80 protein-coding genes and 1 tRNA gene (1 of these 81 running past the window's edge) are annotated in these 92,997 nt (G+C 71.0%); 40 read left to right on the top strand and 41 right to left on the bottom strand.

Annotation, left to right across the window (positions count from 1 at the left end; translation table 11 throughout):
• Positions 1-101: 101 nt before the first annotated feature.
• Positions 102-308 carry a heavy-metal-associated domain-containing protein gene (locus tag ACFWYW_RS04110; RefSeq protein WP_379609568.1) on the bottom strand — a complete coding sequence of 69 codons (207 nt, stop codon included), beginning with the start codon at positions 306-308 and terminating at the stop codon, positions 102-104.
• 117 nt (positions 309-425) lie between these two features.
• Here ACFWYW_RS04110 and ACFWYW_RS04105 point away from each other — a divergent pair, with 117 nt between their 5' ends.
• The 3 genes from ACFWYW_RS04105 to ACFWYW_RS04095 are packed head-to-tail and all read left to right on the top strand — an operon-like array spanning position 426 to position 4,096.
• Positions 426-1,580, top strand: a complete 1,155-nt coding sequence (locus tag ACFWYW_RS04105) for an NAD(P)/FAD-dependent oxidoreductase (RefSeq protein ID WP_379609567.1) — start codon at positions 426-428, stop codon at positions 1,578-1,580.
• Positions 1,581-1,592: 12 nt separating this feature from the next.
• Complete coding sequence (locus ACFWYW_RS04100) at positions 1,593-2,417, top strand: F510_1955 family glycosylhydrolase (RefSeq protein ID WP_379609566.1); 825 nt, start codon at positions 1,593-1,595, stop codon at positions 2,415-2,417.
• Positions 2,418-2,443: 26 nt separating this feature from the next.
• Positions 2,444-4,096 carry a VanW family protein gene (locus tag ACFWYW_RS04095; protein ID WP_379609565.1) on the top strand — a complete coding sequence of 551 codons (1,653 nt, stop codon included), beginning with the start codon at positions 2,444-2,446 and terminating at the stop codon, positions 4,094-4,096.
• A gap of 1 nt (position 4,097) precedes the next feature.
• On the opposite strand, the gene ACFWYW_RS04090 is transcribed toward ACFWYW_RS04095, so the two are convergent.
• Together ACFWYW_RS04090 and ACFWYW_RS04085 are read right to left on the bottom strand one after the other, a co-directional pair.
• Positions 4,098-5,990: a hypothetical protein gene (locus tag ACFWYW_RS04090; protein ID WP_379609564.1), complete on the bottom strand. Its 1,893-nt coding sequence runs from the start codon at positions 5,988-5,990 to the stop codon at positions 4,098-4,100.
• A 207-nt stretch (positions 5,991-6,197) separates the two neighbouring features.
• Complete coding sequence (locus ACFWYW_RS04085; RefSeq protein WP_379609563.1) at positions 6,198-7,604, bottom strand: MFS transporter; 1,407 nt, start codon at positions 7,602-7,604, stop codon at positions 6,198-6,200.
• A gap of 109 nt (positions 7,605-7,713) precedes the next feature.
• Here ACFWYW_RS04085 and ACFWYW_RS04080 point away from each other — a divergent pair, with 109 nt between their 5' ends.
• Entirely contained in the window at positions 7,714-7,995 is a 282-nt protein-coding gene (locus ACFWYW_RS04080; RefSeq protein ID WP_379609562.1) for a metal-sensitive transcriptional regulator, read from the top strand.
• Positions 7,996-7,998: 3 nt separating this feature from the next.
• Here the strand turns inward: ACFWYW_RS04080 and ACFWYW_RS04075 are convergent, their stop codons facing one another.
• The 4 genes from ACFWYW_RS04075 to ACFWYW_RS04060 all read right to left on the bottom strand — a co-directional run bounded on the left by ACFWYW_RS04075 (position 7,999) and on the right by ACFWYW_RS04060 (position 14,187).
• On the bottom strand, positions 7,999-9,297 hold the full coding sequence (locus tag ACFWYW_RS04075; RefSeq protein WP_379609561.1) for a M1 family metallopeptidase: 1,299 nt from the start codon (positions 9,295-9,297) through the stop codon (positions 7,999-8,001).
• The gene (locus ACFWYW_RS04070) at positions 9,279-12,968 is read right to left on the bottom strand and encodes a Pls/PosA family non-ribosomal peptide synthetase (RefSeq protein ID WP_379609560.1); all 3,690 of its coding nucleotides are present in this window, start codon (positions 12,966-12,968) and stop codon (positions 9,279-9,281) included. The genes ACFWYW_RS04075 and ACFWYW_RS04070 overlap by 19 nt, the downstream gene beginning before the upstream one ends.
• 275 nt (positions 12,969-13,243) lie before the next feature.
• Positions 13,244-13,810, bottom strand: a complete 567-nt coding sequence (locus ACFWYW_RS04065) for an NADAR family protein (protein WP_379609559.1) — start codon at positions 13,808-13,810, stop codon at positions 13,244-13,246.
• A 5-nt stretch (positions 13,811-13,815) separates the two neighbouring features.
• Positions 13,816-14,187: a DUF5997 family protein gene (locus tag ACFWYW_RS04060; RefSeq protein ID WP_379609558.1), complete on the bottom strand. Its 372-nt coding sequence runs from the start codon at positions 14,185-14,187 to the stop codon at positions 13,816-13,818.
• A gap of 55 nt (positions 14,188-14,242) precedes the next feature.
• Here ACFWYW_RS04060 and ACFWYW_RS04055 point away from each other — a divergent pair, with 55 nt between their 5' ends.
• Positions 14,243-14,950, top strand: coding sequence for a LysR substrate-binding domain-containing protein (locus ACFWYW_RS04055; protein WP_379609557.1), 708 nt, complete (start codon positions 14,243-14,245; stop codon positions 14,948-14,950).
• Between the two features lie 849 nt (positions 14,951-15,799).
• On the opposite strand, the gene ACFWYW_RS04050 is transcribed toward ACFWYW_RS04055, so the two are convergent.
• From ACFWYW_RS04050 to ACFWYW_RS03985, 14 genes are all read right to left on the bottom strand, one after another.
• Entirely contained in the window at positions 15,800-16,093 is a 294-nt protein-coding gene (locus tag ACFWYW_RS04050) for a hypothetical protein (protein ID WP_379609556.1), read from the bottom strand.
• 788 nt (positions 16,094-16,881) lie between these two features.
• Positions 16,882-17,202, bottom strand: coding sequence for a hypothetical protein (locus ACFWYW_RS04045; protein WP_379609555.1), 321 nt, complete (start codon positions 17,200-17,202; stop codon positions 16,882-16,884).
• 328 nt (positions 17,203-17,530) lie between these two features.
• Positions 17,531-17,761 carry a hypothetical protein gene (locus ACFWYW_RS04040; RefSeq protein WP_379609554.1) on the bottom strand — a complete coding sequence of 77 codons (231 nt, stop codon included), beginning with the start codon at positions 17,759-17,761 and terminating at the stop codon, positions 17,531-17,533.
• Positions 17,758-18,006: a hypothetical protein gene (locus tag ACFWYW_RS04035; protein WP_379609553.1), complete on the bottom strand. Its 249-nt coding sequence runs from the start codon at positions 18,004-18,006 to the stop codon at positions 17,758-17,760. Before ACFWYW_RS04035 ends, ACFWYW_RS04040 begins: the two co-directional genes overlap by 4 nt.
• Positions 18,007-18,176: 170 nt before the next feature.
• Positions 18,177-18,326, bottom strand: coding sequence for a hypothetical protein (locus tag ACFWYW_RS04030; RefSeq protein ID WP_379609552.1), 150 nt, complete (start codon positions 18,324-18,326; stop codon positions 18,177-18,179).
• Between the two features lie 45 nt (positions 18,327-18,371).
• Entirely contained in the window at positions 18,372-18,983 is a 612-nt protein-coding gene (locus tag ACFWYW_RS04025; protein WP_379609551.1) for a Bro-N domain-containing protein, read from the bottom strand.
• An 82-nt stretch (positions 18,984-19,065) separates the two neighbouring features.
• On the bottom strand, positions 19,066-19,518 hold the full coding sequence (locus ACFWYW_RS04020; RefSeq protein WP_379609550.1) for a hypothetical protein: 453 nt from the start codon (positions 19,516-19,518) through the stop codon (positions 19,066-19,068).
• 514 nt (positions 19,519-20,032) lie between these two features.
• Positions 20,033-20,104 (bottom strand) — tRNA-Val (locus ACFWYW_RS04015).
• Between the two features lie 16 nt (positions 20,105-20,120).
• Positions 20,121-21,062, bottom strand: coding sequence for an ROK family protein (locus ACFWYW_RS04010; RefSeq protein ID WP_379609549.1), 942 nt, complete (start codon positions 21,060-21,062; stop codon positions 20,121-20,123).
• 69 nt (positions 21,063-21,131) lie between these two features.
• Positions 21,132-21,458 carry a hypothetical protein gene (locus ACFWYW_RS04005; RefSeq protein ID WP_379609548.1) on the bottom strand — a complete coding sequence of 109 codons (327 nt, stop codon included), beginning with the start codon at positions 21,456-21,458 and terminating at the stop codon, positions 21,132-21,134.
• The gene (locus ACFWYW_RS04000) at positions 21,455-21,898 is read right to left on the bottom strand and encodes a peroxiredoxin (RefSeq protein WP_379609547.1); all 444 of its coding nucleotides are present in this window, start codon (positions 21,896-21,898) and stop codon (positions 21,455-21,457) included. The genes ACFWYW_RS04005 and ACFWYW_RS04000 overlap by 4 nt, the downstream gene beginning before the upstream one ends.
• A gap of 28 nt (positions 21,899-21,926) precedes the next feature.
• Positions 21,927-22,355: a DUF3052 domain-containing protein gene (locus ACFWYW_RS03995; protein WP_184974631.1), complete on the bottom strand. Its 429-nt coding sequence runs from the start codon at positions 22,353-22,355 to the stop codon at positions 21,927-21,929.
• 119 nt (positions 22,356-22,474) lie between these two features.
• Entirely contained in the window at positions 22,475-22,915 is a 441-nt protein-coding gene (locus ACFWYW_RS03990) for a secondary thiamine-phosphate synthase enzyme YjbQ (RefSeq protein ID WP_379609546.1), read from the bottom strand.
• Positions 22,893-23,075 (bottom strand): DUF1918 domain-containing protein, encoded by a 183-nt coding sequence (locus tag ACFWYW_RS03985; RefSeq protein WP_184974625.1) that lies wholly within the window; start codon positions 23,073-23,075, stop codon positions 22,893-22,895. Before ACFWYW_RS03985 ends, ACFWYW_RS03990 begins: the two co-directional genes overlap by 23 nt.
• A 965-nt stretch (positions 23,076-24,040) precedes the next feature.
• On the opposite strand from ACFWYW_RS03985, the gene aceE reads away from it, so the two are divergent.
• Positions 24,041-26,788 carry a pyruvate dehydrogenase (acetyl-transferring), homodimeric type gene (aceE, locus tag ACFWYW_RS03980; protein WP_379609545.1) on the top strand — a complete coding sequence of 916 codons (2,748 nt, stop codon included), beginning with the start codon at positions 24,041-24,043 and terminating at the stop codon, positions 26,786-26,788.
• Between the two features lie 169 nt (positions 26,789-26,957).
• Positions 26,958-28,445, top strand: coding sequence for an alpha/beta hydrolase (locus tag ACFWYW_RS03975; protein ID WP_379609544.1), 1,488 nt, complete (start codon positions 26,958-26,960; stop codon positions 28,443-28,445).
• 120 nt (positions 28,446-28,565) lie between these two features.
• Here the strand turns inward: ACFWYW_RS03975 and ACFWYW_RS03970 are convergent, their stop codons facing one another.
• From ACFWYW_RS03970 to ACFWYW_RS03960, 3 genes are all read right to left on the bottom strand, one after another.
• On the bottom strand, positions 28,566-28,928 hold the full coding sequence (locus ACFWYW_RS03970) for a VOC family protein (protein ID WP_379609543.1): 363 nt from the start codon (positions 28,926-28,928) through the stop codon (positions 28,566-28,568).
• Between the two features lie 77 nt (positions 28,929-29,005).
• Positions 29,006-29,734, bottom strand: coding sequence for a helix-turn-helix transcriptional regulator (locus ACFWYW_RS03965; RefSeq protein WP_379609542.1), 729 nt, complete (start codon positions 29,732-29,734; stop codon positions 29,006-29,008).
• A gap of 83 nt (positions 29,735-29,817) precedes the next feature.
• The gene (locus tag ACFWYW_RS03960) at positions 29,818-30,840 is read right to left on the bottom strand and encodes a PHP domain-containing protein (protein ID WP_379609541.1); all 1,023 of its coding nucleotides are present in this window, start codon (positions 30,838-30,840) and stop codon (positions 29,818-29,820) included.
• Between the two features lie 157 nt (positions 30,841-30,997).
• On the opposite strand from ACFWYW_RS03960, the gene ACFWYW_RS03955 reads away from it, so the two are divergent.
• The 11 genes from ACFWYW_RS03955 (at position 30,998) to ACFWYW_RS03905 (ending at position 40,420) form a co-directional block, all read left to right on the top strand.
• A complete protein-coding gene (locus ACFWYW_RS03955) occupies positions 30,998-31,330 on the top strand; it encodes a hypothetical protein (protein ID WP_379640901.1) in 333 nt (110 codons plus the stop codon).
• A 1-nt stretch (position 31,331) separates the two neighbouring features.
• A complete protein-coding gene (locus ACFWYW_RS03950) occupies positions 31,332-31,742 on the top strand; it encodes a hypothetical protein (protein ID WP_379609539.1) in 411 nt (136 codons plus the stop codon).
• 3 nt (positions 31,743-31,745) lie between these two features.
• Positions 31,746-32,891 carry a glutathionylspermidine synthase family protein gene (locus ACFWYW_RS03945; protein ID WP_379609538.1) on the top strand — a complete coding sequence of 382 codons (1,146 nt, stop codon included), beginning with the start codon at positions 31,746-31,748 and terminating at the stop codon, positions 32,889-32,891.
• Between the two features lies 1 nt (position 32,892).
• Positions 32,893-33,324, top strand: coding sequence for a DUF350 domain-containing protein (locus tag ACFWYW_RS03940; protein ID WP_379609537.1), 432 nt, complete (start codon positions 32,893-32,895; stop codon positions 33,322-33,324).
• 64 nt (positions 33,325-33,388) lie between these two features.
• Entirely contained in the window at positions 33,389-34,513 is a 1,125-nt protein-coding gene (locus ACFWYW_RS03935; RefSeq protein ID WP_184974587.1) for a CdaR family transcriptional regulator, read from the top strand.
• Positions 34,514-34,616: 103 nt separating this feature from the next.
• Positions 34,617-35,513, top strand: coding sequence for an ACP S-malonyltransferase (locus tag ACFWYW_RS03930; protein WP_379609536.1), 897 nt, complete (start codon positions 34,617-34,619; stop codon positions 35,511-35,513).
• Complete coding sequence (locus ACFWYW_RS03925) at positions 35,510-36,466, top strand: beta-ketoacyl-ACP synthase III (RefSeq protein WP_379609535.1); 957 nt, start codon at positions 35,510-35,512, stop codon at positions 36,464-36,466. Before ACFWYW_RS03930 ends, ACFWYW_RS03925 begins: the two co-directional genes overlap by 4 nt.
• A gap of 90 nt (positions 36,467-36,556) precedes the next feature.
• Positions 36,557-36,793: an acyl carrier protein gene (locus ACFWYW_RS03920; RefSeq protein WP_184974352.1), complete on the top strand. Its 237-nt coding sequence runs from the start codon at positions 36,557-36,559 to the stop codon at positions 36,791-36,793.
• A 38-nt stretch (positions 36,794-36,831) separates the two neighbouring features.
• Positions 36,832-38,064: a beta-ketoacyl-ACP synthase II gene (gene fabF / locus ACFWYW_RS03915; protein ID WP_379609534.1), complete on the top strand. Its 1,233-nt coding sequence runs from the start codon at positions 36,832-36,834 to the stop codon at positions 38,062-38,064.
• A gap of 10 nt (positions 38,065-38,074) precedes the next feature.
• Positions 38,075-39,499, top strand: coding sequence for an acyl-CoA carboxylase subunit beta (locus ACFWYW_RS03910; RefSeq protein ID WP_379609533.1), 1,425 nt, complete (start codon positions 38,075-38,077; stop codon positions 39,497-39,499).
• A gap of 33 nt (positions 39,500-39,532) precedes the next feature.
• Positions 39,533-40,420: a DUF1731 domain-containing protein gene (locus ACFWYW_RS03905; RefSeq protein ID WP_379609532.1), complete on the top strand. Its 888-nt coding sequence runs from the start codon at positions 39,533-39,535 to the stop codon at positions 40,418-40,420.
• Here the strand turns inward: ACFWYW_RS03905 and ACFWYW_RS03900 are convergent.
• Complete coding sequence (locus tag ACFWYW_RS03900) at positions 40,417-40,911, bottom strand: DUF3145 domain-containing protein (RefSeq protein WP_379609531.1); 495 nt, start codon at positions 40,909-40,911, stop codon at positions 40,417-40,419. The two genes, ACFWYW_RS03905 and ACFWYW_RS03900, sit on opposite strands and share 4 nt — an antisense overlap.
• 175 nt (positions 40,912-41,086) lie before the next feature.
• Between ACFWYW_RS03900 and ACFWYW_RS03895 the strand changes: the two genes are divergently transcribed.
• The 4 genes from ACFWYW_RS03895 to ACFWYW_RS03880 all read left to right on the top strand — a co-directional run bounded on the left by ACFWYW_RS03895 (position 41,087) and on the right by ACFWYW_RS03880 (position 45,972).
• Positions 41,087-42,091, top strand: a complete 1,005-nt coding sequence (locus ACFWYW_RS03895; RefSeq protein WP_379609530.1) for a S8 family serine peptidase — start codon at positions 41,087-41,089, stop codon at positions 42,089-42,091.
• A gap of 82 nt (positions 42,092-42,173) precedes the next feature.
• On the top strand, positions 42,174-42,707 hold the full coding sequence (locus ACFWYW_RS03890; protein ID WP_379609529.1) for an RNA polymerase sigma factor: 534 nt from the start codon (positions 42,174-42,176) through the stop codon (positions 42,705-42,707).
• Positions 42,704-43,150, top strand: a complete 447-nt coding sequence (locus tag ACFWYW_RS03885; protein WP_379609528.1) for a hypothetical protein — start codon at positions 42,704-42,706, stop codon at positions 43,148-43,150. The genes ACFWYW_RS03890 and ACFWYW_RS03885 overlap by 4 nt, the downstream gene beginning before the upstream one ends.
• Before the next feature lie 107 nt (positions 43,151-43,257).
• Entirely contained in the window at positions 43,258-45,972 is a 2,715-nt protein-coding gene (locus ACFWYW_RS03880) for a CHAT domain-containing protein (RefSeq protein ID WP_379609527.1), read from the top strand.
• Between the two features lie 104 nt (positions 45,973-46,076).
• Here ACFWYW_RS03880 and ACFWYW_RS03875 read toward each other — a convergent pair whose 3' ends face one another.
• From ACFWYW_RS03875 to ACFWYW_RS03860, 4 genes are all read right to left on the bottom strand, one after another.
• The gene (locus ACFWYW_RS03875; RefSeq protein ID WP_379609526.1) at positions 46,077-46,892 is read right to left on the bottom strand and encodes a sulfurtransferase; all 816 of its coding nucleotides are present in this window, start codon (positions 46,890-46,892) and stop codon (positions 46,077-46,079) included.
• Positions 46,889-48,016, bottom strand: coding sequence for an alkaline phosphatase family protein (locus ACFWYW_RS03870; RefSeq protein ID WP_379609525.1), 1,128 nt, complete (start codon positions 48,014-48,016; stop codon positions 46,889-46,891). The genes ACFWYW_RS03875 and ACFWYW_RS03870 overlap by 4 nt, the downstream gene beginning before the upstream one ends.
• Positions 48,017-48,314: 298 nt before the next feature.
• Positions 48,315-48,905 (bottom strand): DUF5998 family protein, encoded by a 591-nt coding sequence (locus tag ACFWYW_RS03865; RefSeq protein ID WP_379609524.1) that lies wholly within the window; start codon positions 48,903-48,905, stop codon positions 48,315-48,317.
• A 373-nt stretch (positions 48,906-49,278) separates the two neighbouring features.
• Complete coding sequence (locus ACFWYW_RS03860; protein WP_379609523.1) at positions 49,279-52,002, bottom strand: GNAT family N-acetyltransferase; 2,724 nt, start codon at positions 52,000-52,002, stop codon at positions 49,279-49,281.
• 156 nt (positions 52,003-52,158) lie between these two features.
• Here ACFWYW_RS03860 and ACFWYW_RS03855 point away from each other — a divergent pair, with 156 nt between their 5' ends.
• The 7 genes from ACFWYW_RS03855 to ACFWYW_RS03825 all read left to right on the top strand — a co-directional run bounded on the left by ACFWYW_RS03855 (position 52,159) and on the right by ACFWYW_RS03825 (position 64,868).
• Positions 52,159-53,052: a carbohydrate kinase family protein gene (locus tag ACFWYW_RS03855; protein WP_379609522.1), complete on the top strand. Its 894-nt coding sequence runs from the start codon at positions 52,159-52,161 to the stop codon at positions 53,050-53,052.
• 388 nt (positions 53,053-53,440) lie between these two features.
• The gene (locus tag ACFWYW_RS03850) at positions 53,441-55,450 is read left to right on the top strand and encodes a hypothetical protein (protein WP_379609521.1); all 2,010 of its coding nucleotides are present in this window, start codon (positions 53,441-53,443) and stop codon (positions 55,448-55,450) included.
• A gap of 8 nt (positions 55,451-55,458) precedes the next feature.
• Positions 55,459-57,513 carry a hypothetical protein gene (locus tag ACFWYW_RS03845; RefSeq protein WP_379609520.1) on the top strand — a complete coding sequence of 685 codons (2,055 nt, stop codon included), beginning with the start codon at positions 55,459-55,461 and terminating at the stop codon, positions 57,511-57,513.
• Between the two features lie 11 nt (positions 57,514-57,524).
• Positions 57,525-59,672: a hypothetical protein gene (locus ACFWYW_RS03840; protein WP_379609519.1), complete on the top strand. Its 2,148-nt coding sequence runs from the start codon at positions 57,525-57,527 to the stop codon at positions 59,670-59,672.
• Complete coding sequence (locus ACFWYW_RS03835; RefSeq protein ID WP_379609518.1) at positions 59,669-61,840, top strand: hypothetical protein; 2,172 nt, start codon at positions 59,669-59,671, stop codon at positions 61,838-61,840. Before ACFWYW_RS03840 ends, ACFWYW_RS03835 begins: the two co-directional genes overlap by 4 nt.
• A 14-nt stretch (positions 61,841-61,854) precedes the next feature.
• Positions 61,855-64,071, top strand: a complete 2,217-nt coding sequence (locus ACFWYW_RS03830) for a hypothetical protein (RefSeq protein ID WP_379609517.1) — start codon at positions 61,855-61,857, stop codon at positions 64,069-64,071.
• The gene (locus ACFWYW_RS03825; RefSeq protein ID WP_379609516.1) at positions 64,068-64,868 is read left to right on the top strand and encodes a hypothetical protein; all 801 of its coding nucleotides are present in this window, start codon (positions 64,068-64,070) and stop codon (positions 64,866-64,868) included. Before ACFWYW_RS03830 ends, ACFWYW_RS03825 begins: the two co-directional genes overlap by 4 nt.
• Here the strand turns inward: ACFWYW_RS03825 and ACFWYW_RS03820 are convergent.
• Both ACFWYW_RS03820 and ACFWYW_RS03815 read right to left on the bottom strand, forming a co-directional pair.
• The gene (locus ACFWYW_RS03820) at positions 64,819-66,036 is read right to left on the bottom strand and encodes a hypothetical protein (RefSeq protein WP_379632170.1); all 1,218 of its coding nucleotides are present in this window, start codon (positions 66,034-66,036) and stop codon (positions 64,819-64,821) included. The two genes, ACFWYW_RS03825 and ACFWYW_RS03820, sit on opposite strands and share 50 nt — an antisense overlap.
• Positions 66,033-67,133 (bottom strand): HesA/MoeB/ThiF family protein, encoded by a 1,101-nt coding sequence (locus tag ACFWYW_RS03815; protein ID WP_379609514.1) that lies wholly within the window; start codon positions 67,131-67,133, stop codon positions 66,033-66,035. Before ACFWYW_RS03815 ends, ACFWYW_RS03820 begins: the two co-directional genes overlap by 4 nt.
• Before the next feature lie 228 nt (positions 67,134-67,361).
• On the opposite strand from ACFWYW_RS03815, the gene ACFWYW_RS03810 reads away from it, so the two are divergent.
• Positions 67,362-70,187, top strand: coding sequence for a BTAD domain-containing putative transcriptional regulator (locus tag ACFWYW_RS03810; protein ID WP_379609513.1), 2,826 nt, complete (start codon positions 67,362-67,364; stop codon positions 70,185-70,187).
• On the opposite strand, the gene ACFWYW_RS03805 is transcribed toward ACFWYW_RS03810, so the two are convergent.
• The 3 genes from ACFWYW_RS03805 to ACFWYW_RS03795 form a co-directional block, all read right to left on the bottom strand.
• Positions 70,184-72,268, bottom strand: a complete 2,085-nt coding sequence (locus tag ACFWYW_RS03805) for a RecQ family ATP-dependent DNA helicase (RefSeq protein WP_379609512.1) — start codon at positions 72,266-72,268, stop codon at positions 70,184-70,186. The genes ACFWYW_RS03810 and ACFWYW_RS03805 overlap by 4 nt on opposite strands.
• 168 nt (positions 72,269-72,436) lie before the next feature.
• Positions 72,437-73,327, bottom strand: coding sequence for a glycerophosphodiester phosphodiesterase (locus ACFWYW_RS03800; RefSeq protein WP_379609511.1), 891 nt, complete (start codon positions 73,325-73,327; stop codon positions 72,437-72,439).
• A 77-nt stretch (positions 73,328-73,404) separates the two neighbouring features.
• Entirely contained in the window at positions 73,405-73,899 is a 495-nt protein-coding gene (locus ACFWYW_RS03795; protein WP_379609510.1) for a beta-class carbonic anhydrase, read from the bottom strand.
• Between the two features lie 138 nt (positions 73,900-74,037).
• On the opposite strand from ACFWYW_RS03795, the gene ACFWYW_RS03790 reads away from it, so the two are divergent.
• Both ACFWYW_RS03790 and ACFWYW_RS03785 read left to right on the top strand, forming a co-directional pair.
• A complete protein-coding gene (locus ACFWYW_RS03790) occupies positions 74,038-74,346 on the top strand; it encodes a hypothetical protein (RefSeq protein ID WP_379609509.1) in 309 nt (102 codons plus the stop codon).
• A 40-nt stretch (positions 74,347-74,386) separates the two neighbouring features.
• Positions 74,387-74,773, top strand: coding sequence for a VOC family protein (locus ACFWYW_RS03785; RefSeq protein WP_379609508.1), 387 nt, complete (start codon positions 74,387-74,389; stop codon positions 74,771-74,773).
• Here ACFWYW_RS03785 and ACFWYW_RS03780 read toward each other — a convergent pair.
• Both ACFWYW_RS03780 and ACFWYW_RS03775 read right to left on the bottom strand, forming a co-directional pair.
• Positions 74,770-77,805: a glycoside hydrolase family 3 N-terminal domain-containing protein gene (locus tag ACFWYW_RS03780; protein ID WP_379609507.1), complete on the bottom strand. Its 3,036-nt coding sequence runs from the start codon at positions 77,803-77,805 to the stop codon at positions 74,770-74,772. The two genes, ACFWYW_RS03785 and ACFWYW_RS03780, sit on opposite strands and share 4 nt — an antisense overlap.
• Before the next feature lie 119 nt (positions 77,806-77,924).
• Positions 77,925-80,435 (bottom strand): DNA topoisomerase (ATP-hydrolyzing) subunit A, encoded by a 2,511-nt coding sequence (locus ACFWYW_RS03775; protein WP_379609506.1) that lies wholly within the window; start codon positions 80,433-80,435, stop codon positions 77,925-77,927.
• A gap of 85 nt (positions 80,436-80,520) precedes the next feature.
• Here ACFWYW_RS03775 and ACFWYW_RS03770 point away from each other — a divergent pair, with 85 nt between their 5' ends.
• The 3 genes from ACFWYW_RS03770 (at position 80,521) to ACFWYW_RS03760 (ending at position 83,635) form a co-directional block, all read left to right on the top strand.
• Positions 80,521-81,345, top strand: coding sequence for a TauD/TfdA family dioxygenase (locus ACFWYW_RS03770; RefSeq protein WP_184974407.1), 825 nt, complete (start codon positions 80,521-80,523; stop codon positions 81,343-81,345).
• A 74-nt stretch (positions 81,346-81,419) separates the two neighbouring features.
• The gene (locus ACFWYW_RS03765) at positions 81,420-82,679 is read left to right on the top strand and encodes a 6-phospho-beta-glucosidase (RefSeq protein WP_379609505.1); all 1,260 of its coding nucleotides are present in this window, start codon (positions 81,420-81,422) and stop codon (positions 82,677-82,679) included.
• Positions 82,676-83,635 carry an N-acetylglucosamine kinase gene (locus tag ACFWYW_RS03760; RefSeq protein ID WP_379609504.1) on the top strand — a complete coding sequence of 320 codons (960 nt, stop codon included), beginning with the start codon at positions 82,676-82,678 and terminating at the stop codon, positions 83,633-83,635. The genes ACFWYW_RS03765 and ACFWYW_RS03760 overlap by 4 nt, the downstream gene beginning before the upstream one ends.
• A gap of 257 nt (positions 83,636-83,892) precedes the next feature.
• Here the strand turns inward: ACFWYW_RS03760 and ACFWYW_RS03755 are convergent, their stop codons facing one another.
• A complete protein-coding gene (locus ACFWYW_RS03755) occupies positions 83,893-85,947 on the bottom strand; it encodes a type IIA DNA topoisomerase subunit B (RefSeq protein ID WP_379609503.1) in 2,055 nt (684 codons plus the stop codon).
• 246 nt (positions 85,948-86,193) lie between these two features.
• Here ACFWYW_RS03755 and ACFWYW_RS03750 point away from each other — a divergent pair, with 246 nt between their 5' ends.
• A complete protein-coding gene (locus tag ACFWYW_RS03750; protein WP_379609502.1) occupies positions 86,194-86,424 on the top strand; it encodes a hypothetical protein in 231 nt (76 codons plus the stop codon).
• A gap of 86 nt (positions 86,425-86,510) precedes the next feature.
• On the opposite strand, the gene ACFWYW_RS03745 is transcribed toward ACFWYW_RS03750, so the two are convergent.
• Entirely contained in the window at positions 86,511-87,293 is a 783-nt protein-coding gene (locus ACFWYW_RS03745; RefSeq protein ID WP_379609501.1) for a GNAT family N-acetyltransferase, read from the bottom strand.
• Positions 87,294-87,324: 31 nt separating this feature from the next.
• On the opposite strand from ACFWYW_RS03745, the gene ACFWYW_RS03740 reads away from it, so the two are divergent.
• The 3 genes from ACFWYW_RS03740 to ACFWYW_RS03730 are packed head-to-tail and all read left to right on the top strand — an operon-like array spanning position 87,325 to position 89,110.
• Positions 87,325-87,951 carry a hypothetical protein gene (locus tag ACFWYW_RS03740; RefSeq protein WP_379609500.1) on the top strand — a complete coding sequence of 209 codons (627 nt, stop codon included), beginning with the start codon at positions 87,325-87,327 and terminating at the stop codon, positions 87,949-87,951.
• Positions 87,948-88,517: a hypothetical protein gene (locus ACFWYW_RS03735; RefSeq protein WP_379609499.1), complete on the top strand. Its 570-nt coding sequence runs from the start codon at positions 87,948-87,950 to the stop codon at positions 88,515-88,517. The genes ACFWYW_RS03740 and ACFWYW_RS03735 overlap by 4 nt, the downstream gene beginning before the upstream one ends.
• Positions 88,514-89,110, top strand: a complete 597-nt coding sequence (locus ACFWYW_RS03730) for a hypothetical protein (RefSeq protein WP_379609498.1) — start codon at positions 88,514-88,516, stop codon at positions 89,108-89,110. The genes ACFWYW_RS03735 and ACFWYW_RS03730 overlap by 4 nt, the downstream gene beginning before the upstream one ends.
• Here the strand turns inward: ACFWYW_RS03730 and ACFWYW_RS03725 are convergent.
• Complete coding sequence (locus ACFWYW_RS03725) at positions 89,007-90,164, bottom strand: hypothetical protein (protein ID WP_379609497.1); 1,158 nt, start codon at positions 90,162-90,164, stop codon at positions 89,007-89,009. The two genes, ACFWYW_RS03730 and ACFWYW_RS03725, sit on opposite strands and share 104 nt — an antisense overlap.
• Positions 90,165-90,252: 88 nt before the next feature.
• On the opposite strand from ACFWYW_RS03725, the gene ACFWYW_RS03720 reads away from it, so the two are divergent.
• Positions 90,253-90,993, top strand: coding sequence for a YaaA family protein (locus ACFWYW_RS03720; protein WP_379609496.1), 741 nt, complete (start codon positions 90,253-90,255; stop codon positions 90,991-90,993).
• A gap of 153 nt (positions 90,994-91,146) precedes the next feature.
• Here the strand turns inward: ACFWYW_RS03720 and ACFWYW_RS03715 are convergent, their stop codons facing one another.
• Together ACFWYW_RS03715 and ACFWYW_RS03710 are read right to left on the bottom strand one after the other, a co-directional pair.
• Entirely contained in the window at positions 91,147-92,367 is a 1,221-nt protein-coding gene (locus ACFWYW_RS03715; protein ID WP_379609495.1) for an MFS transporter, read from the bottom strand.
• Positions 92,368-92,760: 393 nt separating this feature from the next.
• Positions 92,761-92,997 carry the end of a TetR/AcrR family transcriptional regulator gene (locus ACFWYW_RS03710; RefSeq protein WP_379609494.1) on the bottom strand. It continues 351 nt past the right edge of the window, so the window shows 237 of its 588 coding nt (coding positions 352-588); its start codon lies beyond the right edge, outside the window — the gene reads right to left on this strand; its stop codon occupies positions 92,761-92,763.

Raw genomic sequence — 92,997 nt, 5'->3', positions numbered from 1 at the left:
CTTGGCGGGGACTGGTGGGGTTCTCGGCCGCGGCGGGCGGGTGGGGGGGTTCGGGGGGCGGGGCGCCGCGCCGCCCGGCCCTCCTCCGTCCCGCACACCGTTCAGACCACGACGGCCTCGTAGCCCACCTCTTCCACGACGTCGATGATCCGCGCGTCGGTCACACCGTCGGCGGTCACGGTCACCCGCCCGGTCGCCAGTTCCACGTCCACCTGGGACACGCCGTCAACCTTGCCGATCTCGCCCTTCACCTTGTTGGCGCAGCCGTTGCAGGTCATCCCGGTCACCGCGAACGTCGTCGTGCTCATCTCGTCCCAACTCCTTCTCCATAGATACCCCCAACGGGTATGGTCAGCAACATACGCACCCGACAGCCGGGAGCGCAAGTCCTGCCGATATACCCATAGGGGGTATAGTCCTCCCTCATGCGAACCCTCAACAAGATCATCGTGGTGGGCGCCTCGCTGGCCGGCCTGCGCGCCGTGCAGTCGCTGCGCCAGGAAGGCTTCGACGGCGAGATCACCCTCGTCGGCGCCGAGACACACCTGCCCTACAACCGGCCGCCGCTGTCCAAGGGCCTCCTGCGCGGCGACGACGACATCCTCCTGCCCGGCGCCGGCGAGCTGGACGACTCGTGGTCGCGCGGACGCACCGCCGTACACCTGAATCCCGCGACCAGGACGCTCACCCTCGACGACGGCGCCGAGCTCGGCTACGACGGCCTGGTCATCGCCACCGGCGCCCGCCCGCGCCGGATGGAGGCGGCGCACACGCTGCGGAACCTGGAGGACGCGCTGGCCCTGCGCGCGGAGCTGGAGCGCGGGCACGAGCACGTGGTGGTGGTCGGCGCCGGGTTCATCGGCGGGGAGGTCGCCTCCACCGCCCGCGAGCTGGGGCTCAAGGTCACGCTGATCGACTCGGGCCGCTACCCGATGCACGCGGGCCTGGGCGACGTAGCGGCCGCGTGGCTGGCCGGGCTGCACGAGCGCAGCGGCGTCGAGCTGGTCTCGGGCGTCCGGGTGCGCGCGGTCGAGGAGGGGCGGGTACTGCTGGCCGACGGGCGCGCGATCCCGGCCGGCCTGGTGGTGGCGGGCCTGGGCGTGGTGCCGAACACCGACTGGCTCGACGGCAGCGGGCTGCCCGTCGACGACGGGGTACTGGTGGAGGAGACGCTGTTCGCGCGCGGGTCCGCGCGGATCGTGGCCGCCGGCGACGTGGCGCGCTGGCCCCACAGCCTGTACGGCGGCGCCATGGTCAGAGTCGAGCACTGGTCCAACGCCAACGAGCAGGGCGCCGCCGCGGCCCGCAACCTGCTGGCCGGCCCCGGGAAGTCCCGGGCGTTCGCCGACGTGCCGAACTTCGCGACCAGCGTGCACGGCAGCCGCATCCAGACCGCCGGCCTGCCGCATCTGGCCGACACCGCGACGGTCGTGACGGGCTCGCCGGAGGAGGACCGGTTCGCGGTGGCCTTCACCCGCGAGGACGTCCTGGTCGGCGCGGTGGCCGCCAACTCCCCCAAGGACCTGATCAAGCTCAAGCGCCGCATCGCGGCCGGGCAGCCCATCTACGATGACCAATAGTAGTATCTGGCCATGCCCAGAATCCTCACCTGTCTCCTCCTCCTGGCCGCCACCGCCTGCGCGCAGGCGCCGCCCGCCGCCGGACAGGATCCCGGCATCGGCCACGTCCACGGCGTCGGCGTGGACCCGGCCGACGGCGCGGTCTACCTGGCCGCCCACTACGGGCTGTTCAAGGTCACCGGCGAACGGAGTGCCCAGCGCGTGGCCGGGCGCGTCCAGGACCACATGGGTTTCAGCGTGGTGGGCCCGAAGACGTTCCTGGCCAGCGGCCATCCCGGCGAGTCCACCCCTGACGCCCCGCCGAACCTGGGCCTGATCCGCACGACCGACGCGGGCGCCACCTGGACGACCGTCTCGGAGGAGGGCAGCGCCGACTTCCACGCGCTGGAGCCGGCGGGCGCCGACCTCTACGCCTTCGACAGCGTCACCGGCCGGGTGCGCGCCAGCGGCGACGGCGGCAGGACCTGGACGCAGGGCGCCACCGAGCAGGTGAACGACCTGGCCTTCTCGGGCGACCGCCTCTACGCGGCCACCCGGGACGGCCTCAAGGTCAGCGCCAACCGCGGCATGGACTTCGAGCCGGTACGCAAGGCGCCCCCGCTCACCCACGTGGCGGCGGCCAAGAAGCTGACCGGTGTCGACACCGGCGGAAGAATCCACTCCAGCGGCGACGGCGGGCGTTCGTGGCGCCCGGCGGGCACCCTGCCGGGCCCCGCGGTCGCCTTCGCGGCGGTGGGGGAGAACCGCCTGCTGGCGGTCACCGAGGACGGGGTCGTGCACGACTCGGGCGACGGTGGTGGCGTGTTCAACGTACTCTTCAGACCGGCGAATACCTGATGCCCGGAGAGACCTGAATGCCCAAAATGCCGAAGACCCTCGTGATCCTGGCCGCCGTGCTCGGCGTGGCCGTATTGGCCTACGCCGTACCGGCGATCATGCTGGCCGGAGAAGTGCCACCGGGCACCAAGGTCGCGGGCGTGGACATCGGCGGGCTGTCACCCGAGGAGGCGCGCTCGCGGCTGGAACGCGAGCTGCGCCCGCGGGCCACCCGGCCCGTCGAGGTGACGGCGGCGGGCAAGAAGACCCGGCTGGAGCCGGTCGAGCTCGGCCTGTCCGTGGACGTCGCGGCCACGGTGGCGGCGGCGATGGACGGCTCCTGGACCCCGGTCGGCGTCGCGCGCTCGATCTTCGGCAGCCGCGAGCTCCAGCCGGTCGTCAAGGTGGACGAGCGGGCGCTCACCGAGCGGATCACCGCCCTGGCCAAGACCGTGGACCGCAAGCCGAAGGAAGGCGTCATCTCCTACCGGGGGCTGGAGCCGCGTACGGCCATGCCGAAGAAGGGGCTGGCGCTGGACCGGGCGGCGGCGGCGAGCGCCGTGCGCGGCGCCTTCCTGGGCGACGGCGGGCCGGTGAAGCTGGTCACCAGGACGCTGCCGCCGGCCGTACCGGCGAAGGAGGTGCGCGAGGTGGCCTCGACCACGGCGCGTACGGCCGTCGCGGCCGACCTCACCGTGACCAGCGGCACCCGCGAGGCGGCGATCACCCGCGCCGAGCTGGCCGCGGGCCTGAGCTTCACCGGCGACGGCGGCACGATGAAGCCGGTCTTCGACGCCAAGGCGGTGGCCCCCGGCCTGGAGAAGCGGCTCGTCGAGGCGAGTCAGCTCCCCCGCGACGCCGGCTTCAAGATCGTGTCCGGCCGGCCGAAGGTCGTGCCCGCGCGCGACGGCAAGGGCATCGACGACGAGGAGCTCGGGACGGCCGTGGCCGAGGCGGTGGCGGCCGGTGAGCGTACCGCCAAGGCGCCGGTCAAGGTCACGCGGGCCAGGCTGACCACCGAGGCGGCGGGCAAGCTGGGCGTCAAGGAGCGGGTCGCCTCCTACACCTCCAACCACCCGTGCTGCGCGCCGCGCGTGACCAACATCCACACGATCGCCGGCATCGTCGACGGCCACGTGGTGAAGCCCGGCGAGACGTTCTCGCTCAACGGCCTGGTCGGCAAGCGCGACAAGGCCCGCGGGTTCGTCGAGGCGCCCATGATCCTCAACGGCCGCTTCGTGAACGACGTCGGCGGCGGCGTCTCCCAGTTCGCCACCGCGATGTTCAACGCGGTCTTCTTCGGCGGCTTCGAGGACGTCCAGCACATGCCGCACATGTACTACATCTCGCGCTACCCGGCGGGCCGCGAGTCGACGGTCTCCTACCCGCAGCCGGACTTCCGGTGGAAGAACGACTCCAAGTACGGCGTGCTGATCAAGACCTCCTACACCTCGACCTCGATCACCGTGCAGTTCTGGAGCACCAAGCGCTACGAGGTCGAGTCGCAGAGCTCCGCCCGCTACAACATCAAGAGCTTCCCCACGCTGGAGGAGTCCGGGCCCAAGTGCCAGCCGATGAGCGGCGTCCAGGGCTTCACGATCGACGTGTGGCGGATCTTCAAGCGGGACGGCAAGGAGCTGCGCAGGCAGAAGTTCACCACCGTCTACCAGCCCGAGCCCAAGCTCACCTGCACCGACTGAGTCAGCGGGGCTGGTAGACACAGCGCTGCCCGGTCTGGACAGTGGCGCGCAGTTCGGCCCCGATGACCGGGTCCGCCTCCGCGATCCGGCCGATGGCCCGCCGGATCGCCTTGCCCACCGAGATCCTGGCCCGCTCGTCGGTGCCGGCGAACGACCGGGTCCGCCCGCCCAGCCCGGCCGCCGCCGCCAGCTCCGTGACCAGCCAGTCGTGCTCGGCACGCAGCGCCGTGGCGCGTTCCAGATCGTTCATGGACTCCAGTTCGTCGATGTCGTCCTGCAACTGGCCGAGCCGTTGCTGGTAGGCGCGCTTGGCCTCCTCGTCCAGCAGCGGCTGGGTGGAGACCGCCTCGGTCGCGGCCGGCCCGGTGACCAGGTCGCCGGCCCGGACCTCGCGCCCGGGGTTGGCCAGCAACGTCGCCAGATGGCCCATGCCCACGCTGTGGTCCACGTGCGCGCAGCGGGCGCCGAACTCGAACTGCCACTGCGGCCCGCGCCTCCTGCACACCACCTTTCCGGTACGGCGGGCCGTACCGGAGGGCGAGGCGGGCAGCACCATCCCCATCTCGGCCGCCTCCTGCGCGGCCAGTTCCAGCTCCCGCTCGGCCGGTTCGCCGCGCAGCGCGAGGGCCTGGCCGAGCCGCCAGCGCGACAACGCCACGGCGGGCCAGTGCCCGAGCGCCAGGTTGGCGCGGACGGCCTCGCCGAAGTGGACCACGGCGCGGGCGATGTCGCCGGTGGTCAGGCTGGCGACGCCCAGCGGGTGGTGCACCGAGCCGAGGCAGGCGACGCCCAGGCTGGTGATCGCCGGCAGGTGGGCGTAGGGCCGCAGCAGCTCGTAGGTCTGGGCGGACAGGTCGGCCTCGCCCAGCAGGTGGGCCGCCTCGGCCACGCCGTACAGGGTGGTCAGCCACACGCTGGAGCTGGGCAGGCGGGCGAGGTCCTGGCCGCGCAGGCGGGCCAGCATGTTGACGGCCAGGCGGCGTTCCCCGGCTCCCGCGGCGGCCGTGGCGGTGGCGGCGAGATAGGAGTAGTCGAGCACGCCGAGCACGGAGGAGTTCACCAGCTCGGTGAGGATCGGCAGCAGCTCGGGCAGCCGCCCCTGGTACCAGCGGACGATCGCGACCTGGCCGCTGGGCCAGCCGGCGGCGTCGATGTCGCCGGCCCGCGCGCCGCGTTCCCCGCTCTCCGCGGCGAGCTGCTCGGCCTGGGCGAAGCGGCCGGCCCTGATGGCGAGCATCACGTCGATCGCGCTGACGATGAAGCCGACGGCCAGGTGGTCGGTCTCGTCCAGGAGCGCGCGCAGCTCGTCGAGCGAGCGTGCGGCGTGCGGGTGGCCGGCCAGAAACAGGTCGACGGTCCGCCACATCAGCCCCATCATCAGGTCGCCGCGGCGGCCGGTCCTGCTGGCCTGGCCGATCATGTCCTCGGCGAGCTCATGGCGCAGCACGCCGTGCTCGGGGCCGAGGACGCAGTGGTGGGCGAGGCTGAGCGTCTCGGCCAGCGCCACCGGGTCGCCCGAGTGCCTGGCCTGGGTGAGCATGGCCAGGATCGCGGCGTGGCGGCCGGAGCGGTAGTCCTCCTCGCCGCACAGGCGGGCGCGCAGCCGTAACGCCAGCGGCGAGCGCGGGTCGATCAGGGTCAGGGCATGGCGCTGCCGCACGCGGATCGTCTGCGCCTCGGCGGCGGTGCGGTGCTCGTGCACCCAGATGCCGCCGAGACCGAGTGCCGCCCTGGCGAGCGCGACGGTGTCGCCGTCGCACTCCGCCTCGTGATAGGCGGCGTCAAAGTGGTGGCGTGCGGTGTTCAGGTCCCCCTCGGCGTGCAGAGCACGCTCGCCCTCGATCAGGGAGATCGTCGCCGTCCCGCAGGCCCCCCGTTCTCGCACCGTGCTCACAAGTCAACCCTCTCCGGTTCATGTGATTACGGGGCCCCCATAGTTGAAGATGCCACTACATTAGAACTTCCGTCTAGTGCTTTTCCGGCGTCGGCATCGTTCACGCCATGTCCACGTCGCGCATCCCCCGTCACCGTCAGCGCACCGCCCAGGCTGTATCCCAGCCCCTTGCCGGAGGCGCCGCTCAACGCCTTCGTGCCCGAGACGTCAGTGCCCGTGCCCGTGCCCCACGGTGACCCCGGCCGGCACGCCCGCCGGCACCAGGACCGACGAGACCACGGCCGCCACCGCGGCCACGATCACGCACAGCAGCAGCGCCCCGGTGAAGCCCTCGACGCCGGCCGCCCCGGGCGCGAGGCTCGCCGCGGCCATCGTGGAGACCACCGCCACCCCGATCGACCCGCCGAGCTCGTGGAAGGTGTTGATCACGCCGGAGGCGACGCCCGCCTCACCGGCCGGCACGTTGGCCATGGTCGTGGTCGTCGCCGTGACGAACGCCGGCCCGATCCCGAACGCCGCCAGCACGAACCCGGGCACCAGCGTGGTCCAGACGTTCGCGTCCGGCGAGATCCGCATCATCAGGGCCGCGCCGGCCGCGGTCAGCGCGAACGACACCAGGGCCACCGGCCGCCCGCCGACCTTCCCGACCAGCCGCCCGCCGAGGTGCGCCCCGAGCGTGATCGCGACGGCCACCGGCAGGAAGATCAGCCCGGTCGCCAGCGCGTCGTAGCCGAGGACGTGCTGCAGGTAGAGCGAGCTGACGAAGAACAGCCCGAGCAGCAGGCCCGTGGCCGCCAGCATCACGAACGTCCCCGAGACCACGGCCCGCCTGGCCATCGTCTCGGCCCGCATCAGCGGCGTCCGCACCTTCCGCTCGACCAGCACGAACAGCCCGTACCCGACGACGGCGCCGCCCAGCGCGGCCAGCGTGGAGAACGCGCCCCACCCGGCGTCGCCCGCGCCGACCAGCCCGTAGATGAGCAGCGCGGTGGCCAGCGTCACCGTCACCGCCCCCGGCACGTCGACCCGGCGGCCGCCGGCATGGGGCTCGTCCCGCCCGACAAGCCGGGGCAGCACCGCCAGGACGGCCAGCCCGATCGGGACGTTGACGTAGAACACCCAGCTCCACCCCGGCCCCGCGGTCAGCAGCCCGCCGGCCAGGACGCCGACGGCCGCGCCGGACCCGCCGATCGCGCCCCAGACGCCCAGCGCCCGGTTGCGCAGCTCGCCGTGGTAGGTCCGGGTGATGACGGCCAGCGCGGACGGCGACATCAGCGCCGCCCCGACCCCCTGGAACGCCCGCCCGGCGATCAGCGTCGCCCCGTCGCCCGCCACCCCGCACACCAGCGAGGCCGCGGCGAACACCCCGAGCCCGGCCAGCAGCGTGCGCCGCGCGCCGAAGGCGTCGGCCAGCCGCCCGCCGAGCACCATCAGCCCGCCGAACACCAGCGTGTACGTCGTCACCACCCAGGTCAGCGCCTCCCGGTCGAGCTCGAGCTCCTTCCCGATCGTGGGCAGTGCCACCTGCACCACCGTGATGTCGACGATCAGCATGAACTGCGCCAGCCCCAGCAGTCCCAGTACGGCCCAGCGGCCCATGACCACCACCTCCATAAGTCGAACATCTATGTTCAAGTTATGGAGACCCTACCCCCGTAAGGCATTGTAGGAAATACGGTAGGGGGGTATGACGTTACGACTGGTGACGAGAGGACGGGGTCACGTGAACGGATACACCGAGAACAAGCAGGAGCACCTACGGCGGCTGCGCAGGATCGAAGGCCAGGCCAGGGGCCTGCAGCGGATGGTCGAGGACGACAAGTACTGCATCGACATCCTCACCCAGGTGTCGGCGACGACCAGCGCCCTGCAGTCGTTCGCCCTGGCACTCCTGGAGGAGCACATGGCGCATTGCGTCGCCGAGGCCACCAAGAAGGGCGGCGAGGAGGCGCAGCTGAAGGTCAAGGAGGCGGCCGACGCGATCGCCCGTCTCGTCCGCTCCTGAGGTCTACGACAGCGGCGGGAGCCGTTCCGAATAGAGCCAGGACAGGAAGAACGTGTCCAGCGGCTCGGGGGCGTAACGGCCGGCGAGTTCGGTGAAGCGGCCGGTGCTGACGGTGCCGTGGCGGTACCCGTCGGCCCACTCGCGCAACACCGAGCGGAACGCCGGCTCGCCCAGCACCCCGCGCAGCGCGTGCAGCGTGAGCGCGCCCCGCTTGTAGACCCGGTCGTCGAACAGGCGCTTCGGCCCCGGGTCGGCGAGCACCAGGTCGGCGGGTTGCGCGCTGAGCGCCGCGTGCCAGCGGCGCGCGTGCGAGGCGGCGCTCTCGCCGCCCGACTCCTCCGACCACAGCCACTCGGCGTAGGCGGCGAAGCCCTCGTGCAGCCAGATGTCGCGCCAGTGGGCCAGCGTCAGGCTGTTGCCGAACCACTGGTGGGCCAGCTCGTGCGCCACCAGCCGCTCCTCGGCGAGCTGGCTCGGCCCGAAGATCGACATGCCCTGGGCCTCGACCGGGATCTCCAGGTCGTCCTCGGTCACCACCACCGCGTACTCCGCGAACGGGTAGGGACCAAACCATTCCGTGAAGACGCGCATCATCCGGTCCTGCCGGGCCAGCATCCGCCGCGCCCGCACCGCCGCCGACGCCGGCACGGCCAGCCGCTGCGGCACCTCACCCGGCAGGTCGCCGAGCTGGTAACGGCCGATCTGCACGCTCGCGAGGTAGGAGGCCATCGGCACCGCCTCGTGGTAAACCCACGTCGTGCGCGAGCCCGCCCGCCGCGTCGAGGTGAGCTGCCCGTTGCACACCACCGTGTACGGCGTCGCCGTCGTCACCGCGATCTGGTAGGTCGCCTTGTCCGAAGGCCGGTCGTTGCACGGGAACCAGGAGGACGCGCCGGTCGGCTGGCTGGCCACGAGCGCGCCGTCCTCCAGCTGCTCCCAGCCGAGCCCGCCCCACGGGCTGGGCACCGGCCTGGGGTTGCCCGAGTACCGGACCTCGACGGTGAACTCACGCCCCTCGGGCAGCCGCCCGCCGGGGGTCAGCCGGAGCTTGCCCCCGCCGTGCGTGAACCGGCAGCGCATGCCGTTGACCAGCGCCTGGGAGACGTGCAGCGGGCCGAGGTCGAGCCGCACCTGCTCCAGCGGCTCGGCGGCGACCGCGTCCAGCTTGGCGACGCCGGCCAGCCGGTTGGGCCCCGGCCGGTAGTCGAGTGCCAGGTCGTAGTGCCGGACGGAGTACCCGTCGTCGCCACGGTCGGGGAAGTACCGCACCATCCTCCCGTCGATCACGCTGCCTGATGCCACGCGGCGACAGGGTTGCCGTACCACCGGGTCCGCGCGGGCAGCGACTCGCCGCGCATCACCAGCGAGGCGGGGCCGATCGTGGTGTTGCTCCCGACCGTGGCCGCGGGCAGCACCACCCCGTGCGGGCCGAGTGTGGAACCCTCAGCCAGCTCGACTGTATCGATGCTCATGACCCGATCGTGGAACAGGTGGGTCTGAAGCACGCAGCCGCGGTTGACCGAGGCGCCGTCACCCAGGCTGACCAGGTCGATCTCCGGCAGCCAGTAGGTCTCGCACCACACACCCCTGCCGACCTTGGCGCCCAGGGCGCGCAGCCAGACGTTCAGGCCGGCCGTACCGAGCCATGAGGTGGCGAACCAGGGCGCGGCGAGCACCTCGATGAAGTTGTCCGCCAGCTCGTTGCGCCAGACGAACGCGCTCCACAGCGGCCGGTCGCCGGGCCGGATCCGGCCCATGAGCGCCCACTTGGCCACCACGGACACCGCCGCCGCCACGAACCCGGCCGCGGCCAGCACCACGCCGCCGAGCAGCACCGCGGCGGCCGGATGAAGGTCGCGCGCGATCGTGACCAGCGCGGTGACGACGAGCACCGCCAGCGCGGCCGTGGCGATCGCCGGAACCACCCGGCACACCTCCACCAGCGCCCGCGCCACCTTGAAGCGCAGCGGCGGGTCATAGGTACGCCCCGTGTCGCCGCTCTGGGCGGTCCTGCGCAGCTTGACCGGCGGCATCCCGAGATAGGACGAACCCGCCTTGGCCTTCTTCGGCGCCGCCGACAGCACGCCGACCAGCCCGTCCTTGGGCACCTTGCGGCCGGGCGCGGTCATGCCCGAGTTGCCGACGAACGCCCGCTTGCCGATGCGCACGTGGTCCAGCCGCATCCAGCCGCCGGACAGCTCGTACGGGGCGACCTTGGTGTCGTCGGCCAGGAACGCGCCGTCGCCGACCTCGGTCATCGAGGGCAGCGCCAGCACGGTGGACAGCTCGACGTCGCGGCCCACCTTCATGCCGAGCGCGCGCAGCCACATCGGGGTGAGCCCGCTGGCGTACAGCGGGAACAGCCACACCCTGGCCATGGACATGAGGCGCTCGGTCGCCCAGGCCTGCCACGCCGTACGGCTGTGCACCGGGTGGCTGCCCGCGCGCAGCCCGATCGACAGCAGCCTGACGGCCACGAGCAGCAGCAGCGCCATGCTGACCATCGAGACGACGGTCGCGGCGGCGATGCCGGCCGGGCCGAGGACGGCGATCCCGGGCAGCACGGCCAGCAGCGGGATCAGGCTGAACGCCATCGCGGACACGCCGTAGGTCACGCTCCACCGGCGGTACCTGCGGGGCGCCGGCGCCTTGGGCGTCAGCTTCCCCTTCCGTACGGCCGGCGCCCCCGCCCACCGCTGCCCGGCGGGGACGTCGCCGCCGACCGCCGAGCCGGGGGCGATCTGGGCGTTCTTCCCGATCCGCGCGCCCGCCAGGACGATCGACCTGGCGCCGACGGTCGCGCCGGCCCCGATCCTGATCTCGCCGAGCCTGAACAGGTCGCCATCCAGCCAGTAACCGGTGAGGTCCACCTCGGGCTCGATCGCGGCGGCCCTGCCGAGCTTGAGCATGCCGGTGATGGGCGGCATCGTGTGCAGGTCGGCGTCCTCGCCCACCTGCGCGCCCAGCGCCCGCGCGTAGTAGGTGATCAAGGGCGCGGAGGCGAGACCGCCCACGCCCAGACCCGCCGCCAGTTGCTCGGCGAACCAGACCCTGAGGTGGGTGGCGCCGCCTCGGGCGTACACGCCCGGTTTGACGCCGCGCAGGACGAGCCGCGCCGCGCCCGCCGCCAGCGACAGGCGGCCGAACGGCGTCAGGAACAGCAGCGCGCCCGCGATCACCCACCACCAGGCGACCGCGAGGACGTTCGTCAGATTGCCCACCGCGAGGGCGCCGACCACCCAGGGCATCGCGCGCACGGTCAGCAGCGGCAGCATCAGCGCCGTCTGGACCAGCGCCGCCCGGCGCGGCATCGGCAGCACGACGCGCGTGTTCTCCTCGGCGGGCCGCTCCAGCTCTTCGAGCCGGTCGGCCAGCGCGCCGAGGGTCGGATGGTCGTAGAGGTCGGCCACCGCCACGTCCGGATACCTGCCGCGCAGCGTCGACACGAGCCGCGCCGCCGCCAGGCTGGTGCCGCCCGCGGTGAAGAAGTCGGCGTCGGGGCCGCTGACCCGCTGCCCCAGGACGTCCTGCCACTGTTCGGCCAGCCACGCCTGGAGTCCGTCGAGGTCGGCGGCCTCCTCGTCCTCGTCGCCGAGGGGCCAGGGCAGCGCGTCGCGGTCGATCTTCCCCGAGGTACGCGTGGGCAGCTGGTCCACGACGGCCAGGCGGGGGACGAGGGCGGCGGGCAGCACGGCTTCAAGCTGTTCCCGCGCGTAGGATATTTCCCCATTTGTCACGATATAGCCGACGAGAAGCTGGTGTCCGGAGGCCGTGGTCTTGACCGCGGCCGCCGCGCCCGTCACCCCGGGCAGCGCCTGGAGGGCGGCGTCCACCTCGCCCAGCTCGATCCGCCGCCCGCCCAGCTTGACCTGCTCGTCGGCCCGCCCGACGAACAGCAGCCCGGCGGGATCGGCCACGACCAGGTCACCGCTGCGGTACGCGCGGTCCCAGCCGAGCGACTCCAGCGGCGCGTACTTCTCCCGGTCCTTCTCCTCATCGAGGTAACGGGCCAGCCCCACGCCCCCGATGACCAGTTCGCCCGTCTCCCCCATGGCGACCGGCCTGCCCGCCTGGTCGACCACGGCCAGGTCCCAGCCCCGCAGAGGCAGCCCGATCCGCACCGGCTCCCCCCTGACCAGCGGCGCCGCGCACGCGACGACGGTGGCCTCGGTGGGGCCGTAGGTGTTCCAGACCTCCCGCTCGGGGGTGCTCAGCCGGTCGGCCAGCTCGGGCGGGCAGGCCTCGCCGCCGAAGATCAGCAGGCGCACGCCGTCCAGCGTCTCGACCGGCCACAGCGCAGCCAGCGTGGGTACGGTCGACACCACCGTGATCCCGCGCTCCACCAGCCACGGCCCGAGATCCATCCCGGTGCGCACCAGCGAGCGCGGCGCCGGGACCAGGCAGGCGCCGTTGCGCCACGCCAGCCACATCTCCTCGCACGAGGCGTCGAACGCAACCGACAACCCCGCCAGCACCCGATCCCCCGGCCCCAGCTCAAGAAAAAGCCCGGCCTCCGCGTCCACGAAGGCGGCCGCGCTGCGATGGCTGACCGCCACCCCCTTGGGCTTGCCGGTGGACCCGGAGGTGAAGATGATCCAGGCGTCGTCCTCGGGCACCGGCGGACGCGCGCCGGCCCCGGCGGGGCGCCTGCTCGTGATCCCCTCGGTCCCGATCACCGCCGCGACGTCGGCCTCCTGAAAGACGAGAGCGGCCCGCTCCTCGGGATCGTCGGCGTCCACCGGCACGTACGCCGCCCCCGCCGCCAGCACCGCCAGGATGGCCACATAAAGATCGTTGCCGCCCGACGGCACCCGGATCCCGACCCGCTCCCCCGGCCCGATGCCCATCTCGCCCAGCGAACCGGCCAGGTGCGCCACCTCTTTGGTCAGGCGGGAGTAGTCGAGAACGCTCACGCCGTCATCGAGCGCGGGCGCGTGGGGGTGGGCGGCGGCACTCTCATGAAGAATGTCCACGAGAGTCCGCGCGGTGGTGTTCCCACCGGCGGACAGAAAGACGGCATCCTGCGAAATCACGGCATTGACCACCAAGGCTCACCTCATGCGTAGACGATGCGGGCCCCGGTACGTGACCTCACGCGCTCGGTTGGCGGGTCGCAGCCCGTAGCGACGCTCCCCACGCCGCCGAGCCTTCAACGATCCCAGATAACCCAGATATTTCCCAATCCACGGGGGTTGTCGGAGTTTTACCGGTCATTCGCCAGTCATTCAGATTTGTTGACCGGGGGTATTCACAGCTCGTTCCGTGCGCCCATCAGCGCGAACCCGAGCAGGTTGAGCCCGTCCCAGGTCGAGGGCTTCGCGCTGCGCTCATCCGCGGCGGTCAGCCCGATCCCCCAGACACGGTCGCCGGGACTGGCCTCCACCAGCACCCGCCCGCGCGTGCCCAGCAGGAACTCCCGCAGGTCCGCGTGCTGCCCGAACTTGGCGGCGTTCCCGCGGACCACGATCCCGAACCGATGCTCGGCCCAGACCGCGTCGTCGAACCCCCGGATGGCCCGGCCCAGCGTCTTGGCCTCTCCGGGGTGCGCCGCGGCGAGGATCGCGCGGGCGGCGTCGTGATCGCCGAACAGCCAGGCCTTGTGCGCCATCATGTAGTGCTCGGCCGTGGCGAAGACGTGCCCGTCCTCGGTGAAGGAGGCCGGCCACCACTGCGACAGGCACCCGGGCCCGGCCCGGCCGTCGCGATCCGGCTGGTGCCCCCAGAAGAACAGGTATCGCAGAGATCGCCCCGCCCGTTCCGCCGCGACCGCTTCGTCCACGGTCCGCGGGAGCTCCCGGTCGTCCACGACGGACATGCCGTTCAGCCCTGCTTGGCCTTGAGGGCTTCCTTGCGGGCCTCGGCCTGGAGGGAGCGCTCGCGCTCCAGCCACGCGGGATTCTCCGCCTTCAGCGCCTCGATCTCAGCGGTGGTCAACGGCTCGTCGACGCCGCCTCTGACCAGGCCGGAGATGGAGACCCCGAGCTTCGCCGCGACGACCTGCTTGGGATGCGGGCCGTTGCGCCGCAGGTCGGCCAGCCAGGCGGGCGGCTTGGACTGCAGCTCGTTCAGCTCGTCCCTGGAGACGACGCCCTCCTGGAACTCGGCGGGAGTCGCCGAGAGCAGGACACCCAGCTTCTTGGCCGCGGTCGCGGGCTTCATCGTCTGGGTGGTCTTCGTCTTGGGCGAGGTCATGTCGCCAAGCGTAGTCACTCGGAACGCGGTCTCCGGCCATCGGTACCCTGGGCGGGTGACTGGTGGGGAGAACGGTACGGGGTTCCGGCTGGCGTACGTGCCGGGGGTGACGCCCGCGAAATGGGTCAACATCTGGGCCGAGAGAAAGCCCGAGGTGCCACTCACCCTGGTCGCGGCCACCGCCGCCGAGGTGGTGACCGTGCTGCGCGACGGCGGCGCCGACGCCGCCTTCGTCCGCCTCCCGATCGACCGCGACGGCCTCAGCGTGATCCCCCTCTACGTCGAGACCACCGTGGTAGTGGTGCCCAAGGACCACGCGGCGGCCGCGGTCGACGAGGTCGCCGTCGCGGACCTGTCCACCGAAGAGGTACTGCACCCGCTGGACGACACCATCGAGTGGACGACCCGGCCCGGCGAACCCGCCTTCACCCGCCCGCCCACGACGGCCGAGGCCGTGGAACTGGTGGCGGCGGGCACCGGCGTACTCCTGGTCCCGCAGTCACTGGCCCGCCTCCACCACCGCAAGGACCTCACCTACCGCCCGGTGCCGGACGCGCCACAGTCCCAGATCGCCCTGGCCTGGCCCACGGAGGCGACCACCGACCTGGTGGACGACTTCATCGGCATCGTCCGCGGCCGAACAGTCAACAGCACGCGCGGCCGTAATGCCCCGGAGAAGCCGGCCCAGCGCAAGCCCAAAAAGCCCGCCCAGAGCCGCGCCACACCGTCAGGCCGCGCCAAGAAGACCCGCCGCCCACGCTGACCAGGAAAAGCCCCTCAGCTTCTGCGGCCCCACCCGTCTCTCCTTCAGCAGAGGAAGTATCCGCTGCCTACGCACCGGGCGTGCTCTGAAGTTGTATCCCTCCCGAGATCGAAGCGGCGACGGTGTGATGCCCCCCATGGGCGTCGCCTCCACGAGGGGAGACGACAGGAGTCGAACCTGACGTAGCCGCTGCCAGCGCACCGGGAAGGTGCATATCCAGTTGTGAGCGACGTGCTGACACGACCGGGAGCAGTAGATGGAGTCCCGTCGCGGCCGACTGCGTTTCCGCGCGTCGTCCTGCCACCGGAACCGCCGACCGCAGTCCGGGAGAGCACACGTTTTTCGTCGGGGAGTTCGCCGCGGCCGTGGCAGATGGGGCACTGCTCGCTCATCCTGCCCTCGCCACCTGGATCGCGGAGTCCACCATAGCCTCGTACTCGCCCGTGGTGAGAACCGCCGGACCTCCGCGCAGCCACGGTTGTGGCACTCGATCCTGTCCTCTCCGTCGAGCTGCGAGAGCGTCGCCAGGTGACACTGGGGGCAGCGAAGCGTCTTGCCCGTGCGACGGGGTTTGGCTGTCAACTCTGACGGGTCGTAGACGGCGAGCTTGATGTACCAGCGGCGGATCTCCTGCCCGAAGTCCTGCCCCATGTCCAGACGGGCGAGGATGCGTTCAGCGCGGGCGACCAGCCACGCGATCCCGAGCGTGATGGAGTCGGCAAGAGCACCTGTGCGGGCGAAGGGTCGATACCGAGGTAGGCGGACTCCCAGGAACGCAGCCACGAGTCGAACTCGTCCAGGCCTCGATCGTCATCGAGACCGTGAAGCTCTCCGGGCTGCCGGAGAGCTTCACCTGATTGGTCTCGCCGCGCAAGCCGTCAGACTCGCGCAGGCGGCGCCATCGAGCTTGGACAGCATCGCCTTGTGCTCGTACGCACAGGACGAGCAGTAGACGGTTTCGCCGTACACCGGGTACGGGCGAGGCTCTTCGGGCTTGACGGGCTCGTTGGGCCATTCGAGCGGCAGACGCCACGCCTCGACGTTGTAGGTGCTGGTGGCCTGTTCGTGAGCGCGGACCTTCCGGCGGAAGCCGTTCATGCACGGACCTGCAAATAGGTCGCTGATCTCGACGATGAACGACATTGTGGGCTTCCCCGAATACGCTGTACGGGAGACCACTTGAACGGGTGATATGCGAGGGGCGGGAACGGTTCTCCGGGTCAGGACGGAGGACCGCTATCTGCTCGGACTCGTTTCATTACCAATCAGCATCAACAGATGACAATCGGCTCACCCCATAAGAGGAATTGCCACGCTTGGCTCATGAGCTGGGACGTGATTACTGGCGTGTGGCCGAACCTGATGCAGGGGTTCGTTTCTTCGCTCGTCGGAGGCATGGTCGCCGCCCTGATCGCATGGGCTGTGGTGTCGTTGACCAGGCGGCACGAGACTAGGCTCGCGCGATTGATGGCTTGGGCAGGCCGTTCATGAACTGGATCCAGACGATCGGGAAGCGATCATGCAGTTCCGTGGCGAGATGGCCTACCGCATGGCTGGTGGATCGGAGCTGCGGCCACACACTCCATGACCACCTGAACAGTATGCAGAGCAAGCTCCGCGAGATGCGCGAGATATCTGGAGAAGAAGACGAAGAACTCCGAAAGATCGTTCGCAAGCACGTACGGGCCCAGTCCAGCCTGGTTGCCGACTTCCTCTTGGATAGAGCTCCATGAGTCAGGTTTACTGCGGCGGCAGATTTAACCATTCAGCTACGGTGAGCCGACAGTCGTCTGGGGCGACCTCCACGGGGAGGACGTCTGCCACCCACCAATATGCGCCGTCGGTGCGGCGGTAGATGGTGCCGGAGGGAGCTACCGGATGTTACGTAGCAGGTTGGGATCATTCTACTGGCGGCATATCGTCTGGCCCTATCACTCGCTGATCTCGCCTAGCAGCCTGTTCCAGAACGCGGTCAACTCATCCCCGCGGTACACGTGGTAGTGGATGCGGTTGTGATTCCTGTACACAGCCACCTCGGTGTACGGAGCGCCGTCGTCGGTGAAGAGCGCGGCAAGGCTAGTCCAGTCATCTGGGCCGCAGAGCCACTCTGGGAAAGCCAGCCTGGCGGCGTGGTCGCGTAGCGCGACCTGCCAGTGCTCCTCCCCCGAGGTGTCCATACTCCAGGTTGCCGAGAAGCGGGTCATGAGCTGGCAAAACGAGTCGTAGACGAGCGGTTCGAGCGTAGAGGTCATCTGCGGTTCCTCAGATAGCGCCGTCGGTGCTGCCAGAAAGCGACCGCGACACCGACGCCGATGGCTGCCAAACCCACTACCGCCACGACCGCGCCGTCAGTACCCAGCTCCGGCGCCCACGTGCTGACCATCATCACGCCGCTGGCCGCAGCGAGTACGAGCACGATCCGATCGGTGGTGACGAAGGGCTGCGCTGGCTTAACGCGTCTGGGGGGTGTGGCGTGCTCGGACGATAGCGGCTCCCATACCTGCCCGCATCGCGGGCAGCGCCACTGCGAGTCTGTCGCGTCTTCTGGGCGGTTGCACTGATGCCGGCCGTCTGGGTCGCTCACCGCTCCTCCCCGGAAAGGGCTGGCGCTCGAACGACCTCAACGAGGGTGTACGCCTGCGACGCTCCCTCGCAGGCCAGGATGTCCTTGATGAGCCTGCGTGCTCCCCACTTGGTAGATGCGCGTCCGATCAGGCCCGTGCAGTACCGGCCGACCACGTAGACCCCGTGTCGACCGTCCCACCAGCTGAGGTTGGGGTGGTGGCGGATCTCGTACGTGCAGGTGCTCATCGGCGGTTCCTCCTTCGCCGGTGGTATTCAGCCTTCATCCAAGAAAGACGGCGTTCCCTTTCGTCTTCCTCGATGCAGCAAGGGCAGTCCACGAGGTCGAACCTGAGTCGGTCCAGCACTCTTATGCCGCCGATAGCGACCATGCCTTCGACCAGCCACCGCTTCTGCCTAGCGAGCGCTTTCCAACCTTTACTGTGTGCCTGGAAGAACGCTGTGATGGCCTTGCGCTGGTCGAGATCGGTCATAGGTGTCATCGTCTACAACACTCCCGACGCGCCGTCTGGGTTGCTCACCGTTTCATCCTCCTACGCCGGTGTCGGGCATACTCGCCCTTCTTGCACCCACAGGTGGGCCAGCAGGAGCCTCCTCAGATGGCCGGCTCGGACGAGTCGGTTACTCGCCCGAGCCGTTGAGGTCAGCCGACCGGGACCGCTGCGCCCCGGATCACTTTTGCGTCGAGGGTGCCATGCTCCCCTACGACGGCGTAGATCTTCTTCCAGGCGTACTCCTCGCCCTTCGACGTGAGCTTGCCGTACTTCACCTTGATGATCATGCCATCCGGCATCTCGACCTTCTTGGTGGCGTTCTTTCCCCTGCCGTACCTAATGGCCTAAGCGGTGGCCTGGTCGTGCTCGCTGCTCGCAATGCGCATGATGAGCCCGATGTGGGCGAGGAAGTCGAAGACCTGCTTCTGGATGACCTTGACGCCCCGATCGGTTGCCCACTGCTGGACGTCACGTGTGAAGGAGCGCTTCGTGGTGAGGCCGTCGGCGGAGGCATACAGCTCAGCCTGGGCGGCGGCGGGCTCCAGTTCGGCAACTCGGGACTCGGCGGTAACGGCGCGGCTCTCGGCCTGGTCGGCGCGGTCGGCTTCGGCGATGACCATCTGAGCGAGTTCTCGATTGCTGACCTTGCGGACGTCGAAACGGACGTCATTGCGCAGCGAGGGCAGCACCTCGTGGGTGACCCAGCGGCGAAACGCCTTGGCTGCGGGTACGTGACTACGCATCACGAGCGAGTAGAGACCGGACTCGTTGATCAGAGTGACGGACTGAATCCGCAGGTCGGCGAAGAGGTCAGCGAAACTTAGGGCTTCTGAGCTGGACCTTTCTATGGTCCGCTTCTCATCCTCATCCAGGCCCTTGACGGCCATCGAGGCGTTGGAGTGCTTGAGGATGCCACACGCGCCGGCTGCGACGAACCAGGGCTCGTCTCCGACCATGCAGGGCGAACCTGCTGGCCAGTGAAGGGGAACTCGTAGGGGCGAAGCTCCCCCGAAGCGTCCCCCTGCGGCTCATTGCGCCTCACAGTTCCTCTGCGAACAGCTCGAAGAAGTTCCGGCGCGCCACACCATCGATGGTTCGCGCGTTCACCTCGTACGTGTGGGCGAGAGCGTGGACGCGGGCGATTCTTGCTTCGGCCTGCGCCAGCTCGGCTGCCATGACCTGCACGTGGCACTTGTTGCTCGCTGCGACATGTTCGGGCGTCTCTTCACGCTGCTCGGCCTTCTCGGCGCGTTGCCGTAACGCTTCGAGAGCCTCGTCTCGTACGGCGGCGACGACCTCAGCCACCTCCATGCAGGTGGCGACCCGGATAGAGGGGTGCCCGTCGTCTGCTGTGTACACGACCGAGACCGGGTGCTCGACACGGTCGGCGGGCACGATCGGGCTGGAGCGCCAGTATCTGCGCCTGTCCAAGATCCGCGTCGAGCAGCAGTTGTACGAGTTCAAAGGCCGCTGGCTGAAGAAGCCACCCAAGGACGACTCCTACCGCGACATCCACCTGCCTCCGTGTCTGAGCGATCTACTGTCGACGCAGATCCAGCGCCACGATTCGGGCGCGTGTTCATGCACAGGCAGCAGAGGCTGCGGTGGGGGAAGGTACGTCTTCCTACCCGAGGACGGCGACCATGAGCGCAGGTCCAACTTCGGCAGGCGGCGCTCCCGCCCGGCAGCCGACGGTCGGCAGCCGACGGTCGGCATGCTGACGCGAAGGACCGGCCGGGCTATCCGGTGCTTGCCGACCTGGCGGGCACGTACCCCCACACTTCGCCTGCCATGATCAAGCTGATCACGGCCAGGCTCCAGAAGCGATGGGAGGGATCTCTCCCGGGAATGGGCGGCGATGGCGGATGGGAGGCTTCCGGTCCCGCTACTCGATCATCTCTTGAAGCCCCATCGGGAGACCAACAAGAAAGATCATCTCCCAAATCTCTCCCAGTCCACAGTTAGCGATCTTCGCTCGCACCTGGAAAACAGGGCGTGAACTGGGTGGACGATACTGGGTTCGAACCAGTGACCCCTCGCTTGTAAGGCGAGTGCTCTACCGCTGAGCTAATCGTCCCGAACGGCACTACACCTTACGACACCAACGGTGCCGAGCGCACATTGACCGTCCAGCCGGGGCCGAGGTCGGGGCGGCCGGCGGCGCGCCAGCCCAGCAGGGACGCGCCCAGCATGCCGGCGTCCACGCCGAGTGCCGCCGGCACCAGCGGGGGCGCGTCGCGGAAGGCCAGGCGCTTCACGAGCCGGGTGCGGACCGGGTCGAACAAGGCGGGGCCCGCCTCGGCCAGGCCGCCGCCCAGGACGATCATGCTGGGGTCCAGGAGGAGGGTGTAGGTGGCCAGGGCCAGGGAGAGGGCCTCTACCGCCTCGTCCCAGACCTCTACGGCCAGGGGGTCGTCGGAGGCCACTACCTCTTCGGCCTTCACGCCGGACAGGCCCGCGCGCTGGCTGTAGCGGCGGCCCACGGAGGCGGCCGACGCATAGGTCTCCAGGCAGCCGAACTGGCCGCAGGCGCACTGCTCGCCGTCCGGGAAGACCGGAATGTGGCCGATCTCGCCGCCCCACCCGGACGAGCCGCCGTACGGCTCGCCGCGCAGGATCAGGGCTCCGGCGATTCCGGTACCGATCGGCAGGAAGAGGAAGTCGTCCACCCCCTGCCCGGCGCCCAGGACGTTCTCCGCCAGGCCGCCGGTCTGGACGTCGTGGCCGAGCCGTACCGGAACGTCGAGGGCGGTGAAGTCGGCGGCGGGCACGTCGCGCCAGCCGATGTTCGCGGAGTAGACCGCGGAGTTCTCCGACACCAGCCCGGGTACGGCGAGGCCGACCCCGGACGGGATGCCGTCACCGGATGCGGCGAGATGGCTGATGAAGTCGCGGATCGCCGTCACCGCGGCGTCCGGCCCCTCCTCGCGGGGGGTCGGGCGGCGCTCGGTGAGGAGCACCACGCCGGACTCGCTGACCAGGCCGCCCTTCATGGACGTGCCACCGACGTCGAGCGCGACGACGAACGAACTCATTGCGGACACGAAAGGAGACGATAGCGCAGCTCAGCATATGTCCGGAAAAATGTGGCCGGCCCGAGACCGTCACGCCCGGCCCAGTACCCGGTTCAGAGCGGCCTCGACCTCGGCCGACAGGCCGGGCGGTGATTCTGGCACCAGCGGATCCCCCGATCGCGCCTGCCGGACAGAACCACACGAGCGGCATTCGACCTCGCCCAACCGGCAGATCAGCGCGCTGGACCCGCAGGTGCCGCACGTGTCCAGGTCGAGGTCGTGCAGCCGTTGGCAGTCCGGGCAGATGAGCACCTGGGACTCGTCGCGCACCCCGCGCTTCCAGGGGCTCGCGCCGCGTACCGGGTCGGTCTGCCGGGCCCCGCAGTTGTAGCAGGGCATCGCATCCTCCGTTGTCACGAAATCTCGGCGAGTGCCTTGGCATAGTCGGCCACGTCGCGCGCCGTGCCGATCGGGTTCACGACCGACCAACGGACCACGCCCGCGCCGTCGATGATGAAGGTCCCCCGCTGCGCGAGCCCCTTCTGCTCATCGAACACACCGTACGCCCGCGCGACCTGTCCGTGTGGCCAGAAATCCGACAGCAGTGGGAATGTGTAGCCCTCTTGGTCCGCCCATGCACGATGGCAGAAAAGAGAGTCCACGGAGACAGTCAGAATTTGCGCGTCCGCGACAAAGTCCCGCAAGGCCGACAACTCGCTGTTGCAGACGTTGCTGAAGGCCAGCGGGTAGAAGACCAGCACGACCTCGCGGCCCCGGAAGGCGGAGAGCTTGACCGGGGCGCCGTGCTGGTCCTGGAGTTCGAAGTCGGGAGCTAGGGCGCCTACCAGTGGGTTCACACGGCCATCATGGCAGGCGCTCTGCTCCCTAGCGTCGGCCCTTGGGGCCGACGAGCCTGGTCCCCGACCAATCGGGTGCGGCGGAGATGCTGCTCGTCTGCGAAAGGCCCGCGGTAGCGGCATCCTCCCCGATGTCGCTCGGCTCCACATGGCCGTCGCGACCGGCCTTGGGAGTCAGCAGCCAGATCTGGCCGCCCTCTGCGAGTGATCGCATGGCGTCGCTCAGAACGTCGAAGAGATCGCCGTCACCGTCGCGCCACCACATCAGCACCACGTCTACGACGTCGTAACTGTCCTCATCGAGCAGTTCATTGCCGGTCAGGTTCTCGATTGACGAGCGAAGCTCTTCGTCGCTGTCCTCGTCCCAACCGATCTCCTGCACCACCTGACCCGGCTTGAGGCCGAGTCGTTCGGCCAGGCCGCGCTCGCCCTGCGCCTGACCCGCGGTCGCGCTCACGTTTATCCCTCCTGCTTGAGTGGCCCCGCATTTTGCGGTTTATCGCTTCGGGACAGTCCACACGCTGTGACCCTCAGTCGTCAACGGTCGCCACGGGTACGGCGACAGGACCGTCCGAATCAACCCGACAAAAACGACAGACGAACGTGGCGTTCACGGTTGTCGACGTTCAGGTCAACGACCGCGATCGACTGCCAGGTTCCCAGCGCCAGCCGTCCCCCGAGGACCGGCACCGTCGCATAGGGCGGAATCAGCGCGGGCATGACGTGCGACCGTCCGTGACCGCGCGAACCGTGCGCGTGCCGCCAGCGATCGTCGGCGGGCAGCAGGCCGGCCAGCGCGGCCAGCAGGTCGTCGTCGCTGCCCGCGCCGAGCTCGATCAGCGCCACCCCGGCGGTCGCGTGCGGGACGAAGACATGCAAAAGCCCGTCGCCGCCCTGCTCACGCACGAACTCCGCGCACTGCGGGGTGATGTCGTGCACCGTCTCGCGTGACCCGGTGGTCAGCGAGATGATCTGGGATTCCACACGGGAAATCCTACTGAGGCACAACGACCGCATCAGGGCCGGGAAAGACCAGCCCCGTGTGCCCGTCGTCGAACCGTACGATGTACGGCGGTCCGCCTTCCGTCCCGCGAACCTCGATGATCTCTCCGCGCCGGTCCCCTTCGCCAACGGTGTTCCCGTGCATGAGGAGCCGGTCGCCTACCGTCGCGTTCATACTTCACACATTGGTACGACAGACGCGCTTGGGAAAGAGGTGCGACCCGCACTCCCATCAGAGCGCGCCGCAATCCTGACCCAAACGTTACTTCCCCCAAGATCAACGCGCGCGTTTCCTCAAGATCAACCCACGCTGCTTCTGTTACGGCGGTGCCGCCGCCCACGCCACCCGCCGCCGTGGGCGGGCGCCGATCGTGGGGTCGCTTCTCACGTCGGACGTGGTCCCCGCCGCCACGACCCTTCGTCCCCCACCTCCCTCGGCCCCGCCTCCCACCTCTCGTCCCTTTGGCGTGGGGCCCACAGCCGGTCAACCGGTCTCTGCAGGGCTTCGGGGGGCGGCTTGGGCGCCGTTGAGGGGTGCCGGGCTCCGCCGTACCCCCTCCCGCCGACGCGGCGCGGGAAAGCGTGGGGGTGGCTCTTCGGGAGCCCGCCCGGCTGGGCTCCGCACAAGGGCGCCGGGCCCGCCGTACCCCCTCCCGCCGACGCGGCGCCGGAAAGGCGTGGGGGTGGCGACGCCCGGCGTAGGGGCGACGGGCGGGGCGGCCGAGGGGTCGGAGGGGGCGCGGGGGCTTGAGGGGTGCACCAGTGGTTCTCCACTCGCGCGCCATCTTTCCGGGGTAGACCTGAAGGGTGCGCGCACCCACCACAACCCTGTCGGATTTGCCCGGTCGTCGGCCCGGAAAGGGGGTGTTCTAAGCTCTGCGCCGACCCCCGTGGCGGGCCGCCGCGATTCGGGCTGGCAAATCGGGAAATCTCGTAGCTTTTCTAGTCTTGTTAAATTGGCATGCCGATGTAACCTGTGGTGGCGATTCGTCCTACCATCGGTGGTCTAGGCCACCCCTTGGGCCCCTGCCAGCAGGGACGTCCTGGTTACTCGTGAGTAGAGATGCACTTTCTACGGCAAGCGACCAGGATGGAAGGCGACCCACGACCCAGACATCAGACCTCGGAAGGCGAGACCCAGTGGCTTCCGGACGCCAGCGTTTCTCGATCATCAGCGACGGCCTACCCAGCCAGCTGCCTGATGTCGACCCCAGCGAGACCAACGAGTGGCTCGAGTCGCTCGACAACGTCGTCAAGGCGGAGGGCCGCACCCGCGCCCGCTACCTGATGCTCCGCATGCTGGAGCGCGCCCGCGAGCACCAGGTCGGCGTGCCGGGCCTGCGCAGCACCGACTACCTCAACACGATCCCGCCGGAGCGCGAACCCTGGTTCCCCGGCGACGAGCACGTCGAGCGCCGCATCCGGGCCTACATCCGGTGGAACGCGGCGGTCATGGTCTCCCGTGCCAACGCGCGCACCAACGTGGGCGGCCACATCGCCACCTACGCCTCGGCCGCCTCCCTGTACGAGGTCGGCTTCAACCACTTCTTCCGCGGCAAGGACCACGGCGAGTCGGGCGACCAGGTCTTCTTCCAGGGCCACGCGGCGCCGGGCATCTACGCCCGCGCCTTCCTGGAGGGCCGCCTCAACGAGGCGCAGCTCGACGCGTTCCGCCAGGAGCTGAGCCACGGTTTCCACGGCCTGCCCTCCTACCCGCACCCGCGGCTCATGCCGGACTTCTGGGAGTTCCCCACGGTCTCCATGGGTCTGGGCCCGATCAGCGCGATCTACCAGGCGCGGTTCAACCGCTACCTGATCAACCGCCAGATCAAGGACACCAGCCGCAGCCATGTCTGGGCCTTCCTGGGCGACGGCGAGATGGACGAGCCCGAGTCGCTCGGCGCGATCGGCCTGGCCGCGCGCGAGGAGCTCGACAACCTCACGTTCGTCATCAACTGCAACCTGCAGCGCCTCGACGGCCCGGTACGCGGCAACGGCAAGATCATCCAGGAGCTGGAGTCCTACTTCCGCGGCGCCGGCTGGAACGTCATCAAGGTCGTCTGGGGCCGCGACTGGGACCCGCTGCTGGCCGCCGACGTCGACGGCGTGCTGGTCAACCAGATGAACACGACGCCTGACGGCCAGTTCCAGACGTACTCGGTCGAGTCGGGCGAGTACATCCGCGAGCACTTCTTCGGCGGCGACCCGCGCCTGCGCAAGATGGTCGAGCACCTCACCGACGACGACATCCGCAAACTCAGCAGAGGCGGCCACGACTACCGCAAGGTCTACGCGGCGTTCAAGGCGGCCCGTGAGCACGTCGGCCAGCCGACGGTCATCCTCGCCCAGACCATCAAGGGCTGGACGCTGGGCAAGGACTTCGAGGCGCGCAACGCCACGCACCAGATGAAGAAGATGACCAAGGCCGAGCTCAAGGAGTTCCGCGACCGGCTGTACCTGCCGATCCCGGACTCGGCCCTGGAAGGCGACCTGCCGCCGTACTTCCACCCGGGCGAGAACGACCCGGAGATCGAGTACATGAAGGAGCGCCGCGCGGCGCTCGGCGGCGTGCTGCCCAAGCGGGTCCTGCGCGCCAAGCCGGTCAAGCTGCCCGGCGACGAGGTCTACCAGCAGTTCTCCAAGGGTTCCGGCAAGCAGCAGGTGGCCACCACGATGGCCTTCGTCCGCCTGCTCAAGGACCTCATGCGCGACAAGGAGATCGGCAAGCGGTTCGTGCCGATCATCCCGGACGAGGCGCGGACGTTCGGCATGGACGCCATGTTCCCGAGCGCCAAGATCTACAACCCGCACGGCCAGACCTACGAGGCCGTGGACCGGGAACTGCTGCTGTCCTACAAGGAGTCGGAGCAGGGCCAGATCCTGCACGAGGGGATCAACGAGGCCGGTTCGATGGCCTCGGCCACGGCGGCCGGCACGTCGTACGCCACGCACGGCGAGCACATGATTCCGATCTACATCTTCTACTCCATGTTCGGCTGGCAGCGCACCGGCGACCAGATGTGGCAGATGGCCGACCAGATGACGCGCGGCTTCCTGCTGGGCGCCACCGCCGGCCGGACCACCCTGAACGGCGAGGGCCTGCAGCACGAGGACGGCCACACGCCGCTCATCGCCTCGACGAACCCGGCCGCCGTCTCCTACGACCCGAGCTGGGCCTACGAGACCGCGTACATCGTCAAGGAGGGTCTGCGCCGGATGTACGGCGAGGAGCAGGAGAACGTCTTCTACTACCTCACCGTCTACAACGAGCCCTACATCCAGCCCGCCGAGCCGGCGAACCTCGACATCGAGGGGCTGCTCAAGGGCCTGTACAAGTTCTCGGAGGGGCCGCGGACGCAGGGGCCGAAGGCCAACATCCTGTCCTCGGGCGTGGCGGGGCCGTGGGCCATGGAGGCCCAGCGCCTGCTGGCCGAGGAGTGGGGCGTGTCGGCCGACGTCTGGTCGGCGACCTCGTGGACGGAGCTGCGCCGCGACGCGCTGGCCTGCGAGGAGCACAACCTGCTCAACCCGGACGCCGAGCAGCGCGTGCCGTACGTCACGCAGAAGCTGTCCGGCGCGCAGGGGCCGTTCGTGGGCGTCAGCGACTACATGAAGGCCGTGCAGGACCAGATCGCGCAGTGGGTGCCGGGTGACTGGAGTTCGCTGGGCACCGACGGGTTCGGGTTGTCGGACACGCGCTCGGCCCTGCGCCGCCACTTCCACGTGGACGCGGCCTCGATCACGCTGGCCGTACTCACGCGGCTGGTCAAGCGTGGCGAGCTCGACGGCGAGGTGCTGCGCGAGGCGATCGCCCGCTACCACCTGAAGAACGGCGTCACCGAGGCCGGTGGCGCGGAGAGCAACGACGCCGAGTCCATGGGCGTCTGACGACGATCTGGCGCTCCCGGGAAGTTTTTTCCGGGAGCGCCGTCATATTCGGCCCTCACCTTCGTGAGAGAAGATGAGGCGGCACGTTCAGGAGGGGTGCGTGCCGCCTCCCCCTTTTCGCGTATTGTGGGCTCTACTTCCCCCTTGCGACACGAGGGGAATGCCTTATATGCGCCGTGTTCTTGCCGTCGTCACGTTCTCCGTGCTGGCCACGTCCTGTACCAGCACCGCGGAACCGCAGGCCGTCGCGCCCCCGGACAAGATCAACTGGGGTGCCTGCACGGACATCGTCCGTCCCGATGGCCAGCCGCCCGCCAAGGAGGACGCCACCCAGCAGTGCGGCAAACTGTCCGTCCCGCTCGACTACACCAAGCCGGACGGCGACAAGCTGGACATCGCGCTGATCCGCGTCCCGGCCACCGACAAGGCCAACCGGATCGGCTCGCTCCTGTTCAACTTCGGCGGCCCCGGCGGTTCCGGCGTGGACACGCTGGCCCAGGCGGCCAAGTCGTTCGGCACGCTGAACGCCCGCTACGACCTGGTCAGCTTCGATCCCCGCGGCGTCGAGCGCAGCTCCGGCGTGCGCTGCGGCGACAGCGCGGAGATGGACACGTTCACCTCCATGAACACGCTGCCCGCCAACGCGGAGACGAACGCGGCCAGCACGAAGGCGAACAAGAAGTTCGCGAGCCTGTGCGAGCAGGACTCCGGCAAGATCCTGCCGTTCGTCGGCACCGTCAGCGCCGCCCGCGACATGGACCGCATGCGCGCCTCGCTCGGCGACGCGAAGCTCAACTACCTCGGCATGTCGTACGGCACGCTCCTCGGCGGCGTCTACGCCACCCTGTTCCCGAAGAACGTCGGCCGGATGGTCCTGGACGCCCCCCTCGACCCGACCGTCACCTTCGAGCAGCGCACCCTCGTCCAGACGGCCGGATTCCAGAAGGCGTACGAGAGCTTCCTGAAGGCGTGCGTGAAGGAGGGCTGCGAGCTCGGCGGCAGCGTCGAGGCCGGCAACAAGAACGTGGACCAGCTCATGACCGAGCTGTCGGAGAAGCCGCTCAAGGTCGGCGACCGCGACCTCACCCAGGGCCTGGCCTCGACCGGCGTGGCCGCGGCCCTGTACTCCGAGCTGACCTGGCCGTTCCTGGAGACCGCCGTCAGCCAGGCCATGAAGGGCGAGGGCGAGGCGCTCATGTACCTCGCCGACTCCTACACGGGCCGCACGCCCGACGGCAAGTACACCACCCAGATGACCAGCTTCCCCGCCATCACCTGCGTCGACAGCGCGGAGCGCCCGGACAAGGCGACGCTGGACCGGACCGAGGCGGCCGCCCTGAAGATCTCGCCGCTGTTCGGGAGCGCGGGGGCCGGGCAGTTGTGCTCGATCTGGCCGGTGGCCGGCAGCGACGAGGCCAGGCACGTGGACGCCACCGGGTCGGGGCCCATCCTGGTGGTGGGCGGGAAGGGCGACCCGGCGACGCCGTACGAGTGGGCGCCCAAGCTCACCGAGCAGCTCAAGACCGCCACGCTCGTCACCTACACCGGTGAGGGGCACGGGGCGTACCTGTCGGGCAGCCAGTGCGTCAAGGGCATCGTGGACGGCTATCTGCTGCAGGGCACGGTTCCGCAGAAGAACGCGACCTGCGAGCGATAGAGCATGGCCCTGGGCGCGCCGCCGTTCGGCGGGAGGCGGCGTGCCCAGGGCGGGTGGTGACCGGCGCGACCGGCCGGGCGGGGCGGCGGGGGAAGCGCCGCTGAGTGCCCGGCCGTCGCGTCAGCCCCTCTGGCGGAACACGCCGAACTGGTTGCCCGAGGTGTCCCGCAGGTAGGCGAAGTCGGTGCCCGCCCCGTCGTCGATGACCTTGGTGACGACCTTGCCGCCCAGCGACTCGGCCTGCGCGCAGGCGGCATCGACGTCGGCGACCTGCACGTGGAAGACCGCGTGGGCGGGGAACTCCCCCTTGGTGTTGAACAGGCCGCCGGAAGGCCGCTCCGCCCCGGCGGAGCTGATCATGCGGTAGTCCATCACGTCGCCCCCGCCGGGCGTGAACGTCCATCCGAACAGCCCGCCGTAGAAGCGCTCGGCTCCGTCGGGGTCGTCGGTGGCCACCTCGAACCAGGTGACGGTGTTATCCACGTTGTCCTCCTCTGTCTTTCGAACAAGACAACGATAAAACATGGGGGCGACAACCCTATGTCGGTGTTTTCGAATGACTAATCGATCACCGTGCCGCGCACGATCATCTCCGGCACGTCCGTGGCGAAGCCTTCGAGCGGCCGATCCGGCGCCTTCTCCGAGGTGACGGAGGCGGCCGCGATGCGGTCGAGTCGGAAGACCCGCACGTCGTCGCGGAGCCTGCACCAGGCCACCAGGTACCAGAAGCCGCCCCGCCCGCCCAGGAACACCCCCGGCTCCACCTCCCGGGAGGTCAGGGCGCCCTTCCTGTCGACGTAGTCGAGGCTGAGCACGCGCCGGCGCAGCAGCGCGTCCTCGATGGCGCGCGAGACGCCCTCGCCGCCGAGCGGCAGGATCTCCTCGGGCGGGTCGGCGGGCGCCATCAGCCGCACCCGCCGCGCCAGCTCCCTGGCCAGCTCGCCCTCGGGCCCCGGCATGGCCGCCACGACCTTGCGCAGCGCGCTGCGGGCCTGCTGGGCGAAGGGCTGGTCGTCGCCGGCGCGGCTTAACGCCACCGCGATCGCGACGGCCTCGGACGGGGTGAAGTTGAGCGGCGGCAGCGACATCTTCTTGTCGATCGCGTAGCCGCCCTTGCGGCCGGTCGAGGCGAAGATGGGCACGCCGGACTCCTGGAGCGCCAGGATGTCGCGCTCGATGGTACGCGCGCTCACCTCGAACCGCTTGGCCAGCTCCCTCGCGGAACGGGATCTGGGGGCGATCGCGCGCAGGTCCTCCACCAGGGCGTAGAGCCGATCAGTCCGGTTCACGATCTCGACGGTACGCCGCAGCACCGACAAACTCGGGGTTCCCGCACTTCGGGGCAGGTTGTTCTGTCCTCACAGCCAGGTGGTCACTCGCGGGTCCACTCCAGCAGCCGATCCAGCGGCCACGTGTTGACGATGCGCTCGGGCTCGATCCCGCACAGGGCGGCCCGCTCGCACCCGAACCGCTGCCAGTCCAGTTGACCGGGCGCGTGCGCGTCGGAGTCGATCGAGAACACGCAGCCCCACTCGTACGCCTGCCGCATCAGCCGCTTGGGCGGGTCCAGCCGGTCGGGCCGCGAGTTGATCTCCACCGCCACCCCGAACCGCCGGCACGCCTCGAACACCAGCTCGGCGTCGAACTCCGACTCCGGCCGCAGCCCGCCCCGCTTGGTCCCGGCCTTGACGATGCGCCCGGTGCAGTGGCCGAGCACGTCCACGCGCGGGTTGGCGATGGCGGTGACCATCCTGCGGGTCATCTCGTAGCGGTTCATGCGCAGCTTGGAGTGCGCGCTGGCGACCACGACGTCCAGCCGGTCCAGCAGCTCGGGCTCCTGGTCGAGGGTGCCGTCGGGGTTGATGTCCACCTCGATGCCGGTCAGGACGCGAAACGGCGCGAGCTCCTCGTTGAGCCGCTCCACCAGGTCGATCTGGCGCTTCAGCCGGGCGGGCGACAGGCCGTTGGCGACGGTGAGGCGGGGCGAGTGGTCGGTCAGCGCCAGGTACTCGTGGCCGAGCGACTTGGCGGCGGCCGCCATCTCCTCGACCGGCGAGCCGCCGTCGGACCAGTCGGAGTGGCTGTGCAGGTCGCCTCTGAGCGCGGCGCGCAGGGCGGCGGTGTCGGCGTCCAGGTCGCTGCCCTCGGTGGCCCGCAGACGCCGCAGGTAGGTGGGCGTCTGCCCGGCGAGCGCCTCGGTGACGGCCAGCGCGGTGACCTTGCCGATGCCGGGCAGGCCGGCGAGGGCTCCCGACTCGGCCAGCCGTACCAGCTCGTCGGGGGGCAGGTCCGCGACGACGGCGGCGGCGCGGCGGAAGGCGCGCACGCGATAGGTCGGCTCGCCCGCCCGCTCCAGGAGGAAGGCGATGTCTCGTAGAGCCTGCACCGGATCCATAGGTAGACAAATACCCCAACCAGGGGCTCAAGCGGTTTGAAAGCGATGACTTATAGAGATTGAAGCGGACAAACAGCATCGATAGGCTTACTGGCCACCATAGATCTGGAGCTCGATGACCGCCCCGCCAGCCGCCCGCCCAGGTAAGTCCTCCAAGGTGATCACACTCACCGTGATCGGCATCGTGTCGGTCGTGGTGGTCGGCTACTGCGCGGCCCAGGGCGATGACGACGTGACCGCCGACTGCGTCGAGGCCAGCAGCCTGAACAGCGGCGCCTTCGAGGTCGTCGACGACGACTACTGCGACGACGACCACTACTCATCCTCCGGCGGCTACCGCGCCTACCACTGGTACTACGGCGGCACCCGCAACGGCGCCCTGGTCCACGGCGGCAGCACGATCCGGCCCTCCAACGTCACGATCAGCAGCCGCGACGGCAAGTCCATCCAGCGCGGCGGCTTCGGCAGCCGCTGGAGCGGGGGCAGTTGACGTGACCCGGCGCCTGGCCTCCCAGAACGTCTCGATCGGCGCGGTGGCCACGCTGTCGGCCCTGATGCTCGGCGCCTGCGCGCAGCAACCGCCCCCGGTGTACGAGCGCTCGCCCGTGACCGTTCACGAGGCCGAAGACGAAGAGGACGAGGTCACCGCGCACTGCGTGGTACGCGACAGCGAGGACGACGGCCGCTACACGGTGGCCGGCGACGAGAAGTGCGACGGAGCGGGCAGGCACGGCACGTACATGTGGTACTACGGCGGAACCAGAACCAAGCGCCACGTCACCGACGGCTCGCCCCGGCGCCCGCGCGGCGTCTTCGTCACCACCCGCGACGGCGACGAGATCGGCAAGTCGGGCCGGATCTCGCGCGAGGGCTTCGGCGGGCGTACGACGGTGGGAGGCTGAGCGGTGCGACGCGAGACGGGAACGCCCCGCGACGGGTGGGAGAAGACGATCGAGAGCCAGGGCCTGGCCTACCACCGGGCCGCGCACCCGGCGGGACTGACCCGGCCCTACTGGGACGAGTCCGCCCACTACGTCTTCACCATGGACGAGGTCCTGGAGCTGGAGTCGCAGGTCGAGGAGCTCCACCAGATGTGCCTGCGCGCGGTCGAGCACGTGGTCTCGACCGGCCGCTACGCCGACTTCGCCATTCCCGAGTGGGCGCGCGAGGACGTCGCCCGCTCGTGGGAGCGGCGCGACGATCACCTGTACGCCCGCTTCGACCTGCGCTACGACGGGACGGGCCCGGCCAAGCTGCTGGAGTACAACGCCGACACGCCCACCTCGCTGGTGGAGTCGTCGGTGGTGCAGTGGTTCTGGCTGAAGGACACCCACCCCGGCGACGACCAGTGGAACTCCGTCCACGAGCGGCTCATCGACCGCTGGAAGGAACTGCGGCTGCCGCCCGGCCCCACTCACTTCGCCTGGACCAACATGGACGAGACGGGCGAGGAGGCCATGACGCTGGCCTACCTGCAGGAGACCGCCGAGCAGGCCGGACGCCCCACCGTCGCCATCGCCATGGAGGACATCGGCTGGGACGGCGCCGGCCGCCGCTTCGTGGACCTGGAGCAGCGCTGGATCCGGTCGGCGTTCAAGCTCTATCCGTGGGAGTGGATGCTGGCCGACGACTTCGGCAGGCACGCGGTACGGCACGCCACCTGGATCGAGCCCCTGTGGAAGACCCTGCTGTCGAACAAGGCGCTGCTGGCGCTCCTGTGGGAGCTGTACCCCGGCCACCCGAACCTGCTGCCCGCCTACCTCGACGGGCCGCGCGAGATGTCGTCCTACATCGCCAAGCCGCTGCTCGGCAGGGAAGGCGCCTCGATGCGCATCGTGACCCCCACGGGCGGCCAGGAGACCACCGGGTCCTACGGCGCGGAAGGCTACGTCTACCAGGGCTTCGAGGCCCTGCCCGTCTTCGACGGCCAGCGTCCCGTGCTGGGCGCCTGGGTCGTCGCCGACGAGTCGGCGGGCCTGGGCATCCGGGAGACCACCGGCTACATCACCGACGACACCTCCTCCTTCGTACCTCACCGGATAGCGAGCTGACGTGACCCTTCTCGAAACCCTTGCCCGCGGCGCCGGATTCATCGCCTCCTACGCCGCGCTCGGCGTCATCTTGATGATCGTCGGCTTCTACGTCATCGACCTGGCCATCCCCGGCAAGCTGAGCCAGATCATCAAGACCGACCGCAACCCCAACGCCACCCTCCTGACCACCTCGGGCCTGGCGGCGGTGGGCCTCATCGTGGCCGCCTCCATCTGGGCCTCGGGCGGCCGCCTCGTCGAGGGGCTGGCGACCACCGCGGTCTTCGGCCTGGTCGGCATCGCCGTACAGACGGTGGCGATGCTCGTGTTCGACAAGATCGTCGGCATCGAGGTGCGTGAGCTGGTCAAGGAGCCCGAACTGCAGCCCGGCGCCCGCCTGCTGGCGGTGACCCATCTGGCGATCGGCCTGATCACCGCCGTCGCGGTCATCTGAACCGACCTGGCACCCTAGAAGGGTGACGACCCGGGAAGACACCACACGGCGGCTCGAGCGCGCGATGGGCGCCCTCGGCACCGCGGCCATGGCGCGCATGGACGATCGGCTGCCCTGGTTCCGCGCGCTCAGCGCGGAGGACCGATCCTGGGTCGGGCTGGTGGCGCAGGCGGGCATCGCCGCGTTCGTCGAGTGGTTCCAGCACGCCGACGAGAAACGCCCCACCCCCAGCATCGAGTTCTTCGGTACGGCCCCGCGCGAGCTCAAGCGGGTCATCTCGCTCCAGCAGACGGTCGACATCATCAGGGCCGTGGTCGAGGTCGTCGAGACGCAGACCGACCAGCTGGCCGCCCCCGGCGGCGAGGACCAGCTCCAGCAGGCCATGCTCCGCTACACGCGCGACGTGGCCTTCGCCGCGGCCCACGTCTACGCCCGCGAGGCCGAGGCCCGCGGCTCCTGGGACTCCCGCCTGGAGGCGCTGATCGTCGACGCCCTGGTGCGCGGCGAGGTCGACGACGGCCTCCACTCCTGGGCCGCCGCGCTCGGCTGGACCTCCTCGCCGGTCGTCGTCATCGCCGGGCGCGCCCCCGAGGGCGACCCGCGCGCGGTGATCGACGGGCTGCGCGAGAAGGGCCGCCGCATCGGCATGGACCTGCTCGCGGGCGTGCAGGCCGACCGGCTGATCGTGATCGTGGGCGGCGCGGAGGGCGTCGAGGAGGCGGCCAGGCCGGTCGTGGCCCGCTTCGGCGAGGGCCCGATCGTGATCGGCCCGGAGGTGCCCGACCTGCACGCCGCCGCCCGTTCGGCCAGCGCCGCGCTGGCCGGGCTCAAGGCCTCGTCGGGCTGGCCGGACGCGCCCCGTCCCGTACACGCCGAGGACCTGCTGGCCGAACGCGCGCTCGACGGCGACGACGACGCCAGGCGGCAGCTCGTGGAGAACGTCTACCTGCCGCTGGCCGGCACGCCGCTGCTCGACACCCTGGCCACCTACCTCGAACAGGGCACCTCGCTGGAGGCGACGGCCAGGCTGCTGTTCGTCCACCCCAACACCGTCAGGTACCGGCTCAAGAAGATCACCGAACTCACCGGGTACCAGCCGACCGAGGGCAGATCGGCCTTCACGCTGCAGGTCGGGCTCATCCTTGGACGTCTGTCGGAGAGCGCGGTAACCTGGCGAGCCCTAACGTAACGCGCCCGTTACCCCCGCTGTAGAGTTCCTACAAAACCGCCTGGACAAAGTTCGTACGGATCTCCATCCGCGTGTCGAACTTCTACAGGGCATCGTGGATTTCGTGCTTGTACTCGTCGCTCCGGGCCAAGGCGCCCAGTCACCCGGCTTCCTCACTCCCTGGCTTGAGCTGCCCGGACTCGCCGACCGCCTGGCCGCGTGGTCCGACGTCGCGGGCATCGACCTGATCGCCTACGGCACCACCGCCGGCGAGGACGAGATCAAGGACACCGCCGTCGCCCAGCCGCTGCTCGTGGCCACCGCGCTGGCCTCGGCCGAGGCGCTCGGCGCGAGCCCCGACCTGCTGGCCGGCCACAGCGTCGGCGAACTGGCCGCCGCCGCGCTCGCCGGGGTCATCAGCGCCGAGCAGGCGCTCGACCTGGTCCGCGTACGCGCCCAGGCCATGGCCAAGGCCGCCGCCATCACCGAGACCGGCATGACCGCCATCCTGGGCGGCGTGGAGGAAGAGGTCCTGGCCGCCCTCCGGGAGCACGGCCTGACCCCCGCCAACATCAACGGCGCCGGCCAGATCGTCGCCGGCGGAACACTCGAGCAGCTCGCCGCGTTGAAGGAGCAGGCGCCGGCGCGCGCCCGGCTCATTCCGCTGAAGGTCGCCGGCGCGTTCCACACCACCCACATGGCCGCGGCCGTGACCGCGATGCGCGAGAGCGCCGCCGCGATCACCCCGGCCGACCCGCGGGTGAAACTTCTGTCGAACGCCGACGGACAGGTCGTCGCGGGTGGCGCCGACTTCGTCGAGCGGCTCATCAACCAGGTGAGCAACCCCGTCAGATGGGACTCCTGCATGGCCACGATGACCGAGCTCGGCGTCACCACGATGATCGAGCTGCTGCCCGGCGGCACGCTGACCGGGCTGGCCAAGCGTGGCATGCGCGGTGTGCAGACCGTGGCGCTGAAGACTCCGGACGACCTCGACGCTGCCAGGGAGCTGATCAAGTGAGGATTCCCGACGCCGCACCGGGAGCCAGGATTCTGGCCCTCGGCCACTACCAGCCCGCCGGCATCGTCACCAACGACGACCTGGCCAAGACCATGGACACCAACGACGAGTGGATCCAGTCCAGGGTCGGCATCAAGGAGCGGCGGGTCGCCGGCCCCGAGGAGACCCTCGAGGACATGGCCACCCAGGCCGGCGGCAAGGCCCTGGCGGCCAGCGGCCTGTCGGCCGACGAGATCGACCTGGTCATCGTCGCCACCTGCACCCTGGAGACCCAGATCCCCAACGCGGCCGCCATCGTGGCGCACCGCCTGGGCATCCACTCCCCCGGCGCGTTCGACGTCAACGCCGCGTGCGCCGGCTTCTGCTACGCGCTGGCCACCGCCAGCGCCGCCGTCCGCGGCGGCGCCGCGCGCAACGTGCTGGTGATCGGCGCGGAGAAGCTCTCCCAGTGGGTCGACTGGACGGACCGCTCCACAGCCGTGATCTTCGCCGACGGCGCGGGCGCGGCCGTGGTGGGCCCGTCCGACGTGCCGCGCATCGGTCCCGTCGTCTGGGGCAGCTCGGGCGACAAGTCCGACGCGATCATCATCGACGAGCGCGACACCTTCCTGCGCCAGGAGGGCCAGACGGTCTTCCGCTGGGCGACCACGACCCTGCACCCGGTGGCCAAGGAGGCCTGCGAGCGGGCCGGGGTCGACCCGGCCGACCTGTCGGCCTTCGTGCCCCACCAGGCGAACCTGCGCATCATCGAGGCGATCGCCCGCAAGATCGGCGCCCCGGACGCGGTCATCGCCCGCGACATCGTGACCGCCGGCAACACCTCGGCGGCCTCGGTCCCCCTGGCGCTCTCGCGCATGATCGAGCGCGGGGAGGTCCGCTCCGGCGGGCTCGCCCTGCTGCTCGGGTTCGGCGCCGGGCTGACCTATGCGGGTCAGGTCATCGAGATTCCGTAGGATCCGGTACGGCTGCGCCGTACCGGCACACAAAGGCTTGTGCGGCGCTGCCGTACAGAATCCAGAAAACTCAGAAGGAGAATTAGCGACATGGCGACCGAGCAGGAGATCCTCGAAGGCCTCGGCAAGATCATCAACGAGATCACCGGCATTCCGGCCTCGGACGTGACTCCCGAGAAGAACTTCGTGGACGACCTCGACATCGACTCCCTGTCCATGGTCGAGATCGCCGTGGCCGCTCAGGACGAGTTCGGTGTGGAGATCCCCGACGACCAGCTCAAGAACCTGAAGACGGTCAAGGACGTCCTCACCTACATCCAGGGCTGAACCGCCCTCTTCCTCTGATCGACAAGGAGCGTAAACACGTGAGTGCAAACCGGGTACGTGTCGTCGTCACCGGGCTCGGCGCGACCACGCCCGTCGGTGGAGACGTCACCTCGACCTGGTCGGCGCTCCTCGCCGGTCAGTCTGGTGTGGAGACTCTCACCGAGGACTGGGTCGACCACGTCCCCGTGAAGTTCGCGGGCAAGGCGGCGGTCGACCCGGCCGAGGTCCTGCCCAGGCCCGAGGCCCGGCGGCTCGACCGCAGCGAGCAGTTCGCGCTCGTCGCCGCGCGTGAGGCGTGGCAGGACGCGGGCGCGCCCGAGATCGCTCCCGAGCGGCTCGGCGTCGTGGTCTCCAGCGGCATCGGCGGCATCAGCACCACCCTGTCCGCCTACGACACGTGGAAGGAGAAGGGCTGGAACCGCCTTTCGCCCTTCACCGTGCCGATGCTCATGCCCAACGGCCCCGCCGCGTGGATCGGCCTCGACCTCAAGGCCCAGGCCGGCGTGCACGCGACGGTGTCGGCCTGCGCCTCGGGCGCCGAGGCCATCGGTTACGCGATGGACATGATCCGCTCCGGCCGCGCCGACGTCGTGGTCGCCGGCGGCACCGAGGCCGCGATCCACGGGCTCAACATCGCCGCGTTCGCCGCCGCCCGCGCGATGTCCACGCGCAACGACGACCCGCAGGGCGCCTCGCGCCCCTGGGACCGCGCGCGTGACGGTTTCGTGCTCGGCGAGGGCGCCGGCATCGTGGTCCTGGAGTCGGAGGAGCACGCCCGCGCCCGCGGCGCGCGCGTCTACGCCTACGCCGCCGGCGTCGGCTACTCCGCCGACGCCCACCACATCACCCAGCCCGAGCCCGACGGCCGCGGCATCATCCAGGCGATGACCCAGGCCATGAGCGACGCGGGCGTGAGCGGCCTGGACGTCAGGCACGTCAACGCGCACGCCACCTCGACGCCCGCGGGCGACGTGGGCGAGGTGGTGGCCATCGCCAAGGCGATCGGCACCCACCCGCTGGTGACCTCGACCAAGTCGATGACGGGTCACCTGCTCGGCGGCGCGGGCGGCATCGAGTCCGTCTTCACGATCAAGGCCATGCGCGACCGGATCGTGCCGGCCACCATCAACCTCTCCGACGTCGACGACGGCATCGAAGTGGACCTCGTCTACGGCCAGAACCGCGCGCTGCCCGACGGCGACATCGCCGCGGTGAACAACTCGTTCGGCTTCGGCGGCCACAACGTGACCGTCGTGTTCGCTTCGCACTGAGGAGTTCTCGATGACCGTGCTGGACAACCGGGTGGTGACGCATGGCTCCGATTCGGACCCCGCTGATCCGCGCGACCCCTTCGTCCGTCTCACCGCGCTGCTCGACGAGGGTTCGCTGCGGTTGATCACTCCTCAGGACAAGAGCGGCGTTCTGGCCGCCATGGGCCGCGTCGAGGGTGTCCCCGTCGTCGCGTTCTGCAGTGACGCCCGCTTCCAGGGCGGCGCGATGGGCAGCGAAGGCTGCGAGCACATCGTGCACGCCTACGACGTGGCCGTCCGTGAACGGGTGCCGGTCCTCGGGATCTGGCACTCCGGTGGTGCGCGACTCGCCGAAGGCGTCGAGTCGCTGCACGCCGTCGGCCGGGTCTTCTTCGCGATGACCAAGGCCTCCGGCGTCGTCCCGCAGATCTCCGTCGTGGTCGGCGCCGCCGCCGGCGGCGCGGCCTACGGGCCCGCGCTGACCGACATCGTCATCCTGGCCGACCAGGGCCGGATCTTCGTGACCGGCCCCGACGTCGTCCGCAGCGTCACCGGCGAGGACGTCGACGCCGCCGCGCTGGGCGGCCCCGAGCCCCACAGCAAGCGCAGCGGCGTCGTGCACGTCGTCACCAAGACCGAGACCGAGGCGTACGTGAAGGCCCGCGAGCTGGCCTCCCTGCTCGGCCACCAGGGCCGGGTGCGCCTGCCGGGTGTGGAGGAGGTCGACTTCAGCACGCTGCTGCCGGAGTCCCCCCGCCGCGCCTACGACGTCAAGCCGCTGGTCAACGGCCTGCTGGACGAGCAGGGCGTGGAGCTGCACCCCAAGTGGGCGCCGAACGTGGTCACCTCGCTGGGCCGCCTGGGCGGCCGCACGGTCGGCGTGATCGCGAACAACCCGCTGCGGCTGGGCGGCTGCCTCGACGCCACCTCTGCCGAAAAAGCCGCCCGATTCGTCCGCATGTGTGATGCTTTCGGGGTGCCGCTGGTCGTCCTCGTGGACGTCCCCGGCTACCTGCCCGGCGTCGGCCAGGAGCACGACGGCGTGGTCCGCCGCGGCGCCAAGCTCCTGCACGCCTTCGCCGAAGCCTCCGTCCCGCGTGTGACGCTGGTGACCCGCAAGGCGTACGGCGGGGCCTACATCGCCATGAACTCCCGCGCCCTGGGCGCCACCAAGGTCTTCGCCTGGCCGACCACCGAGATCGCCGTGATGGGCCCGGTGGCCGCCATCCGCGTGCTCAAGCGCCGGGAACTGGCCGCCGTGCCGGAGGAGGAGCGGCCGGAGCTGGAGCTGCGGCTGGCCGAGGAGCACAAGAAGCTCGCGGGCGGCCTTGAGCGTGCCCAGGACCTGGGCGTGATCGACGAGGTCATCAAGCCGGAGGAGACACGCGGCGCCATCGCCAAGCTCCTCGCCCAGGCCACTCCGGCGCGCGGCGCCCACGGGAACATCCCGCTGTAGGGGGAGCCGTCCGGCGTCCTGGATACTCGATTCGTGAAGTATGTCCTGGCCGGGGGTACCGGCGCCCTGGGGCGGAGCCTGTCGGTGGATCTGGTCGCTCGTGGTCATGACGTGGTCGTCGTGACCCGGCGGCCCCGGCGCGGCTGGCCGTTCCGGATGGTGGGGTGGGACGGGGACCTCGCGGCCGAGCTGAGCGGGTCGGTCCTGATCAACCTGGCGGGCGAACTGGTGGACCGCCCGCCCACCCCGGCCAACGTGGAGTTGCTGACCCGTTCCCGCGTGGAGCCGACGCGCGCCCTCGCGCGGGCCGCGGCCGGTGGACCGCCCGCCGTGTGGCTGCAGCTCAGCACGCTCGCGATCTACGGCGAGGGCGGGGAGAGCGAGCTGACCGAACTGTCGCCGCCCGCTGATGGACCGCCGCAGATGGCCGGGGTCGCCAAGGCCTGGGAGGCCGCGGCTCGGGGGGCGCCGTGCGGGCGGCAGGTGATCCTGCGGACCGCGGTGGTCTTCGACCGCGACACCCCGGCGCTCGACCGGCTGACCGGCCTGGTGCGCTGGGGGCTCGGCGGGCGCGTGGGCAGCGGCCGGCAGTGGGTGAGCTGGCTGCACGCCGCGGACTTTCTGGAGATCGTACGGCGGGCGGCGGAAGACCCGGCGCTGTCGGGAGTGGTCCACGCCACCAGCCCGCGGCCGGTGCGCAACGCCGAGATGATGGCCGCCTTCCGCCGCGTCCTACGACGCCCTCCGGCGCCGCCCACTCCCGAGCCGATGGTGCGGCTCGGCGCCCGCGTACTCCGTACGGACCCGGCCCTCGCGCTGACCGGGCGGCGCTGCGTACCGGCGCGACTGACCGAGGTGGGATTCCGGTTCCGGCATCCGGAGCTGGAAGAGGCGATCGGCGACCTCCTCCGGCCGTCCTAGACGGCGGCGTGGAGCCAGCGGACCGGGGCGCCGTCGCCCGCGTAGCGGAACGGCTCCAGTTCCTCGTCCCACGGCCGCCCGAGCAGGAGGTCGAGTTCGTCCTCCAGGACGGTACGGCCCTGTGCGGACTTCATCATCGCCGCCCGCAGCCGGTCCTCCGGGATCATGATGTCGCCGGAGGCGCCGATGACCGCCGTGAAGGCGCCGAGGGTCGGCGTGTAGGCATGTCGGGAGCCGTCGATGCCGGGCGAGGCGTCCTCGGTGCACTCGAAGCGGATCCGCTGCCAGCCCATGAGTGAGGAGGCGATGGCCGCGGCGAAGCCCGGATGGCCTTCCCACTCCGCCTGCGCGCGGACGGCGTTGGGCGCGGCGGTTTGCGGCGTCCACGTCAGGTCTACGGGCACGCCAAGGATACCCGCGACCGCCCATTCAATGTGCGGGCACAGCGCAGGCTGAGCCGAGTGGACGTACAGCACGCCACGAGCAGACACCGGACCTCCCGTTTCGGTACGAGGTGCGCCTTCCCCAACGGCCTCGTCCCAGGATGATCACAAGTGACTAGGGAGAGACTACCGTCGGTCGCAATCCGACACCAGAGGGGGGCCATACCAAGTTGTTGCGGCGGTGGCACGTGACACCGCTCCCGGCGCGGAAAGATACCCGATCATGGACATGCAATCTGCCGGGCAGGCCCTCATCCGGCCAGGTCAGCTCCTTGTCGACCGCAGCGCGACATCGGCGGCGGGCCGCTGGACCCAGGCCGTGGCGGAGGCCGACGGCGTGTGCACCCTGCGGTTGACGCCGGGGGTGGATCCGTGCGAGCTGGCCCTGGACCTGCGCGGGCGGGGACACCGGGCCTCGCCCAACCACGTCTTCGCGGGGCAGCCGCTTTTCTTCGGCGGACCGGCCTCGCGGCCGTTCCCCACCGCGCCGGTGCCGTTCAGGCCGGGCAAGGAGCGCTCTCCCGTCGTGGTCGGGCTGCTGGACACGGGCGTGGCGCCGCACCCGTGGTGGTCGCGCAGCGAGTGGTACGGCGAGCTGGGCCAGGAGGCCGCCGACGCGACCACGGGCAACCAGGCGGGCCACGGGACGTTCATCGCCGGGCTTCTGGTGCGCCGCGCGCCCGGCGTGACGCTCAAGGTCCGCCGGGTGCTGGACGGCGACGGGCTCGGCGACGAGGCGGGCATCGTGCGGGCCCTGCACCGGCTGCGCTCCGCGCCGCGGCCCGTGGGGGTCCTGAACCTGTCCTTCGGCGGCCACACCTTCGACGACCAGCCGCCGCCGATGCTCGCCGACGCGCTGGGCGCGCTGCCCGGCGCGGTGGCGGTCGCCTGTGCCGGCAACACCGCCTGCGACCGTCCCTTCTGGCCGGCGGCGCTGCCGTCGGTGATCGGCGTGGGCGCCCTGGACGCCGGGGAGGAGCACCGCTCGCCGTTCTCCGCCCACGGATCCTGGGTGGACGCCTGCGCCAGGGGCGAGTGGCTGGCGAGCAGCTATCCGGGTTTCGAGGGATATGCCACATGGAGCGGCACCTCGTTCGCCACGGCGCTGGTGGCCGGAGCCGTGGCCGCGCTGGCGCGGGAGGCGCCGGCCAAGGAGGCGGCGGGTCAGATCTTGGCCGGGGACCGGCAAATTCCGGATCTGGGAGTCGTGGTTCCCGCGAGTCTGTAGAGTTTACGCTCAGTCCCCAGGTCAACACGAAGGGCAATGTGAGGGTTCTTCGTGACGCAGCATCCGGGCGGAAGGAGGCCGTATGGGCGACCCGCGCGCGGTAGCGGAATTGCTGGCAGCAGCGGCCGACGGCGACCGGATGGCCTGGGACGAACTCGTGGCCAGGTTCACTCCGCGCATGTGGTCGGTCGTCCGCGCCTGCGGGCTCGACGACGCCGATGCGGCGGATGCCGTCCAGGGTGCCTGGCTGCGCCTTGTCGAACACCTTCACACCATCCGTAATCCCGCCGGACTGGGTGCCTGGCTGACTACCACGGCCAGGCGCGAAGCGCTGCGCGTCCTCCGCAGGGAGCTTCTCCCGCTCCCCCTTGACCTCGCGGAGGATTCAGATCCGGCGGCGGCCATCCTGGAAGCCGATGCCCACCGCCTGCTGTGGCAGGCCATCTCCTCACTCAACGAGCCCTGCCGGACGCTCCTGACTCTGATGGCGCACCGCGTCGGCAATCAGCAGTCAGCCGTACGGCTCGGGCTTCCGTTAGGCAGCATTGGACCTAGTCGAGAACGCTGCCTAAGAAAACTGCGCACCCTGATCTCATACGAGGAGACGGTGCATTGAGTAACGACGACTACCTCCTGGCGGCGATAAGGCTCGCCGCAGGGAACGACCCAGTTCCCAATCACGTATCCGCAGCCGCGAGCGAGGCATACTCGCTTCGGATCCCACATGTGGTGACCGCCGCATCCATCGAGTGCGTCGCCATGCGGACCGTGCGGGGGGTGGCAGGTCCGACAACAGTACGGTTCGCCACCGACGACGTCACCTTCGACCTGGAGCTCACTGTGAACGACGGGCTCATCGATGTGGCAGGGCAAATCCTGCCGTATCCGGGCGAAGGCAGTCATGTCGATGTACGAACTCCGCACATGACCATGAGCCGGCGACTGGCCGGAACGGGGCAGTTCGCCGTCACGGGAATGCCCCCCGGCTGGTTCAACGTCGTCTGCCATCGTCCGGGCAAGGCGCCCGTGGCGACCAGGTGGCTGCGTATCCGGCCATGACCTGAGAGATAGCGCTGTAGTACCGGGGCGGCGGAGCCACCGCCGTCCCACAGCGCGCCACCTCACCTCCATCTCGACCTATCTCAGCACTTCACCCGGGCCAAGGCATGACCGCTGAGCAGGCAGACTCCCCGATCACCTCAGACCTCCAACCGGCGCGCCCGGACGCGGCGCCCACCATCCTCGCGGCGGCCGAGGCCGCCGTGTCCAGATCCGTGGTCGACCCCGAGCAGGCGCTCGCCGCGGGCCGCCTCGTGCTGGTCGCGGCCGAGCACACCGGCGCCGTCGAGGCGGCCGTGGTGGCTCTGCGCGCCATGGGCCTGGCCGCCCGCGAACTGGGCGACCTGCAGGCCGCCGAACGCCACCTGCGCAAGGCCATCGCCACGCCGGCGGCCCCGCCGCGACGCGTGGCCCAGGCCAGGCTCTCCCTCGTCACCGTGCGCACCGAACGCGGCCATCCCCTGCAGGCGCTGCGCGTCGCCGCCCTCGCCTGGGCGTACCTGTGCCCGCTCGACCGCGCCAAGCTCGACACGCAGCGGGCCGTCGCCTTAGCCCACCTGGGCCGTTACCAGGAGGCCATCGCCGCCTGCGACCGTTCCCTGGAGACGCTCGCCACCGCCCCCGGCACCGTCGACGACCGCCGGTTCCTGGCCGGTGGCCTGCTCAACCGCGGCCTCGTGCGCGCCTACCGCGGCGACTGGCACCGCGCCACCCAGGACATCACCGCCTGCCTGGAGATCTCCCGCGCCGCCGGGCTGGCCCACCTCACGCGTCTGGCCGCCGCCAACCTGCCCTTCCTCGCGGTACGGCGCGGCGACCTGGCAGCCGCCTTCGCCCACTACCGGGCGGCCGAGGACACGCTGTTCGGGTACCCGGAGCGCCTGGCCACGATGCGGGCCGACTTCGCCGGGGCACTGCTGGCCGCGCACCTGCCCGGGGAGGCTCGGGCGTTGCTGAGCCTCGCCGTACCCGAGCTGGAGGCTTCCGGCGCGCACGCCGCGCTGGCGGAGGCGCGGCTGAAGCTGGCGCAGGTCGAACTCCTCACCGGCGACCCGCAGCGCGCCGCCGAGGTCGCCGCGCGGGCCGCGGCCGAGCTCGCCGCGCAGGACCGCGAGTCGTGGCTGCCGCTGGCCAGGGAGGTGGAGCTACGCGCCGGGCTGGCGCTCGGGCCCGTCACGCCCGCGCTGGTGCGGGAGCTGGCCGAGTGCGCCGAAGCGCTGGAGTTCGGTCCCGCCTGTGCCGTGGCCGCGGCGGCGCTGCGGCTGGCGGCGGCGGAGGCCGCGTTGTCGATCGACGATCATCCGACGGCGTCCGAGCAGCTTGGCTACCTCACCGCGCAATGCCGGCGGGTACAGCCCTCGGAGGGGATTCCGCTGGCGTCCAAGGCGCAGGCGGCCCATCTGGCGCAGCCTTCGCCGACTCCGCCGCTCATCCGGCAGCATGCGCTGGCGCTGGAGGCGGCGTTGCAGGAGGACTCGGCGGGGGCCTTCCGTGCGGTGCGGGACGGGCTGGCCGAGGTGGGCGGGCAGGTGGAGTCGCTGGACGATCCGGCGCTGCGGGCGCACGCGGCTCGGGCCGGGGAGCGGCTGGCGGCGTACGGGCTGACGCTGGCCGTGCGGGGTGGACGGGCCGAGGAGGTGTTCGAGTGGAGCGAGCACTGGCGGGCCGTCACCGGGCAGGTGCCGGGCGGGGCTGAGGAGCCGGGGCTGTCGGGGACCGAGGCCGGAGGCGGGGTCGCTCGGCGAGCGTCGCAGAGCGGCCCGAACACCGGCGCGGGCCGCCCGCCCGGCGGGGGTTTCGAGGCGCGGGCGTGGATGGCCGGCGCCGAAAGCGGGGTGGAACGGGGGGACGAGGCGGAGGGGTGGCTACGGGGCGTTCAGGAGAACCTGGGCGGGGCCGCGCTGGTGGAGTACGTCGTCGACCAAGGGGCGTTGCTCGCCGTCGTGGTGACCGCGGAACAGGTGCGGATGCGGCGGCTGGCGGAGGTGTCCTCGCTGGGTGAGGCGGTGGTGCGCCTCCGGTACGCCATGCGGCGGGCGGCGCTGGGCGACTGTCCTGGGGCCGGGGGCGATGTGGTGACGTGCGGGCAGGAGGTGGAACGGATGATGTTCCACCCGCTGGCCGGCTGGATCGGGGACCGGCCGCTGGTCGTCGTCCCTTCCGGGCCGCTTTACACGCTGCCCTGGTCGGCGCTGCCGTACCTGCGTGGCCGGTCCGTGACCGTCACGGCCGCCGCACTGGCGTGGCTGCGGGCCCGCACCGCGCCGCGCCCCGGCCGCGCGGCACCCGTCGTGGCCGCGACCGCCGGCCCCGACCTGAACGAGGCCCCCGAAGAGGTACGGCAGGTGCTGACGTGTCACCCCGGCGGACACGAGATCGAAGCCCGGATCGCCCCCGTGCTGCGGGCGCTCGCCGAGGTGGACGTCTTCCACGTGGCCGCGCACGGCGTCTTCCAGGCACGCAGCCCGCTGCTGTCGAGCATCACCCTGACCGACGGCCCGCTGATGGCCTATGACCTGCTCGGCCTGGAACACCCGCCGCGCCTGGTGATCCTGTCGTCGTGCGACGCCGGAATGGCCCGCGCCCCCTGCGAAGGCGCGCCGCTGGGGCTGGCGGGCACCTTTCTCGCCCAGGGTACGGCGTGCGTCATCGCCGGGATGGTGCCGGTGCGGGACGAGGAGGCGTTGGCCGTGATGACCTGCTTCCACGAACTCCTGGCCGCCGGCCACGCCCCGGCCAGAGCCCTGGCCGAGGCGACCGCGAAGACCGGCGTAACCGCCTTCGCCTGCTTCGGCGCCGGCGACCGCCCCCTAACCACCTAACCACCCCCGCGACCCACCAGACGGCGCCCCGCCGCGTGTGACCGCCGGACGACGCACCCCAGGCCCCTCCCGCCGGAGGCTGACCGGGTAGTTGGGGTGGTGGGTTAGGCGGTGGCTATGGGGTGGGTGGGGTTGGCTACCCAGTTGGACCAGGAGCCGACGTAGAGGGCCGCCGGGTAGCCGGCCAGGTTCAGGGCCAGTACCTCGTGGGCCGCTGTGACGCCGGAGCCGCAATACGCGCCGACCGGGGTGCCGTCGGTCACGCCCAGGGCGGTGAAGCGGGCGTCCAGGTCTGAGGCGGCCAGGAAGCGGCCGTCGGCGGTGACGTTGTCGGTGGTGGGGGCGCTGACGGCGCCGGGGATGTGGCCGGCGACCGGGTCGACGGGCTCCACTTCGCCGCGGTAGCGCTCGGCGGATCGGGCGTCCAGCAGGACACCGGTGTTCGCCAGGGACGCGGCCTCGTCGGCGGTGAGGACGGGCATGCCGCCCGGCACGGCGGTGAAGTCGCCGGGCGAGGCGGTGGGTTCGTCCTTGACGATCGGCAGGCCGAGGGCGTCCCAGGCGGGCAGGCCGCCGTCCAGGACCTTGACCTGGTCGTGGCCGAAGTAGCGCAGGTTCCACCAGGCGCGGGCGGCGATCGTGGAGCCGGCGTCGTCGTACACGACCACGGTCTTGCCCCGGGTGACGCCCAGGCGGCGCATCGCGCTCTGGAAGTGCTCGGCGGACGGCAGCGGATGCCTTCCCCCTGCGCCGGGCGCGGCGGCCAGGTCGGCGTCGAGGTCGCAGAAGAGCGCTCCGGGCAGATGACCCTCGCGGTAGCGGTCGATGCCGGGCGGCCCGCTGATCCCGCCGCGTACGTCCAGCAAGGTCACGGCATCGCCTAGCTCGGCCAGCTCGGCCGGGGTGATGAGCGGGCTCATCTGCTGCTTACCTCCAGAAGTGGTATGAGTTGTTCGGCGGTGGTCATCGAGCCGTGGTAGCCCGTGAAGGCCGCCTCCAGCTTGTGGGCGGTGTTGACGATCGCCAGGTCGGTGTACGGCACGGCCACCACGTCACCGATGCGTTCGATCCACTCCGCCTTCACCTTCGGCCCGAACCAACCGGCATCGACGGCCTCCTGCCTGGACACCACCCATGCCCGCCCGGCAAGGGTCTCACGCCAGGCCTCGAGGACGGCGTGCGCCGCACCCGGTTCCGCGTACACGTGTCGCGCCCTCGCCTCCCCGCCCAGCATCGCGACACCCGCGCACAGGTCGGGCGTCTGGTCGGCCTCGATCTTGTCGCGGGCGTTGACCATGCCGTGGTCGGCGGTCACGTACAGCACGCCGCCGGGAGGCAGGGCGGCGGCCAGGCGTTCTGCCAGGCGGTCGACGATGGCGAGCTGGTCGAGCCATTCGGGGGTGCCCCAGCCGGTGAGGTGGCCCATGGCGTCGAGGTCGCCGTAGTAGACGGTGACGTGGGCACGCGGCTCGGCCAGGGCGGCGGCGGCGGCCTCGACCCTCTGGTCGACGGTGTCGGCGCCGAGGTAGCGGATGCCGCGGTAGACGGCCTCGGTCAGGCCGGTCCCCTCGTACATGGCGGGCGCCACATAGCTGCAGGTCACGCCCGCGGCGGCGGCGCTCTGGTAGACGGTCTCCGCGGGCTGCCAGGTGAGGGGGTCCATGACCTGCTTGTCGGGCAGGGTCCAGCGCAGGCAGTTGAACAGGTGTCCGGCGCCGGGCACGGCGAGCATGAGGCCGAGCATGCCGTGTTCGCCCGGGGGCAGGCCGGTGCCGAGGGAGCAGAGGCTCGTGACCGTGGTGGACGGGAACCCGGCGGTCAGCACCCTTTTCGTGGCGCCGGACAGGAACGGCGCGGTCTCGGGATGGGCGGCCAGCAGTTCGGCGCCCAGGCCGTCGACGAGGAACAGACAGACGCTGCGGGCGGGTTCCAGCCCGAGCACGTTGCCGTCTCCCACTCCGAGCGCGGCCATCAGGGAACGCGGCAGATCCGGCAACGACGACCCACCATAACCGGGCACCAGCGGAACAGCGTCCAGACTCATGACCAGATCCTAATAACACCCACAAACCAGGGCATATCCCTACGGCTCAGGCAAATCCCATAAACCACCCCGAACCCGGTCACGTCAGAAACCCCCAAGAGCCCGTAGGTGACCCGGTGAAGGTTGTGCCCGGCCCGGCGCCGCCCGGTGCGGGCTTTTCAGCCTTAGGTGGGCAAGGGCGGAGTCGTCACGGCGGGATGTCTCGGGCGTTCACTACCGGCTGTGAAGGGCGCGCGCCATCGCGGCGGGTGGGGCAAGCCGGCGCCGCCGTAACAGAGAAGATCCCCAGAGGGCGCGACTACGAGGAAGCGCGCGCCGTCGCTTCGGACAGTGTCTTGGCGAACGCCAGGACGTGGGACACCGCCTCGGGCCCGTCGGCGGCCTCGCTGACGCGCAGGGAGAGGTCGTCGGCGGTGATCGCGCCCGTGTAGCCGTGGTCGGCGTCGCAGTTCTCGTCGCCGCAGGTGGCGGGTTCGAGGTCGACGTGGGAGATGGCGCCCCAGCCGATGGTCAGCGTGACCTCGGTCGGCGGCACGCCGGGGACGTAGGTCGCCGGGTCGGGGACCACCCTGGTCACGGCGACGGACTGTACGCGGCTCAGGCGTACCGCCTCGGTGGTGGTCGAGGCGTGCGAGGCCGAGACGCCTTCGACGGCCGGATGCTCGTCGGTGTGACAGACGAGCAGGCGCGAGGCGGACAGCACCAGCACGGTGACGTGCCTGCGCACCTCCATGGCGGGGTCGAACGTGGCCTCGTGATGGACCACATAGGCCGTCACGGCCTCCTTGCCCAGCGCGGATTCGACCGCATCCGTGACGAGGTCGGGGTAGTAGCCGCTGCGCTCGATCGCCTCACGCAGACCCGCGGCTGAGACTCGGGTTTCCCTCATGGGTCCATCCTGCCAGGGCTCGGCAATGCTCTCACCCACCGGACAGACCACCTTATACCCCGCCCTGTTCCTCCTTTCCGCGCCCATTCCTCTCTTGCGGCCATCGACACCATTGCGGTGGTGCTCGCCGCCGTTTCGCTCAAGCCGGCCTTTCCGTTACGGCCGGCCACGCCCACCCCCACCCGCCGACCATGGCCGGGGACATTCCAGGGTCACGGCAGGCAGGCCGCGCAAGCGCACCACCGCAACGCGCGCCCCATAACCAGCCGACAGCGCCGGAACCACCCGATCTTGCAGCAGCCCACAGTCAGCCGAGGCAGAGGGCGACGCAGCCAGCGGAGGTCAGGCTGGACGGGGGTGAGGGCGGGCGGAGTCAGGTCAGGCGGCGGGGGCCGCCGTCTTGGCGGGGGCCGGGTGGGGTTTTGAGCACGGCCCTGGCGCCCAGGACGATGACCTCGCTCTCCCCCACCAGCACCTGGTCCAGGTCCAGCCGGGCGACCTCCGGAAGGTCGTGGGCCAGGCGCCCCACACGTACCAGCAGGTCTTCCAGGGCTTCCACCGCCACCGGCGGGTAGCCGTACTCGCCGAACAGCAGCGGCGCCGCGCGGACCGACCGGATCAGTCCCGCCGCGTCCTCCGCCGTCAGCGGTGCCAGCCGGAACCCCTCGTCCTCCAGCAGCCGGGCGGTCACGTCGCCCAGGCCGAACGAGACGACCGGGCCGAACGCCGGGTCCTCCGCCACGCCCACCACGGTGGGTACGGCGGGCTGCGGCACCATCCGCTGCACCGCCAGCTCGACGCCATCGCCGTACTGCCCGGCCAGCTCGGTGTAGGCGGCCCGGACGGTGTCGGGCCCGCCGAGCCCGAGCCGTACGGTCCCGGCCCGCCTGGCCGCCTCCGCTCCGGTCACCTTGACCACCACGGGCCACCCGAGCAGTTCGGCCGCCTCCGCCGCCTCGTCGAGCGAGCGCACGATCGGCGCCGGCCACACCGTGATCCCGTAGCAGGCCAGCAACTCGGCGGCATCGATCTCGACCGGCCCCGCCCCGGCCTCCCGCCCCGGGAGACCGCCTGACGCGAACCCCTCGGCCGCCTCAGCACCGACGGCCGCCGATCCCCCAGCCCCGACTTCAGGACCGCGTGTCTCCGCGGGAGGCAGGTCGAGGTGGTGGGTGACGAGGGTGTGGGCGGCCTCCGGGTTCAGGTCGGGGAGTTCGGGGGGTGTGCCCGCGGGATGCGCCAGCCAGGCCGAGTACCGGACCACGTGGGCCAGGGCCCTGACCGCCTCCTCGGGCGCCGCGTATGACGGGATCGAGCCTCGTGCCGGGGTGTGGCCCACGCGGAGATCCGGGTGCATGCCCAGATGACCCTCGAACGTGGCCAGCACGGGCTTGCCGGTGTCCCGGGAGACCTTCAGCAGTTCGGCGGCCACTCCGGCGGTGTCACCGGGGATCGGTGGCATGTAGATGACCACGGCCGCGTCCACCTCGTCGGCGGCCAGCACGTCGGCGAGAGCCGTACCGAACTCGGAGGGGCCCGCGGTGGCGCCGAGGTTGACGGGCGGGCGGGGCTCCAGGCCGGCGTCGGCGCTGGCGTGGACGGCGAGCAGGCCCATCGCGTCGGAGTTGGTGACCAGGCCGACGCGGGGGCCCGCGGGCAGCGGCTGGTGGGCCAGGAGCTGTCCCACGTCGAAGAGCTGGATGAGGTCGTCGACGCGGATGAGCCCGGCCTGGGCGAACAGCGAGCTGATCGCGGAGTCCGGCAGGCGCAGGGCCCGCGCGGAGTGGCCGACGGGGGTGCCGCCGCTCTTCACCGCCACGATGGGCTTACGGCGGGCGATGCGCCTGGCCAGGCGGGTGAACTTGCGCGGATTACCGAGGGATTCGAGGTAGAGGAGGATGACCTCGCTGGCCTCGTCCTCCTCCCAGTACTGCAGGAGGTCGTTGCCGGAGACGTCGGCCCGGTTGCCGGCCGACACGAACGACGAGATGCCCATCCCGCGCTGGGCGACCCGCTGGAGCAACGCGGTGCCGAGCGCGCCCGACTGGCTGAAGAAGCCGACCCGGCCGCGGCCGGGCAGGGTGGCGGCGAGGGTGGCGTTCAGGCGGGTGGCGGGGTCGGTGTTGGCGATGCCGAGGCAGTTGGGGCCGACGACGCGCAGGCCGTAGGAGCGGGCGATGCTGGCGAGTTCGTCCTGTCTGGCCCGTCCGCCCGCACCGGTCTCGCCGAAGCCGGAGGAGACCACGACCAGGCCGTGCACACCCTTCTCCGCGCACTCCTTCACCACGTCGAGAACACTTTCCGCGGGCACGGCCACGACCGCCAGATCCACCTCGCCGTCGATGGCGCCCACACTGGGGTACGCGCGCACGCCCGCCACCGCCCGCACCTCACGGTGCACCGGGTAGACCGGGCCGGTGAAGTCGGCGGCCAGCAGGTTGCGCAGGACGGTCTGGCCGACGCCGCCGGGTTCCCGCGAGGCGCCGATGACCGCGACGGAACCGGGCGTGAGCAGGCGTTCGATGGAACGCGCCTCGGCACGGTGCTCGCGGGCGGCGGTCACCTCGGCGGAGGTCTCGGTGGGGGCGAGGTCGAGCGTCATGCGAACCACGCCGTCGGCGAAGCGGCTCTGCGCGGTGTAGCCGGCCTGGCGCAGCACGCCCATCATCTTCATGTTGGCGGGCAGGACGTCGGCGATGAACGTCTCGATGCCGTTCTCATGGGCGGTGGCCGCCAGGTGTTCGAGCAGCACGGAGGCGACGCCGCGGCCCTGGTGGGCGTCCTCGACGAGGAAGGCCACCTCGCCCTCGGTGGCGCTGACCCGGTCGTAACGGATGACCGCCACCATCTCCGTGCCGATCGTGGCGATCAGGGCGACCCGGTTGGTGTAGTCGACGTTGGTGAACCAGGCCACTTCCTTGTCCGACAGCTTCGGACGCGGGCCGAAGAAGCGGAAGTAGATGGATTCGTCGGACAGCCGCGAGTAAAAGGAGAGAAGCCGGTCGGCGTCGGCCGGGCGGATCGGACGCACGTGCGCGGTGCCGCCATCGGCCAGCACGACGTCGGCCTCCCAGTGGGCCGGATACTGTGCATCCACAGTCCCGAGCGTAGACCTGCATCCCAGATGCCAAGACCGTTGGGCAACGCTTGTGCATCGACTGGGCACCTGTGTCCGGTCTCCGCCCACGGGCAGGCCGAGAGCTGTTAGTTTTGCGGCGGCAGGCATAGCGAGAAGACGCAAGGTGGTGGCCTCATGACGCGGGTCGTCGTGGTGGGCGATCTCATGACCGACGCGGTGGCGCGCGCCCGTTATGCGCTCGCCAGAGCCAGCGACACACCCGCGATCGTGACGATGCACGGCGGCGGATCGGGGGCGAACATCGCCTCCTGGCTGGCCGTGGAGGGTGCCGAGGTGGCCTTCATCGGCCGCAGGGGCGCCGACATCACCGGCCGCAACCGCGACATGGAGCTGATGGGCTACGGCGTGGACGCCCGGCTCGTCATGGATCCCGAGCGGCCGACGGGCACCTGTGTGGTTCTCGTCACCCACAAGGGCGAGCGGACCATGCTCTCCGACCCCGGGGCCAACGCCGCCCTGTCGCCGGAGGACCTGCCGCGTGACCTGTTCAGCGGCGGTAGCCATCTCCATCTGTCCGGCTACACGCTGATCAACGAGGGTTCCCGCGACGCCGGTCTGGCCGCGCTGGACATGGCACGGCGCGGCGGCATGACGATCTCGATCGACTGCTCCTCCTCGGCGCCGCTCGAGCGCACCGGGGCCGAGCCGTTCCTGGAGTGGACGAACGGAGCCAAGCTCCTGTTCGCCAACGCCGACCAGGCCAAGGTGCTGACCGGACGCGACGACCCCGAGGCCGCCGTCAAGGTGCTCACCGCGTGGTTCCCGCAGGTCGTGATCAAGCTCAACGCGGACGGCTCCCTCTGGTACACCAACGGCCGCCCCGACCCGGTCCGCGCCGCCGCCGAACCCGTCGACCGCATCGTGGACGGCACCGGCGCCGGCGACGCCTTCACGGCCGGCTTCCTGCCGCCGTGGCTGGCCGGCAAACCCCCGGCCGAGGCGTTGGCCGCAGGCAACCGCCTGGCCGCCAAGGCCATAGTCCACCTGGGCGCCCGCCCCCGCCTTTAGAGCCGGGCAGGTCGGTGGCTGTCTGGCCTGCGGGGGCTCCGTAGGCCCTGGGTCTGCTTGACGAGGCACGGGGCGTCGATCTCCATGGGAGACGGGACCGCACAGGCACGCCAGAGGTCCACCGCAGCTCCAGCGCCGGGAAGAACAACCCGGTGGGTCCGGTATCGGTGGGACCGCCCAGGGGGTGAGCGTGCGCGCGTCGCGGCGGGTCAGCGGTGAGGCGGAGGAGCGTCACCCTGGAAGGGCGGCCACGCCTGACGGCGGGTGGGGGTGGGGCGGCTTGCCGTAACGGATAGACCGCCCGTAAAAGACCAGCGCACGGAAAGAGCACTCGGCTGAGTACCCCCTACTCAGGCGGAGAGGTGGGGTGCGGCGGAGGATCGGCGGCATGACAGCGGCTGAATTCTCGCGTGCCCAGGACCGCTTCCGGATCCCGAGGGCGCGGCGTTTCGACTGGCTTGATCCCGTAGGCCCTCCGCTGCGTCGTTTTCCCGGCCTCGATCGGCGGTTGCCGCTCGTGTGGCCGGACCCGGTCATCCCCGAGTGGCCGGAGTTCTGGCCTATCAATCCGCGCGGGTTCCCGCCGCTCCAACCCCCCTCCGGGACCGAACGCCACCAGCTGACCATCCCGGTCTCGCCCACCGACACCCCCTCCGACGACACCCGCTACGAGAGTGCCGACGGCTCCACCATCCTGGTCCTGCCCCGCTACGACCTCGCCTTCGACGGGGAGGAGCCGCGCATCCTGATCGTGGACCGCGCGGGCACGCCGACGCTGGTCGTGGTGGCCGTGCAGGTTCCGACGGGGCTGGGCGAGCTGCCGCACGAGCTGTCGGTCTCGCTGCGCTACCGGGTGCCCGAGCTGACCGGCGGCTCCGTGGTGGTCGAGGTGGACTTCCCCGCGACCGGCCTGGACGACACCGGCACCGTGGTCTCGGCCGAGCTGCCGCTGACCGGCCCCGGCCTGCGGCAGCAGCTGCTGGCGGCGATGAGCTCGCTGGAGGCCCGCGCGACGGTCGTGGTCAAACGCGGCATCACGGTCGCGGTGCCCAACCCGATGTTGCTGATCGAGCCGCCGCCGCCCCAGACCTACCGCGAGGTGGCGCTGCTGCTGGAGTGCGTGGCCGGGCCGAGCCCGCTGCTGTTGTCGGACGCCCAGCGTGTACGGCTCGGCGGCGGCACCACCCCGACCGGCGTGCAGGGGATGCGCCGGTTACGCGTTCAGCACGAGGGCCGGGGGCATTCGTTCTGGCAGGACCCGGCCAGGCCCGAGCACTTCTACTTCCTGCCCGACCGGTTCCTGCTGGGCCGGCTGCCCGGGGCCGGACGCCGGCCGGCGCTGAACATCCGGGCGACCAGCGCCGCGCGGGAGGAGGACGTGCGGGTCACGGTCGAGTTCATGGCCAGGCCGGTCGTCTCGACCGAACGGCTGGCCGCGGCCGAGCCGGTGCTGGCCGAGGAGGCCGGGCGGATGGGTTCGACCGCGCCGGTCCGGATGGAGATCCTGCCCGACGCCCAGCCGATGCTGCGCCTGGCGCTGCCGCAGGACGGGGCGGCGCCGTCCGGGCTGACCGAGCGGCCGAAGGCTCAGGTGGGGCTGGAGCAGGGCGTCACCCACGCCGAGACGTTCACGCTCGATGACTTCAGGCTCGTGCACGCGGCCTTCTTCGGCGCCTCGCTGAACGTCATGAACGGCGAGGTCAGAGTGGGCGCGGGCGGCGGCCAGCCCGAGGACGTGGAACTGGAGCTGCGCCTGGGCGACACCGCCGGCGACGTCCTGGAGCTGGTGCCGCTGACCGCCCTGCCCAACCGCGTCACCGCCCGGCTGGTGAACGCGATCGAGAGCCCGGTCCGCGTGGACCGGCTGAAGGCCGTGGCCGTCGCCGCCGGCCGCCGGGTGCCGCTGACCGTCGAGGGCGGGCCGGCGGGCAAGCTGCTGGCGCCCGGCGAGGAGCTGGAGATCGCGCTGGTCCCGGCCGAGCCGCTGCCGGACACCGGCGCGTACACGATCGTGCTCGACCAGTCGGGCGTGGCGGTGCAGGTGGACAAGGAGGCGGTCTGGAAGGCGGTCTTCGACGACAGCGCCAAGCCGCGCCTGAGCCGGGAGGTGAGCGTGGTGGCGGTGCCGGCGATGTTCGGCGACCCCTCGGGTGACCGGGTGGCGCTGTTCGTGGTCTCGATCGTGGGCGCGCAGGGGTCGGTGCAGCTCAGCGAGACGGAGCTGAAGGCCACGACGCTCGTTCACGTGCCGGTGAGCTCGCTGCTGACCGGCGCCCCGATCCCGCCGCTGCGCTACAGGACCGAGACCATCTGGCAGTCCGGCCTGGTCGGCGTCAGCCCGGTGCGCGAGACCGACGCGACGATCCTGCCGCCGATCAAGACCCGTCCGAACGCGTAGGAGGAGCGATGAGCGTGCTGCAAGGGCTGCCCGACCTGGGCGCCCCCGCCGGCTCCGGGTTCGCGGCGTTCGGCAGGGAGGGCCTGGTCGTCTCGGTGCCCGACCGCCTGGAACTGGCCCGCCGCGACGACGTGCCCGAACTGCTGGTGTCGTTGGAACGTTCCCTGACCTTCCCGCCGTCCGGGCTGCTGGAGCTCGCCTTCACCGCCCTGTCGTCCACGCCGGGGGTGCCCGCCGAGGTGCGCGAGAGCGTGCTGGAGCTCTCGGTCGTGCTCGGGCCGATCTCGCCGCCCGCGGTGCTGGCCGCCGACCAGCTCCTGGGCGCGCGGCTGGCCATCGCGCTGACGCCGGAGGCGGCGCAGGTGATCGCGCGCCTGGTCGAGGACACCACCCTCCCGATCGAGGCCGCGGTACGGCTGGCCGTGCGGGCCGTGGCCCCGAGGGCGGCGTTCCAGACCGTGTTCGACCCTCGTGACCTGGCCGCCCGCCTGGCCACCCGCCTGGGGAGCGGCGCCCGGGTCACGCGTTCCGCGCTGGTCCTGGCGCTGGCCGATCTGCTCGGCGCCGGCCCGGACGCCGCCGAGGCGCTGGCGCTGCGCGCGGCGCCGCTGGTGGCCGTGCCCGCCCCCGGCGCCGGCCTTGACCTGGTCCTGCGCGCGCCCGCCGAGGTGGCCCACGGCTCGGTGCGCCTCGACCTGGCCGAGCCGGCCGCAGTGATCGCCCACCGGGTGCTGTCCTTCGACCCGTTCGCCGCCGCGCGTGAGGTGGCGGGCGGCTCGCTGGACCGGCACGTGCGGCTGATCACCCTGCCCGGGCTGCCAACCGGGCAGGTGCCGGTCCACGTCTCCGCCAACCTGCCGGAGCCGGTCACCGACCTGCCCACGCTCCTGGGGGACGTGCGGTTACCCCCCGCGCCGCCCAAGCGTCCGCACGCGGTCTCCGGCAGCCTGGCTCTGGATGGCGCCGGCCGTACCGGAACCTTGACGCTGACGCTCGCGGCCGGTGAGCTGCCGGCGGGCGAGGCGCGGCTGCGGGCGCTGATGTCCACGGGCGAGGAGGCCGAAGGGCCGTGGCGGCCCTTCGACCGGCGGCACATCGTGCTGGACCGCGACGACTTCCCGCTGCCGCTGCGCGTGGTGCTGGCCTCCGACGCGCTGCTGGCGCTGGCGACGGTGGACGTGATCAGGCAGTCCGGCCGTACGGCGGGGCGGCTCGCACCGGGCACGCCCACGGTGGCGGTGCCCGACCTGCCCGGCGACCCGGTGGCCAGGCTGGTCATCCGGCCACTGGGGCGGGGCCGGGTGCTGGAACTGCCGGTGGACGACCGGCAGCGGCTCGACCTGGACCCGGCGGTGCTGCCGGGGTTCGGCGGGCACCGGGCGCGGCTGGTGGCTCTGCGTCCGCCGGTCACCGTCGAATGGGCGCCCGAGGCGGAGACGGAGGTGCGGCGGGTCCCGCTGAGCGTGGCCCGGCCGGAGGCGGAGATCGGGTGGACGGCGGACTCGCCGTTCCGGCCGGGCATGCGGTGGCGGGTGGCGCCGGGGCCGTGGTCGGAGCCGGTGGACGGGCCGGTCATCACCGTGGACCAGGCCGCCCCGGTCGTGGTGGACGGCGTCGAGCTGGTGCCCGATCCGCGGGATCCGAGCGTGTGGGTCTATGTGCCGCCGGGGCCGTTCCTCGACCGCGAGCCCAGCCTCCTGGTGGCGGGCGAGACGGCGTTCCTGCAGCTCACCAGCCGGATCGACCTGCCCGAGCCGGCGAAGGCGGCGCTGCTGGGCGCACTGGCCGGGCGGGCCGGGCAGGTCCGCGCGCTGCCGGTCGAGGTGCCGCGCGTGGCGCTGCAGGTGAAGGAGGACGGCATCTGGCAGGACGTGGCCACCGGCGGCAGTTCGGGGTCGCCGCCCTGGCGGACCGCGCTGTCGGCCGTGCTCGGCCCTTCGCGGGCGGAGGCCGTGAAGGCGGCGTTGTCGGGGACGGCGGGGCGGGCGCGCCTGGTCGCCGAGCTGATCGAGTCGGACATCGTCCGCGTCCAGAGCCGCGATCTCGCGGATCTCATCAAGTAGGGAGAAAGCTCATGCTCTTGTTGCTCGAATCCATCCAGACCCCCGACGCCACCGTCTACCGCGACAGCGACAACCCGCTGAAGTTCTACGTCCTGCCGGAAGATCCGACGATGCGGATGGAGAACGGCAGGCCGGTCTTCAAATACCTGATCTACCGGACGCTCAAGCCCCTGCCCAACGGGGGCAACGGCGCGGCGCTGGTGTTCATGGACATCGAGCTGGCGCTCAACGAGACCCAGACGGCCGCGCTCGCGGTCCTTCTGGCCGAGAAGGTCACGCAGGAACGCGGACCGGGCGCCCAGCCGGTGGACCCGAAGGCGATCGTCCTGAGCAAGCCCGAGTTCACCGCGGGCAGCGTCACCGTGGACATGCTGGGCGGGTCCGGCAACCTCGTGCAGCGCGTCAACCACGCCGGCAAGCCGTCCATGTACGGCAACAACATCGTGGCCATCTCGGCCGAGCTGACCGAGTTCGGCGCGTCGATCTTCGAGGCAGCGATGAAGACCGCCGGCGCCGGCGGCGTGCGGGTCACCTACGACCTGTCGTTCGCCGCGCGGCTGCCCGAGGTGCGGGCCACGGGCCACTGGACGGCCAGCAAGTTCTACAGCTTCGTCCAGCAGGTCGACTTCGAGGAGAACTTCTGGTCCGAGGACGACTTCACCGAGAGCGTCGACGAGATCTTCATCAACTCCGAGTCGCGCGTCGTGGACATCGACCCCGGCGTGCTGCCGAGCGACCACCCGGTGCTCAACACGGTCAGAGGGCTGATGACCCAGCACCTCGACGACGCCATCAAGCGCAACCTCATCGAGGCCATCCCGCCCGAGAACCGCGACTTCTCCAAGGTCCGCGACGCCGACTTCGAGAACATCAAGCGCAGCGTCATGGTCAACAAGTCGTCGGACGTGTTCATCCAGTTCAGGGAGAAGCAGGTCACGACCGTGACCAAGGGTCCGCAGGCCAACGTCAAGTCGATCACCGAGATGGGGCTGAAGTTCGAGGACTTCTCCCAGAAGGTGGACGCCGACCATCCGTTCCTGCGCCAGCTCAACCTCACCATCCAGGTCAACGCCGAGTTCGAGGTGCTGCCGATCTTCAGCGTGGACGTGACCGTCGACTTCCCGCCGCACACCGCCAAGCACGGGGTCAGGACGTTCACGTTCAAGAAGGCCGACGACGTGGGCAAGTTCGACGCGTTCCTCGACGGGCAGCCGAAGAAGTTCAAGTACCGCTACGTCGTCAACTACAAGGGCGAGAGCCGTACGTTCACCAGCCCGCTCATCGACCACGAGGGTGACGACCTCAAGATCAACATTGATGACCTCGGTCTCTGGATGGTCGACGTCGAGATCGGCGACATGAACTTCGACCAGGTCACCAAGGCCGTCCTGACGCTGCGGCACCCGGAGATCGCACCGGGCGACCGGCCGGCCAAGACGTTCCAGATCGACAAGAACTTCACCAAGCAGAGCGTCAAGGCGGTGCTGCTGCAGCCCGCGCAGCCGTATGGCGGGTCGCTGAAGTACTTCATGAAGGACGGCAGGGAGTTCGTGCGTGAGCTCGCCGGGCTGACCGACAAGACGTTCATCGTGGACGACCCGTTCTCGGCCAACAAGACCATCCAGGTACGCAGCAGGGGCGACTTCGAGCGTTCCATCGACACGATCTTCATCGACTTCGACTACACCGAGACGGGCAACGACTTCCAGCAGACCCCGTCGGTGATCATCGACAAGGGCAACCGGGGCGTCAACGTCAGCTTCCCCGTCATCGACGAGGCGAAGGGCAAGCTGACCTACCGGGCGATCACCACCTTCCGCGACAGTCGCGTCTCCGACCCGGGCCCGAAGGAGCTGACCGAGCGGACGCTGGTGGTCGGCGAGCAGGCCAACATCCTGAGCGTCACCGTGCTGCCCGACCTCATCGACTGGACCACGGTCAAGCTCGCCACGGTGGAGCTGACCCACGGGGCGGAGAGCGAGACGTTCGTCTTCCGCAAGGGCGAGGCCACCGAGCGGACCTGGGAACTGGCGCTGCCCGACGGGGAGAAGAAGGAGTACCGCTGGTTCGCGAAGTTCTTCATGGAGAACGGCGACTCGGTCACGGACCGGTCACAGGAGCCGGTGGACGACGAGAAGCTGGTCGTGGAACTGCCATGATCATCGAGGCTCCGCCGTACTTCATGATCGACGGTGTCACCGTGATGCGGGACCACTCCGACCCGCGCCAGTTCTACTACCTGCCGCTGTCGCCCTCCTTCCGGATGGAGGGCGGCGTGCCGGCGTTCAGCCTGCTGAAGTTCTTCTCCACCTCGGGGACGGGCGGCTTCGCCGACTTCGACGTGCACCTCGGCCTGGGCCCCCAGCAGTTCGCGCAGGTACGCGCGGAGGTCAAGCGGCTGGCCGGGCTGGCCGACGAGCCGAACCTGGCGCCGCTGCCGGTCTTCGACGGCGGCGTCACGCTCATGCTGTTCGGCCAGCAGAGCGGCGGGAGCGGCGGGACCTTCGTCAAGGCCATCCGGCACGGCGGCAAGCCGTCCCTGTTCGGCGACAACAACGCCGCCTTCTCCGTCGAACTCGACGCGCGCGGCGTGGAACTGCTCGACCAGGCCATGGAGCTCGCGCTGTCGCCCATCGGCGTCGTCTACCAGCTCGACTACCTGGCCCTTCGCCCCGCCTACCACGTACGGCTGAGCATCGACTGGAGCCGGGCCCAGGAGATCCTCGACGAGTCGTTCGGCCAGGAGGGCCTGTTCACCTCCGTCCAGATCCAGGACGTCATGGAGAAGCTGGAGGAGCAGCGGGCGATCGTCTTCGAGGTCGACACCACGGTCCCCGAGGACACCGAGTCCGGCACCTTCGCCGCCCGCAGGGACGCCGCCGCGGCCCGCGCCCGCGACATGATCACCGACGCGTTCTTCGAGAGCTCGCTGGACCCGCTGCGCGAGCCGCCCGACGGCTGGGACCGGGCCCGTGAGGTGGTCCGCTCGTTCTCCCCCGCGCGCAGCACCCCGCTGGGCGTGTTCACCTACAAGAAGACCCACTTCACCAGGATCGACCGTAAGCGCCTGGACGTGAACCTGTCCGAACGCTCCACGGTCCGCCGCACGATCTACCCGCAGGGGCACCTGAGCGGGTTGTTCCGCGAGAGCGGCGGCGTGGACAGGACCAAGCACGTCAAGGTGATCAACGCCGACCATCCGTGGTTCCAGCGGCGCCGGGTCAAGGTCATCTCGCACGCCGACTTCGCCAAGGACCCGGTGCGCTCGATGACGGCCTTCCTCACCTACCGGGGCGAGGTCAAGAGCGTCCACCTCGACCAGGCCCGTCAGGAGGACACGGTCGAGTGGCTCTCCCACGTCGAGGACGGCAAGCTGATCGAACCGGTCGCCCTGCGCTTCGCCGTGGACCTCCACCCCGACCCGACCGGCGAGCGGCCGCACCGGCTGGAGTCGGAGACGACGCAGGTCACCGGCGAGACCGCGCCGATCCAGCCGCGGGCGCTGTTCGCCCAGGAGCAGATCCCGGTGCTGACCCGCGCGTCGTTCCCGTGGGAACGCTACCCGCTGGTGCAGGTGGAGCTGCGCTACGACGACCCGGGCCACGGCATCCGCCAGCACGACGTCGTGCAGCTCACGCAGGGCCACCCGTCGGACACCTGGGAACGGTTCCTGGTCGGCGAGCCCGCCGGGCCGGTCATGGCGCGGATCACCTACCGGGCCGCCGACAACCGCGACCGGGTCACGCCGCTCGCGCCGGTCACGCAGCCGCTCATCGACGTGCCCGACCCGTTCCCCGCCCGGCTGCGGGTGACGCTGACGCCCGTCCTGGACTGGACGCGGGTGGAACGGGCCTTCGTCGACCTGTCGTACGAGGACCCGACCAACGGCATCCGGATCGGCGACTCGATCGAACTGGTGCAGGGGCAGCAGCCGCGGCAGTTCGTCGCCGACCGCCTGGACGTGACGGTCGAGCGGGTCGCCTACCGGGTCACGATGCTGATGCGCGACGGGAGCGTGGTCAAGGCGCCGCGGTCCAGCACCCTGCGTTCCCAGATCTTCGTCGGCCCGCGCGGGCAGCGGGCGATCGCGGTGCGGGCGCCCGGCGACTTCGACGGCCTCAAGCGGATCGAGGTGGCGGCCAGGACGCCCGGCGGGTTCTCCGACGCGTTCACCTTCGAGTCGGGTGGCGCCAGCGCCGTTTTCGACTACGAGTTCACCACCCAGGCGGACGACTTCTACGAGCTCAGGGTCGAGCGCTTCTTCACCAACGGGCTCAAGTCCACGCGCGACTGGCAGGTGCACGACACCGACGCCGTCGTCGTCTGACCGGGGAGGCCGGGATGTTGCAGTTGGGGTCGCAGACGTTCGAGGTCGACGGGGTCACGGTGTTCCGCGACCACGCCGATCCTGACCAGTTCTGGTATCTGGCGACGGAGGTGGTGCTGCGTACCCGCTCCGACGGGCGGGCGGCGTTCAGCTTCCTGCAGTACCGGCCCGACGTGAAGGACGCGGGGATCGAGGGCGGGGGCTTCCTCATGCTGGAGACGGCGGTGACCCTGCCCGCCGCCACCCGGAGCAAGATCCTGGGTCAGGCGCAGGCGCTGGCGGCGAACCCCCGGCTGGCGGCGGCGCCGGTGGAGGCCGGCAGCGTGCGGTGCCTGGCGCTGAACCTGGAGGGGCCCGGCGGGACCACGGCGCCGCCCGGCGCGTTCACGCCCGTGACGCGGATCATGGGCTCTGCCAAGCCGTCGCTGGTCGGGGAGGAGACTGCGGCCTTCTCCCTGGTGCTGGACGAGGCGGGGGCGACGATCCTGGAGGCGGCCTTCGCCAACGGGCTGACGCCGATCGGGGTGGTCTACGACCTGACGTACTCGGCGCTGACCCCGGATCTGCACGTGGAGATCACCGCGGACCTTGACCGCGTCTACACCCATTTCTCCGCCGGGCTGGAGGCGCAGATCTACTGGCTGCGGGTGGGGATCGACGCCGGGTTCGAGGAACTGGTCGCGAACGGGGCCATCACGATCAAGGTGATCGACTTCGAGGGGACCGGGGACCAGGCGGAGAAGTGGGCGCTCGACTTCTTCAAGACCGACCTGCTGTCGAAGTGGTTCGAGCCGTCGCTGTCGCTGGGCAAGCTGCAGGGCCCGACGCAGCCGGAGGGGCTGGACGCCATCTTCGACCGGGCCAAGAAGCTCATCAAACCAGGAACCCCATCCGGCGGAGGCACCCCACCCGGCGGAACACCCCCAGGCGGCACCCCTCCGGGCGGCACTCCACCCGGCGGCACTCCACCCGGCGGCACTCCACCCGGCGGCACTCCACCCGGCGGCACTCCACCCGGCGGCACTCCACCCGGCGGCACTCCTCCCGGAGGAGCCCCGCCCGGGGGCACGCCACCTGGGGGCAGCCCTCCTGGCGGCAGCCCACCTGGAGGAACGCCGCCACCGCCGCCTCCTCCTCCTCGGCCCGCGCCCGGCCCCCAGGAGGGCGGCGCGGCGTCCATCCCGGCGCTGGTCTCCTTCAAGCTCAAGGTCCTCCGTCAGGAGGAACGCAAGAAGGTCACCCTCGTCTTCGAACGCCGCAAGGCCGTCAAACGCACCTACGCCCCCCAGGGCTTCGTCGGCCTCCTGCTCGACGATCTGGCCGACAAATCGTCGTATTTCCTGAAGGTTGATCTGGCCGACTCCTTCTTCAAGAAGATCGACGTCGACGTGGCCGCGCCCGTGGACTTCGCGGACATCGGCCTGTTCGCCACCGACGTGGCCATCGACTACGGCGGCAACGGCCCCGAGGACTTCCGCCTCACCCAGGCCGCCCCCGGACCGGCCCGCTTCACCACGTTCCTGAACGCCGCCCGTGACCTCGACTTCACCGTCGGCATGGAGCACCACTTCCTCGCCAACTCCGGCTGGATCGGCGAGAAGCTCTCCTACCAGGTCCCGCCCCGCCGTACCAAGGACCGCACGCTCAAGGCCGACCCCCAGGACGACCTCGGCTTCCTCAAGCTGGAGATCTTCCCGAACCGCATCGACCCCGGCATCGTCGACGCCGTGGACGTGGACCTGCGCTACGACGACGGCCACACCTTCCAGCGCCGCGACATCTTCCGCGTCCGCCCGAAGGACGCCGCACAGCAGTGGCGCCTGCGCCTGACCAGGCCCGCGGAAAGGTCGTGGACCGCCCAGCTCACCCACCACCTGAGCGACGGCACCACCCGCGTCACCCCGGCCTTCTCCGGCGACGCCTCCTTCCTGCCGGTCAACGACCCCTTCCCCGACTCCCTCGACATCCTCGCCCTCCCCCTGTTCGAGCAGGGCACGGTCAGGATGGCCTTCCTGGAGGTGGAGTACGACGACCCGGCGAACAACTACCACCGGCGCGCCCGCCTGGAGATCCCCGGCAGCGCCGTGAGCCCGCTGCCCCTGCGCGTCGCGCTCGTCGAGCCCGCACGGCGCGAGTTCCGCCACCAGGTCACGATCATCCGCCAGGACGGCGCGCTGATCCGCCACCCGCAGGCCCTGGGCGTGGACACCCTGATCGGGATCCACCTGTGAAAGCGGCCCTGCGCGCGATCGCCGGCCACGACCTGCCGCCGCTTCTGGACGACCTCCTCGACCGGCTGGCGGCCGGCCGCTGGCCGGAGGTGACGTGGCGGTGGAGCCGCCTGACGCCCTCGGGCTGCCCGGTGGAGCTGACGCCGGGACCCGACGGGCTGAGCTGGGCGGCGGAGGTGGCGCCGCCGGAGTTCCCCGACGCGGACCGGCTCGGTGAGGTGCTGCGCGTGCTGGAGGAGGCCGGGCAGCCCTGCCTGGAGCCGCTGCCGGGGCGGGTGGCTTCGGCCAGGTTCGGGGCGTGGATCGGGGGCAAGCCCGACGGACGGCTCAAGGTGTACGCGGAACTCGCTGACGGCCCGCCGTACCCCATGCCGGAGCCTATCGCCGCGGTGGTGGCGAGGCTGCCGGTGGGCGCCCGCCCGCGCATGGCCGGGGCGGAGCCGAAGACGGGCAAGACGGAGCTGTACTTCCGGCTGCCGATGCTGGACGACCCGCTGGATCTGCTGCCGGTGCTGCTGGAGAGCGGCCACGCGGCGGCCGTGCGCGCCCTGGAGGAACACCTCCCGGGCGGGCTCGGCCGCCTGCGCGGCCGGCGGCTCGGGCTGAGCGTCGCCTGGCACAGCGGGTCGCGGGGCAGGCCGCGGCTGGCGCTGTTCGCCTCTGCCAGAACACTCTTCCCTGAGGAACCCGAGCCGCACCCCGGCGTTCGCCGGGGCCTGGTCACGATGGGCCTGGACCCTGAGGGTCTCAGCCTTCCTGTGGTTGTGGCACTCTCGCCCGTCCCCGCGCGGCCCTGAGCCGTCCCGCCCAGTGGACCACGGCCATCGCGGCGGCGAGCGTCTCGGGACCGAGCAGCAGCGTGGCGCAGCCGAGCCGGTACCAGAACGTCACGGTGAGCGGGCCGAGCACGAGACCCTCGGCGGTCCATTCCAGGACGGTGACGATGACCGGCAGCAGCAGGAACCAGAACCAGGCCAGGACCCCGGCGAACCCGGCCAGCCAGACCCACCGGAACCACCGGGCGGCGCGGAGGTCGGCCGGTGCGGCGGCGGCCAGCTCCTCGGCCTGGGCCGGGGTCAGCCGGCCGAAGGCCCGCCGCAGCATGAGCGACTTGACCTCCCACAGGTTGCGGCAGCCGAGCCAGTTGACCAGGACGGCGTACAGGTCGGTGCGCATGAAGATCATGCACTGCCAGAGCAGGCCGGTGAGCTTGACGAACACCCAGACGGCGAGGGTGTCGTCGACGGGCTGCGGCGGGCCGGTCAGGCGGATGCCGAGCAGGACGGCGAGCGTGACCACGTCGATGGCCATGCCGCCGAGCAGCGGCCCGTAGCGTCTGCGCCGGGGAACACTCCACACCTGGGTGAGGTCGGTCTCGAAGACCAGCAGCATCATGCGCCGGTCCACGCCGAAGCGGGATCTGATGCCGATCGCCCGCGCGGCCAGCCAGTGCCCGGCCTCATGCAGCGCCATCGACGCCATCGAGAACGGCACCAGCAGCAGCGCGCTCAGCCCGATGTCGGCCAGCACGAACGCGTCCTCGCCCGGCTGGGGGAAGAGGCGTGGTTCGACGACGAAGACGGCCAGGCAGAACACCGCGCAGGCGGCGTAGATCGTCCAGGCGACCGGGCCGAAGAACGGCCTGACGTGCTCCTCTCGTACGCCGCCGAGCCAGCGTCTGCCCTGGATGGGTGCGGTCTTGGGCGCCTCCTGTTGTTCGCCGTCGTCGACGAAGCCGAGTTCCTGGAGTACCTCGACGAAGGAGGGCACGTCCACGGGTTCGCCGGCGAACGCCTCGGCCTCGCGCGCCGCCTCCTCGGTGGTGGCGCCGCGCTGCAGGGCGGAGATGACGACGCCGCCGACCGCGGGGATGGTGATGAAGGTGCCCGATTCGGGGTCGCCGACCAGGACCTCCTCGCCTTCCTCGACGAGGCTCAGCGGGCGCAGCCGTACGGTCTGGGTCATGGGGTGCCTCTCCGCGGGGCGAGCGCGCAGGCCGGACAGCCGGGATCGGCCGGGAACGGCTCCCACACCGGCACCAGTCCCGTCCTGAGATCGAGCATCACGCGCGCCCCCGCGGCCCGAGGCGGCTCGAATCCGGTCAGGTAGCGCAGCGCCTCGTAGGCGATGAGCGAGCCCATCTGCGCGGCGATGGGGCCGATGAGCGCGTTGTTGAGCTGGAGCCCCTGGCTGAGCCGCTGGGCGACGCCGCCGGAGGTGGGCGAGCTGGGATCGGGCCGGTCGGACTCGTCGCACAGCAGGCACGGGCTCCTGCCGGGGTCGACGGAGCAGTACATCAGCTGCGTACGGCCCATGCCGCCGGCCACGAGCGGGATGCCGGCGCGCAGGGCGGCCTCGTTGACCCACAGGTGGGCGCCGGGTTCGCCGTCCAGGCCGCCCGCGATGAGGTCGACGCCGTCGGTGAGGTCCTTGAGGTCCTCGGGTCCGGCGATCCACCGGTCGACGGCGCGTACCTCGATGGCGGGGTCGTACTCGCGTACCCACTCCGCGGCCCGCTCGACCTTGGACCTGCCGATGTCGGCGTGGCGGTAGAGGAACTGGCGGGCGAAGTTGCGCGGGGCGACGTCGTCGCGGTCGACGATGGTCAGCCTGCCGACGCCGAGGCCGGCCAGCGACTGCACGACCGAGGATCCCCCGCCGCCGGCCCCGAGCACCAGCACGTGGGAACGGCGCAGCCTGCGCATCATCTCGGCCCTGGACACGCGCAGGCCGGAGAAGGCGCCCAGGAACGTCATGGTGGAGAAGTGGCGTTCGTCGGCCTCCGGGTCGCCGAGCCAGCGTTCGCCCGCGTCCTCCAGCAGCCCGAGCGAGTCGAGCCCGTCGAGTCCGTCGGCGACGTCGTCCTCGCTCAGCTCGACCCCGCGCGCCCGCAGCGCGGCCGACAGCCCGGCGGCGGTGGCGGGGCCCTTGGCCAGTTCGTCGAGGAGGGCGGCGACCTGGCCGCCGGGGTCGGCCAGCGTCAGCGCCTCCCGGGGATCGTGCACCAGGACGAGATCCTCGCCCAGGGACTCCCAGGCGCATTCCTTCAGAACGACTCGCACAGCCTCTCCTCGAAGGACGGTCAGAGCGGATCGGGCGAGGTAGCACCGTCCTCGCCCGATCGCGGTGAATCAGGCGTCCCGAACGGTGGCCTTGACGGCCTCGACCTTGCGAACCTCGATCTTCATGCGAACCTCCCTTCCCCGCGTCTCTACGTGATCAACAGTCCTGTGCAGCGCCACAAAAACGCCATAAAGTCACCACTGACGCCCCCATAACTGGAGGTTCATGTGGAATTCGGTATCCTCGGACCTCTTCTCATTTCCGGCGGCGGCGGCTCCGTCCAGCTCCCCCGCAAGCCGCGCGCCGTGCTCAGCGCGCTGCTCCTGCACCCCAACCAGATCGTCTCCAGGGACCGGCTCATCGCCGCCGTCTGGGAGCGGCCGCCGCGCTCGGCCGTGTCCAACCTGCAGACCTACGTCTCCCAGATCCGCCGCGCCGCCATCGACGTCGAGACGTGCGAGCCCGGCTACCGCCTGCGCGCCGACCCCGGGCGGCTGGACCTGCTGGCCTTCGGCGAAGCCGTACAGGGGGCCCGCGAGCACGCCGCCCGCGACGACCTGGCCGCCGCGCACGTGCTGTTCCAGCGCGCGTTCCGGCTGTGGCGCGGCCGCCCCGCCGAGGACGCGCCGCTGGCGCGCACCCTCGCCGCCCGCATCGCCGAACTGGAGGAGCAGGCCGACCGCGCCCGCGCCGACTGGACCGACGTACGGCTGGCGCTCGGCCACCACCAGGAACTGATCGCCGAGCTGTACGCCCGGCTGGAGGCCGACCCCCTGCGCGAACGCCCCTGGCGCCAGCTCATGCTCGCCCTGCACGGCGCCGGCCGGCGGGCCGAGGCGCTCGACGCCTACATCCGCGCCCGCAAGATCCTCGTCGACGAGCTCGGCGTGGAGCCCGGCCCCGAGCTGCGCGAGCTGCACGGCGCGCTGCTCGCCGGCGAACAGGCCCACCCTCCGGTACGGCGGGCCGCCCCCGCCTGGACCGGCCTGTGCCAGCTCCCCGCCGACCTGGGCGACTTCGTGGGCCGGGCCGTCGAGCTGGCCACCGTGACCGGCGCCCTGGACATGGGCGGGTCCGCCCCGGCCATCGTCGTCGTATCCGGGCCGCCGGGGACGGGCAAGAGCACGCTGGCCGTACACGCGGCTCATCGGGTGCGTGAGCGCTATCCGGACGGGCAGCTGTTCGCCAGGCTCGGCGGCATGGACCCCGGCGACGCCCTCGCCGAGCTGCTCAAGGCGCTCGGTGTCGACGGCGAGATGCTGCCCGCGGCGACGGAGGACCGTGCGGCGATGTACCGGGCGCGGGTCGCCGACCGGGCGGTGCTGGTCGTGCTCGACGACGCCCGCGACGAGCTGCAGGTGCAGCACCTGCTGCCGGGCACGCCGCGCAGCGCGGTGATCGTCACCTCCCGCGGCCCGCTGGCCGCGCTGCCCGGTGCGACGGCGGTGCCGCTGGAGGTGCTGCCGTTCGAGGACGCGCAGCGGCTGCTGGCGGGGATCGCCGGGCGGGACCGTGTCGCCGCCGCCCCGGACTCGGCCGAGACGATCGTGCGGGTCTGCGGGCGGCTGCCGCTGGCCATCCGGATCGCCGGAGCGCGCCTGGCCACCCGGCCCGCCTGGCCGCTGGCCGACTTCGCCGAGCGCATCTCCTCGGCCAGCCTCGACGAGCTGCGCTACGGCCGGCTCGACGTGCGCAGCACGTACGCGATGGGCTTCGCGCCGCTGTCGATCGCGGCCAGGCGGGCGTTCCTGATGTTCGGCGTGACCGGGCTCGACAGCGTGGCCGACTGGTCGATGCGGGCGCTGCTCGGCCAGCCACCCCGCCTGGCCGACCAGGCGGTCGAGGACCTCGCCACCGCCGGCCTGATCACCGCCAGCGAGATCGACGGCGCCGGGCAGGCCCGCTACCGGATGCACGACCTGCTGCGCGACTTCGCCAGGGAACTGGCCGTGGACGGGCAGGCCGACGCGCTGCGCCGCCTGTCACAGGAGTCGCTGGAGCGCCTGATGGCCGCCACCACCGAACTGCCGCTGCCGCTCGTGCCCCCGGCGCCCGACGCGCTGCCCCGCACGCCGCCCGCCGGGCCGCGCCGCCGCGCCTGGCTGCTGGCCGAGCGCAAGACGCTGCTGGCCGTGGCACAGGCCGCCGCACCGTCCATGGCCGCCCGGCTGGCCGAGGTGATCACGCCGTTCCTGACCATCCGCGGCTTCCACGACGACGCCGACCGCCTGCTCAGCGCGGTCAGCGCCGGCGCCGACCGCAAGACCGCCCGCCGCCTGCGGCTCATGCGCGTCGACGTCGGCCTCGACCGGGGCCGGCACCGCGAGGTCGGGGCCGAACTGCGTGAACTCCTGGCCGCCGCCGAAGCCGACGGCGACCAGCACGAGGCCGCCTACGCCCTCACCATGCTCGGCACCTGCGCCGCCGCCGCGGGCGACCTCGGCCGCGCGCTCGCCCACACGACCCTCGCCGCCGACCGCTTCCTCGAGTACGGCGACACCAACGGCCTGGCCAACGCCTGGATCGCCATGTCCGTCATCCACCTGCACCAGGCCCGCTGGCCCGAGGCGGCCGAGGTGTGCGAGCTCGGTCTCGTGCTGACCGGCGGCGCCCAGAACGCCCAGTACCACGCCGATCTCCTGCGCGGCCTCGGCATCGCCCGATTCGAGATGGGCAAGGTCGAGAGCGCCATCGAGCACTACGAGGAGAGCCTGCGCCTGGCCCGCGAACTCGACTGGGCCAAGGGCGAGCGCATGACGTTACGCCGCCTGGGCGAGGCGCACGCGGCGCTCGGCCACTTCGAGCAGGCCACCGCGATGCTGGCCGAGTGCGGCAGGATGTTCGCCGCCGCCGGTGACGTGCACGGGGAGGCGCTGACCGAGTTCGCGCTGGGCGAGACCCGCCGGTGGCGCGGGGACGAACAGGCGGCCCTCGGCCACTTCCTGACCTGCGCCGCCCTGCTCGGCCCGCTGGGCGAGCCGACCTGGCGGGTGCGCACGCTCAAGGAGATCGCCCGCTCCCGCGCCGCCCTGGCCACCGCCGGGCGCGCCTAGGACGTGGTGGCCAGAACGAACGGCAGCACGGCGGGGGCGCCGGCGTGGCGGATCAGGGCGGCGCCCAGGGTCATGGTCCAGCCGGTGTCGACCCGGTCGTCCACCAGCAGCACGGGACCGCCGCACGCGGCGATCGCGGCCCCGAGCTCCTTGGGCATCGCCAGCGTCGCCCGGATCGCCTGCACCCGCTTGGCGCTGTTGAACTGGCTGCCCGGCGAGCCCGCCCGGTAGCCCAGCTCGCCCAGGTAGGTGAGCCGGCCGACCTGCGCCAGCCGTTCCGCGAACCCGCGCACCAGCGCCGGCCGCGAGCCCGACGGCACGCTGACCACGGCCACCGGCCGCTCGCGCCACTCCCACGCGGCCAGCACCTGCACCACGGCCTTGAACATCTCGTCGGAGACCGCCGCGTCGCCGCCGGCGAACAGCTCGCGCAGCCGGTTGCCCCATCCGATGTCGGTCAGCCGCCCGAGTGCGCGCCCCGGCTCGGCGCCCAGCTCGGGCTTGATCCGCCCGGACAGGTCGGTCAGGCCCGTCGGCCACTGCTTGCGCGCCTCGATCTCCACGCCGGGCCGCCCGAGCCGCTGACGGGCCGACTCGACCGCCTGGGCGCCGATCTCGGCCGAGCGGTGCTGCCCGGTGCAGTTGTCGCAGCGCCCGCACGGCTTGGCGGCCTCGTCGTCGAGCAGCTTGCGCAGGAACTCCTCGCGGCACTCGCCGGTGCTCTGGTAGGCGAGCATGGCGTCCTGCTCGGCCTTGCGCTCGGCGGCGATGCGCGAGTAGCGCTCGGCGTCGTAGTCCCAGGGCTCGCCGGTGGCCTCCCAGCCGCCCTTGACCCGGTGCACGGCCCCGTCGACGTCGAGGACCTTCAGCATCATGTCCAGGCGGCTGCGGCTGAGGTCGACCCGGCTCTCCAGCGCGGGCGTGGACAGCACGCCGCCGCTCTCCGCCAGCGCGGCCAGCGTCGCGCGTACCTGCTGCTCCGGCGGGAAGGCCAGCGAGGAGAAGTAGGCCCAGATGTCGCGGTCCTCGGTGCCGGGCAGCAGGATCACCTCGGCCCGCTCGACGCCGCGCCCGGCCCGGCCGACCTGCTGGTAGTAGGCGACGGGCGACTGCGGCGCGCCGACGTGGATGACGAAGCCCAGGTCGGGCTTGTCGAAGCCCATGCCGAGCGCGCTGGTGGCGACCAGCGCCTTGATCTTGTTGGTGAGCAGTGCCTCCTCGGCGGCCAGGCGCTCGGCCGGGTCGGTCTGGCCGGAGTAGGCGGCCACCTCGTGGCCCTGCTCGCGCAGGTAGCCGGCGATCTCGTGGGCGGCGGCGACGGTCAGCGTGTAGACGATGCCGGAGCCGGGCAGCTCGTGGAGGGTCCGCGCCAGCCAGGCCAGCCGCTGCTCGGCCGTGGGCAGCTTGACCACGCCGAGGTGGAGGCTCTCGCGCTCCAGCGGCCCGCGCAGCACCAGGGTCTGCTCGCCCATCTGCTCGGCGACGTCGCGGGTCACGCGCGCGTTGGCGGTGGCCGTCGTGGCCAGCACCGGGATGCCGGGCGGCAGCTCCTCGAACAGCGTCGCCAGCCGCCGGTAGTCGGGCCGGAAGTCGTGGCCCCAGTCGGAGATGCAGTGGGCCTCGTCGACCACGACGAGCCCGGCGCTCTCGGCCAGTTCGGGCAGGACGTTGTCGCGGAAGTCGGGGTTGTTGAGCCGTTCGGGGCTGACCAGCAGCACGTCGACCAGGCCGTCGGCGACCTGCTCGTAGATCCGGCCCCATTCCTCCGGGTTGGCGGAGTTGATGGTGACGGCCCTGATCCCGGCCCGCTCGGCGGCGGCGATCTGGTTGCGCATGAGCGCCAGCAGCGGCGAGACGATGACCGTGGGCCCCTCGCCCAGGTCGCGCAGCAGCCCGGTGGCCACGAAGTAGACCGCCGACTTGCCCCAGCCCGTGCGCTGGACCACCAGCACCCGCCTGCGGTCGACGACGAGCGCCTCGATGGCGGACCACTGGTCGTCTCTGAGGCGCGCGTGGTCCCCCGCGAGCGCCCTGAGTCGCGTCTCGGCCTCTTCGCGCAGCGCGGCGGTGTCGTCAAACATGCTGTCCTTGTTACCAGTCCGCGCCGACGAAATCACATCGACTCCTCGTTACGGCCCAGCCACCCCACCCCCACCCGCCGCACGGGGCGGGCCCCCGTCCAGGGAGACGCTCCTCCGGCGAGACGGGGCGGGCCGCCGTGACGCGCGCCCCGCCGGCCCCCGAAGTGGTCAGAGCAACGGCACGACAGGCCTGGTCACAAGAGGCAGACCGGTCCCCACCACAGGTGTGGGCACCGGCGCCGGAGCCGTGGGAGCGGGCGTCTCCGGAGGGCAGACCCGCCTGTTCGTCATGGAGACCAGCTCGGGCGGCGCGGTGAAGCACACGTGGGTCTCCAGCGCCCGCCGCAGCGCCTTGGGCCGGTTGGTGATCAGCCCGTCCACCCCGGCCGCGACGACCCGGCGCAGGGCAGGGCGCCGGTTCACGGTGAAGGCGAGCACCTTGAGACCCAGCCGGTGCGCCCGGCGGACGTAGGCGGGGGTCATGGCGCGGTGTTTGACGCTCACGTACTCGGCGTACTCGGCGATGTCGGTCAGCTCGGCCGCGGCCGGCGACCTGCTGAGGACCGCCCGCTCTCCCCTGGCCTGGAACTTCTTGATGAACTGCCAGTCGAAGCTCTGCACGATCGTCAGCGGCGGCGCGAGCGCCATCAGCCCGGCCAGGCGCTCGGCCACCTCGGGCGCGTCGGCGGGGTGCTTGACCTCCAGCAGCAGCCCGGGGCCGCCCTTCATGGCCTCCAGGACGGCGCGCAGCGTCGGCACCCGTTCCCCGGCGAACTTCTGGTCGAACCAGGTCCCGGCGTCCAGCCTGCTGATCTCCTCCAGCGTGAAGTCCCGCACCCGCCACGGGGCGCGGTCGGGGAAGACCTGCTCGACGTCGGTGGTGCGGGCCAGCGACGCGTCGTGGATGACCACGAGGTGGCCGTCCTGGGTCTGGTGGACGTCCAGCTCGTAGAGATCGGCGCCGGCGGTGCCGGCGGCGCGGAAGGCGGCCAGGGTGTTCTCGGGCGCCACCTTGGGAGCGCCTCGATGGGCCACGATCAGCGGGTCCGGATCAAACATGATCCCTATTCGAGCGCATCCGGCGATCTTTGCCCGGTAGGACATGCCGTAGCGGTCGAATAGGGCATTTGTCCAGGTCAGAGCTCCACGGGCTGCAGCTTCCCGGTGTGGACGTCGTAGATCGCTCCGCCCACCGGCAGCGGGTGCGGGAAGAACGGGGTGGTCCTGATCCGGGTCAGGTCGTGCCGCAGGGCCTCCCGCTGGTCGGGGACGGTGTGGAACTCCAGGCTGCGGGTGTCCACGCCCTGCTTCTGTGCGAGGGCGTGCACGTCGTCGTCGGAGACCTTGGACATGCCGCAGTCGGTGTGCGGCATCACCAGGACACGCTCGACGCCCAGGAGGAAGACCGCCAGCACCAGGGTGCGCAGGACGTCGTCGGTGACGCGGGCACCGGCGTTGCGCAGGATCTTGGCGTCGCCCGGCACCAGGCCGAGCAGCCCCAAGGGGTCGATGCGCGAATCCATACACGTCACCACCGCGAGCCCGCGGGCCGCGCTTCCGGTGAGGTCGGAGCCGGTGAAGCCGGCGGCGTACTTGGCGTTGTCGGCCAGCAGGTCGTCGAATTCACTCATGAGTCAGATGATGCCGCACACGCGTTTCATGAGTATTTCCGGGGTGCCCGGCAGGGTGAAGTTGGCGAACATCCCACGATCACCCCTTACTCTTTGTGATGATGCTGTAGCCGCACGTGAGTGATTGAGAAGGTTGCCGTGAGCCGGTCAGAAACCCTCGCCGCCTATCTGCGTTCCCAGGCGCGCCGCCGCCTCGACCGGGTGGAGTCCAACGACGAGGGCAGGAACGCCCGCGGCGCGCTCGCGCTCTTCGACGCGGCCGCGTACGCGGCCAGCCTGCCCGACGACGACCCGCTGATCGCCATGCTCGACAAGGCCGGCTGCTACGGCCCGCTCGGTTGCGAGGACTTCGACCCCGGCGAGGCAGGGGCCCGCCTGATCCGCGACTGGCAGGCCGGTGAGCCCCACGAGCTCCTGCTGGCCCTGCCCGCCACCGTCACCGCGTGAGCCAGGTGTCGGGCGCCGAGGATGAGGTAGAAGTCTGGGCATGACAGGCATCGCCAGATTCCGCACCACCGTGCTCGACTGCCCCTCGCCCATCGAGCTGGCCCGCTTCTACTCCGAACTGCTCGGCTGGCGTGTCGTCAGCGAGGAGGACGAGACCTGGGTGGTCGTCACCGACGGCGGCCCGCCCGCCCGGCTGGCCTTCCAGCTGGCCGAGGACCACCAGCCGCCGGACTGGCCGGACCCCGCCCGGCCCCAGCAGTTCCACCTCGACGTCACCGTCGACGACCTGGACGTCGCCGAGGAGCAGGTCCTGAAGATCGGCGCGCGCAAGCACGAGTACCAGCCGAGCGAGGACGACACCTTCCGTGTCTTCCTCGACCCGGCCGGTCACCCGTTCTGCCTGTGCGTGGGCGAGACCTCGGACTAGCCCGCGAGCAGTTTCACGGCACCGGTCAGGTCGCCCGCCGCGAGCGCCTGGTCGGCCAGCGCCTGCGCCGCCGGGTCGTGGCCGGCCGCCTGCGCCGGATCTCTGGCCACCGAGACGAGCGCGTCGCCGTGCGCGTAGGTGTCGGTACGCGACCTCTCCAGCAACGCGGCGGCCACACCCACCGCCCGCAGCACGGTACGGCCGTCGCGCACCGACCCGTCGGCGTTCCAGTGGCGCTCGGGCAGCACCGCGCCCAGCACCGCAGCGGCCGCCTTGGACAGCCCGTCACCCCTGCTCAACTGCTCACGCAGGGCCGCCAGCCGCGTACGCGCCCGATCGGTGCGCAGCCCGAACCCATAGGGGAACAGCGGACGGTACACCGGATCTCCCACGTTGATCGGCACCTGCTCCATCGAGGCGGGCCAGGTGAAGGGCAGCCGTCCCGTGTACGGCACCGCGCCGAACATCGGATCCGACACCCCGGCCCCCTCGGTCCCCGGCAGCCAGGCGGCCACGACCGCCTCGACGCCCGGCAGGTCGCCGAGCAGCAGCGGCCGTCCCGACACCACCACGACGACGCAGCGCAGCGCGCCGCAGACCGACGCGACCGCCGCCTTGTCGCCAGCCGACAGCTCAAGGGTGCGCCCCTGGCGCCCGACGTCGCCGATGCCCTCGGCGTACGGCGTCTCGCCCACGACCACGACGCCCACGTCATGACCGGCGGTCGGGGCGGAGGCGTCGGCCGAGTAGGTGACGGAGGAGGCCCGGCCGCGGATGCCCTCCAGGATGGTGGTGCCCGGCGTGGTCGGTCCTGAGGCGCCCTGCCAGCTGATCGTCCAGCCGCCGGACTGGTTGCCGACGTCGTCGGCGTTGGACCCGGCCACGTACACCTTGGCGGTCCGGGGCAGCGGCAGCACGGCGCCGTCGTTCTTCAGCAGGACCTGCGACTTGGCGGCGGCCGTACGGGCGAGCGCTCGATGGCCGGGCGAGCCCACGGCGGCCAGGCCCGAGCGGTCGGCGAAGGGGCGCTCGAACAGTCCCAGCCGGAACTTCTGCGTCAGGATGCGGCTCACCGCGTCGTCCACGCGCGCGAGCGTGACGCGGCCCTCGGTCACCTCGGCGGTGAGCGCGGCCACGAACTGCGGGTACACGTGCGGCACCATGATCATGTCGAGCCCGGCGTTGATCGAGGTGCGCACGTCGGACGGGTAGTCGCCGGGGATCTGGTCGATCGCCGCCCAGTCGCTGATCACGAAGCCCTTGAAGCCGAGCCTGCCCTTCAGCACGTCGGTGATCAGTTCGCGGTGGGCGTGCATCTTGGTCGGGCCGACGCTGGAGTAGGACGGCATGACGCTGCCCACGCCCCGCTTGATCGCCTCGGCGAACGGCGCCAGGTGCAGCGCCTCCAGTTCTTGCCGGGTTCCGGTGAAGACGCCCTGGTCGATGGTGTAGTCGCCGGTCGAGGAGGTGCCGTAGGTTGTGCCGCCGTCGGCGACGTAGTGTTTGGCGGTGGCCAGCACGCCGTGGTCCTGCAGGCCGTCCACGATCGTGGCCATCCGGCCGGCCAGCGCCGGGTCCTCGCCGAACGACTCGTAGGCGCGCCCCCACCGCTCGTCCCGCGAGACGCACAGGCACGGCGCGAAGTCCCAGGGGATGCCGGTCGCCTTGACCTCCTTGGCGGTGATCTCACCCGTCTTCTCCACCAGGGCCGGGTCACGCGTGGCGCCCAGGCCCACGTTGTGCGGGAAGATCGTCGCGCCGATCACGTTGTTGTGCCCGTGCACCGCGTCCACGCCGTAGATGAGCGGAATCTGCAGCCGGGTCTGCCGCGCGCGCAACTGGAACCCGTCGACCATGTCGGCCCAGCCCTTGGGCGTGTTCACCGACGGCGCCGAGCCCCCGCCCGACAGCAGCGATCCGAGCAGGTACTCGGCGATGTCGTCCTGCTTGCCCAGCGCGCCGCGCTCGGCCTGCGTCATCTGCCCGGCCTTCTCAGCCAGCGTCATGCGCCCGAGCAGGTCACGCACCCGCTCCTTCACGCTCCTGCCCTTGTCGAGGTACGGCAGGCCGTGCGCGTTGACCACGATCGCGGGCTCGTCGGCGGGCGGCCTGACACCCTCGCCCGACAGCACGACCGGGATCGTCTCGGCGACCTCGGCCTGCCGGTCGGCGAGCGTCCTGACGGTGAACGCCTTGGCCGTGCCGGAGGCGGTGCCCGCGGGGAAGGTGAGCACGCCGTCGGCCGGGGTGTAGTCCTGGCCGGGAGTGGCGGTGCCCGCGCCGGTCCGGTACGTGACGTTGGCGTCGGCGGGCAGCGGCTTGCCGTCGGCGGTGGTCACGGTGACCTTGACCTCGGCGCCGCCCTTCTCGTTCACGGGGTAGACCGGGGCGTCGGTGCTCAGCCTGACCGGTCTGGGGGGCGCGGTGCCGTACACCTGGACGTCGTCGAAGACGAGGGTGCCCGACGCGGTGGGGAAGCGGATCGCGTACCCCCACATCGCGACCAGGTCCAATTCGCCGTCGGTGGGGGCGCCGCCGGGCTGGTAGTCGCCGCGCCGGACGAAGCCGGCGAACGGGACCTGGATCTGCCGCCAGCCCGCCGTGTCGTCGGTGAAGGACGACTCGAACAGCTCGGCGCTGCCCGCGCCGGCGCCGCCGTCCTTGACCTCGAAGAACACCCGCTGGCCCGAGGCGGTGCCCTTGACCCAGAAGGAGAAGCCCGAGTAGGGCGACCAGTCCTGGGTGGCGGCCAGGTCGTGTGACCAGCCGCCCCACTGGCTGACGGTGTACTCGGCGTTCAGGGCCCGGTTGGTGCTCGCCGCGCCGGGCCGGTCGGGCGCGGCGGCGATGGCCAGCCGGGGCGTGGAGGCCGCGTCGTTGCCCCACGGGTAGACGCCCGCGGGGACGGTGTCGGACTCGAAGTCGGTGACGTCCAGCGGCTCCGCCGCCGCCTGCGCGGGGGCGGCCAAGAGCGTGGCGCCCAGCAGGGCTAAGAGTGCGAGAAAGCGCGTTCTGCGGCCGTGGGGGGTCACGACGCCTCCAGGATCTCGACGAGACCCCATAGTGACCCGAATCGCCAAGCCAGGCTAGAGAGCGCTCTCTCTGATTTCTGACCGGGCTTTGCCCTCGGGTGAGGGCAAAGCCGGGCGGATCAGAACAGCTCTTCGGCTCCCGCCTGGGCGGGGGGCTGCGTGGCGGGCGGAGCGTCGGCGGCCAGGGAGCCGCCCACCGCGCCGATCGTGTGGGTCAGGCGCAGGCCGGAGCCGTCGCGGCGGCTGATCTCCTCGGGCAGCGGGATGGGCTTGCCCGTCGCCGAGACCGCCTTGGCCGGAGCGGGGCCGACCCAGGCGAGCAGCAGGACGTCCTCGCCCTTCAGGAAGCGCTGGGCGCGTACGCCGCCGGTGGCGCGGCCCTTGGCGGGGAACTCGGCGTAGTCGGAGACCTTGCCGCCGCCCACCTGGGTGCCGGGCAGGGCGGTGGCCGATCCCGCGACCGTGACCACCTGGGCCGGGCGGGACGGGTCGACGGCGCCGAAGAAGATGACCCTGGCGTCGCCGTCGAGCCTGATGCCCGCCATGCCGCCCGCCGGCCGGCCCTGGGGGCGTACGGAGGAGGCGGAGAAGCGGAGCATCTGCGCGTCGGAGGTGACGAAGACCAGATCGGCGTCCTCGGAGTCGAGTTCGACGGCGCCGATCACCTGGTCGCCGTCCTTCAGCGTGATGACCTCGAAGTCGTCGCGGTTGCCCGGGTACTCGGGCACGACCCGCTTGACCACGCCCTGCGCGGTGCCCAGCGCGAGGCCGGGGCTGTCGGGGTCGAGCGAGCCCAGGCCGACGACGCTCTCGCCGGAGTCGAGCGTGATGAACTCGGCAACCGGATGCCCGCCGGACAACGACGGCGGGTTGGCCGAGGGCGGCAGCGTGGGCAGGTCGGCCACGGCCACGCGGACCATGCGGCCCTCGGAGGTGACGACGCCGACGCTGCCGAGCGCCGTACTTCGCACCGCCGAGACCAGCACGTCGTGAGCGGTGCGCTCGCCTTCGCCGGGCAGCGCCGTGGCGTCGGGGGTACGGGCCAGCAGCCCGGTGGACGACAGCAGCACCAGGCACGGGTCGTCGGCGATCATCAGCGACGCCACCGGCGTGCGGGCCACTCCGGCCGACTCCAGCAGCACGGTACGGCGCGGCGTGCCGTACTTCTTGGCCACCTCCGCCAGCTCGCCGGAGACCACCTGACGCAGCCGCGCCTCGGAGCCGAGGATCTCGCTGAGCTCGGCGATCTCCGCGCTCAGCCGCTCCTTCTCGCTGTCGAGCTCCAGCTTGTCGAAGCGGGTCAGGCGGCGCAGCGGCGTGTCGAGGATGTAGGCGGCCTGGATGTCGGTCAGCTCGAAGACGTCCATCAGGCGCTGGCGGGCCTGACCGGAGTCGTCGGAGGAACGGATGACCTGGATGACCTCGTCGATGTTGAGCAGCGCGATGATGAGGCCGTCGACCAGGTGCAGGCGCTCCTGCCGCTTGCGGCGGCGGTACTCGGAGCGGCGGCGCACGACCGTGATGCGGTGGTCGACGTAGACCTGGAGCAGCTCGCGCAGGCCGAGCGTGCGGGGCTCGCCGTCGACGAGCGCCACGTTGTTGATGCCGAAGGTCTCCTCCATCGGCGTCAGCCGGTAGAGCTCCTCCAGCACGGCCTCGGGGACGAAGCCGTTCTTGATCTCGATGACCAGGCGCAGGCCCTTGTGCCGGTCGGTGAGGTCCTTCAGGTCGGCGATGCCCTGGAGCTTCTTGCTGGTCACCAGGTCCTTGATCTTGGTGACCACGCGCTCGGGGCCGACGGCGTAGGGCAGTTCGGTGACGACGATGCCCTTGCGGCGCGGGGTGATCTGCTCGACCGTGCACTTGGCGCGCATGCGGAAGGTTCCGCGGCCGCTCTCGTAGGCGTCGCGGATGCCCTGCAGGCCGATGATCGAGCCGCCGGTGGGCAGGTCGGGGCCGGGCACGTACCGCATCAGCTCGTCGAGCGAGGCGTCCGGCTTCTTGATCAGGTGGCGGGCGGCGGCGACGACCTCGCCGAGGTTGTGCGGGGCCATGTTGGTGGCCATGCCGACGGCGATGCCGGTGGTGCCGTTGACGAGCAGGTTGGGGAAGGCGGCCGGCATGACCGTGGGCTCGGTCTCCTGGCCGTCGTAGTTGGGCTTGAAGTCGACGGTGTCCTCGTCGAGCGACTCCACCATGAGCATGGCGGCGGGAGCCAGCCTCGCCTCGGTGTAGCGCATGGCGGCCGGCATGTCGTCGGGCGAGCCGAAGTTGCCGTGGCCGTCGACGAGCGGCAGCCGCATCGAGAACGGCTGCGCCAGGCGCACGAGCGCGTCGTAGATCGCGGAGTCGCCGTGGGGGTGGAGCTTGCCCATGACGTCGCCGACGACGCGCGAGGACTTGACGTGCCCGCGGTCGGGGCGCAGCCCCATCTCGCTCATGGAGTAGAGGATGCGGCGCTGCACCGGCTTCAGACCGTCGCGCGCGTCTGGCAGCGCGCGTTGGTAGATGACCGAGTAGGCGTACTCGAGGAAGCTGGTGCGCATCTCGGAGGAGACGTCGATGTCGACGATCCTCTCCTCGAAGTCCTCCGGAGGCGGGGTCGTGGTGCGTCGGGCCATGTCGAACATTTTGACGGAGGATCGGGGGTGTCCGCGACTCAATGGCCAGACGAGTATCTTGACCAAGCAGTTGCTTGGGACGTACGTTCAGGCCATGATTGAGTTTCACCCTGTGACCAAGCACATCGGCGCCGAGGTGACCGGGGTCGACCTGCGCAAGCCGCTGGCGCCGGAAGAGGTGGCCACACTCCGCGAAGGCTGGCTGCGCCACCTCGTGCTGTTCTTCCGCGACCAGCACATCGACGACGACCAGCACCTGCAGTTCGCGCTGAACTTCGGCACGCTCAACCATCCGGCGTTCAAGAAGGACTCCAGCAGCCCGATCCACGTGCTGGACCAGACCGACCCCAAGGGCGAGGGCGGCGACGAGTGGCACAGCGACAACACCTTCGAGCCCACGCCGCCCATGGGCTCGCTGCTGCGCTGCGTCCAGTTGCCGAGCGTCGGCGGCGACACCTGCTGGGCCAACACCTACCTGGCGTACGAGACGCTGTCGCCGTCCCTGCAGCGGCTGTGCGACGAGCTGACGGCCGTGCACGACATCACGATGTCGATGAAGAAGGCCATCTCCAAGGGACACCCCTTCGACCTTGAGGAGATCCAGGCCAAGTGGCCGCCGATCGAGCGGCCGGTCGTCCGCACCCACGCCGAGACGGGACGCAAGGCGCTGTTCGTCAACCGGGCCTCGACCACCCGCCTGGCCGGGCTGACCGACCGGGAGAACGAGGCGCTGCTACCGCTGCTCATCGACCACATCCGCTCCCCCGAGTACCAGGTACGCCTGCGGTGGCGGCCGGGCACGATGGCGTTCTGGGACAACCGGCCCACCCAGCACTACGCGGTGGCCGACTACACCGAGCGCCGCCGGATGCACCGGGTCACCGTCAACGCCTTCCCCGAACACCAGGACGGCGCCTAGGAGCCCCCTTCCCCCAAGGGCGCCCTTGACCCTAGAATGAGTTAGGAAACTTTCCTAATAAGCTGGGAGTCAGGGTGAAACTCGCCGTTGTCGGGGGCGGCTCGACGTACACGCCGGAACTGATCGACGGGTTCGCCCGCCTGCGCGATGATCTGCCGATCACCGAGATCGCGCTGATCGATCCGCACGCCGAACGCCTCGAACTGGTCGCGGGCGTCTCCCGCCGCATGCTCGCGCGAGCGGGGCATCCGGCGAAGGTCGTCGCCACGTCCTCGGTCGAGGAGGGCGTGGCCGGGGCGCAGGCCGTCCTCTTCCAACTGCGGGTCGGCGGCCAGGCCGCCCGCAACGTGGACGAGACGCTGCCGCTGCGGTGCGGCTGCGTGGGCCAGGAGACGACCGGCGCCGGCGGCCTCGCCAAGGCGCTGCGTACCGTCCCGGTCGTGCTCGACCTGGCCGAGCGGGTGCGCGAGCACGCCCCGGACGCCTGGATCGTCGACTTCACCAACCCGGTCGGCATCGTCACCCGCGCCCTGCTCGACGCCGGGCACCGCGCGATCGGCCTGTGCAACGTCGCCATCGGCTTCCAGCGCACCTTCGCCCGCTACCTCGGCGTCGAGCCGGGCCGGGTCAGCCTCGGACACGTCGGCCTGAACCACCTCACGTGGGAGCGCGCCGTCTACCTCGACGGCGAGGACGTCCTGCCCCGCCTGCTGGCCGAGCACGGCCAGGAGATCGCCGACAACATCGGGCTGCCGCCGGAGCTGTTCGCCCGCCTGGGCGTCGTGCCCTCCTACTACCTGCGCTACTTCTACGCCCACGACATCGTCGTCGCCGAGCAGCGCACCAAGCCCTCGCGCGCCGACGAGGTCGCCGCGATGGAGACGCGGCTCCTGGAGATGTACGCCGACCCGGCCGTCGACACCAAGCCCGAACTCCTGGGCAAACGGGGCGGCGCCTTCTACTCCGAGGCCGCCGTCGCGCTCATCGCCTCCCTGCTCGGCGACCGCGGCGACGTCCAGGTGGTCAACACGCGCAACGCGGGCACGCTGCCGTTCCTGCCGGACGAGGCGGTCATCGAGGTGCCCGCCACGATCACCGCGACCGGCGCCGTCCCGCTGCCCATCGACCCGCTCGACCCCCTCTACGCCGGCCTGATCGCCAACGTCTCCGCCTACGAGAGCCTCGCCCTCGACGCCGCGATCCACGGCGGCGCCGACCGCGTGCGCAACGCGCTGCTCGCCCACCCGCTGATCGGCCAGGAAGCCGTCGCGGGCGAACTCACCGACCTGCTGCTTGAGGCCAACGCCGCGCACCTGCCGTGGGTGAAGCCGTGAGCACGCTGCTCGCCGTCGACGGGGGCAACAGCAAGACCGACGTGCTCGTGCTCTCCTCCGACGGCACCGTGCTGGCGCGCGGGCGGGGCGGGCCGTTCGTCCCGCAGAGCGCCGGCGTCCCCGCCGCCGCCGACGTCCTCGAAGACGCGGTACGGCAGGCGCTCGGACCCGGCGCGGCCCCGCCGTACGCCGACCGGATGGCCGCCTACCTGGCCGGCGCCGACCTGCCGGCGGAAGAGGAGGCCCTGGCCGCCGAGTTCGGCGCCAGGGGCTTCGCCCGCGACATCGTGGTCGGCAACGACACCTTCGCCCTGCTGCGCGCCGGGGCCTCAGGCCCGTCCGGCGTGGCCGTGGTCTGCGGGGCCGGCATCAACGCCGTCGGCGTCTCCCCCACCGGGCAGGTGGCCCGCTTCCCCGCGATCGGACCGCTGGTGGGCGACTGGGGCGGCGGCGTCGGGCTCACCAACGAGGTCATGTGGCACGCCGCGCGCGCCGAGGACGGCCGCGGCGGCCCCACCGCCCTGGCCGGCCTGGTCACCACCCACTTCGACGCACCCACGGTCGAGCAGGTGGCGCTCGACGTGTACTTCGGCCGCCTCGACCCGCTGCGCCTGCTGGAACTGACCGCCGGCCTGCTGGAGGTGGCCGCCGCCGGTGACGAGATCGCGACCGGCCTGGTCACGCGCATGGCCGACGAGATCGTCGGCATGGCCAGGGTCTGCCTGACCCGCCTGGACCTGCTGGAGACGCCTACCGAGGTGGTGCTGGGCGGCGGCGTGCTGCGGGCCAGGCACCCGCTGCTGATGGAGCTGCTGGACGCCCGCTTCGTCAAGCACACCCCGGCCGCCAAGCCCCTCGTGACCGACACCCCGCCCATCGTGGGCGCGGCACTGAACGGCCTGGACGCCCTCGGCACCACTCAGGAAGCCGAAACCCGCCTCCGCGCCCAGTTCTGACCGGGGGGCTGCCGTCCGGACGGCAGCCCCCGCCGGACAGCCGCCCCGCCCAGGACCCACCGCCCGTTCTGGGACCACCACCCCGCCCTGGGACGGCCGCCCCCGCCGGACAGCCGCCCGCCCAGGGCCCACAGGCCCACCGCCCGCTGGGACCAGCGCCCGCCCTGGGACAGCCGTCCGCCCTGGGAGCAGCGCCCGGCCTGGGGGGCGCATGCCGAAGCCGCCGCACGTGCTGTGCGGCGGCTTTCCCGTGGTGGCTAGGCGTCGATGTGGTCGCGGTCGACCTCGGCCGCGCTGCTGACGATGAACTCGCGCCGTGGCGCCACGTCACTGCCCATCAGCAGGTTGAAGATGCCCTCGGCCGCCTCGGCGTCCTCGATGCGTACCCGGCGCAGGATCCGGTGGCGCGGGTCCATCGTGGTCTCGGCCAGTTGGTCGGCGTCCATCTCGCCCAGGCCCTTGTAGCGCTGGACCGGGTCCTTCCACCGCTTGCCGCGCCGTTCGAGATCACGCAGGACCTTGTGCAGCTCGGTGTCGGTGTAGCAGTAGATGTACTTGTCCTGGCCCCGGCCCGGGTTGGTGAGCTCGATGCGGTGCAGCGGCGGCACGGCGGCGAACACGCGCCCGGCCTCGACCATGGGCCACATGTAGCGGTGGAACAGGGTCAGCAGGAGGGTCCTGATGTGGGCGCCGTCGACATCGGCGTCGGCCATCAGGATGATACGGCCGTAGCGTGCGGCCTCCAGGTCGAAGGAGCGGCCGGACCCGGCGCCCACCACCTGGATGATCGCGGCGCACTCGGCGTTCTTCAGCGTGTCGGCGACGGACGCCTTCTGCACGTTGAGGATCTTGCCGCGGATCGGCAGCAGCGCCTGGAACTCCGAGTCGCGGGCCAGCTTCGCGGTGCCGAGGGCGGAGTCACCCTCGACGATGAACAGCTCGCTGCGGTCGACGTCGTCGCTGCGGCAGTCGACCAGCTTGGCGGGCAGCGCTGAGTTTTCCAGTGCGCTCTTGCGGCGCTGGTTGTCGCGGTGCTCGCGGGCGGCGATGCGGGCCTTCGCGGCGGCCACGATCTTCTCCAGCATCGCGCGCAACGGCTGCTTCATGCCGCGCGGCGGGTTGGTGAAGACCGCCTTGAGCTCGCGCGAGACCACGTGGGAGACGATGCGGGTGGCCGCCGAGGTGCCGAGGACCTCCTTGGTCTGGCCCTCGAACTGCGGCTCGGGCACCCGGACGGTCACGACGGCGGTCAGGCCTTCGAGGATGTCCTCCTTGGTGACCGGGTCGTCGCCGTTCTTGAGCAGCCGGGTCTCGCGCAACTGTTCGTTGAGCGTCTTGACCAGCGCGCGCTCGAAGCCGGTGACGTGCGTGCCGCCCTTGGGGGTGGCGATCACGTTGACGAACGAGCGGATGGTCGAGTCGTAACCCTTGCCCCAGCGCACCGCCACGTCGACGGTCAGCTCGCGCTGGACCTCGGTGGGGGTCATGTGGCCCTGGTCGTCGAGGACCGGGACGGTCTCGTGGAAGTGGCCGAGCCCCTGCAGCCGCTGCACCTCGCAGACGGCCTCGTCGCGCGCCAGGAACTCGGTGAACTCGGAGATGCCGCCGTCGAAGCGGAACTCCTCGGTCTGGCCGTCGTGGATCAGGGCCAGCGTCAGGCCGGGCACGAGGAAGGCGGTCTGGCGCAGCCGTACGTGGATCTCGTCGATGGAGACCTCGGCCTCGGCCAGGAAGATCTGGGTGTCGGCCCAGAAGCGCACCCGGGTGCCGGTGACCTTCTTGCGCAGCTTGCCGCCGTCGCGCAGGCCGGACTTCTTCTTGAACTTGGCCGTGGGGCCGTCGCCGTCGAAGACGCCGGGCACGCCGCGCCTGAAGCTGATCAGGTGGATCTGCCCGTCGCGGTCGACCTCGACGTCCAGGCGCGAGGACAGCGCGTTGACCACCGAGGCGCCCACGCCGTGGAGTCCGCCGGAGGCCGCGTAGGAGCCGCCGCCGAACTTTCCGCCCGCGTGGAGCTTGGTGTAGACGAGCTCCACGCCGGGAAGCCCGCTCTTGGGCTCGATGTCCACCGGGATGCCGCGGCCGTCGTCACGCACCTCGATGGAGCCGTCCTCGAACAGCTCGACCTCGATACGGGTGCAGTGACCGCCCAGCGCCTCGTCGACGCCGTTGTCCACGATCTCCCAGAGGCAGTGCATGAGACCGCGGCTGTCGGTGGACCCGATGTACATGCCAGGGCGCTTGCGGACGGCCTCGAGGCCCTCAAGCACCGACAGGTGACGAGCTGTGTAACCCGCCTCCACTACCGTCACTCCCGCTCCTCTGGTCTAGCCATCGAACACGTGTGCGTAGCTTACCGTTCTTCCCGCTGACGCGCGTACAAGCTTGCCATCCCGGCACGTTTGCCGTTACCAACCGGCTGATCATCATTACTTTCGGACACATTCCGCTCTCGGCGTAGCGACGCGCCGGTTGGGAACGTCCAGGTCCGGTTAGATGTTGTCTCAAGTGACTGCGCCAGATCCTCGCTTCGGCGGGGGTGACCAGAAAGGCGATACGTGACTGGAGCTCTCGCCCCCGTTAAGCCGCTGACGGCCCTCGACCGTTGTGACCGTTGCGGTGCCCAGGCCTACATTCGTGCGACCCTGCCGGTTGGTGGGGAGCTGCTGTTCTGCGCCCACCATGGGCGACAGCACGTGGCGGCACTGCGCGAGAAGGGCGCCGACATCCTGGACGAATCGGCCCGACTCAGCGAAACCCCTTCAATTGCCCCCGACAGTGAGCGCTGACCCAGCACTCGCTCCGAGATAACCACATATAGCGTGACGCACGACGCGGCCGCCCCTTCAGGCGAGGGGCGCCGCGTCGTGCTGTTTCAGGACCCCTGTGTACGGCCCGGCGCCCCCAGAACTTCGCCCACCCGGTAGTGGTAGCCCTCCCCGGCCACCTCGAAGCCCTCGCCACGGTAGAGCTCCCTGGCGTTCTCGTTCGCCTCGGTGACCACCAGGTAGGCCGACGAGATCCCGGCCGACACGGCGCGCCGTACCAGCGCCCTGATCACACTGCGGCCCAGCCCCCGGCGGCGGGCGGCGGGCAGGGTCGCCATGCAGTAGATCCCGAGCGTGTCCCCCTGCGGCACGCCGCGGCCCACGGCCAGGGGCACGCCGTCCCGCTCGACGGCGGCGTACCAGGCGGGCACCCCGGTCACGATGCGCCGCGCGTCGCCGATCCGGTCGGCGTAGCGGCCGTCCACGGACCACCAGGCGTCCATCCAGGCGTCCCAGGGCTCGTCCTCGATCCGCACGGCGTGCGCGGGGGCCTCGGGCAGCTCGGGCTCCTCGGGCGTCTCGGGCGGGGAGGCGAGGCGGGCGACCATGGCCAGGACGGGCCGCGTACGCCGGTAGCCGCGCCGTTCCAGGACCCGGTCGAGGCCGGGATCGCCGACCGTGAAGACGGGCTTCAGGCCCCGCTCGGCGTAGAACCTTTCCGCGTATTGCAGTGCCGCGTCCATGTCCTCAGGTACATTCCGGGCATATACCGAGTTCGCCCGATCGGTGACGCCACCGGCGTATCGCAGGACCCACCCGTCGCGCTCGTGCTGTTCGAACGCCGGCCACGCCTCGTGCACCAACCTGCGAAAATCCATGACAAAAGCCATGAACGGCACGATATCTATTACGATTCCCCAGGTGTCCTCCCCATCCCACGAAACGTCGCCGCGCGGCCGGGCCTGGATGTGGTTCGCGGGCCTCGCCGCCGTGATCCTCCTCCCGCTGGCCATCGCGTGGCCGCTCGGCGGGCTGGCGGACGCGGGAAAGAACGAGCCGCCCAAGACCGCGCTGGGGCAGAAGCTGACCGGCAACCGCTTCCAGCTCGTGCCGAAGAAGGCCGCGTACACCACCAGCGACCCCAACCCGTCGCCCTTCGGCGAGCCCGACAAGGGCCGGTACGTGGTGCTCGACCTGGACGTGACCAACGTCAGCCGGTTCCCCGCGTCCCTGTCCGACATGGCCGCCCGCCTCGCCATCAAGCTCGACGGCAAGCCGCTCGACCAGGTCATGTCCATCAAGGACCAGCTGATCCTGCGTCCGGGCGACAACCGGGGCAGCCTGCTCAATCCCGGCATGGCCGAGACCGTCCGCCTGTCGTGGGAGGTCGCCGCCGAGGCTCCGGACCCCACGCGGCTGAGCGTCGCCGTCCACGACGAGGACTACCAGCCGAGCTGGTCGCTGCTGGGCTACTACTCGGGCACCTCGCTCTGGTACCGGCAGGACGATCCGCGCTGGATACTCGACACCCCGCTGGAGCGGGCATGAACAAGCTGATCGCGCTGGTCGCCTCGGCGCTGCTGCTCGTGGCCGTCGGCGCCGCCCAGCGGCTACGGCCCGACGCCGACCGCGTCTACCAGCCCCTCTCCTCGACCGGCGCCGTCGGCCAGGACGTCCGCACCACCCCGTACACCGTTCGCGTGGAGCGCGCGGAGGCCGGCCGCGAGCTGGTGCTGACGGGTTTCCTGGACAAGAAGGAGAAACGCGTCACCAAGGGCGTGTGGGTCGTGGTCCACCTGACCGCCACCGCCACCCAGGAGCGGGTCCAGCTGGGCACCGTGGAGCTCCAGGCGTTGAACGGCACCCGCTACGCGGCCACCGACCGCTTCTCCACCCTCGACTCGGCCGACCTGGAGGCGGGCATCCCGCAGCGCGGCACGATCGCCTTCGAACTGCCGCCGGATGCCGTCAAGGGCGCGATCCTGCGGATCACCAAGGCCAGATACACCACCATCCACCGGCTCAACGCCGCGCTGGGCCCCGGGGTCGAGGTGCCGCTGGGGCTGTCCGGCGCCGCCGTACCGACGGTGACGATCGAGGAGGACGACGCGTGAGCGGGCGGCGCGCCAAGCGCGACAAGGGCATAAGGCACCTCTGGTACGGCCTGGGCCTCGCCGCGGCCGTCGCGGCGCTGGTGGCCGTGCAGGTCGTACCCAAGCTGGAGGACTACGGCCTGCGCTCGGGCGGCGAGCCGATCGACGCCGCGGCCGGGTCGGGCGCGGCGTTCGAGGGCTCGACGTGGCGGCTGATCGGCATCGGCCAGACCTCGGGCGACGACCTCCCGCCCGGCACCACGGCCGTCACCGCGGTCATCGGCGTCACCCCGCGCGACGCGGCGGCCAGCAAGGCCATGTCCAAGGGCTGCGAAACGGCCGTCCGCGACGCCCGCGCGCGCACCTGGACGCCGACCACGCGGGTGAAGGGCGTCCCCAAGGTCTCCACGCTGTGCACCCGGATCGACGAGAAGACCTACAAGCCGATCCTGGCCAAGCCCGGGGTGGAGGCGAAGTTCCAGGCGAGCTTCGCCGTCCCGGCCGACGCGGTCAGCTCTCTGCGGGTTGAGGTGCGTCTTCGCGACCACCACGAGAATTTCGTACGGCTGACGCCATCCGCAGCGCCATCTGCAGGGCCGCCGCCAGCAGGCTGATCCGCAGCACCTCGTAGACCGCCGTGACCCCGAACTTGATCGGCCCATGCCACACGGTCCACCAGTTGCTCTCGTGCGCCCCGACCAGGTTGACCACGCCGATGAACGCCCAGTCGTGGCCCACGCCCAGCAGCGTGTAGCACAGGCAGAACACCAGGAAGAAGACCGGCCCGGCGCGCAGCACCATGCGCAGGCCGTTCAGCATGGGCGTGTACTTGTCACGCAGGTCGCGCGAGACGAACTCGGCCACCTTCCGCACCGGCTCCGGCGCCGCCTCCTTCACCCGTCCGGCGCCCGACTCGACCCGGGTGCCCTGGATCAGCGCCTCGCCCTGACCCATCTCACGGCCGTAGACGACGGCGGCGATCGTCACCCAGACGAGGGGCAGGACCAGCGCGTCCTTGAGATTCGGCACGACCACCGCGACGGCCTCGCCCACCGGCCCCAGCACGCCGCCGATGACGTCGGCGGCGGCCACCCAGGCGGACCTGGAGGTCAGCCACGCGATCCGCTCGCCGATCCAGTGCTCGACGCTGATCACCGCGAAGAACATCCACATGGACTCCAGCGCGATCGACAGCAGCCCGAGGCGCCCCTTCGGCCACCGCTCGTACGCCTTGCCGACCGCGACCCGGGCCGCGAACGCGCCCAGGGCGATGAACGAGGTGGTGAGCAGCGGGTTGAAGGTAAGGTTCTCGATCTCCTGCACCCCGAAGAGCTCCTGGGACAGGATGCTGTACTGCTGCACGTCGTCGGTGAACAGCCCCCAGGCCCCGTAGAAGGCCAGGAACGGCAGCATGGTCTGCGCGATCAACGTCGACAGCCGCCCGCCCTGCCCTTCGGCGGCGCCGGTCAGGATCGCGTTCCTGCGCAGCACCTGCAGCATGGCCACGTACGAGGCCAGGGTGGCCAGCACGGCCAGGCTCATGACCGCGAAACCCAGGTACTTGCGCGGGGCCTCGACGTCACCGGCGTAGACGGCGCCGACGAGGATCAGGTCGTGGACCACGCGGCCCACCGTGTAGAAGAAGGCGAGGGGCAGGAAGGACCGCACTGCCAGGACAAGTGCATCCCAAGGCAGCCAAACTGGGGAGAGTGACGCTTTCATCGCTGTGGATGCTACCGGCCCTAAGCTGTCTGACGTGCTGATTCTGCTGCCGCCGTCCGAAGGCAAGGCGCCGGAGGGTTCCGGCGCCCCGCTGGGCGAGCTCTCCTTCCCCGCGCTGGACAAGGCCCGCAAACGCGTGCGAACCGCCGTCGCCAGGGCGTCCAAGCGCCGCGACGCCATCGACGTCCTCGGCCTCACGCCGGGTCTGGCGGCCGAACTGGAGAAGAACCTCGCGCTGGAGAGCGCACCGGCGCTTCCGGCCGCCGAGCTCTACACCGGCGTCCTGTACGACAACCTCGGCCTGGCCACCCTCTCCCCCGCCGAACTCCGCAGGGCCGAGGAGTCGCTGCTCATCTTCTCCGGGTTGTGGGGCGTGCTGCGGATCACCGACCGGGTCCCGCCGTACCGGCTGTCCATGGGCGTGACCCTGCCCGTGCTGGGCGGTCTCGCCGCCTTCTGGCGTCCCTTGATCACCAAGCAGCTCGACGGGCTGCCCGGCCTGGTGGTCGACATGCGCTCCGGCACGTACGCGGGGGCGTGGAAGCCGGGCGAGCGCTCCGTCGCGGTGCGGGTCTTCCGCGACGGCAAGGTTGTCAGCCACATGGCCAAGGCCACCCGGGGCGCGATCGCCCGCGCGCTGGTGCGTTCGGGCGAGGACCCCACGACCCCCGCCGACCTAGCCAAACTCCTCGACACGTACGGCTTCGCCACCACCCTGGGCCCCCGCCCCAAACCGGCCCACCCCTGGCACCTCGACGTGGAGGCCACCGCCTAGCTCAGACGGCTGGGGAGCACAGGCAGGCGGACAGGGGCGAAGGCACCACAGGCGGCGCACAGCTCGGACGACCCAGGCAGTTCCTGGACAGCTCACGCACCACAGGCGGCGCGGGCAGCGTGGGAGCCACAGGAGGCGTGGGCGGTGGGCGGTTCAGGCGGTGATTTGATCGGGTTCGTCAGAGAACGTCCTGACGTCCTTGCTGGCCGCGGCCACCCCCGCCACGACCAGCATGATCCCGCCGATCCCGACCAGCGCCCACGCCCCGCCGAACGCCGCGGCCAGCGACCCGCCCAGCACCGGCGCCAGCGGGTTGAGCCCCCGACTGACCAGCGTGAGCGCCGCGCCCACCCGCCCGAGCATGTCCTCCGGCACAAGCCGCGAAACCACCGCGGACACCACGACATTGAACGTCGGCGTAGTCAGCGAGAACAGCAGCAGCGGCACCATCGGCCACCACGGCCCGAACGGCAGCGCCATAGCCACGATCGCCCCACCGAACACCGTCGTGAACACGATGGCCAGCTTCCCCGCCGCCAGCAGCCGCCCCAGCCACCCCGACAGCAGCGCACCGGCCAGCCCGCCGATCCCCATGGCCGCGAACACGGTCCCGGTATTGAGCGCGTCACCCCCGCGCTCGCCGATCAGCACCACCAGCGGAATCAGAAAGGCGCCGCCGAGCAGGTTGAGCATCATCGCGATGAGAAAGATCTCCCGCAGCCCCCGCCGCCGCCACACCCACCCGACGGCATCCCCCGCCTCCCGGCGCATCCCCTTCTTGACCGGCCCAGGACTCCCCTGAGCCCGCCGCGGCACCCTGGCGAACAAAGTAGCCACCAACGCCACCAGGTAGCTCAAGCCATCCACCACAAAGGGCACAGCCTGCCCCAGCCCATACAGAAACCCACCAACCGGCGGCCCAGCCAGCGCCGCCGCATGCCGCCGCGACTCCTCCTGCGCATAGGCACTCCGAAGCTGCTCAGGCGCCACAACTCCACGAATCGCCGTATCCCAGGCAGGCCCCACAAAGGCCACACAAACCCCATCCACCACGGCCAGCACCACCACCACCCAAACGTGCGCCTCCCCAGCGAGCACCGCCCCGGCCAGCACAGCCGCCGCCAGCACCTGCACTGCCTGCGCCCCGAGCAACGTCCGCCGCCGATCCCACCGATCGACCCACACCCCGGCCGGCATCTGCGCCACGATCATCGCCGCCGCCTTGGCCCCGGCCACGACCCCCGCCAGCCCCGGCGAACCGGTGAGCGCGAGCACCAGCATGGGCATCGCGATCCTGGTCATGTCGGTTCCGAGCTGCGAGATCGCACCACCGATCCAGAGCAGCCGGAACTGCTTGTTCCTACGCAAGGACACGAGACTTCCTCAACCAAGGCCGAAGGGGACGTTCCACAACCACCAAAACCCGAACGAAGCCCGCCACCCTACCCGACCCTCACCCCCACAACCCGCCCCACCAGCACCCACCCAACCCCAAACCACCACAGGCCAGCCAACCCCCGAACCCACCACATGCCACGGCCGCCAACCCCGGACAAACCCCACGCCGTCGAGCCCGGAAGTCCCCACGGCCGTCGGACGCGAGAGCTCTTACGGCGGCTCGGACGCAGGAGCTCTTACGGCGCTCGGGCGCAGGAGCTCTTACGGCAGTCGGGCGCGGGAGCCCCCACAGCAGTAGCCCCTCACAAGCCCTCGCCGAGCCCGGCACGAGCAGGCGATCGCCGAGCCCGCCACAAGCCCTCGCGGCCGTCAGCGCGGCACGAGCCCGTCAGTGACCGCGTCGATCAGCCGGTCCATGATCGCCGGATACAGCTCAGCGCCCAGCTCGTCGGCATGCAGCGGCACCAGCAACACGGCCCGCAGCACCCCCACCACCACCCGGGGATCCCCCGCCAGCCGCCCCTCCACGAACTCCAGCAGATCCGCCAGCGGCCCGCTCTCCGCCTGCGCCATCCGCTCGGGCGTGAGCTTGGTGGCCAGCAGCGC

The organism is Nonomuraea sp. NPDC059023 (assembly GCF_042740095.1).
Lineage (GTDB): Bacteria > Actinomycetota > Actinomycetes > Streptosporangiales > Streptosporangiaceae > Nonomuraea.
This window is presented reverse-complemented; position numbering and strand designations above follow the sequence as displayed.

Bases quoted from the DNA above. Each gene is read 5' to 3' on its own strand.
- ACFWYW_RS03855 (WP_379609522.1), top strand. From the start codon at position 52,159: ATGACGCGGGTCGTCGTGGTGGGCGATCTCATGACCGACGCGGTGGCG.
- ACFWYW_RS03795 (WP_379609510.1), bottom strand. From the start codon at position 73,899: ATGAGTGAATTCGACGACCTGCTGGCCGACAACGCCAAGTACGCCGCC.
- ACFWYW_RS04110 (WP_379609568.1), bottom strand. From the start codon at position 308: ATGAGCACGACGACGTTCGCGGTGACCGGGATGACCTGCAACGGCTGC.
- ACFWYW_RS03880 (WP_379609527.1), top strand. From the start codon at position 43,258: ATGACCGCTGAGCAGGCAGACTCCCCGATCACCTCAGACCTCCAACCG.
- ACFWYW_RS04105 (WP_379609567.1), top strand. From the start codon at position 426: ATGCGAACCCTCAACAAGATCATCGTGGTGGGCGCCTCGCTGGCCGGC.
- ACFWYW_RS04065 (WP_379609559.1), bottom strand. From the start codon at position 13,810: ATGTCCGTCGTGGACGACCGGGAGCTCCCGCGGACCGTGGACGAAGCG.
- ACFWYW_RS03830 (WP_379609517.1), top strand. From the start codon at position 61,855: ATGTTGCAGTTGGGGTCGCAGACGTTCGAGGTCGACGGGGTCACGGTG.
- ACFWYW_RS03910 (WP_379609533.1), top strand. From the start codon at position 38,075: ATGACCGTGCTGGACAACCGGGTGGTGACGCATGGCTCCGATTCGGAC.
- ACFWYW_RS04045 (WP_379609555.1), bottom strand. From the start codon at position 17,202: ATGACCTCTACGCTCGAACCGCTCGTCTACGACTCGTTTTGCCAGCTC.
- ACFWYW_RS04060 (WP_379609558.1), bottom strand. From the start codon at position 14,187: ATGACCTCGCCCAAGACGAAGACCACCCAGACGATGAAGCCCGCGACC.
- ACFWYW_RS03800 (WP_379609511.1), bottom strand. From the start codon at position 73,327: ATGTTTGATCCGGACCCGCTGATCGTGGCCCATCGAGGCGCTCCCAAG.
- ACFWYW_RS04035 (WP_379609553.1), bottom strand. From the start codon at position 18,006: ATGACCGATCTCGACCAGCGCAAGGCCATCACAGCGTTCTTCCAGGCA.
- ACFWYW_RS03770 (WP_184974407.1), top strand. From the start codon at position 80,521: ATGATTGAGTTTCACCCTGTGACCAAGCACATCGGCGCCGAGGTGACC.
- ACFWYW_RS03840 (WP_379609519.1), top strand. From the start codon at position 57,525: ATGCTCTTGTTGCTCGAATCCATCCAGACCCCCGACGCCACCGTCTAC.
- ACFWYW_RS03935 (WP_184974587.1), top strand. From the start codon at position 33,389: ATGGGCGCCCTCGGCACCGCGGCCATGGCGCGCATGGACGATCGGCTG.
- ACFWYW_RS03820 (WP_379632170.1), bottom strand. From the start codon at position 66,036: ATGACCCAGACCGTACGGCTGCGCCCGCTGAGCCTCGTCGAGGAAGGC.
- ACFWYW_RS04050 (WP_379609556.1), bottom strand. From the start codon at position 16,093: ATGTCGTTCATCGTCGAGATCAGCGACCTATTTGCAGGTCCGTGCATG.
- ACFWYW_RS04040 (WP_379609554.1), bottom strand. From the start codon at position 17,761: ATGAGCACCTGCACGTACGAGATCCGCCACCACCCCAACCTCAGCTGG.
- ACFWYW_RS03745 (WP_379609501.1), bottom strand. From the start codon at position 87,293: ATGGCTTTTGTCATGGATTTTCGCAGGTTGGTGCACGAGGCGTGGCCG.
- ACFWYW_RS03805 (WP_379609512.1), bottom strand. From the start codon at position 72,268: ATGTTTGACGACACCGCCGCGCTGCGCGAAGAGGCCGAGACGCGACTC.
- ACFWYW_RS03875 (WP_379609526.1), bottom strand. From the start codon at position 46,892: ATGAGCCCGCTCATCACCCCGGCCGAGCTGGCCGAGCTAGGCGATGCC.
- ACFWYW_RS03775 (WP_379609506.1), bottom strand. From the start codon at position 80,435: ATGTTCGACATGGCCCGACGCACCACGACCCCGCCTCCGGAGGACTTC.
- ACFWYW_RS04030 (WP_379609552.1), bottom strand. From the start codon at position 18,326: ATGCCGGATGGCATGATCATCAAGGTGAAGTACGGCAAGCTCACGTCG.
- ACFWYW_RS03785 (WP_379609508.1), top strand. From the start codon at position 74,387: ATGACAGGCATCGCCAGATTCCGCACCACCGTGCTCGACTGCCCCTCG.
- ACFWYW_RS04085 (WP_379609563.1), bottom strand. From the start codon at position 7,604: ATGGAGGTGGTGGTCATGGGCCGCTGGGCCGTACTGGGACTGCTGGGG.
- ACFWYW_RS03735 (WP_379609499.1), top strand. From the start codon at position 87,948: ATGAACAAGCTGATCGCGCTGGTCGCCTCGGCGCTGCTGCTCGTGGCC.
- ACFWYW_RS03835 (WP_379609518.1), top strand. From the start codon at position 59,669: ATGATCATCGAGGCTCCGCCGTACTTCATGATCGACGGTGTCACCGTG.
- ACFWYW_RS03895 (WP_379609530.1), top strand. From the start codon at position 41,087: ATGGACATGCAATCTGCCGGGCAGGCCCTCATCCGGCCAGGTCAGCTC.
- ACFWYW_RS03850 (WP_379609521.1), top strand. From the start codon at position 53,441: ATGACAGCGGCTGAATTCTCGCGTGCCCAGGACCGCTTCCGGATCCCG.
- ACFWYW_RS03870 (WP_379609525.1), bottom strand. From the start codon at position 48,016: ATGAGTCTGGACGCTGTTCCGCTGGTGCCCGGTTATGGTGGGTCGTCG.
- ACFWYW_RS03865 (WP_379609524.1), bottom strand. From the start codon at position 48,905: ATGAGGGAAACCCGAGTCTCAGCCGCGGGTCTGCGTGAGGCGATCGAG.
- ACFWYW_RS04025 (WP_379609551.1), bottom strand. From the start codon at position 18,983: ATGGTCGGAGACGAGCCCTGGTTCGTCGCAGCCGGCGCGTGTGGCATC.
- ACFWYW_RS04095 (WP_379609565.1), top strand. From the start codon at position 2,444: ATGCCGAAGACCCTCGTGATCCTGGCCGCCGTGCTCGGCGTGGCCGTA.
- ACFWYW_RS03985 (WP_184974625.1), bottom strand. From the start codon at position 23,075: ATGAACGCGACGGTAGGCGACCGGCTCCTCATGCACGGGAACACCGTT.
- ACFWYW_RS03975 (WP_379609544.1), top strand. From the start codon at position 26,958: ATGCGCCGTGTTCTTGCCGTCGTCACGTTCTCCGTGCTGGCCACGTCC.
- ACFWYW_RS03845 (WP_379609520.1), top strand. From the start codon at position 55,459: ATGAGCGTGCTGCAAGGGCTGCCCGACCTGGGCGCCCCCGCCGGCTCC.
- ACFWYW_RS03920 (WP_184974352.1), top strand. From the start codon at position 36,557: ATGGCGACCGAGCAGGAGATCCTCGAAGGCCTCGGCAAGATCATCAAC.
- ACFWYW_RS04100 (WP_379609566.1), top strand. From the start codon at position 1,593: ATGCCCAGAATCCTCACCTGTCTCCTCCTCCTGGCCGCCACCGCCTGC.
- ACFWYW_RS03890 (WP_379609529.1), top strand. From the start codon at position 42,174: ATGGGCGACCCGCGCGCGGTAGCGGAATTGCTGGCAGCAGCGGCCGAC.
- ACFWYW_RS03990 (WP_379609546.1), bottom strand. From the start codon at position 22,915: ATGCGGTCGTTGTGCCTCAGTAGGATTTCCCGTGTGGAATCCCAGATC.
- ACFWYW_RS04010 (WP_379609549.1), bottom strand. From the start codon at position 21,062: ATGAGTTCGTTCGTCGTCGCGCTCGACGTCGGTGGCACGTCCATGAAG.
- ACFWYW_RS03960 (WP_379609541.1), bottom strand. From the start codon at position 30,840: ATGGATCCGGTGCAGGCTCTACGAGACATCGCCTTCCTCCTGGAGCGG.